Origin of the sequence: Methylobacillus sp. MM3, assembly GCF_001645185.1 — a bacterium.
GTDB lineage: Bacteria > Pseudomonadota > Gammaproteobacteria > Burkholderiales > Methylophilaceae > MM2.
Map to the genome: position 1 here is coordinate 1 of NZ_LXTQ01000001.1, position 113,289 is coordinate 113,289.

Genomic DNA, 113,289 nt, shown 5'->3' on the forward strand with positions numbered 1-113,289 from the left:
GCAGCGCGCCCTTGTTCACCTGGTTGGCGATCTTCTTGCAGGCGGTGACGACGTCGTTCAAGAGCAGCGTGAATTCGCCCGTGGCGCCGGAAAAACGCCGCTGTTCTTCGATGATGAATTGGGTGAGAGTAATCTCGCTCATGTAATTCTCCTTAACTAGGCGCTCAGGCGCTGGCTGCAATCGGCGCGTCGTGACCTTCGAAACGATGAATATTCGATCTTACGCACCGGTCGTTGGCGGCCAGGCAAATCGGCACGAACTCCTCTGCGCTCAACGAGGCACGACCGATCAGCCCTCCGTCGATATCCGGCATGGCGAACAATTGTGCGGCGTTGGCGGGGGTGACGCTGCCGCCGTAAAGGATGCGGACTTCCTGGGCGATTTTTGCGTCGCAGCGGGCGATGCGGTTGCGGATGAAGGCGTGCACCTCCTGCGCCTGTTCCGGCGTTGCTGCTTTATCGCTGCCGATGGCCCACAGCGGTTCATAGGCGAGCACGGCGTTGGATAAGGCCTGCGGGCCGAAACGGCGAAGAATGGAATCCAACTGGCGGCCGACGATGTATTCCGTCCAGTCCGATTCGCGTTCTTCTGCCGATTCGCCCATGCAGAAAATAGGCACGAGCCCGGCTTCACGCGCAGCGTTGAAGCGTGCCGCGGCTGTGTCGTCGGTTTCATGGAAGAGGTTGCGCCGCTCCGAATGGCCGATGATGGCGTGGGTGCAGCCGAAATCCGTCAGCATCGCCGGCGAAACCGCGCCGGTGCTGGCGCCATCGCGTGTCGAGCACAAGTTTTGAGCCCCCCAGCAGACATTGCTGCCGGTTAGCAGAATCTGCGTCTGTGCAATGTAAGGGTAGGGGACGCACACCGCAAAATCGGCGTGATAGCACGTGTACACGCCTGCCACGACTTTTTCCAGCAATGTCCGGTTGGCGGCGATGCTGCCGTGCATTTTCCAGTTTCCGACGACGAGTTTTCGACGCATGATGACTCCAGATGGCTAAGCTTCGATCCTTAATAGCGGCGGGCAGCCCTCCGCAGCGCAGGCTAGAGTGCTTGCGCTGCGGAGGATGTTTGCCGCTGATGAATCGCTTTAAAAGAAACCCAAGGCGTCTGTACTATAGCTCACCAGCATGCACTTGGTTTGCTGATAGTGGTCGAGCATCATCTTGTGGGTTTCGCGGCCAATGCCGGACTGCTTGTAACCGCCGAATGCCGCATGCGCGGGATATTGGTGGTAGCAGTTGGTCCACACGCGGCCGGCCTGGATGCCGCGGCCCATGCGGTAGGCAGTGTTGATGTCGCGCGTCCACACGCCGGCGCCAAGCCCGAATTCGGTGTCGTTGGCGATTGCCAGTGCTTCCTCCGTGGTCTTGAAGGTGGTCACCGACAGTACCGGCCCGAAGATTTCTTCCTGGAAGATACGCATGTCGTTGGTGCCCTTGAACACCGTCGGCTTGATGTAATAGCCTTCGGAGAGGTCGCCGCCCGGATTGGCGCGCTCGCCGCCGATCAAGAGTTGCGCGCCTTCGTCACGGCCAACCTGGATGTACCACAGAATCTTTTCCACCTGGTCGCTGGAAGCCTGTGCACCCACCTGGGTGTCGGTGTCGAGCGGGTTGCCCTGCTTGATTTCGCGCATGCGCTTCAGCACGCGCTCCATGAACTTGTCGTAGATGGATTCCTGAATCAGCGCCCGCGACGGACAGGTGCAGACCTCGCCCTGGTTGAAGGCAAACAGGATGAAGCCTTCCACCGCCTTGTCGAAGAATGCGTCGTCCTTGTCGGCAATATCCGCGAAGAAGATGTTGGGCGATTTGCCGCCCAGTTCCAGTGTGACCGGGATGATGTTCTCGGATGCGTATTGCATGATCAGCTTGCCGGTGACGGTGCCGCCGGTGAAAGCCAGTTTGGCGATGCGCGAGCTCAGTGCCAGCGACTTGCCGACTTCCTGACCGTAGCCGTTGACCACATTGAGCACGCCGGGCGGCAGCAGATCCTGGATCAGTTCCATCAGGATCAGGATGGACACCGGGGTTTGCTGCGCAGGCTTCAGTACGATGCAGTTGCCGGCCGCCAGTGCGGGCGCCAGCTTCCATGCCGCCATCAGCAGCGGAAAATTCCAGGGGATGATTTGCGCAACAACGCCCAGCGGCTCATGGAAATGATAAGCCACGGTATCGTCGTTGATTTCGCCGATGCCGCCTTCCTGCGCACGCAGGCAGCCTGCAAAGTAGCGGAAATGATCGGCGGCCAGCGGGATGTCGGCGTTGAGCGTCTCGCGGATAGGCTTGCCGTTGTCCCAGGTTTCAGCGACGGCGATGGTTTCGAGGTTTTCCTCGATGCGATCGGCGATCTTGAGCAACAGGCGGGCACGTTGCTGCACGGAAGTCTTGCCCCAGGCTTCGCGTGCCTGATGCGCCGCATCCAGCGCCAGTTCGCTGTCCGCCTCATAAGAGCGCGGAACTTGCGTAAATACCTTGCCGGTGACCGGCGTGATGACATCGAAATATTCGCCTGCGACAGGCGGCACCCAACGACCGCCGATGAAGTTCTCATAGCGGGGCTTGAAGTTGACCTTGGCGCCAGGTTGGCCGGGTTGTGCGTAAATCATGGTATCGCTCTCCTCAATATCACTGATTGAATGTCGTCCCGGTCGAATGATTTCGAACTCGGCAGTATTCCTATGGCAAGCAGCGTGCCAAGCGTAAGAAATTACTGAAAATCAGGGGCCAAACAGCGGGAGAGGCCGATGAAACAAGGAGGCTGAAAGTGATCCGTGTGAAGGGTGGAGAATGTGCGCTATGGGAGATGTTCAGGATATGTGTGCCGAAATGGTACAGGTGTCAACTATTGAGGCAGATGTCCGGCGTGTAGCGCTGGCATGCCAAGGGCGTCACGCAAACTTTGAGCGGCCGGAGAAAATAGCAGCCAGGCGATAATGCCCATGTTGAGTAGGACGGTAATCCAGAAAACAACTTGAAAAGCTGTCTTTTTCGTTTTGTGGCGAAAAATGCGCTGGGCCAGCAATGCGCCTGGCCAACCTCCGATCAGGCCGCAAAAGTGAAGAGTGTTTTCCTCGATGCGCCAGCGATTGCCTTTTGCGGCCGATTTGTCCAGCGCATAGAGGATGAAGGTCATGGTGCTGGCAATGAAATAGACGCCAAGGATAATCCAGGGAGACATGGGTATGGCCCAAGGCTTCAGCCGGCCAGACCTTCCAGTTGCTCCTGTATCTCCAACCAGCGCATTTCGGCGTGCTCAATGTCATTAGCAAGCTGCGCCTGCCGCTTGAGCAAACTCTCCAGCAATGTCCGGTCGGGATTGGAATATAGCGCGGGATCGCCCAGTCGTTCGTCGAGTTGATCTTTTTCCTGTTGCCAGCCGGGCATCAGTTTTTCCAGTTTCTCTGCTTCCTTCACCAATGGCCTGCGCTGTGCGAGCAGTTGCTGGCGATTTTTTTCGGCATTTTCGCGTGCCTCGCGGCGGGCGGCCTTGCTTTCGTCCGGCATGGCGCTGCTGGCGGCATTGCGTTGTTCGGCGAGCCAGTTGGCATAGTCATCGAGATCGCCTTCAAAAGGTGTCATCTTCCCGGCATCGACCAGGTAGAGGCTGTCGGCGGTGGTGCGTAATAAATGCCGATCATGCGAGACCAGTACCACGGCGGCATCGGTTTCCTGCAAGGCCAGCGTCAGCGCTTCGCGCATATCGAGATCGAGGTGGTTGGTCGGCTCGTCCAGCAGTAGCAGGTTAGGGCGCTGCCAGATTAGCAGCGCCAGCGCGAGGCGTGACTTTTCGCCGCCGGAGAAAGGGCCGCAGGGCTGCGTCGCCATCTCGCCACGGAAGTCGAAGCTGCCGAGGAAATTGCGGTGGTCCTGTTCGCGCGTGGTTTTGTCGAGGCGCATCAGATGTTGCAGTGGCGATTCTTCCGGGCGAAGCGATTCCACCTGGTGTTGGGCGAAGTAGCCGATGGAAAGGCCTTTGCCCTCGCGCCGCAAGCCGCTCAATGGCGGCAGCACACCGGCAAGCATCTTGACTAGCGTGGATTTGCCCGCGCCGTTGCGGCCCAGCAGCGCAATGCGCTCGCCGGGGCGGATGAACAGGTTGGCGTTGGCGATTACTGCCTTGTCGCCGTAGCCGGCAACAGCGTCACGTAGTTCAAGCAGCGTATCGGGCATTGCAACCGGTTCGCGGAAACCGAAAGTGAACAGCGTATCGACATGCGCGGCGGCGACTTCTTCCATGCGCGCCAGTGCCTTGATGCGGCTTTGCGCCTGACGTGCCTTGGTGGCCTTGGCGCGGAAGCGTTCGATATAGCTATGCAGGTGAGCGACTTCGCGCTGCTGTTTCTCGTGCATCGCTTGTTGCAGCGCGAGCTGTTCGGCGCGGGCGCGTTCGAAGGCGCTGTAATTGCCGGTGTAGAGTTTGAGGCGGCACTGGTCGAAATGCAGGATATGGCTCATCACCGCGTCGAGAAAATCGCGGTCGTGCGAGATCAGGAGCAGCGTGCCGGGATAGCGTTTCAACCAGCCTTCCAGCCATAGCACGGCATCGAGGTCGAGGTGGTTGGTCGGTTCGTCGAGCAGCAGCAAATCGGAACGGCACATCAGTGCGCGGCCCAGATTCAAGCGTACGCGCCAGCCGCCGGAGAACTCGGCGACCGGGCGCTCGAAGTCGCTGTTCGAGAACCCCAGTCCGCTCATCAATTCCGCCGCGCGCGCCTTGGCGGAATAACCTTCGATTTCGGCATAGCGCGCATGCAGCGCGCCAATGCGTTCGCCATCGTGGGCCGCTTCGGCTACGGCGATGGCTTGTTCGACTTCGCGCAGTTCGACATCTCCGTCCAGCACGAATTCCAGTGCCGGCTGGGGCAGGGCAGGGGTTTCCTGGCCGACGTGGGCGACAGTCCATGCGCCGGGAAATTCAAGATCGCCGGACTCTTGGTGCAACTCGCCGCGCAGCAGCGCAAAAAAGGAGGATTTGCCGCAGCCGTTGGCGCCGACGAGGCCGATTTTCCAGCCGGGATGCAGTTGCACGCTGGCATCGGTAACGAGCGGTTCACTGCCGCGGCCGTAAGAGAGATTGCGTAAGAGGATCATGGAGCGCGATTCTACCGGGTGTGGCGCAGGCCACCAAACGGGAACGCGCTATTTGCCAGTTTCTTGTGCGATATGTACCGGTTGGGCGCTGCCGGCTTTGTCCTGGCCGGGGTACATCACCATGTGCGGGTAGGGAAATTCGATATGGTGATCTTCGAATGCCATTTTCAACAGGCGCAGGAATTCGCGTTTGACATCCCACTGCGCCAGCGGCTTGACCTTGATGCGAGCACGGACGATGGAAGCCGTATCTTCCAGTTTTTCGACGCCGGCCATTTCGAGATCATCGATGATTTTGTCCTTGAATGTGGGATGCTCGCGCAATTTTTGGGCAATGTCGTGCATTAGCTGCATGGCCTCATCCACGTTCTGGCGATTTGCGACACGCACGTCTATGACCGAAAAGGCGTAATCGCGGCTCATGTTGGTCACGGTGGTAATCACGCCGTTGGGAATATAGTGCACATTGCCGTCGTAATCGCGCAGCCTCACATGGCGCAACGTGATTTCCTCGACCAGCCCGCCGATATTGGCAACAGTGACCACGTCGCCTTGCCGGATCTGATCTTCCAGCAGCAAAAAGAATCCGTTGAAGTAATCCTTGATCAGGCTTTGCGCGCCGAAACCGATGGCGATGCCTGCGACACCGGCCGTCGCGAGAATCGGTGCGATGGAAATGCCCACCTCGCTTAGCATCAGCATGCCGGCGACGATGGTGATGACTACCGAGAATATGTAGCGGAACACATTGCCGAGGGTTTCGATGCGGTTCAGCTCGATGCTGTTGTTATCGACGCGGCTCAGCATATAAGTCTTGAATACCCGGATGAGCTTGTTGCCGAGGTGTAGCGCTATCCAGGCGAGAGCGAGGATGACGACAATATGCAGGGTGGTTTGCGAAATAAGGATGAAATAGTTCATTTCTGCTTCGTTCCACCCGGGAAAAAGACGGGACATATGAAACTCCTTTTTCTGGATGTATGGTCCGTGGGCGTGATTGGATCGGACCGCGGGTTTTCAGAGTTGACCGGGTTTTTCCGGCAACAGTTCCCTGCCGAATGGCTGTGTTAATGCATGCCGGCTTCTTGCATCAGGCCCCATTCGCGAAGGAAGGGAAGGTAGAAAACGGGATTTTCCGGGATGGCCCCGTGTTGTCCGCATAAGGCGGCGGCAAAGCTGTTGGCGCGGGTCAGGGTCTGCTGCACCGGCCAGCCGCTCAGCGCACCGGTAATGAAGACCGCAGAGAAGGCATCGCCGGCTCCGACCGTGTCGGCGACGGTTTGTCCCGTTATGCCGGCGATATTGACTTCAGTACCGTCCTTGTTCAGCAACCATGCACCCATTTCGCCGTAAGTCACGAGCATGCATTCGAGGTCGTACTGCCGGATAAGCATCTCGGCCGCCGCCCGCTCGTCGGTGACTTGCAGTCGCAGCACGCCTGTCAATGTTGCCAGTTCTTCTTCATTTACCTTGAGGATGTCGGCATGGGCGAGAGAACGTTTCAGCGTGGATGGGTCATACCATGGCTTGCGCAAATTCAGATCCAGCATGCGCGGAGCGGCATTGCTGCGCAGCAGCGTGCTGAGCGCCCTGCGCGATGTCTTGTTGCGCTGCGCCAGCGTGCCGAAATACACCATGTCGGCCTGGGCGGAAAGCGTGACCATGCGCGTAATGGCGGGATGGATGAAGTCATAGGCCTGGTCCGGAAGTATCTCGAAGCGATGACCGTCCTGGCCGACATGAACGCGTACCTGGCCGGTCGGATGCGTGGGGTCGCACTGGACACCCAGGGTTTCCATACCGAAAAGACCCATGGCATTGAGCAGGATATTGCGGAACTCGTCGTTACCGGTACGGCTGATCAGAATGGGGTTGAGGCCGAAAGCCCTCAAGTGGCGGGCAACATTGAAGGGCGCGCCTCCCAATACCCGGCGATCAGGGAAAGCGTCGATCAGAACTTCGCCGAACAGAATCACGCTTCTGATTGGTTTGCTCGGGGCGATGGTGAGTTCCGGAAAGTTGATTTCAGGTTTCTTGAACATCCGAGTCTAAAGAAAAGTAACATTTGTACAAATGCAAAAGTATTCTGACAGATTGGCTCGCGAATGCAAAGCCTGAAAAGCAAGGCTGGCGAATATTCCCGGCGGATTTGTCAGGCATAATTCCAGGTATACGCAACCCCAGAAAACGCAGCAATGAAATTCAATGACATCATCAAGGAAGTAGGGCGCGGCAAGAACAGCGCTACCGATCTTTCGGAAGCCGCCGCATACGAACTGTACAGCGCGATGCTGAATGGCGAAGTACCCGAGCTGGAGTTGGGCGGGCTCTTGATCGCATTCCGCATCAAGGGCGAATCCGAGGCCGAAATGCTGGGCTTTTACCGCGCGATGGAGGACTGCCTGCCCGATATGCGGGCGCGCCCGGGAAAGCCCTTGCCAGTGGTCATCCCCAGTTACAACGGCGCGCGCCGTCAGGGCAACCTGACGCCGTTGCTGGCCTTGCTGCTGGCACGCCAGGGCGTGCCGGTGCTGGTGCATGGCGTGACATCCGACCCCAAGCGTGTCGCCAGCGCCGAAGTGTTTGCCGAGTTGGGCATTCAGCCCAGCGCCACCATCGCCGATGCCCAGCAGACGCTGGATCGGGGAGAGGTCGCTTTCCTGCCGGTGGAGGTGATGTCGCCCAAACTGGACACGCTGCTCAAGCTCCGCTGGCGACTCGGCGTGCGCAACAGCACTCATACGCTCGTCAAGCTGGCCGATCCGTTTCACGGGCAATCGGTGCGGCTGTCGAGCGTCACGCATCCGGAATACCTGGAGCGCAGCGGCAGTTTCCTGCGGGCGAGCGGTGCGCGGGCGCTTCTGTTGCGCGGCACGGAGGGAGAGGCATACGCCAACCCCAAGCGTTGCCCGCGTATCGTGTATTTCGATAATGGCGAAGAGCGCGTGCTGGTCGAGGCGGAGGCAGGCACGGTTCCCGAGGTTCCCGATCTGCCGGGCGCGATGGATGCCGTGACGACAGCGGATTGGATACGTCAGGCATTGGCTGGCGAAGTGCCGGTGCCGCATCCGATCCAGCGACAAGTGGCATGCTGCCTCTACGCCAGCGGGGCGACCGACGCCTTGCCGCAATGACGTTATTTCGTCGGTGTTAGCCCGCAGTTGGCGATAGCGCTGTCGAACAACATCGTTCTGAACTCCTTTGCTGCATGCGAAAGGGCTTTCCCTGCCGGATAGGCGACATGCCAGCTTCGCATCAACGGGAACCCTTGCACGTCCAGCGTCGTCAGTTCGCCCCGTTCGATTTCGGCGGCGACTGACGCGAGCGAGAGCACGGCGAGACCGAGTTCGCCTTTGACCGCCTGCTTGATCGCCTCGTTGCTGCCGACCTCCATGCGCGTTTTGATATGAACCTTGTTTTTGGTCAGGTAATTTTCCATGGCCAGCCTTATGCCTGAGCCGGGCTCGCGCAGGATGAAAGCCACGCCGTTGAGGCGCGACGGCGGGATATTCTTTTCGCCAGCCAGCGGGTGATCGCTGCGCGCAACGACCACAAGCGGGTTGTAGGCAAAGCTTTCGGCCACGATATTCAGATTGGCCGGCGGCTGGCCGAAGATATAGAGATCGTCCAGATTCTGCGTCATGCGCTCCAGCAGGGTTTCGCGATTCCCCACGAACATCGACGCTTCGATGCCAGGATGCTGCGCACAGAATTCACCCAGCATGCGCACCGCGAAATATTCCGCGGTGGTCAGAATCGCCAGCTTGATCGTTCCCTTTTCCAGGCCTTGCAATGCACTCAGGTCTTGCGCCAGCCGTTCCAGCCGCGCATCCATGTCCCGGCATGCTTCCGCCATGATCCGGCCGGCAGGCGTCAGGTGGATTTTCTTGCCGATTTGTTCGATGAGCGTAACCCCGGAGGCTTCTGCCAACTGCTTGACTTGAATGGAAAGTGCCGGCGGCGTAAGGTGCAATTCTTCGGCGGCGCGCGCAAAGCTCATGTTGCGGGCAACGGCGTCGAATATCCGGAATTGATGTAGCGTAGCGTGACGTATTGGCATGGCGGATAGATTAACTATAGTTAATGCTTACGATAATATCATTTAACTATCATAAAGCATAAGGCGCCTCCATAATGCGTTCACAGCGTTGCACCAAGCAACAGTCTCAATCGAACTGTTTACCTGTTGAGGAGAAACATTATGGCAGTCAAAACTTATAACGCCGGGGTGAAAGAATACCGGAGCACTTACTGGGAGCCGAACTATCAGGTAAAAGACACCGATATCCTGGCTTGCTTCAAGATCGTTCCGCAGCCGGGCGTAGACCGCGAAGAAGTGGCTGCTGCCGTTGCCGCCGAATCCTCCACAGGTACCTGGACCACGGTGTGGACCGATCTTCTGACCGACCTCGATTACTACAAGGGCCGTGCTTACGCGATTGAAGACGTGCCGGGCGACGATACCGCTTTCTATGCTTTTGTGGCTTACCCGATCGACCTGTTCGAAGAAGGTTCCGTGGTCAACGTGCTGACCTCGCTGGTCGGCAACGTGTTCGGTTTCAAGGCGCTGCGCGCGCTGCGGCTGGAAGACGTGCGTTTCCCGATTGCTTACGTGAAGACCTGCGGCGGACCGCCCAACGGCATCCAGGTTGAACGCGACAAGATGAACAAGTACGGCCGTCCGCTGCTGGGTTGCACCATCAAGCCCAAGCTCGGCCTTTCTGCCAAGAACTACGGCCGCGCCGTTTACGAATGCCTGCGCGGCGGCCTAGATTTCACCAAGGACGACGAAAACGTCAACAGCCAACCGTTCATGCGCTGGCGCGACCGTTTCGAATTCGTACATGAAGCCACCATCAAGGCGCAGCGCGAAACCGGCGAGCGCAAGGGCCACTATCTGAACGTGACCGCACCGACGCCGGAAGAAATGTACAAGCGTGCCGAGTTCGCCAAGTCCATCGGCGCACCGATCATCATGCACGACTACCTGACCGGCGGTCTGACGGCCAATACCGGCCTCGCCAACTGGTGTCGCGACAACGGCATGCTGCTACACATCCACCGTGCCATGCACGCCGTGCTCGATCGCAACCCGCACCACGGTATCCATTTCCGTGTGCTGACCAAGATTCTGCGCCTGTCCGGCGGCGACCACCTGCACTCCGGTACTGTCGTGGGCAAGCTGGAAGGCGACCGCGCCGCAACGCTGGGCTGGATCGACATCATGCGCGACGACTTCATCAAGGAAGACCGTAGCCGCGGCATCTTCTTCGATCAGGACTGGGGTTCCATGCCAGGCGTGTTGCCGGTAGCTTCCGGCGGTATTCATGTGTGGCACATGCCCGCGCTGGTCACCATCTTCGGCGACGACTCCGTGCTGCAGTTCGGCGGCGGTACGTTGGGCCACCCGTGGGGCAATGCGGCCGGTGCCGCAGCCAACCGCGTGGCGCTGGAAGCGTGCGTCGAAGCGCGCAACAAGGGCGTGGCTGTCGAGAAGGAGGGCAAGACCATCCTGACCGAAGCCGCAAAGCACAGCCCGGAACTGAAGGTCGCCATGGAAACATGGAAGGAAATCAAGTTCGAGTTCGATACCGTGGATAAGCTGGACGTCGCCCACAAGTAAGATCATCTCCATGAGCCCGGCGGGCCGCAATGTTTGCCGGGTTCGCGAACCGATGCGTAAGCCCATGGCTTACGAATGAATACTGAAAGGAAATGCAATGAGCGAAGTAATGGATTACAAGTCCCGGCTGAGCGACCCCACCAGCCGCAAGTTCGAGACCTTTTCTTACCTGCCGGCGATGAGCAAGGAAGACATCAAAAAACAGATCGAGTATCTCGTGTCCAAGGGCTGGAACCCGGCGATCGAGCACATCGAACCGCAATACCTGATGGATTCCTACTGGTACATGTGGAAGCTGCCGATGTTTGGCGAAACCGATGTCGACCGCATTCTGGCCGAAGCGGATGCCTGCCACAAGGCCAATCCGGACAATCACGTGCGTCTGATCGGCTATAACAACTTCTCGCAATCGCAAGGCGCCTCGATGGTGATCTATCGCGGCAAGACTGTGTAAAACAACGCGACGCGGGATTCCGTGGATAGCCCCCGTCGCGTTTGGCGTGGCGGGGGCTATTTTTTTGCGGGAATGTGGTTGTTCGGAGGACGAGGAGTGAAGCAATGAGTGATGTGATCCAGCAATACAAGATCGAAAAAGAACCTTACTACCATGCGGTAACGGACGAAGTGGCGTTGTACGAAGCGGCTTATTCTGTACGCATGCCGATGATGCTCAAGGGCCCGACCGGTTGCGGCAAAACACGCTTTGTCGAATACATGGCGTGGAAGTTGAAAAAGCCGCTGATTACTGTCGCCTGTAACGAAGACATGACCGCCTCCGACCTGGTTGGACGCTTCCTGCTGGACACTAACGGCACGCGCTGGCAGGACGGCCCGCTGGCGATTGCTGCCCGCCATGGCGCGATCTGCTATCTGGACGAAGTGGTCGAGGCGCGCCAGGACACCACGGTGGTCATCCACCCGCTGACCGACAACCGCCGAGTGCTGCCTTTGGAAAAGAAGGGCGAGCTGGTGCATGCGCATCCCGATTTTCAATTGGTGATTTCCTATAATCCGGGCTATCAGAGCCTGATGAAGGATCTCAAGCAATCCACCAAGCAACGTTTCGGCGCGCTGGATTTCAACTACCCGGAGCACGGCATCGAAACCGAAATCGTTTCGCATGAAAGCGGCGTGGACAAGGCGATTGCCGAGAAGCTGGTGTCCATTGCCGAACGCGCCCGCAATCTCAAGGGTCATGGCCTGGACGAAGGTATTTCCACACGAATGCTGGTGTATGCAGGCAACCTGATATCCAAGGGTGTCGATCCATTGTCTGCTTGCCGCGTGGCATTGGTGCGCCCGATTACCGACGATCCGGACATGCGCGACGCGCTGGACGCCGCCGTGACAACCTTCTTCCACTAAAGAAGCTGTTGGAAATATTAGCGGGGAGGGGATGGATGCAAGGCGCACGGAACGCAACGACCGAGACCGTACGAGAAGCAGACGCCCTCCGCAGCAATTTTTTAACAGCTTCCAAGCCATAGGAGGTTTCTACATGACAATCAAACTGGAAGAGCACGCCGACCTGCTGGAAGAGCTGGGCGATCATGCGGCTTCGATGCTGCATGCTTCGTGGCATGAGGCCGCGCGGATTTTCAGCCCCAAGGGGCTGGAAGGCTACCTGATCGGCGCGCAGCGTTTGAAAGGGCTGGGACGCGGCAGCGAGCTGGTCACGATTTTCATTCAGTCAGCACCGGAAATCGCGCGCGAAATCGGCGAGGATGCGGTCATCGAACTGGTGCAGACCGTAATGATGATGGCATCCAAGACCTCGGGTTCCGTGCTCGAAATGGTAGTCGGGACTGCGCCGACAGCTGCCAAGCGGCTCGGCGACGATGCGCTGTTCCGCGGCTATCTGCAACTGCTTAACGTATTGCTGGCGCAAGCGCCGCGTGGGCTGCGCCCCATGCTGGGCAAGCTGGATACGCTGTTTGCCAACCTTACGCTGGGCGGTTTGCGCCGCTGGGCCAACTGGGGAGCGCACGCCCATCGCACCAACTACGAGGAGCAGGTGCGCTATTTCGGGCTGGATTCCAAGGAATCGCAGGCGATGCTGCAGAAAGAGCGCAAGGGCACGCTCTTCGTCGATGTACAGCGCCGCATCAACATGTATTTGCGCGCCTTGTGGGCGCGCGATTTCTTTATGCGCCCGACTTCGGGCGACTTCGAGAACCGCGAGGGGTACAAGCCCTATATCGAGGATTATCTCCTGCATCTGCCGGATGCTTTCGATAGCTTTGATGACGTCCCCGGTCTGGAAATCTACCGGGCCGCCGCCGCGCATTGCGCGGCCCATCTGGTTTATACCCGCGAACCGTTGTCGGCCGAGGGCCTGAATACCTATCAGATGGCCGTGATTGGCCTGATCGAGGATGCGCGTGTCGAGACCTTGGCGATTCGCAAATTTCCGGGGCTGAAGCCGCTCTGGGCCAGCCTGTTCAAACATGTGGCGCCGGAGCAGAAGGAATCGGCCGGCGATTACTTTAATCGACTGGCGCGCGCGTTGCTGGACGATGAATACGTGGACAATGACGAATGGATCGCACAAGGACGCTCGCTGTTCAAGGCCGCGGCAGACAAGCTGGATTCCAATCTGGTTTCCTGGGAAATCGGCGTTCAGTTGGCGCATGCGCTGCAACAGAAAAAACTGGGCTATAGCCCGCGCCGCGACATTCTCACCACCCCATACCGCGATGACAACCGCTATTTCTGGGAATTTGTGGAGTTTGACCAGGATAGGGCGGAAGCTGCTGGCTATGATCAAACTCAGCAGGTGCGCAAATACGTCAACGTGATGGAAATGGCCAACGAGATCGATACCGAACTCGCCGGCGACGACGCGCAGGAAATCTGGGTACTGGGCACCGAACTCTATCCCTACGAGGATATGGGCGTGTCTTTCAACGAAATGGAAGGCAAGGAACCGATTTCCGAACCATTTCATTACTCGGAATGGGATTACCAGATCCAGCTGGAGCGTCCGGCCTGGGCGACGGTACTGGAACGCCGCGCCAAGGCGGGTGATTTGCAGGTGATCGACGACATCACGGCGCAGCACAAGCGACTGATATCGCGCATGAAATTTTTGCTGGATGCGATGCAGCCGCAAGGTGTCACGCGCATTCGCAAGCTGGAGGACGGCGACGACATCGACATCAATGCCGCGATTGCGAGCCTGATCGATATGCGCATGGGCATGCAGCCCGACCCTCGCATCATGATGCGCTCGGTACGCAAGGTGCGCGACATTTCGGTGATGGTGCTGCTGGATCTCTCCGAATCGACCAACGACAAGGTGGCCGGGCAGGATTTTTCGGTACTGGATCTGACCCGGCAGGCGACGGTGCTGCTGGCCGATGCCATCAGCAAAGTCGGCGATCCGTTTGCGATTCACGGCTTTTCGTCCGATGGCCGCCATGATGTGCAATATCTGAAGTTCAAGGATTTCGATCAGGTATACGACGAAAAACCGAAAGCGCGCCTCGCGGGCATGAGCGGGCAGCTATCCACCCGCATGGGTGCCGCGATGCGCCACGCCGGGCATTACCTGCGCCAGCAGAAATCCTCGAAAAAACTCATGCTGGTGATTACCGATGGCGAGCCGGCGGATATCGACGTGCGCGACCCGCAGTATCTGCGCTACGATGCAAAGAAAGCGGTGGAAGAACTCTCGCGTTCGGGCATCATCACTTATTGCATGAGCCTGGATCCGCGTGCCGACCAGTATGTTTCGCGTATTTTCGGCGCCAGAAATTACATGGTGGTAGATCATGTAGAACGCTTGCCGGAAAAGCTTCCGCTCCTCTATGCCGGCTTGACTCGCTGATCCCACTTGATGATGAGCAAAGCCAAGTAGATGCGGAAGCTTTCGGAGAAGGCTGACTTGCGTTGCAAGTCAAGCCGCATAGCGGCGGCCGGAACCAAAAGCTTCCGCTTCTATACGCAGGATTAACCCGATAGGAAATTAATGGAAACTTATGTCGGTATCGATAATGATACCAATGGCGGAATGACACATCTCGGCCGCATCGTGATGGATGGCTGGGTATTCGGCTTTATCCCGCAAACCGAAACCTGCGCCGGCTGGAATGCGGCGCAGATGCAGAATCTGTATGAAAAGGTGTATGCGGCATGGGAGCCTTACGCGCATCTCCCGAGCAATCTGCCGGCCGAGTTGCGCGAGAAGCATGCGCGGATATATGCATCAGCCATGAATGCAGGGCGGGAGCAGGGGTGGGATCCCGAGTTGGGCGAGGACGAATGACCTCGCGGGTTTACCCGTGCTAGGGGTGAAAGCCAGCGCTCGGGATTTATCCGGACGGAAACTTCAGCACCTTGGCGGGTGCTGAAGGCTTTTTCTCCTTGGCGGCAAACTGGCGCAAGGCCAGTGGGAATTCGCTTTGCAGGCGCCGCATCCAATCGATGGATTCCAGTCGGTAATAAACCGCTTCGTATTGCACCGGCTCAACCAGCGACGAGCGCGTCTGCGGCTTGAATTTCTGCCAGGCAATATCGACCCAGCATTTTCTTTCGCCGTCGATGAACACGAATTCCTCGTGGTCGATGATGGCCAGATATTGCATGGAGCGAATGGGAACAAACAATTGCCCGGAAGCTTCGTGCGCCAGCAGGGTGACGGCCAGGTTATAGGTCTCCGCCGGAAGAAAGCGGGTTTCGGTGGCGAACGCGGCGTTGCGATAACAGTTGATTTCCATGCGCAAGTCTCCAAAACCTGATGGCTGGAGCGCGCGCTTTCAATCAGTGCTTCTGATCGAAACTAACGTGTCGCTCCTCCTCCGTGACAGGCGCCGATTGCGGAACCACTACTAATTCGAAGCCCCGTATCTTTCCTGCGGTTTCCGGATCGAGATCGACCTTGATCGGTATTCTCAGATCCTTGCCGGCACGAATAATGAAGGTTGGGGATGTTGCCCATATCCATGGCGGCAGCAGGAATGCCTTACTGTCGTGATGAGATAATTCTCATCCTGTTGCGTCTTGTTGACAATATGGATTTCGTAGCGGTTCCGTATTTTTTTCACACGAAAGCATGATGAAAAGCGGTCGGCGCGATTGCATGACGCGCAGCTCGGAGTCGGACGCATCACGAAAGTTTTGCGACTCAGGGGGTCATTTGAACTCCACCATATCGAAATCGGATTTTCCGGTACCGCAGTCCGGGCATGTCCACGTCTCGGGCACATCCTCCCAGCGAGTGCCGGCAGGGATGCCATTCTCGGGGTCGCCTTGCGCTTCATCGTAGATATAACCGCAAACACTACATATCCATTGCTTCATGAGATTTCCTTGACAGTTTGCTATCCGATAATTTTAACCAAACGACAGGCTGGTGTGTTTTGCTTCTTGCTGTACAAATTGGATAAGAAAGGCAATACAATCCTTCGCAAGGGGGAATGCAAAAATTACATACGCCAGAATCGCGGTTGTTGTTCCATTCGTGCTGCTCGCCGCCTGCGCAACTTCAACGTCTGCGGTCAATGGCAAACAGGTACCGCAACATATGGATCGCAGTTCGGTCAGCCAGTTCGCAAAATCCGATCTTGATCGCATGGCCGATGTCGAAATGCGCGAAAACACCGACAGCCTGCGTCATTTGATGGTCAAGCTCTACAAGCGCAACCCCCGCGAATTGAAAAAGAGCACTTCAGGCACGGTCGATGAAATGGTCGATTGGGTATTCGAAGGCGGCCACGGGTGGAAGTTCAAGGCGATCAATGAATTGCAAGGCACGGATGCGATCTACCTGGCCTTCAAACCGGACTACGCAGGAGATCGCGTGCTGCCGTTTATCGTCGGTCTTCAGACCATGCTGATCAAGGCTCATGGCGGCAAGATCGAATTCTATCTGACGGATAACATCGATCCGCAGAACGTCTACAACGCGGCGCGCAATGTCGAAATCGCCGCGTGGAAACTCTCCAATGCGCGGGACCCCAAAGGCCAGTTATATTTGCTGACCAACGAATTGCACGACAACGAGCGCAACCTGAGTTTCGAGCGCGAGTTCGGCAAGATCATCGGCCGGCTCGATGTGTATTCCATTACGTTGGCGGAAAAAACCCAGCGTCTGATTACCCGTTTTGCGCAAAGCCTGGCAACAGCCTTGTTCCTGCCATTCTAGGCGGCAGACTCCGGTATGGCGTAACTGAGCGCGAGCTGTACGGTACGGTTGCGTCCTTTTTTCTTGGCAAGATAAAGCGCCCGGTCGGCATCCTGCAGCATGGACGTGAAGTCGGGGTGGAGCTTGCTGGAGTTGAAGTCGCAGGCGGTCACGCCGACACTGATCGTGATCGATATGAACTTGTCGCCCAATGGTATGGGTGTTTTCTCGATGGCCAGACGAAGTTTGTCCGCCAAGGCGAGAGCTCCAGCCTCATTGGTGGACGGCAGCAGCACGCAAAACTCCTCTCCGCCGTAGCGCGCCAGAATATCTTCCGTGCGTAAATGCGAAGTCAACAACTCGGTGACCCTGACCAGCACTTTGTCGCCGGCCGGATGCCCATGCGCGTCATTGATGCGTTTGAAGTGATCAATATCTATCATGAGCAGCGCGAGCGGCAAGTGATGACGCAATGCAACGGCTGTTTGCTTTTCAGCCTGCGACATAAAGGCGCGGCGATTCAAAATCCGGGTGAGCGGGTCGGTCATCGCCAATGCGCGTATTTCTCGATCGCCGCGTTCCTTGACCATCAGAATGAACCCCATGGCACCGAGCAGGTTGAGAGCGGTCAGGCCGACAAACACCCCGAGTTGTACAGGATTGGGAGCTATCGCGGATTGCGGTGTCGTAACAAACTCCATGGCGCCCGACAGACTGACAATCGACCTCAACGCCAGCAGTGGAAGCATCAGCAGCGAGGCGCCGAACAGCAGCCACCAGGCATTACCGGCACGCGACTCCGTATCGCCCCATAGCGCTCGCAAGATCATCACAAACTGCGCCGTGAATAGCAGGCTGCCAAGCCCCAGACGATAGCGTGCATCGTCATAAGGCAAAAGCATGAACAGGGCTATGGCGGCGACTACAGGCACGAAGCACTGCAAACGCGGGAAATCCAGCTTGCGATAGGCATGGATGGCGGCGAGTTTCATTGCCTGCGCCGTGACCATCAATACATTGGCGACCACGATGGAATAAAAATCCGGAATGGTTCCCCGCGATGCCACCAGCAGCCAGACCAGCGACTCCAGTGCCAGCGCTCCAGCCCAGCGGCGAATGCCGTCGCTTTCGTTCTTGCGCGTCACGATAGTCAGGCTCAGGGCCATCATCCCGCTGATCAGCATCAGGGAAAACAGCAGCGTTTTGTTATCCAGCAGCATTCGTATCCGGCGCATGAGTGTGATTCATGACGAGCAGTATACGGGAGCTTGCCGTGCTGTAGGTTCAGGGAAGCGTCGGAATAGTCCCGGCAGTTCGGTTATGCCGCAGCAATGCGCGCATAAAAAAATCCCCATAAGCCAGGCGTATCCGCACCTTGGCTGTTTGGGGTGGAGGGAGGAGATTTCGTCAGGCTTGTCGGGCTTGGGCCAGTATGGAGCTTTCCGTTGCCGGCGGCGCGTTCGCCGTGACTATGCCCGGTAGCGGTTGATCCACCAGTTTCTTGTCCATGAAGTAATAGCTGACATGCTTGCAGGGCCGCAGGTAGTCGTAGACCTCCTTGGGAAGTTGCGATGGGCGCATGCACTTCTTGATGGACAGGCCGTTCTCTTCGCTGAGATCAATGACCACGGGTGTTTCGCGCGACACAGACGGGTGATGAATGCGCACCAGCGGCAACAGCGGTTTTTGCGGGTTGACGGTCATCACGATGCCGTAGATTCCGTTGGAGAGCTGCACCACGCTGCCCGGCGGATAAACGCCCAGCATCTTGATGAGCAGCTTCAGGATCGTGGCGTCATATTTGTTGTGATCGGTGGCATACATGTGCGCCAGCGCTTCGTAAGGCGTCATTGCCGTCAATGGATTGAAGGGGTTGCACAGGTTATCGTAGGCATTGACGATAGCGAGCACCTTGGCCAGCGGATCGATCTGCGCTGCGACGAGGTGCTTGGGAAAGCCGGTGCCGTCGACGTGCTCGTGATGCTGCATGATAACGCGTACCACACCGTCCGCAAGTCCGGCTTCCCTGGCCATGCGTGCGCTGTTTTCACAATGCTGGTCGATGAAAGTCTTGTGGCGAGGAATCTCGCTTTTGCTGACATCGTGGAAGAGTGCCGCCATGCCGAGTTCGCGCGCATATGCGTCGGTCATGTCCAGCGATTTCGCCAGCATCAATGCCAGCACCGTGACGTTCAGTGCATGCACATGATCCTCAGAGCTCGAATTGTTCCCGCTGACGGCATGCAGCACGATGTCTGGTTCCGTGACCGCCGAATTCACGAGCGTGTCCACCAGCGCTGTCGCAGCCTTGATTGTGGCTTGTGGCTGAGTAGGCAGATTGTGTACCAGCTCGCGCGTGGTGCGTGCATCCTGAACGAAGGCTTTCTCGCAGATCCGGATGACGGTATTCAGTTGCTTGAGACGTTCTGAGCGCTGCTGCGGCGTGCGAGGTGTCGGCGGGATTTCTGCCACAGTATCAGGCTTGGCCACCGGTGTTTTTTCGACGACGATTTCCGGTGCCGGATCGAGGGTCGGGACGGGAGCAGCCAAAGGCAAGGGCTCGTAGTCGCTGCGTGCCGGATCGTAGCGAATTCTGTTCAGATTGAGTTCGCGGATTTTTTGTATCTGCTCTTTGCTCGTGATCTTGAAATTACCGAATGTGAACGGATGGTTCATCCAGCTCAAATCGAGATGAACGTAAAGTCCGATGCACAACTGGCTCGGTTGTATGTAAGTCGACTGATCCTTCATGATGCGTTCCCTCTCCAAACGATCATCGGGCATGGGGATGCCGGATGCGAATGAAACGTTGGCAAACCAGTCGGTCAAGGCATGAGTTTGGTCTGACGAAGCAAGAACGAGGACATCCGGCTCCGGCAATCCCGCTGTCATAGGATAAATCCCTTAGACCGGTGACTTTGCGTCCCCACCTTTCGATGGGTTTGCCTTTATTCGATGAACTTCAGTTACCCACATAGGGGCACAAAGCTTCAAATGCATTATTTGCAGAGTTGAGGCCAAGCCCAAATGAAAGCCGACGAACGGAGTATTTTTCCGACGAAAGGCGATATGAATCAGGCAACGGGGTTGGGGTAGGCTTTCCCTGTGTTTTTTGCAAGCTCGGCTGCACGCCAGAGATACCACGCGGCGGTTGAGCGGTAAGGACTCCAGGCCAGCCCGATTTCCGCCAGCGCCTTGGGTTTGGGCTGCTGCGGCAGGTTTTTCAGTACGCGCCATCCTTCGCGCACGCCGAAATCGTCCACCGGCAAGATGTCTGGCCGTCCGAGGGCGAACATCAGGAACATCTCCACCGTCCATTGGCCGACACCGCGCAGGGTGACGAGACGCGTGATCAACTCTTCATCGGATAACTCTGTTGCCAGTGCAAGACTGGGAACCAGTCCATCCAGGGTGCCTTGCGCGATGCCCCGGATCGAAGCAATCTTGGACGCGGAGAATCCGCATCCGCGCAGAGCGATTTCTTCCTTCGCCAGCACATCGTGAGGCAGTGGAAAAGACGATTCCGGGAATAGTGCGATGAAACGCGCCAGTATGGCTTCGGCCGCTTTCCCGTGCAGTTGCTGGTAGGCAATGGCGCGCACCAGTGCTTCGTAGGGTTCCCGCTCCAGGCGAGGCGTCAGCCCGCAGGGGCCGACGCGCGCGATCAGTGTTGCCAAGTCCGGATCGCAAGCGGCAAGGTGCAGCAGGGAGGTGGAGGTGTCAGAAGGAGTCGTCATGGCGCTTGGCGGTTATACGGCAGTTGCGAGATAGGCGCGCAGCTCGTCAGCATAGCCTTCGCGATAACTCGGATAGTGCAGCGCGAAGCCGGTTTCCAGCATGCGGGCGTTGTCGAGTTTCTTGCCGCCGATGACGGCAGGGTCGGGCGCGGGAAGGCTTTCGGCTCCCATTTTTCCCGCCAGCCAGCGCAACACCTCGTACTGCGGAACCGGCGTGCTGTCGGTGACGAGGTAGCAACTCTCGACCGGCTCATGGTTCATGACACGCTGTATCAATAGTGCGATAAAGGCCGACGCATCGTCGCGATGGATGCGATTGGTCCAGGTATTCCGGGCAGGCCAGTCTGCGGAGTTGGCAGCCAGTTTCAACAGGCGCGTGCGGCCGGGGCCGTATATGCCCGACAGCCGTAGTGCGGTGCCCGGACATGCGGCTGTTGCAAGGAGAGATTCGGCCTCCAGCAGGCGCTGACCACCGAAATCCGCAGGAATTGCCGGCGTTCGTTCATCCAGGAGCTCTTCAGTGGATTGTCCGTATACCCGCGTGCTGGAAACAAAAAACACATGCCGCAGGCTGTCGGTAGATTTCAGGGCCGTCAGCATGTTGCGCAGACCATCGACATAATGGGCGCGATAACTGTCGTCGCTCTGGACATCGGCCGAGACGCTGTACACCAGAATGGAGGGCCGCAATTCGGCGAGGTGATTGAGCGTGTGCGCCTGCGTGACGTCTCCGGATAATGTGCGGATGGCGCCCGGCAAGGGGGAAGCCGTGCGGCGCAATCCGGCGACACGATAGCTGCGCGTCGCCAGATCTTGCCCCAGCGTGCTACCGAGATCGCCGCAACCGGCAATCAGAATGTCTGTAAGCATGGTGTTTCCCGAGTTGGATCGCTGCAAACTATACCGCAGAGTCTCCTCGGGCACAGTAGTGGCGGATGGTTAATGGCAGACCAGCCGGCCGCCGTGATGATGGCAGAAAGGCGTGTAATAGAAAGGTGAATAGTAGCCGGGATAGTACCAATCCATGCGCTCCATCAACCGCTGGTTTTCGAGCTCCAGCAGGCAATCGCGCCATTTGTCGGTTTCCGGCTGGTAGCCTAACTGTTCGCAGGTCTGGCCGTAGGTTTGCTTGAGGCGATTCGCTTCGCGTTCGGCTCTGGCCCGCTGTTCTTCGGGTGTAGTGGCGCAGGCCGCAAGCAAGGCGGTGACAAGAAGGATGGGCAGTAATGATTTCATGATGTCGGGACTCCTGGATAATCATTCAGACATTCGCTTGCGGCACAGGGTTCTGAAACGTGATAGCGTTGAGCGTCCAAGCACGTTGGATCAACTTTACCGAAGCAGGCTCTGCCATGGACGACACCCGCAACCGCCCCAAATCCCGCGACATCCGCCAACTGGCCCGTATTGCAGGCTTTCTCAAGCCTTATCGTCGGCAGATTGCGATTGCGTCGACGGCGCTGGTGATGGCCTCCGGCAGCATACTGGCCCTGGGGCAAGGGTTGAAGAAAGTCATCGATCACGGATTGACTGCGAGCAACGCGGCGCTGCTCGATCAGGCGCTTTTCGGCATGTTGATTGTCGTCGCCGTCATGGCGGCGGCTACTTTTGTCCGCTTTTATTATGTGTCATGGATAGGCGAGCGCGTGACTGCCGATATCCGGCGCGAGGTATTCGCGCATCTGCTTAAGCTTTCCCCCGGATTTTATGAGATCACGCGCACCGGTGAGGTGATCTCGCGCCTGACCAGCGACACGACCGTGCTGGAAAATGCCATCGGGTCATCCATTTCAATGGCGCTCCGCAATGCGCTGAACATGACGGGCGCATTGATCATGCTGCTGATTACCAGTCCCAAGCTCACCGGGCTGGTGTTGCTCGGAGTGCCCTTGGTGCTTGGCCCTATCATGTTGTTTGGGCGGCGCGTACGCAAGTTGTCGCGCGCCAGCCAGGATCGCGTGGCCGATGTCGGGGCTTATATCGACGAAGCATTGCACGAAATCCGCACCGTCCAGGCGTACGGCCATCAGGCGCAGGACACGCGTCTGTTTGGCGAGCGCGTGGAGGCAGTGTTCGCCACCAGCGTGCGCCGCATCGTCCAGCGCGCCTCGTTGATGGCTGCGGTGATCCTGCTCGTGTTCGGCGCGATCGGATTCATTCTTTGGGTAGGCGGGCATGACGTGGTCGCGGGGCGGCTCTCCGGCGGGCAGCTGTCGGCGTTCATTTTCTATGCAGTCATGATGGCGGTAGGCGTCGGTACCATTTCCGAAGTCATTGGTGATCTTCAGCGTGCCGCCGGTGCAACCGAACGGCTGATGGAACTGCTGGCGACCGAATCCGAAATCTCCGCGCCGACCAATCCCGTTGCGTTGCCGAGCCCGGCGAGGGGCGCTATCGGTTTCGATAACGTGACTTTTTATTATCCATCGCGGCTCGACACGCCGGCTTTACGCGACTTTACCCTGACGGCGCAGCCAGGTGAAAAACTGGCCTTGGTGGGGCCTTCCGGCGCAGGAAAAACCACGGTATTCCAGTTGCTGCTGCGCTATTACGACCCGCAACAGGGCAGGGTGCTGATCGACAGCGTGGACATCCGTACGGCCGATCCCTCGGATGTGCGATCAAGAATTGCATTGGTGCCGCAAGACCCGGTGATTTTCGCCGCCAGCATTGCCGAAAACGTGCGTTACGGACGGCCCGAGGCGAGCGATGCAGAGGTGGAAGCCGCATGTGAAATGGCATGTGCCATGGAATTTATCGCCCGCATGCCGGAGGGGTTGGGGACTTTCCTGGGCGAACGCGGCGTTCGGCTTTCGGGCGGGCAGCGTCAACGGATTGCGATTGCACGCGCGATTCTGGCGGATCGCCCGATTCTATTGCTGGACGAAGCCACCAGTGCGCTCGATGCCGCCAGCGAGCAGATGGTGCAGCTGGCGCTGGAACGATTGATGCGGAATCGTACTACGTTGATCATCGCGCATCGTCTGGCGACGGTGCAGGGCGCGGATCGTATTGCAGTGATGGATCATGGCCGCATCGTGGATATTGGCACGCACGCCGAACTGATGCGTGCCAATGCCTTGTATTCCAATCTGGCGAGCCTGCAATTCTTGCAGGAGGATAAAGCGTCGGCGGGCTAGACCTTCTGGAAGATTATTTCAGGATGACGCGCACCGATTTCACATGCGCATGCGCTTCTTTCTTGCCTGTCGGGTAATAACCGAAATACACCAATGCCAGGCCGGTAATATCTTCGCATTTCACACCGAGTACGCTGCCGGTATCCATCAAATCTTCTCCCGCCGGCGTTTTCTTGCGCGGTGAACCCATCAGCCTCCCGACGGACACGCCTTTGCGATTGTGCATGGCAAGATGATAGCTGACGCCATCCCAGCCAATGTTCATGCGATTGGAGATGGTGACCTTGACGGGACAATCGCCGACGGATGTTGGCGATTTCTTTGCGATCTCGATTACCGCCAGCGTGCCCTTGCTGTCCGAAATACCTCGTCCGCCACCGCAGCCTGCCACTAAAAGTGCAGCCAGAATTGCAAGCGCTGGTTTGGCAATTGAAAACAAACGGTTCATCATGATGTTTCCCGAAAGTGAAATCGTGCCCATTGTAAGCCCGAGAATAGCCATAAAGAAAATAGCCTAGCCGGAGCCTATCATGACGCTCATGAATCAACTCGACATTCAAGGCCTTCTGTTCGATCTCGATGGAGTGCTCTATATCGGATCCCAACCGATAGAGGGCTCGGCGGATGCGGTGGCCTCCGTGCGATCCAGCGGCATACCATGCCGTTTCATTACCAATACCAGTACCTTGTCGCTTGGCTCGCTGGCCCGCAAGATCAATGCCTTGGGCTTTGCAATTCCTCCTGAAGAAATCATCAGCGCGCCGCAAGCTGCAGTTCGTTATCTGCGAGGGATGGGCAGCCCGACTTGCCGTCTGTTGCTGGCAGAAGATGTCAAAAAGGATTTCGCGGAGTTCCGGCAATCGGACACCGAAGCCGAGGTGATCGTCGTCGGCGATATCGGCAATGCCTGGAGTTACGATCTCCTCAATGAAGTTTTCAATTGCCTGATGCGCGGGGCGAAACTGATCGCGATTCACAAGAACCGATTCTGGCAGACGGAGCAGGGCTTGCAGATGGATATCGGTGGCTTCGTTCACGCGCTCGAATATGCCAGCGGCGTGAAAACTACCATCATCGGCAAACCTTCCATCGATTTTTTCCAGATTGCACTGGACGATATGGGCCTGACGGCCGATGCCGCTGCCATCATCGGCGACGATATCGATTCCGACATCGGCGGCGGACAGCAGGCCGGCCTGAAAGGCATCCTCGTCAAAACAGGGAAATATCGACAGACGTATGTGGAGGCATCATCCATACGTCCCGATATTTTGCTTGATTCGGTTTGCGATTTGCCGGTTGCATTGGGATTACGACCCTCCCCGGCGGGGAGGGTGGCTGGATATTAATTCCAGGTGTGAAGAATGCTGCGTGCCTGACCGTCTTTCTGCGTTTGCAGAATGTTTACCAATTGGCCGCCGTATTGTTTCGTCGTTCCATTATCCGTTGGACCGGTCGCTTGCCACTTCGCGACGGCAATGGTCAGATCGCCTTCCTGGCGGACGCTGACCAGATCGATCTTGTGATCCTTGAACCCGGCCTTGAACAGCCCGCTCCAGAATTCCTGGATGGCGGCAGTACCCTTGACGGTCGTTCCCGTCGGCGGCACCAGTGTTGCGTCCGAGGTGTAGAGCGCGGCTAGGGCTTCTGCGTTGGCGGCATTGAAAGCCGCATTCCAGGCAGCATTGCCTTCAGTCACTTTTGCCTCGATGGTATCACCCGCATGCGCGGCGCCTGCCAAGGCAACCAGTCCGGCTACAGCTGCGGTTTTGATATGGGATATTTGATTCATGACAACTCTCCTGATTAAGTTAGACAACAAATAGATAGGGCCCTAACTATATGGGCAAAAACTCAAGCGGCGCCTAATAGATCGACGCGGCTACCGACGTTACTCAGCATTTCCATCAAAAGCTGGCGATGATCTTCCGATAATTCTTCCATCACGCGCGCAACGCGGCTGTAATAGTCGGGCATCACTTCATCCAGGCGTTGCTGGCCTTTTTCCGTGAGGCGGACGTTAAGCATGCGCCTGTCGTCAGGGTTGGGGATGCGCTCGATCAACTCGGCACGCTCCAGGCTATCGAGAAGACCGGTCATGGTGGCGCGCGTGACGCCTGCCTTATCCGCCAGAACGGAAGGGCTGGCCGTCAGGTTCTGTTCGCGCATCAGCAAGATCAATACCCACCACCGGCCTTGCAACAGGTCGTGGCGTGCGAGGCAGGCATCCAGGTTTTCGATCACATCGCTCGCAACCCGCAGCAGCATGAGAAAAGTCTGTACTGCAGACACATCCATTTCAGCGTAGCGGTCGGCGAAACGCTGGAGGGTGTCGTACTTCGGCAGGTCTTTAAGTAATAGCATGAGTTGATTATAAGGATGCTAACTAGTTTGTCAAGCCTTGAAAACATTAGGGCTTTTAATGGCGGCAAAAATGTTAAAATCGCGCCTCCATGAAATTCGTAACCAACTATCAGGAATCAACATGAGCCAAATCACCATCGAACACAACCCGAGCGAAGCACGTCTTAAGGAACTGGGTGTTTCCAGCTGGAACATCTGGGAAAAGGAAGTTTCCAAGTTCCCCCTGGATTTCGGCATCAAGGAAACCGCCTATGTTCTGGAAGGCGAAATCCTTGTAACCCCCAAGGGCGGCGAAGCCGTTCGCATCGTTCCGGGCGACCTGGTTGTGTTCCCGGCTGGCCTCGACACCCAGTGGGAAGTCGTCAAGCCGCTGCGCAAGCACTACAAGCACGGTTAATTCGGGCTTCAAACAGTGTGTTGAAAAGGCATCTTCGGATGCCTTTTTTATTGCCTGTTATTCATGGACATGGACTGCAAACTTTTGGTCATGCCGTGGTTCCAAAATGAATGCGCGCTGCGCCACCGGGACAAAAAGCATGATACGAATTGCCTATCAAGCCTCGCATGAGCAATTTCCTCCATCCCAATTACTCAAGTTTGTCGCAATGGCAGAGAGGGAAGGATTCGATGCCATTCATTCTTCGGATCATTTCCATCCGTGGAGTGAACGTCAGGGTCATGGCGGGTTTTCATTCGCATGGCTGGGGGCGGCAATGCAACAGACTTCATTGCCTTTCAGCGTGGTATGTGCCCCCGGCCAACGTTACCATCCTGCAGTAGTGGCGCAAGCCGCTGCTACCTTAAGCGAAATGTTTCCCGGACGTTTTCATCTCAATCTCGCCAGCGGCGAGGCTATTAACGAAAGCATTACCGGCGAACAATGGCCACCCAAGGATGAGCGCAATGCGCGCCTGCTGGAATGCGTGAATGTCATAAGGCGATTGCTTGTGGGAGAAACATTGACGCATCGGGGACGGGTTACGGTGAAGCATGCCCGCCTTTATACTTTGCCAGCTGCTCCTCCTTTGCTTTTTGGCGCGGCAATGTCGAAGGATACCGCCGCCTGGATGGGCGCATGGGCTGATGGTCTGGTGACGGTCTGTCAGACGCCGGAAAAACTCAAGGAAATCATGGATGCATTTCGGCATGGGGGAGGAGAAAGCAAACCGGTGCACGTAAAGCTGGACGTTTCCTATGCGCCCGATGAGAGGGAAGCCCTCATGGGGGCTCATGATCAATGGCGTACCAATGTCTTTAGCAGCCTGATCATGGCCGATATTGCACAAGTTGCCCAATTTGAAGAGCTGGCAAAAAACATCACGCCCGAGACGATGCGGCAGCATGTCATCGTGTCATCCGAACCGCAGGTTTACGTTGAACGAATAGGCGAAATTGCCGCGCTTGGAGTCGATACCATCATTCTTCATAACGTTAACCGTAGCCACGAAACTTTCATTGAGACATTCGGCAAGTTTGTTCTGCCCCGAGTCAGGCAACTTTCATCCTAGTTTCTTTTATCTGCGTGCAACCATGTGTAGCCGTATGCCTTGAGGGTAACATCGCCATTTTTGAAATGATGTGTTTCCACACTACAAAACATCGGTGTCCAGCGTTTTTGCGATGTATCGAATGCCGTGCGTTCGAGTTTTACAACTTCGTCGGATAAATTGTGCAGGAATATCAATAACTCGTTATTCCATTCGATGGTATGAATAAGAACGGCAGGGTGGCCGTTACGGATGACCCTGAGTTTTCCCAGGCCGATTTCCGGGCAGCGCTTGCGGATGACGATCAGCCTTTGCAGCCAATTGAGTAGCGAGTCCGGCTCGCGTTGCTCCTTGTACATGTTCACTTCGCGATAACCGTATGGGCCATCCTCGATGATTGGATGCACGGGCGTATGGCGTTCATTCGTGGTAAAGCCGGCATTGGAATCATCCGACCATTGCATCGGAGTGCGTACGCTGTTACGGCCTTCCAATGCAAGGTTATCGCCCATGCCAAGCTCTTCTCCGAAGCGGATCAAGGGCACGCCGGGTTGGCTGAACATCAGGCTGTAGGCCAGTTCCAGCATCTTTCGGTTGCCATGGAGCAAAGGAACCAGTCGGCGTCGTATGCCCGACTCATAGATGCGCATGTTTTCATCCGGTGCAAATCGTTCGAATATCCGCTCGTATTCCTTTTTCTTGAGTAGCTTCAATGTCAGTTCGTCATGATGCCGCAAAAAGCTCAGCATCTGGTTCTGACTCATCGGGTCAATGCGGGGCATCGCGCGCAGGGCTTTTTGCAGTGGGGCCGCCTTTTCGGTTGCCAATGAGAGAAACAGGTATTGGTTGACGTAGAAGTTGTAGCCCATGTGCATGCCGTCTTCATCATTGACGAAGAGCACGAGATCCTTGGGCTCGAGATTGGTTTCGCCGATCAGGATGGCCTCGCTCTTGCGTACGGCGACGAACTCGCGCATTTCCTGCAGATATTCGAAATGTAGCCGGGGCTCCGCCTCCTTTCCATAGCCGTCGATCAGATATTTCACTCCATCGACGCGGAAGCCGGCCACTCCCAGTCGCAGCCAGAATCCCATGATGTGCAGGATTTCCTCTCGTACGGCCGGGTTGACCAGGTTGAGGTCCGGTTGCTCCTCGTAGAAATGGTGCAGGTAGTACTGATGGGCTGTGTCGTCATATGTCCAGACAGTTTGAACCTCGCCTTTGAGTACCAGGTGTTTCTGGTCGAAGCGTAAAGGCGCATCGGACCATACATAATAATTCCGGTAACGTGAAGACTTATCCTTGCGAGCTTCCTGAAACCAGGGATGGTGAATGGAGGTATGGTTTACCACCAGATCGACAATGATGCGAATGCCGTAATGATCGGCCTTGTCCATGAGTTCGGCAAAGTCGCCCAAGGTGCCGAGGCGGGGATCGACACTGTAGTAATCGATGACATCGTAGCGATTGTCACGATCAGGCGAGGGAAAGAAAGGCTGCAACCAGATGCAACCTACCCCAAGGCTGGCGATGTAATCGAGGCGCTCGATCAGGCCCGGAAGATCGCCGTAGCCATCGTCGTTCGAATCATAAAAGGTTTCAATGTCCAGCGAATAGAAAACCGTATTCTTGTACCAATAGAAAGACATGGCTCGCGCTTCAATGGACAGCGTAAGCCATGGTCGTCATCAACGCATTTTCGCTTTGCCGACTGTCGAGCCGGGTATGTTGCACCACGATAGGCACATCCGACACGAGCACGCTTGCGTAGTCGATCCCGAATGGAACAGGCTCCGGGTCTTTCAGATTGTTGAATCGCAAATGCAGCGTGCGCCGTGCAGGAACGACCACTTTGTACGGTCCGGCAGGCTCGCGATTTGAAAAGTAGACCATGATTTCGATGTGCGCCTCGCTGTCGCCAGTATTGAGTATGCATGCTGTTTCATGGCTTTCGAATTGAGGAGCAGGGCCATGCCCGTAGGGTGGAATGTAACCTTCGGCGATAGCCCATACTTTCTTTCCGATGGCTTCCATGCGACGCTCCTTTCCAATGTGAAAACAATCGTATGATTCATCGCCATCGGGAAAGTTACATCAAGAGCACTGAAAGACGTTAAATCCATAACAAAAGGCCAGCGAAATGCTGGCCTTTGCATGATTCCGGTGTTTGGGAAAATCAGGTTTTTCTGGATTTTGCAGGAGTCGCCGATTTGGCGGATGCAGATGCAGTCGTGGCCGGTTTCGGGCCGTCAGGCTTTACGGCTGCAGTTTTCTTGACGGTTTTTGCAGGCGTTTTGGCCGCGATTTGAGGAATAGCCTTTTCTTTTGTGCCTTGTTTGATCTTGGCAGGTTTTTCTTTCTCTTCTGTTTTAACCTTTGCCTTGATCTCCTGCTTGCCGGACTCTTTCATGGAGTGCATTTTTTCACGCCATTCATTCAACTGCTCGTCTTCGATTTCAAGCTGGATCGCCAGAGCTTCAGCCACGCTCAATTTGTCTTTCTCCAGCCTGCGAGGCAGTTTTCCGGTCATCCGCGATAAAAGGCGTTCCTGTTCTTCCGCAGACAGAAGCAGCGCTTTTTCAAGGTATTCCGGTTTACTGATTTTCACGATGGCTCTCCAATATATGTATTTGTCAGAGAGGCAATTTAATGGGTAACCCGATTCTCGTGTGTTACATATTTATGACAAATATTACAGACGCGGCTGATCTGCTCAGGCCATTGCAGGAATTATTCTTGTATGGTCATGTCTTTAATTCGATATTCGAAACGAATTGCAATCAGGAGGAGTCATGCTGCCCAAGCGTATCGGAGGCGCGGCCGCAGTCGCATTTTGCATATTATCGATCCATCATGCGGCCCATGCCGATGAAATCAGAATGAAAAATGGCGACGTCATTACCGGCAAAATCATCAAAAAAGAATCCGACAGGATAATTTTCAGAACGACATACGCGGGCGATATTCCCATTCAGTGGTCGGAAGTGGCTAACCTGGTCTCGGAACAACCGCTCCATGTCGTGCTTTCTGATGGCACCAGCTTGCATGGCGTCATGGTGGAAGCCGATCCGGGCAGTGCCAGGATGGAGTCCGTAAAAGTCCAGGATGAGCTGGAGAACAGGGAACTGCCTGTGCAGGAGCTGCCGGAAGCGAGTTTCGATCTGACCAGCACCAAATATCTCAATCCCACGCCCGACCTGACTGGCGAGGGCATCCGCTGGTCGGGCAATATCAATGCGGGTGCCACATTGACGAACGGCAATAGCGAAACGAAGCAACTCCGCTTCGATGCAGAAACCATCGCGCGTGCATTGCGCCAGCGCTATACCGTCGGCGGGCAGTTCAATCGTGCTGAAGATCGTGGGCGAAATACCCTGTTTAACAGCCGCGCGAATGCAAAGTATGACTATTTCTTTTCAAGAAAATGGTATGCCTACTCCAATGCCACTCTAGAAAACGATCGTTTTCGCGATCTCCGGCTAAGGAGTACTGTCGGTGCCGGTAGCGGTTACCAGATATTCGAAACGCCCAATCTGAATCTGTCGCTTGAAGGCGGCCTTAACTACATCAAGGAGGATTACTATGAGGCCGAGGATGACGGCTATCCGGGCATACGGTGGGCCACCAAATACGATCAGTTGTTCTTTAACGGGAAAACCAGGTTTTTTCACGAACACGAAGTGCTGATCGGGTTGAAGCAAACCAACCAGACACTGGTCTTTTCCAAAACCGGTTTCCGGTTTCCATTGCTGTTCGATTTCAATGCCACGGCGCAATTCAACTTCAACTGGGATAGCACTCCGGCGGAAGGCAGCGAGCGCGAGGACTCGACTTTGCTGTTTACCCTGGGATACGGCTGGTAAGGCGCAATAAAAAAGCCAGCAAAACTGCTGGCTTTTTGCTGGCTGAGAGATGGCTTACGTCAGCAGCGGATGCATCCATATGAACAGTACCTGGTTTTGCGACTCTGCCGATCTTGCCAAGGCGGAAATTTCCGCCAGCAGGGATTGCACTTCCTCAACCGGCAAGTCGCTTATTTCAAACTCCTCGGTTGCGATCAACTCTTCACCTACAATTTCCAGCGCTTCTTCTTCAAGCGCAGCCAGCTTCTCCGTCAACTCATCCGGAACCCGCAGCACGACCGGGCCGTCCTCGCCCACATAGTAAACCGGCTCATAGCCATAAACCGCGTCTTCGATACCATCGCCGGTAAGCAGGCAGTGCAGGGTGATGAATTTTGCCTTGTCGATGTCGCGGGCTTCTATGCCATTCCATTCATCGACCGGATGATTCGACTCGCCGATGGCCTCGGCATCCTCTTCATCCGCGCTGACGATATTTACCAGAATTCCCATGGTGTTCTTTGCAAATTGAAGTTGGTGAGGAGTGAATCATACCGCCACAGTAATGGAGGGTGGAATTGAAAACGGCCCACATCGCTGTGAGCCGTTTTCTGATTTGGCTCCCCGACCTGGGCTCGAACCAGGGACACACGGATTAACAGTCCGTTGCTCTACCGACTGAGCTATCGGGGAATATATCGGATTTTTTGGTTGGCTCCCCGACCTGGGCTCGAACCAGGGACACACGGATTAACAGTCCGTTGCTCTACCGACTGAGCTATCGGGGAATCAAGAAAGCCGCAATAATACTGACTCGTAGCCACTCGGTCAACCAACACAATAAATAAAATGGACACGAAATTTAAAAAAACTTTCCTTGCGATTTTCGTTGTTTTTATAGTACTTGCCCTTGTCCCATTCCTGATACCCATGGGGGCCTATATTGCCCAGATCGAGCAGGCCGCATCGCAGAAACTCGGCGTGCCGGTCAAGATTGCATCCCTGCATTTTGCGGTGCTGCCGACCCCTCGCGCCAACGTCAAAGGCCTTGTTGTCGGCAACAATGAAGACATCCGCGTAGCTGACGTTGCGGCGGTGCTCGATGTCACCACATTGTTCGATGACGTGCGCGTGGTTTCCAGACTGGATGTCGACGAGCCTGTGCTGAAACAATCTGCACTTGCGCTGCTGGGCGCCATCGCCGCAAGGCAGGGCGAAAGCAGCGGACCGGCGCCGGTCGAGTTGCGGCGCATCGTGGTGGCTGGCGCCAGGATTGAAATGGACGGCATGAATCTGCCGACGATGGATGCCGATATCGCCCTGGCTGCCGGCGGCAAACTTGAGAAAGCATTGCTGACCGGCAGCGAGGGTAAGCTCAGCATCGATCTCGTACCCAAGGACGCAGGCTATGCCGCCGAGATCAAGGCTGAAAAATGGACGCCGCCGGTTGGCCCCAGGCTTGTTTTTGACAAGCTCACGGCCAATCTCGAATACGCAGGTTCGACACTCAAGTTCCCGCAGGTCGAGGCATCACTCTATCGCGGCAGCCTGATCGCCTCCGGAAAGCTGGATTGGAAGAAAAACTGGCGCCTCTCCGGCAGCATCAAAACCAATGGTATCGAACTCGGTGACGCGACCAGACTATTTACCCGGACAGTGAAAGTTACTGGTCGCATTACCGGCAACGGAAAATTCAGCAGCACCGCCAATACCCCCGGAAAATTTGCCGATGCGATGATGCTTGATTACAAATTCAGCGTTACCGACGGCGTGCTTTACGGCATGGATCTCGTCAAAGCCGCCAGCTTGCTGATTCGTCAAGGCATGACAGGCGGTGAAACGCGCTTCGACGAACTTGGCGGCACGCTCTACACGCGCGGAAAACAGGTCGAAGTGCGCCCGGTGCATATCGTCTCGGGGCTGCTGGCGGCAGACGGGCATGTCAAAGTCATGCCGGACAAATCGCTCAGCGGAAAAATCGACGCGGATATCAAGAAAGGCATCTCGTTGGTGACGGTACCGCTGGTGATTTCCGGCACCATGGATAGCCCAATGGTATTGCCGACCAAGGCTGCTCTGGCTGGCGGCGCGGCGGGCACGGTGCTGATGGGGCCGCTGGGTACGGGGCTGGGCGTCAAGGCCGGATCGGCACTGGATAAACTGTTTGGCGGTGGGGAATAGGCAATAACGTGAAGACACGCAATTCGCCAATTACCGGGAAAACATTGAATAAACCGCGCTTCCGATGGTCTGTCTCAGACATGGATTGAATGTTTATTGATTCAGACTGATCGAAAATCTCCAGCAGCTTGCATCTTCACAAGCCCGATGGATGAACAGTAAAGGCAGCTTGATGAAGCACTCTTTGTTCGAAATGCTAGGCAATGATTATCCTTATGCGCTGGAGGAAAAGTTTGACCGTATCCTGATGAATATAGAGAAGTTGTGGGGAACGCCGGCCATTGACGACTATTTCGACGATCTGATCATCGATAAGCGCGGAGGAAGGCAGGGTTTCCCCAAGGATGTCCTGGATGACATTCTCAGGCTACGACAATTTTACCGAGCAGAGACATTCAGAAAAGCCGACGAGAAGGAAAGGGCGCTCGCCGAACTGAAAAGGCTTGGAATTCCGCTGACCAAAGAAGAGTTCCTGAACGCGGTAGAGGCGGGGGACCGCAAACTGGTCGATCTCCTCATTCAAAGCAATCTCAATATTCACGTTACTAATAACAACGGCGAATCCCCTCTTCTCATTGCGATCAAGAAAGGGTTTACGGTCATTGCAAACATGTTGATCAAGGCGGGTGCCGAAGTAAACGAATATGACAAGATGGGTGAAACGCCCCTGTTGTTGACATGCGGAAAGAAGACCGAAGGATATAAGTCCATCGCAGAAAATCTGATTATTAGAGGGGCGTATATCAATGAGCGCGATCGTAACGGATATACCCCGCTAATGCTGTCGATCCTGGCGGGGACGAATGAGATCACAGAACTGCTGATTGAAAAGAATGCCGATATCAAGGCAGGCACGCGTAGCGGAATAACGCCGCTTTCACTGGCGATGGATGCGGGCAATGCACCAATTGTCGAACTGCTTTTGAGCAAGGGTTTGACACCTTAAACCCTGCGATGCAGGGCTTTTTTATATCCCCCTCTTTTTTCCTGGCTGGAATCTATTGATTCTATGCGCCGATGGGACAGGTAATGGATCGAAATTGAAATAATTTTGTCTATTACTAACAAGTAGTTGCAACTTACCCACACGTTAAACATTAGCCGATTACGAAAGGCTACTATGAAACGAATAATGATGGGGTTGCTGGCACTTCTGTTAATGCCCAGCTTTGGTTTGTTGGCTCAGACTCCGGACATTGAGTGGGAAACGCTCAATGGGGAAGCGATGTTGCTCTACAAGCAAGGTAACTACGATAATGCGATGGCCACGATAAAAAAATCCTTGCAAGTGGCCGAGCGGGGCGGGCCTGATCATCCCAATGTTGCGACGAGCCTGAATAATCTTGCGGCACTGTACAAGGCCAAGGGTCAATATGCGGATGCCGAGCCGCTCTATCAACGTTCGCTGGCAATCCGGGAAAAGGCTCTTGGGGTGGAGCATCCCCTTGTCGCCCAAAGCCTGAACAACCTTGCGGCGCTTTATCATACGCAAGGCCGATACGCGCAGGCGGAGCCGCTTTACAAGCGTTCGCTGGAAATCAGGGAGAAGATTCTCGGCCAGCATCATCCCGATGTGGCGCAAAGCCTGAATAATCTCGCGGAGCTCTATCGCACCCAAGGGCAATATGGGCTGGTGGAGCCGCTTTATAAACGCTCGCTGACGATTCTGGAAAAGGCCTTCGGTCCGCATCATCCTTATGTGGCGCAAGGGCTGAACAACCTGGCGGCGCTCTATGATACCCAGGGGCGGTACGCGCTGGCCGAACCGCTCTACAAGCGCTCGCTGACGATCAGGGAAAAGGCTTTCGGCCCGGATCATCCCGATGTGGCCGCCACCCTGAATAACCTTGCCACCCTGTACAAGAATCAAGGCCAATATGTACAGGCGGAGCCGCTTTATAAACGCTCGCTTGCAATCCTGGAGCAAGCCTTCGGCCCGGATCATCCTTTCGTGGCCCAGAGCCTCAATAATCTGGCGGAGATGTATCAGACCCAGGGTAAATACGCACCTGCCGAACCGCTCTACAAACGCTCGCGTACAATTCTCGAAAAGGCCTTCGGCCCGGATCATCCCAATGTGGCTACGAGCCTGAACAATCTCGCAGCGCTGCACAAGAATCAAGGCAGATACGCAGAGGCCGAGCCGCTTTACATGCGCTCGCTGGCGATCCTGAGAAAATCCCTGGGGCCGGACCATCCTTCTGTGGCCCAGAGCATGAGCAACCTCGCGGAGATGTATCACACGCAGGGCAGATACGCAGAGGCCGAGCCGCTTTACAAGCATGTGCTGGCGATCCGCGAAAAAGTGCTTGGTCCGGACCATCCGGCCGTGGCCGCAACCCTGAACAACCTTGCGGCGCTCTACAAAGCCAAGGGCCAGTACGCGGAGGCCGAGCCGCTTTACATGCGTTCATTGACCATTCTGGAGAAGTCCCTTGGTCCGGATCATCCTGCTATCGCGACGACCCTGAATAATCTCGCCACATTGTATAAAACCCAGAGCAAATACGCCGAGGCGGGGCAGCTTTATACACGTTCGCTGGCTATCCTGGAAAAAGCTTACGGCCCGGACCATCCTTCTGTAGCCGCGAGCCTTGAGAATCTGGCAGCGGTTTATCGGAAAATCGACCGGGAAAATGAAGCGGAAGAGCTGGAAAAGCGAATCACCGCAATCCGGGTAATCAAGCCGTGATGAAACGTCAGTCGAGCCTGGACTCGGCTTGAGTCAGCGTCCGGTTTTCGAGACTGCGCATTAAAAACAAAAGCCCCGCAATGCAGGGCTTTGTCATTCCGGTGTATTGCTTATTAAGCCAGGGCTTTTTCGATACGGTCCAGCGCGCTCTTCAGGTTTTCCATCGAAGTTGCAAACGAGATGCGGAAGTAGCCTTCGGCACCGAATGCCGAACCTGGCACGACAGCGACGCCAACCGTTTCCAAAAGATAATCGGACAGCGCCAGGTCGGTCGCTTCCTTGATCTTGCCTTCCTTGTGCAGCTTGGCGATGGCTGCGCGCGCATCGGGGAAGGCATAGAATGCGCCGCCGGCCTTGATGCACTTGAGGCCGGGGATTTCATTGAAGCGATTGACCACGAACTCGTGGCGCTCGCGGAATGCCTTGAGCATCGGTTCGATGCAGCCCTGGTCACCTTCCAGCGCGGCCTGCGCGGCGACTTGTGAAATCGAGGTCGGGTTGGACGTGGACTGCGATTGCAGGATTTCCATGGCCTTGATGATCTTGGCCGGGCCCGCAGCGTAGCCGATGCGCCAGCCTGTCATGGAGTAAGCCTTGGAAACGCCATTGAGCACGATGGTACGGTCTTTCAGCTCTGGCGCGGCGTTGAGGATATTGACGAACGGCTTGCCGGTGAGGTTGACGTGCTCGTACATGTCGTCGGTGGCGATCAGCACGCGCGGGAATTTCTTAAGCACTGCGGCCAGTGCCTGCAACTCTTCCAGCGTATACACCGAACCGGTCGGGTTGGACGGCGAGTTGATGAAGAATAGCTTGGTTTGCGGGGTAAGTGCCGCTTCCAGCTGCGCGGGCATCAGCTTGAAATCCTGCTCTATGCCGCATTCGACGATGATGGGCTTGGCCTCGGCAACGATGCCGATGTCGGCATACGACACCCAATAGGGCGCGGGGATGACCACTTCATCACCGGCATCCAGCACGGCCAGCGCCAGGTTGAAGATGCACTGCTTGCCGCCCACGCCGACGATGACTTCGTTGACGGTATAGTCGAAGCCGTTCTCGCGCTTGAATTTGTCGACTATGGCTTTCTTCAGGCCGGGAATGCCGCCCACCGCGGTGTATTTGGTGAAGCCGTTGTCGATGGCTTTCTTGGCCGCATCCTTGATGTGCTGCGGGGTATCAAAATCCGGTTCGCCGGCGCCGAGGCCGATGATGTCGCGGCCTTCGGCCTTCAGTTTTGCGGCGCGCGCGGTAACGGCGAGGGTGGGCGATTCCTTGATGGCTTGAACGCGGCGGGAGAGTTCCAAAATCGTGGTCCTTGAATTAGGGCAAAATTATTGCGATTTTACCGGTAATTCAGAAGCTGATAAAGAATGAGGCCTTGATATTTAAGGCCTCATTGATCAATTCTTAACAATTGACGTCGCATCCGACCGCCTTATTGAATTCCGCCGCCATCTCGCTATCGATTTTGGTCAGTTTGGTACTCACGTTGTGCATTTCTTCACGATCGCCTCGCTGCGAGGCAAAAACGCCCAAACGGTAGAGCGCTTCGCTATGTTTCGGGTTGATCGCAATGGCCTGGCGGTAAGATTTCTCGGCATCGCCCGGCTGGTCAAGGCCTTCCTGCGCCGTGCCCAATTCGTACCATGCTTCGGCATTGTCAGGTTCAGCCTCAATCCAGTGACGGCTGATTTCCTGCAGCCTGACCCAATCGTGATTCAATTGCGGCAGCGCTACCTGCATGAAGAAAGGCTTTTCCTCATCCGGCAATTCCCAGAACGCCTGTCCGGTAACGGGCAGTTTGCTCTGCGCCGGCTGTATTTCGGCTTCTTTCAACCACTCAATGGGAATCGCGTAGAAGTAGGCGGCCCGGCCCGGCGTCTTGAAAGTATTGATGCCAATCAACCGGCCCTGGCCGTCGAACAGCGCACTGCCGCTGGCGCCCAGGCTGAAACGGGCGTTGGTGCGCACAACATTGCCACCCTCGTAAGGATAGAGCGATTTTATCTGGCCGCGCGAAGCAAGCGGGGCGGGCACGCCATTGGAGTGGCCGATGGCGATGACTTCGTCGCCCTTGGCGAGCTCGGCGGTACTGCCCAGGGGAGCCGGCTGGGCCTGCAGGCGGTCGGTATTCAGCAGACATAAATCATGCATCGCATCGACCCGCACTGATACAATCGCGGAGGCTTCTTCGCCTTGCGAAACCCAGGCTTGATTGGTCTTGCGCAACACGTGGCAGTTGGTGACGACCTTGTTGTCGCCGATGACGACGCCCGAGCCGTAAGCCAGGCTACCGTCCTGGTTGTATCCACGTACCAGAACGATCGAAAAGAAAACTCGCATCATGGATTGCTGGTCGAATGCATTTGCCGCCGGCGACAAAAGTACAGCCATGAGAATCACAAGAATCCGATACACGTTGTTTATCCTTTGATGGGTCGATCGCGGCGCGTTTTATGAACCCAAGGCCAGCATGAGAAATGACCCAGGCCGCGAAACATTAGTTCCAGGATGGAAATGTCGAATTTAACGAATAGCACCCCACCGCCGGAGATCGTCACTTACCCCGGCAGCCGTTACGAGCTGCACCAGCTTTTCCCTCCTGCGGGCGACCAGCCGGCAGCTATCGAGCGCCTGACCGAAGGCTTGCGCCAGGGTATGAAGTATCAGACGCTGCTGGGCGTGACCGGTTCGGGCAAGACCTACACCATGGCCAATGTGATCGCGCGTCTTGGGCGGCCGGCCATCGTGATGGCGCCGAACAAGACGCTGGCGGCACAGCTCTACTCTGAATTCCGCGAGTTTTTCCCCAACAACGCGGTTGAGTATTTCGTTTCTTATTACGATTATTACCAGCCCGAGGCCTATGTGCCGTCGCGCGACCTGTTCATCGAGAAGGACTCCAGCATCAACGACCATATCGAGCAGATGCGCTTGTCGGCTACCAAGTCGCTGCTGGAACGCGAAGACAGCATCATCGTTGCCACTGTTTCCGCGATCTACGGCATCGGGGACCCTGGCGAATACCACGGCATGGTGCTGCATATCCATAATGGCATGAAGATCAGCCAGCGCGACGTGATCATGCACCTGACGCGCATGCAGTACGACCGCAATGAATTCGATTTTGCGCGCGGCACGTTTCGCGTGCGCGGCGATGTGCTAGATGTGTTTCCGTCGGAAAACAGCGAAACAGCCGTACGCATCAGTCTGTTTGATGATGAAATCGAATCGATTACGCTATTCGATCCACTCACGGGGCAGATTTATAACAAGATCCACAATTTCCGTATCTTTCCTTCCAGCCATTACGTCACGGCGCGGGAGGCGACCCTGCGCGCCATGGAAACCATCCGGCAGGAGTTGCGGGAGCGCGTGGATTTTTTCATCAAGACCAATAAGCTGGTCGAGGCGCAGCGTATCGAGCAGCGCACTCGCTACGATCTGGAAATGCTTAACGAGATCGGCTTCTGCAAGGGCATCGAGAACTACAGCCGGCACCTGACCGGGCGCGGAGTGGGCGAGCCGCCGCCGACGTTGATCGATTATTTGCCCAAGAACGCGCTGATGATCATCGACGAATCGCACGTCACCGTGCCGCAGATTGGCGGCATGTACAAGGGCGACCGCGCGCGGAAGGAAAACCTCGTCGATTACGGTTTCCGCCTGCCGTCCGCGCTGGATAACCGGCCGCTGCGCTTCGAGGAGTTCGAGAAGGTGATGCGCCAGTGCGTGTTCGTTTCCGCGACGCCTGCCGATTATGAAGCGACGCACCAGGAGCAGGTGGTCGAGCAGGTGGCGCGCCCAACCGGCCTGATCGACCCGGAGATCATTGTCAAACCGGCCGATACGCAGGTGGACGATCTATTATCGGAAATCAAGCTGCGCGTGACCGACCGTGAGCGCGTGCTGGTCACGACGCTAACCAAACGCATGGCGGAAGATCTGACGGATTATCTTGCCGAGCACGGCATCAAGGTGCGTTACCTGCACTCGGATATCGATACGGTGGAGCGCGTGGAAATTATCCGCGACCTGCGCCTGGGCGAATTCGACGTGCTGGTCGGCATCAACCTGCTACGCGAAGGATTGGATATTCCCGAAGTCTCGCTGGTTGCCGTGCTCGATGCGGACAAGGAAGGCTTCCTTCGTTCCGAACGATCACTGATCCAGACCTCCGGCCGTGCTGCGCGTAATCTGAACGGCAAGGTGATCTTCTACGCCAACCGTATCACGCGCTCGATGAAATTGGCGATGGACGAAACCGAACGCCGTCGCAAGAAGCAGATGGCATTCAACGAAGCCAACGGCATCACGCCGCGCGGCGTGGTCAAACGCATCAAGGACATCATCGATGGCGTCTACGATGCCGAGGCGGGCAAGAAGGAACTCCAGGCTGCGCAGACCTTTGCCAATTACCATGCCATGAACGAAAAGCAGGTAGTGAAGGAGTTGAAGCGCCTGGAGAAGGAAATGCATGACGCCGCGAAGAACCTGGAATTCGAGAAAGCAGCCAAATTGCGCGACGAATTGAAAAACCTGCGTGCGCAGTTCTATGGCGCGGAGCCGCCGGACGCGACCTGATTTGTGGTTTACCACCTCAGAAAGCGAAGGCCGGCGGCGACCGTGACCAGCTCCTCGCCGGGCTGAGCGAAATGTCGGTCCCGTGCCGCCTGCCCCGATCGGCAACACAATCTACACGATGCCCGCAACGTGTTCTTGACCTCGCAGCCCTTGCCATCGTGTCACCTTAAGCAGTAACGACGCGATGGCCCGGCCTGAAACCATGCATCCTGGCCGACCAGACCACGGACAGGCCGAACAGCGCGAGCATCGCCAGCGCCCAGGGAAAGGACGCCGGCCCGAATCGCTCCAGCATCACGCCGCCGACCACACCGCCGCCCGCCACCGCCAGATTGAAGACCGTCACCAGCATGGATTGCGCCACGTCCGCGCCATCCCCCGCCGTGTCGGCCAGCGCGGTTTGCAACAGAGTCGGTGCGCCGCCGAAGGTCAACCCCCATGCCGCGATGCCCAGCAGCACAACAATGGCAGAGCCGCCGGAGAACCCCAACACCAGCGCGGCGACAGTGAACACAGCCAGGCTCAGCAAGGTCAGCATGCGCAGCCCGCGATCCACCAGCAGGCCGGTGATCCATATCCCCACGATGGAAGCTACACCGAACAGCAGCAGCACGGCATCCACCCGCTGCCCCAGCCCCACCGATGCGAGGAAGGGCGCGATGTAGGTGTAGAGGATGTTGTGCGCCAGTATCCAGGCGAACAGCGCGAGCAGTACCGGACGGATGCCCGGCAGCAGAAAGATGCGACGGATCGGCAGGCGCTGCCTGGCCGATTGCCCCACGAAATCCGGCACCGCCAGCCGCACCCAGGTGAATAGCAGCAGCGACAGCGCCGACATGATCCAGAACACGCCACGCCAGTCGAACAAGGTGCCCAGCCAAGTACCCAGTGGTACCCCGATAGCCAAGGCGATAGGTTGACCGACGCCAGCCACCGCCAGCGCGCGCCCCTGTAGATGGTGCGGCACCAGACACCGCGCATAGCCTGCCAGCAGCCCCCACACCACGCCGGCCGCCATGCCGGCGACAAAGCGCGCAGCCAGGGTCAGCCCATAGTGGGCGGACAAGGCCGTGACGGTGTTGAACACCAGCAGCCCGCCGATGGCCAGCAGGAACAGCGGCCTGCGGTTCCAACTGCGTGTGGCGGCGATGACCGGGATCGCCGCCAGCACCGAACCCAGCGCATAGAGCGTCACCAACTGGCCCGCCAGGGCTTGGGACACGCCCAAGCCCTGGCTGATCTGCGGCAGCAAGCCGGCCGGCATGGTCTCGGTCATGATGGCGAGGAAGCCGGCCATCGTGAATGCCAGCAGCTTCCATAGCGGAAGCCCTTCGGCAGTTGCCGCAGGCGCTGCCGCTGCGGAGTTTTCGTTTTCTAGGATGCTCATAGGGTCTTGTTCTCTTGAATGTCAGGCGAGGAAGGACGCGGCCATGTCTTTGTCGCCGTGTCCGGCTTCCAGCGCACGTTCGAAGCGCTTGAGGCCGGCCTGTGCCGCATCCACCTGCACCCCGGCTTGGGCGGCGGCATCGACCACCAATTGGGAATCCTTCACCGCATTGGCGATGGAGAAACTGGCGGTGTAGTTGTCCGCCAATATGGCGGCGGCCTTGGCCTGGAAATAGCCGCTGTCCATCGGGCCGCCCGTGACCGCATCCACCAACAGCGCCGGATCGACTCCCAGCCCCTTGGCAAGCGCCAGGCTTTCGGCAAGGCCGTGGGTCAGCGCAAAGGCCCAGCTGTTGAGCGCGAGTTTCAGGCGGCTGCTGGTGCCCGCTTGCTCCGATACCCACAAGGTGCGCTTGCCGATGGCATCGAAGACCGGTTGAACGACTTCGCGCTGGGCGATGGGGCCAGAGGCCAGGATGATCAGTTGCGCCAACTCGGCTGGCTGGCGGGTGCCCTGCACCGGAGCGTCATAGAAGATCAGACCATGCTGTTCGGCCAATGCTGCCAGGGCATCGATTCCCTCGATGCCAACCGTGCTTAGTTGCAGCCAGACGGCCCCCTTGCCCAAAGCTGGTGCCGCAGCCTGTATGGCCTGCTCGACGCTAGGGCCGTCCTTGAGCACGGTCACGATGATGTCGGCACCGCGTACCGCATCGGCCGGGTTGTCGAATGCTTGGATATCGTCATTCGCCAGGGCATGCGCTTTGGCGGCGGTGCGATTCCAGGCATGCACCGTGAAGCCCCGCTTGCGCAGGTTGCGCGCGACAGGGGCGCCGATCAGGCCTGTTCCGAGAACGGCGATGGTGGGTTGTTTGTCAGTGCTCATGATGAATTCCTTTGAAGATGGAATGGTTGATGAAAGAGTTTTTAATGGGAACGATCATTCCAATTTAAGCCAAACAAAAACCCGACACCTCCGCGCACGGTTGCGCGCGTGGTGGCCGGGTCTGTCGCTATAGCGTACCGAGTGCCACGTCGATCACGTCCAGCAGGCACTGGCGGCGCTGCGGGGCAGGGCTGCCTTTGCTCAGCACCCGCATCCCCTGCATGGTGCTGACGAAGAAACGTGCCAGCGCACGCGGATTCTTCTCGGCAGCTATCTCGCCTGATTGCTGTCCCCGCGCGATCAGCTTCGTCAGCGCCTTCTGCAGGCGCTGGAAGTTGTGGCCCACTAGTTCGGCGACCGCTTCGTCACGGCCTGCGAGCTCCAGCGTCGCGTTGGCAACGAGGCAGCCGCGCCGCTGCGGGTCGCCCAGTTCATCCTCCACGATGCGCATCAGCAGTTGCCGGATCAGATCCTTGACGGCGCCAGGACCCGCCAGCAGTTCCACGTTGGCCGTGGTCACGGCTTGATAGCGGCGCAGCGCCTGCTGGTAGAGCCCTTGCTTGTTCTCGAAGGTGCTGTAGAGGCTGCTGCGGGACAGGCCAGTGCCTTCGACCAGATCCTGCACCGAGGTGGCGGCATAACCACGCGCCCAGAACACGCGCATGGCGGCATCGGCGATGTCGTCAGGTTCAAATTCCTTGGTTCGCATGGCAATTCACTTAATTGGAATGATCGTTCCTGATAATGTACGATCTGACTTCGGCAGCGTCAAGAACATTGGATAATATGGGAGAGGTTCTTGCCGGCCCTTATGGTGTTAAGCCTGTGGCGTAGTCCAGTGAACCTCGGTGTTGGAGTCATCGTGAAATAAAAAGCCCCGCACAAGGCGGGGCTTTTTATTTCGGAATCTCTTCCGGTTTACTTCTGTGTTTCCACCATCACCAAGGGCTCTTCGGCGGCCTGTGTTTCGGCCTTCTTTTGCCACGGAGCCGGGCCGGATTTGCGTTTGGGCACTTCCGGTTCTTCTACGGCAGCAACAGGCGCCGCCGCAGCCTTGGTTTCGACCATTTCCAGGCCGCTAGCTGCAATATCGGCCACTACGATGGGAGCTGGGGCAGCTGCACGTGCGGGCTTGGTTTTCGCCGCGGCCGGGGCTGCAGCTTCCGTAATCTCGACAGCCGGTGCTTCCTCGACAGGCGCAGTAGCAACGGGAGCTTCTGTAACAGCTTGTACGGCCTCCTCGGGAGCGGCGGCTTCTTCGGTCTTGCGGCGACGCGGTGCACGCGGCTTTCTTTCCGGTTTCGCGGGTGCAGCAGCTTCTTCGGCTGCTTCCGGAGCTTCGCTCACCGTCTCTGCGGCCGGAGCTTCGGCGATAACTTCCACCTTTTCCTCCGCGGCAGGTTCGACTTTCGCAGGAGCTGGCGTCAGTTCCATTTCGGTCTGGATCGCCGGGGTATCGACGACCAGGATAGGCGCGTCGCTAATCGGCTCTTCCAGAGCCGGCACTTCGGCAGTAGCATCCAACGGCTTGCGTTCGCGTGCCTCGCGCGGCGCACCGTCGCGTTGACGGTCGCGACCGCCACGTCCGCGGCGGCGGCTGCGTTGCGCTTGCTCGCCACCCTCGACGGCGCCCTCAGCGACTGGGGCTTGCGGAGCCGGAGCGCGTTCGCGTTCGACCTTCTCAGGCTTGGGGGCTGCTGCCGGCTTTGCTTCCTGTTGCGGGCGCACCGGGCGTTCTGCACGCTCCGGACGACCTTCAGCCTGCCGCTGTTCGGCACCGCGATTGCGTTGCTGTTCAGGACGGCTGCCGCGATCACCACGTTCGGCGCGTTCGCCGCGATTGCGATCTGTGCGCTCGTTGCGGTTGCGCTCGTTACGGCGTCCGCCTTCGCGCTTACGCGGCTCGGGCGTCGCAGCAACTTCTTCCGGCTTGGCGCTGATACTGCTCAGCCATGTGCGGATACGGCCAAATAGCGAGGCCTTGGGTGTCACAACCGGTTCGGGTTCGCGATGGATGGGGGCGGGAGCGGACGGGGTGATGCCCTTGACCGCTGCTTCCAGGCGCACATGCTCGGGCTTCTGCGCCACGGTGCCGGTTTCCTCGATCTCGGAGATCAGTTCCACCAATTCATAGCTCGCCTTGCTCTCATCGCTTACGTCATCGTGGCGCAGGCGCACGATCTTGTAATTCGGCGTTTCGAGGTGAATGTTGGGGATCAGTACGACCTTGACGCCCATGCGCTGCTCAATGGAGTGAATTTCCGAGCGTTTTTCATTGAGCAGGAAGGTTGCGGCCTCGACCGGCAATTGCACCTGAATGACAGCGCTGTTTTCCTTCATCGCCTCTTCTTGCGTGATGCGCAGGATGTGCAGCGCGGTGGATTCGATGCCGCGGATGTGGCCGGTGCCATGGCAGCGCGGGCAAGGGATGTGGTTGGTTTCACCCAGCGACGGACGCAGGCGCTGGCGTGACAGTTCGAGCAGGCCGAAACGGGAAATCTTGCCGGTCTGAACGCGGGCACGGTCGTAATGCAGCGCGTCGCGCAGGCGGTTTTCCACTTCGCGCTGATTGCGCTGGCTTTCCATGTCGATGAAGTCGATCACCACCAGGCCGCCCAAGTCGCGCAGGCGCAGCTGGCGTGCAGCTTCGTCGGCCGCTTCGAGGTTGGTCTTGAATGCGGTTTCCTCGATGTCGCTGCCGCGGGTGGAGCGGCCGGAGTTGACGTCGATGGAAACCAGCGCTTCGGTGTGGTCGATGACGATGGCGCCGCCGGAGGGCAGGCGCACTTCACGTGCGAACGCGGTTTCGATCTGGTGTTCGATCTGAAAGCGCGAGAACAGCGGAATCTCGTCGCGATACAGTTTGACGCGCGACACGTTGGCCGGCATCACGTGGTTCATGAACTGCAGCGCCTGCTCGTGGATTTCCGGCGTATCGATCAGGATTTCGCCGATGTCGGGCTGGAAGTAGTCGCGGATCGCGCGGATCACTAGGCTGCCTTCCTGGTAAATCAGGAACGCGCCCTTCTGGATGGTGGAGGCACTTTCGACAGCGGTCCACAATTGCAGCAGGTAGTTGAGGTCCCACTGCAGTTCTTCGAGATTGCGGCCGATGCCGGCAGTGCGGGCAATGACACTCATTCCGGAAGGAACTTCGAGTTGGGAGATCAGGTCGCGCAGCTCGTTGCGGTCTTCACCTTCAATGCGGCGAGAAACACCGCCGCCGCGCGGATTGTTCGGCATCAGCACCAGATAGCGTCCTGCAAGGCTGATGAAGGTGGTGAGGGCCGCGCCCTTGTTGCCGCGCTCGTCCTTGTCTACCTGAACGATCAGTTCCTGGCCTTCGCGCAACGCTTCCTTGATACTGGCACGGCCGTCGGCGCCATCCTGAAAGTAACTGCGAGCGACTTCCTTGAACGGCAGGAAGCCATGGCGATCGGTGCCGTAATTGACGAAACAGGCTTCGAGCGAAGGCTCGATACGGGTGATGACGCCCTTGTAGATGTTGCTCTTGCGTTGTTCCTTGCCGGCGTGCTCGATGTCGAGATCGATCAGTTTTTGCCCATCGACAATCGCGACGCGCAGTTCTTCTTCCTGCGTCGCATTGAATAACATGCGTTTCATTTAGTTCTTCTCCCGCGCTCTTCAGCGGGCGTGCAGGGCAAGCCGCGGTTAGGCGGCAGGTGGGAAAAGGAAGTGACGTCTGGCGAAAATCCGGGCAACCGCGCTGCACACGCAAACTCAACGACCAGAAGCTCTCTTGGGTTAAAGAGATCATTCCCTGTTGAATTTTACTTAAAATCAGTTCGTTAAATTAATGAGTTAACGTAAAACTTGAGTATCGGGTGCGGTTTTATGTCCGGTGAAACAGTCTTTTCGATTACAATTCCGTCAAATTCGGTTTCCCGCCGCGCGGCACTTGAGCCTATCCGGTGCGCGGCAGCTTTGAGCGCTATTTACCTGAATTCAGCCCTCCCGCTCGTCGCTGGTGCGAACGTATCCCGCACAGGGAGAAGGTGGATGTCTTCAGAAACTTCCAAAGCCGCTTCTTGTTGCCTCACGAGAGGCATATGGTGAGCGGCATTAACCAGAAATCCTTTTTGCTTTTAAAAAGCAAGCCCATAGTATAGGTGAGATGAACGATTTAAGCAAAGCAGCCGTGAGCCTAGTCACGGTGGATGAAAGCGGCGAAGGACAACGCATCGACAACTTTCTCGCACGTCATCTGAAAGGAGTTCCAAAAAGCCATATCTACCGGATATTGAGGAGCGGAGAAGTGCGCGTGAACAGCAAGCGCGTCGATGCGACCTGCCGTCTCGTGATCGGCGATATGGTGCGTATTCCACCGGTACGGACGGCAGCTCCGGCACCGAAGCCGGATGCGCCGGCTACTTCGAAATTCGAAGGTCACGTGATTTTCGAGGATGAGGCGTTATTGGTAATCGATAAGCCAGCTGGCGTGGCCGTGCACGGCGGTAGCGGCATTAGCCGCGGCGTCATCGAGCAGTTCCGGCTGGAGCGGCCACAAGCAAAATTTCTGGAGTTGGTGCACCGTCTGGATCGCGAGACTTCCGGCGTCTTGCTGCTTGCCAAAAAACGCAGTGCGTTGGTTGCCCTGCACGAGGCCATTCGCAACAATGCCATCGAGAAGCGGTATCTGATGCTGGTTTGCGGCGTCTGGAAGGACAAGAAGCGCAAGGTGAAGCTGCCGCTGAAAAAATATACGCTGGAAAGCGGTGAGCGGCGTGTCAGCGTGGACGATGACGGGCAGCCGTCCGAGACCATCTTCCATTTGCGCGAAAACTTCGGCGAATTTACGTTGCTGGAAGCGGAGCTGATTACCGGACGCACGCACCAGTTGCGCGTGCAGTTGCAGCACCTCGGATTTCCCATTGCCGGCGATGACAAATACGGGGATTATGCTTTCAACAAGGAACTCGCCAAGCGCGGGCTGAAACGCATGTTCCTGCATTCGGCGGAGACCGTGATCCGCCATCCTGTCAGCGGCGAGTCATTGAAATTGACGGCGCCGTTGCCGAAAGAGCTCGCTAATTTCCTGAAAAACTTGAGTAAAACTGTACCACATGCCGAAGCAATTTGATCTGATCGTGTTCGACTGGGATGGAACCCTGGTCGATTCCACTCACGCCATTGTCGAATCCATACTCGGGGCCGCCGAGGATGCCGGATTGCCTTTGCCGACCGAGGCCGCAGCACGCGGCATCATAGGCCTGGAACTGCATGCCGCGATTGCTACATTGTTTGAAGGTATTTCCGAAGAGCAGGTGCGTTTCGTGGCAGAGCGATATCGCTACCATTTCCTGGTGCGCGACCATGCCATTCCCATGTTCGAAGGTGTTGCCGAGGCGATAGAGGAGTTGGCGGAGGAAGGCTTCATGTTGTCAGTCGCGACCGGAAAGACGCGCCGCGGACTGGACCGCGCGATGACGACTACCGAATTGCATCCGCATTTTCTTGCCAGTCGCTGTGCGGACGAATGTTTTTCCAAACCGCATCCGCAGATGCTGCATGAAATCATGGATGAACTGGGCGTCATGCCCGAGCGTACGCTGATGATAGGCGATACCTCCTATGATTTGCAGATGGCAAGCAATGCAGGCGTGAGCAGCCTGGCGGTTTCCTATGGTGCCCAGCCATTGGAAAACCTGCTGGAACATACGCCCTTGGCCCATTTTGACCGTTTTACTAAACTTCACCAATGGCTGATAATCAACGCTTGATTTGCGCCAGCGAGGCGCTGCAGGAAAAAGGCCGGGGTATACGCTTCCCGATTCCCGAACGGGGCGAACGTACTTCGGGTTTTGTCGTGCGATATGGCGGCAGGCCGTATGCGTTCATCAATCAATGTGCGCATGTGCCGGTGGAGCTTGACTGGCAGGAGGGCGATTTTTTCGACCTTACCGGCCATTACGTTATTTGCGCTACACATGGCGCTCATTACGAACCGTTAACGGGCCGCTGTGTGATGGGACCATGCAAGGGCCGCTCGCTTCAGCCCTTGCCGATCGAAGAGCGCGACGGAAACATCTATCTGATTCTGGAAAACTGACATGAGTGATCAAAACTGGGAACGTCATACCATTGAAAAGCTGGCTTTTGCTTCCATGCAAGAGCAGCGACGCAGCAGGCACTGGGGAATTTTCTTCAAGACGCTGACTTTTGTTTATCTGTTCGCGCTGCTGTTTATCGCGCTCGACTGGATAGGCCCGAGCAAGGCGATTGGCTCGCACACCGCGCTGATCGATATCTACGGCGAAATCGGCGCAGAAGGAGAGGTGACGGCTGACGACACCATTTCCAGCCTGCAAACGGCCTACGATGACCAAAATACTAAAGGCATCATTCTTCGCATCAATAGTCCGGGCGGCAGCCCGGTGCAGGCTGGTATCATCAATGATGAGATCAAGCGTCAGCGTAACCTGCATCCCAACATCCCGATTTATGCCGTGGTCGAGGACGTATGTGCTTCAGGCGGTTATTACATAGCGGTTGCCGCCGAAAGGATTTATGTCGACAAGGCGAGTATCGTGGGTTCCATTGGCGTCATCATGGACGGTTTCGGCTTTACCGGCACGATGGATAAGCTCGGTGTCGAACGGCGTGTACTGACGGCGGGTGAGAACAAGGCCTTGCTCGATCCGTTCTCTCCGGTCAACCCGCAGCACGTCGCCTTTGCCAAGAGCATGCTGGATGAAATTCACCAGCAGTTTATCCAGGTGGTGCGCGAAGGACGCGGCAAGCGCCTCAAGGAAACGCCGGACATGTTCAGCGGACTTTTCTGGAGCGGCGCCAAGAGCATCGAACTGGGACTTGCGGATGGCCTGGGCGGCTCGGATTATGTTGCGCGTGAAGTCATCAAGGAAGAAAACATCGTTGATTTCACGACACGCGAAGGCCTGGCCGACCGTTTTGCCAAGCGTTTCGGTGCGTCGATTGCGAGCACGCTGAGCAGTTCCGCAATCAAATTGCATTAAGACTGTCTGACTGGGCGGGGCTCGCTCCGAGCCCTGCATCTTGGATAAGACTGTTAATCCTCAAGGCTTTTCGGGCCGTTTCGACATAAGGTTTTCTATGCAGGTGCAGCAAATCCACTGGCGAGTTTTCGCAGATACCACCGAACTGAAACAAGCGGCTTTCAATGCCGTGCTCGCTAATGCCAATGCGGCGATTTCAGCACATGGACGTTTCACTATCGTGCTGGCGGGCGGCTCCACACCGCATGGGATTTATCAAATGCTGCGCGATGCAACGACCGACTGGTCGAAGTGGCATGTGTATTTCGGCGACGAGCGTTGCCTGCCGTCGGATCATGCCGATCGCAATAGTTTTATGGCGAACGAGAGTCTGCTCAAGCACGTGCCGATTCCGCGCAACCAGATTCATGCGATGCCAGCCGAATTGGGGCCGGATGATGCGGCAGCGTCCTATTGCAAGACACTGGACGGCGTCGGCGAATTCGATCTGGTACTGTTGGGCATGGGCGAAGATGCACATACCGCCAGCCTGTTCCCGGGCCTTGCGTGGGAGTCGGCGGATTTTGCGCCGGTCATTCCTGTCAGAAACGCGCCTAAGCCGCCTTCCGACCGCGTTTCGCTTTCCGCATCCCGGCTTTCCAATGCGCGTCAGGTGATTTTCTTTGTAACTGGTGCCGGCAAGCGTGAAGCCGTGACTTTATGGCGTGACGGCAGTGATATGCCTGTCGCGGCGATCTGCCCAATGACCGGCGTGGAGGTCTATATGGACGCGGCGGCCGACCCGGCTACCGTGGAAAGCAACTAAGATCTTTCAGGCATTTGCCGAAGCAGGATTTAAATCTTCTGCCATTCCCGCAACAAGGCAGCCTGACCGTAAGGCTGCCCCATTTCATCCAGCAAATTCCACACCGTTGCATTGCGGATCAGGAAGCGTTTTCCGGTACTGGAAATCCTGACTCCGCTGTAATCGTCTATGTAACCTTGCGTGCTGACACGCAACAACAATCGGTCGCGTTCTTCCTGCACCAGAGGCTCCGCGGAAAGACGCGAGGGCAGGGCAGTGAAGTCCGCCCATGTCATTTCAAAAAGCTGTAATGCCGTGCAATTAGCGTAATTGAAGATGGGGTCGGCTTCGGTGCCGTGCGAAACGACGGCGTAAGGGGCTTGATTCAGTGCGGTGACAGCTTCCTCGCCATCGACCGCCGGATCGAGCAGGTGGCGCCCGGTCCAGTGGCGATAGCTGTTGCCGAGAATCCGCACATGGCGGATCAGGTCTTTCTCGTTCAGAAGCAGGAAGTTTTGTAATAGTTGATCAGGCCGTTGGTGGAGGCGTCATGGCCGTTCACGGGCTTGGCGTCGGACAACTCCGGCAGAATGCTGTTCGCCAACTGCTTGCCGAGCTCCACGCCCCACTGATCGAACGAATTGATATTCCAGATGATGCCTTGTACAAAAATCTTGTGTTCATACAGCGCAATCAGTGCGCCTAGCGTCTTGGGATCGAGCTTGCGGAACAGGATGGAGTTTGTCGGATGGTTGCCTTCGAACACCTTGTGCGGCAAGAGCTTCTCAAGGGCGTCGCCGTTCAGGCCGGCGGCTTCAAGTTCTGTACGGGCTTCGGCTTCGGTTTTGCCGAGCATGAGCGCCTTGGTTTGCGCGAAGAAATTCGAGAACAGGATCTTGTGGTGATCGCCCATCGGGTAATGCGTTTTCATCGGCATGATGAAGTCGCATGGGACGAGGCGCGTGCCTTGGTGTATCAGCTGATAGAACGCGTGCTGGCCGTTGGTTCCCGGCTCGCCCCAGATGATGGGGCCGGTGTCATAGTCAACGCGTTTACCGTCGCGATCCACGAATTTGCCGTTGCTTTCCATGTCGCCCTGCTGGAAATAAGCCGGGAAGCGTGCCATGGATTGGTCGTAAGGCAGTAGCGCTTGCGTCTGTGCACCGAAGAAATTGTTGTACCAGATGCCTATCAAGCCAAGCATGACGGGCAGGTTCTTTTCCAGCGGCGCGGAGCGGAAATGCTCGTCCATTTCGAATGCGCCCTGCATTAGCGCTTCAAAGTTATCCATGCCGATATGCAATGCAATCGACAGGCCGATCGCCGACCACAGCGAGTAGCGGCCGCCGACCCAGTCCCAGAATTCGAACATATTGGCCGGATCGATGCCGAATTTCGCAACTTCAAGGGAATTGGTCGAAATTGCCACGAAATGACGGGCGATGTGGGCTTGATCCTTGGCGGCCTCCAGGAACCATGCACGTGCCGAATGGGCGTTGGTCAGTGTTTCCTGCGTGGTGAAGGTTTTGGACGCGACGACGAACAGCGTGGTTTCGGGGTTGCATTTCTGCAATGTCATGCCGAGATGGGCGCCGTCGATATTGGAAACGAAATGCGCGCGCAGGTCGGAACGGCTATAGGACTTGAGTGCGGAGCACACCATGAACGGGCCGAGGTCGGAGCCACCGATGCCGATATTGACGACGTCGGTAATGGGCTTGCCGGTAAAGCCGCGCCAGACGCCGTGGCGGACGCGTTCGGTGAAGTCGCGTATCTGCTCCAGCACGCGGTTGACAGCCGGCATGACGTCCTGGCCGTCAACGAAGATCGGTCGGTCGCAGCGGTTTCGCAATGCGGTGTGCAGTACGGCGCGGTTTTCGGTGATATTGATTTTCTCGCCGCTGAACATACGGTCGCGCCACTCTTCGACGCGACACTCGCGGGCAAGTTTGAACAGCAAGGGGAGCGTATCGTCGGTGATGCGGTTCTTGGAGAAATCCAGCAGGATGTCGTTGTATTTTATGGAAAATTTTTCGAATCGTGCTGGGTCTGCGGCGAACATGTCGCGCATGTGTAGGGGCGCAACGCTGCGCTGATGCGCAACCAGTTGCTGCCAAGTGGCTGATTCGGTCAATCGGGACATGATGTTGAGATTGTGTTTTTACTTGATTTTAAATTTCGCGTTTCAGAATTATACCCGCGAGTGGCGGCAGGGTGACGACTAGTGAGTGCGTATAGCCCATCCAGCTCACTGCTTCGGTATGAAGGCCGGCTCCGTTACCCATGTTGCCGCCGCCGTAACAGACGGCATCGCTGTTCAGCAGTTCACGATAATACCCGGGTTCGGGCACGCCGATGCGATATCCCTGGCGTGGAACCGGCGTGAAATTGAGCAGCACGACGGCATATTCCCCTCCGGCCGAGCGGCGCAGGTAGCTCATGATCGACTGATCGGCGTCATGGCAATCGATCCAGGCGAAGCCTTCGGGCGAGAAATCCAGCTCGTGCAGGGCCGGGGTGCCGGCGTATAGCTTGCCAAGGTCGCCCATCAGGGTTTGCACGCCCTTGTGCCAGCCGATTTCCAGCAAATGCCAATCGATACTCGATGTGGCGCGCCACTCCACGCCCTGGGCAATTTCGTTGCCCATGAAGTTGAGCTTCTTGCCTGGGTAGCTCATTTGATAGGTCAGCAACAGGCGCAGGTTGGCGAACTTTTGCCAGGCATCGCCCGGCATCTTGTCCAGCAGCGAACGTTTGCCATGCACGACTTCGTCATGCGAGAACGGCAACACGAAATTTTCGGTGTAGGCATAAAGCTGGCCGAAGGTGAGCTGGTTATGATGGTAGCGGCGGTGCACCGGGTCCTGCTGGAAGTAAGCCAGCGTGTCGTTCATCCAGCCCATATTCCATTTCATCGAGAAGCCCAGCCCGCCGAGGTATACCGGGCGGGAAATCATGGGCCAGGCGGTGGATTCTTCGGCGATGGTCAAAGCGCCCGGAAACTCCTCGTGCACCATCACATTGAGTTCCTTCAGGAAGTCGATGGCTTCCAGATTCTCGCGGCCGCCATATTTGTTGGGCAGCCATTCGTCATGCTTGCGGGAGTAATCGAGATAGAGCATGGAGGCGACGGCATCGACGCGCAGGCCGTCGATATGGAACTCGCTCAGCCAGTAATGCGCATTGGCGAGCAGGAAGTTGCGCACTTCGTTGCGGCCGTAATTGAAAATCAGCGTACCCCAGTCCTGATGTTCGCCCAGGCGCGGATCCTCGTGTTCATACAAGGCCGTGCCGTCGAAACGTGCCAGTGCCCAACTATCCTTGGGAAAGTGGGCAGGCACCCAGTCGAGCAGTACGCCGATGCCGGATTCGTGGCACGCATCCACAAATGCGCGGAAATCGTCCGGCGCGCCGAAACGGCTGGTGACGCCGAAATATCCGGTGGTCTGGTAACCCCAGGATTCATCCAACGGATGTTCGCTGATCGGCATCAGCTCGATGTGGGTATAACCGAGCTCCTTGACGTAGGGCACCAGTTGTTCGGCCAGTTCGCGGTAATTCAGGTAGCGATTTCCAGGGCCGCGTTTCCACGAACCGAGATGCACTTCGTAGACGTTCATCGGGTCGTTCAGCCAGTTTGCGGAGCCCCGTTTCTCAAGCCAGCCGTTGTCGTTCCAGCTATATGAAGTCCGATCCGTAACGCGCGCAGCGGTGCCTGGCCGCATTTCGAATGCGGCGCCGTAAGGGTCGGTTTTAACCAGGATATGACCCGTATGGCGATTGCGGATTTCGAACTTGTAGAGGTCGCCGGCAGTCAACCCGGGAATGAATATATCCCATACGCCGCTGGAGCCATGCGCGCGCATGGGATGTACGCGGCCATCCCAGCGATTGAATTCGCCAATGACGCTGACGCGCTCGGCATTCGGCGCCCATAGGGCGAATTGAACGCCGGGAACGCCTTGATTCTCGGTGATATGCGCACCCAGCATCCGATAGGCTTGCAGCAGTCGCCCTTCGCTGAAGAGGTGGAGATCATGGGATGAGATCAGGGTGGGCAGGGTATAGGGATCGTGCCGTTCGAACGTATGGCCATCCTGTTCGATGCGCAACAGGCATGGTGTCGACGGTTGTTCCTGGCCTTTCCAGACAAACAGGCCGGTACCATTTGAGCGTTTCAACTCTTCCCAGCCGCTGGCGGCCTTGATCCAGACGCGGTTGGCGTGAGGCAGGAATGTGCGGTGTATAGGCTGATCGGACGCGCCTTGCAGGCCCAGCCATGCAAAAGGATTGTGATGGCGCGCTTCAAGAATCAGAGTTAATTGCGGATCGTTCTTTTGTGCCATGAGATTCACTTCAATGTGAAAGGAAATAAGCTGGATCGGAGGCGAAAACAGTGTCTATAATGGAATCACTTTCAGCCTAGACACAGGCGCCAAGCCACATCTACGAGAGGCTTTCATGCCCAACTATAAATCAGGAGAGGCAAAAATGCAGCAGGATTTATCATCTTCCCGTTTCGTTAGCGCGCTGACAAAAAATACCATTGCACTCATTCTTGCCGGTGGGAGGGGCTCGCGGTTAAAGGATCTTACCAATTGGCGCGCCAAGCCGGCGGTGCCCTTCGGCGGCAAGTTCCGCATTATCGATTTTCCGCTCTCCAACTGTATCAATTCCGGCATTCGCCGCATCGGCGTCGTCACGCAATACAAGGCGCACAGCCTGATCCAGCACATCCAGCGCGGCTGGGGTTTCCTGCGTGGCGAATTCAACGAATTCGTCGAGTTGCTGCCCGCACAGCAACGTGTTGAAGAGGAATGGTACAAGGGCACTGCCGACGCGGTGTTCCAGAATCTGGACATTCTGCGCAACATGGGTTCGGAATATGTGCTGATTCTTGCCGGAGATCACATCTACAAGATGGACTATGGCCAGATGCTGGCCGCGCACGTGCGCAACAAGGCCGACATGACGGTGGCCTGCCTCAATGTGCCCATCGAAGAAGCCGTCGCGTTCGGCGTGATGGGCGTGGACGAGCAGGACCGTGTGATTCGCTTCATCGAAAAATCCAAGACGCCGGACCACCTTCCCGGCGATCCGTCACAAGCATTGGCGAGCATGGGGATCTACGTTTTCAATTCGGCATTCCTGTACGAGCAGTTGATACGCGACGCGGATGATCCGAATTCCTCGCACGATTTCGGTCACGACATCATTCCGCACATGATCAGCAAGTACCGCGTCTATGCGCATCGCTTCGCCGACAGTTGCGTCAACAGCAGCGAAGGCAAGCATTACTGGCGTGACGTGGGGACGGTGGATGCCTATTGGGAAGCCAACATGGAGCTGACCAAGGTAACGCCGGAACTGAACATGTACGATTCCACTTGGCCGATCTGGACCTACCAGGCGCAGCTGCCGCCGGCAAAGTTCGTGTTCGACAGCGACGACAGACGCGGCAAGGCGGTGGATTCCCTGGTGTCTGGCGGCTGCATCATCAGCGGCGCCTGCGTGAGCCGGTCGATATTGTTCTCGGACGTGTACGTGCACAGTTATGCGAATATTGAAGATTCGATCATTCTGCCGAATGTCGAAATCGGCCGGAACGTCGTGCTGAAGAAAGTTGTCATTGATAAGGGCGTGCGTATCCCCGAGGGCATGCAGATCGGCGTGAATCACGATGAAGACCGCAAGCGCTTCCATGTCTCCGAGAAAGGCATCGTTCTCGTTACGCCGGATATGCTCGGCCATAGCCTGCACCAGGCAAGATAGTACTTCCTGGTTTTCTTTTTCCGGGTTGCCTCTTCGTGAGGCAGCCCCTTTAGCTCGTTCAGTGTGAAATCATGCCCCAACAACGCAAACTGTACCTGAACCTCTATTGGCACATGCATCAGCCGGATTATCGGGATTATCTCACCGGCGAGTTCATCCTGCCCTGGACCTACCTCCATGCCATCAAGGATTACACCGATATGGCCTATCACCTGGAGCAGAACCCGAAAGCCAAGGCCAGTTTCAATTTCGTGCCGGTTTTGCTGGATCAGTTGGAGGATTACACGCGTCAGTTTGCCGAGAACAATATTCGCGACCCGTTGCTGGGTTTGTTCCTGATTGAAGAGGGTGTGCCGCTGACGCTGGAGCAGCGCCAGCTTGTCATCGAGAGTTGTTTCAAGAGCAATCACACCAAGCTGATCGCGCCATTCCCGCCTTACCTGCATCTGTACGACATGTTCAAGATGCAGGAAGCGCGCGGCGAGGACGCATACGAATATCTTTCCGATCAGTACATGTGGGATCTGCTGATGTGGTACCACTTGGCCTGGACCGGTGAAAGCGTGCGTCGGGAGAGCGAATTCGTCATCAACCTGATGGCCAAGGGCTCCTTGTTCACCACCCAGGAGCGCCAGGAGTTCTTTGCGTTGATAGGCGAACTGATCAGCGACATCATCCCGCGTTATCGGGCGCTGGCCGAGCGTGGGCAAATCGAGATTTCCAGCACGCCGAATTGCCACCCCATTCTGCCTTTGCTGCTCGATTTCAATAGTGCGCGCGACAGCATGCCCGACGTCACTCTGCCGGAAAGCGAACATTATCACGGAGGTTTGACGCGTGCGAAGGCGCATATCGATGCCGCCATCGAGAGCCATCGGCGCCGCTTCGGGCACGATCCGGTCGGCATGTGGCCGGCGGAGGGGGGCGTCTCGCAGGCGGCATTGATGCTGTTGGCGGAAAAAGACGTCAAATGGGCCGCAACAGGAGAGTGCGTTCTAGGCAACAGCCTCTACCGCGCTTATGGGGATGCCTTGCCGGATCGCAGTCAATATCTCTACAAACCCTATCTTCTCTCTGACGGAACGCATCAAATCACCTGTTTTTTCCGCGACGATGTGCTTTCCGACAAGATTGGTTTTGAATACTCCAAATGGCACGGTGAAGCGGCGGTGAAGGATTTCGTGCATGAACTGGAGCAAATCCGGCGTAACGCCGACTCTGCGACATCTCCAGTGGTCAGCGTGATCCTGGATGGCGAGAATGCCTGGGAATACTATCCCTACAATGCCTATTACTTCCTGTCGCAACTTTATGCCGATCTGGCCGCACATCCTTATATCGAGTTGGTGACTCCCGGCGAAGTTACCGGTTTCTGCAATAAGCTCGTTGCAAGCAAAGCCGCTCCGAAAAACGGTATTTTCAAAAACGCCCATATATCGGTCGAACCGCTGCCTTGCGTCATTGCCGGTAGCTGGGTGTACGGCACATTCAGCACCTGGATAGGCTCTCCCGACAAGAACCGCGGATGGGATCTGTTGTGCGAGGCCAAGAAAAACTATGACCTCGCGATGGCAGGCAAAAAGCTTACGGATGAGGAACGTGCCAAGGCCGAAATGCAGCTGGCGGACTGCGAAGGCTCAGACTGGTTCTGGTGGTTCGGCGATTACAACTCGGCGCATAGCGTTGCCAGTTTTGACCGCCTTTACCGGCGCAATCTGACCAATCTTTATCACTTGCTCAAATTGCCTGTGCCTAAGGTGCTGGACACGGTGATCAGCGTAGGCGGCGGCGATCCTGAAGCTGGAGGGGCGATGCGGCGCGGCAAGGAAGAATAAAGCGGGAACGCAGGAATGCGGTAGCAGGATCAATATAAGCAGTTAGATCAATAAAAACGAAGGATCAGTCAAATGGCCAGAAAAGTCGCATTGCTGCTTGGAGTACATGCACATCAGCCTGTCGGCAATTTCACGCATGTATTGGATGATGCCCATGTTCGGTGCTATGGGCCATTTTTGCAGGTTTTGCACCGCTATCCCGATTTCCATTTTGCTATTCATCTCAGCGGATGGCTGCTTGATTACATGCTCCAGCACTATCCGCAGGACATGCAATTGCTGAAGGACATGGTCAAGCGCGGCCAGGTCGAATTATTCGGCGCGGGCTACACCGAGCCGGTGCTGGCCGCGATTCCTTCCGTCGATCGCGTGGGGCAGATCGCAAAGTTATCCGATTATCTGCATAAAAAACTGGGTCAGCGCCCGCGCGGCGCATGGCTGACCGAGCGCGTGTGGGAATCTTCCGTTGTGCCATCGCTGGGCGATGCCGACATCGGTTACGTGACGGTGGACGATTATCACTTCCTTTGTGCCGGCAAGGAGCAGTCTGCGTTGAACGGCTATTTCACCACCGAGGAAGACGGCCGCAAGCTTGACCTGTTCCCGATCTCCGAAGCGTTGCGCTACCGCTTGCCGTTTTCTCCGGCGGATGAAGTCGTCAGTTATCTCGAAAGCATGGCGGACGAGAGCGGGCAGGCCGCAGCCGTCTATTTCGACGATATCGAAAAGTTCGGCATCTGGCCGGAAACCTATGCCTGGGTATACGAGCGCGGTTGGCTCAGGGATTTCATCGAAGGCGTGTTGAATTCGGACATCATCCAGCCGATGCGTTACAGCGACTACCATGCCATGGCCAGGACGCGCGGCGTGGTTTATCTGCCGACGACTTCCTACATCGAAATGAACGAATGGACATTGCCGGTTCCGGCGGCGCATCACTACGCCGATCTGGTCGAGCAGGAAAAGCATAGCGACCGTTACGAGACCACCAAGCCTTTCGTGCGCGGCGGTATCTGGCGCAATTTCTTCATGCGCTTTCCGGAATCCAACTGGATGCACAAGCGCATGCTGGCTTTATCGGCGCGATTCCATGCCTTGCCCGAAAAGAACAAGACCCCGGAAATGCTGCACGAACTGTATGAGGCGCAGGCCAACGATGCCTATTGGCACGGCCTGTTCGGCGGCCTGTACCTGCCGCATTTGCGGCGTGCGATCTACAACGCAATGGTGCGACTGGAAGCGATGCTGGACAAGGTCGCACCGAGGCCCGAACGCAGCCAGGAAGACCTCGATCTCGACGGCAGCGACGAGCTCTTCCTGCAGAATGGCGCATTGCAGGCCGTGATCCGGCTGGACGGTTCGGCCTCGGTCTGCGAGTTCGATGCCTATAAGCTGGCGCACAACTTCGGCGATACGCTGGCGCGTCAGACCGAGCACTACCACCGCAAGGTGCATGCCGATCGAGGACATGATTATCGCGGGGAAGGCATTGCTAATCCGCACGAGCGCATGGGTTTCAAGCACGAGATTTTCCCGGAAGACCTGGCGACGGACGACAACGGCCTGACCTTGTTCCGCGACAGTTGGGCGGAACGTGACGGCGCGATCAGCCTGCCGGTGGTTTATGAGGCGCCCAAGGCCGGCAAGACGGCCCTGGCCGGATTCTCCGGTAGCCTCGGACATGGCGAGGTCACCAAGAAAATCGCGCTCAAGGGCAGCAGCCTGCAAGTAGCCTATCGTTTCGCGAAAGTGCATAGCGGCATCTTTCGTGTCGAGATCAACCTGGCGATGCCGAGCTGTGACGGTCCCGCCGGACGTTTCCGCATCGGTCAGGACATTCCCGGCGGTTTCGCCCAGCCGCTGCGCCTGGCCTCCATGAAAGAGTTGCTGCTGGAGGACGAAGTGCTCGGCGGCGCGGTTGGCTTGAGTTGCAGCGTCCCGTGCCTGTTGAATACCCGGCCGCACTTCAGCGTCTCGCAATCGGAGGCCGGTTTCGAGAAAATCATGCAGGCCGTGACGCTGGAACTGACCTGGCACATGAATACCATCGAAAAGGGCGTCGATATCCAGTTGGAGGTCCTGTAAAAATGTTAATCGGGGTCGATGTCGGCGGCACCAACCTGCGCATCGGCGTGGTCGATGGGCTCAAGGTCATCGACGAGCAGCGCATCCATGCCGATTTCTCGCGTTTGTGCCGCGACAATCCGCCCGAAGTGGCGCTGCCGGCCATTCATGCTGCATTGATCGAGTCCCTGGGCGCCACTGTGCGCAAGTTTCCGGAGGTGGCGGGCATCGGTATTGGTTTCCCCGGTTTTATCGATCCGGATTCCGGTTGCATTTCCCAATCCCCCAACTTGCCGGGGCTGCGCGATATCGATCTGGTGACGCCGCTGCATAACAGCCTTGGCTTGCCGGTCATTGTTGAAAACGATGCGCTGGCCGCCGCTTACGGCGAGTTCGCGCTGGCCGGGCTGGATATTCCTGGGCTGATCTACCTGGGTCTGGGAACCGGCGTCGGTGGCGGGTTGATTCATCGCGGCAACCCTTTTCCGGGTGAGCACGGCGTAGCAATGGAAGTTGGCCATATCATCGTCGAGCCGGGTGGACGTTTGTGCGGCTGCGGCAATCGCGGCTGCATGGAGCGCTACTCCTCAGCCAGCGGCGTTTCGCTAAGCTATCAGGAGGCGACCGGCACGGCCAAAGATGCCTTCGCCATCGCGCAATTGGCAGCGGCGGGGGATGCGCATGCACTGGCGGCCTTCGATCTGGCCGGCGACAAGCTGGCGCAGGCGCTGGCGCACATACTCAAGGTAGTCGATGTTGCCAACGTCATCATCGGCGGCGGCATGAGCCACGCCTGGCCGCATATGAAAGCAGTATTCGAGCGCCGCCTGGAGATGGACCTGATCCCCGTATTGCGCGGCAAGATTCGAATCTCTCTCAGCCGCGGCGAAGACCAGGCTGGCATCATAGGCGCCGCCATGCTGGCGGTCAGCCAGCTCTCCGAATAAATTACTTCTCCTGCACGCAAGCCGTTCCTGCTGCTTAAGTTAATCTTAAGCTTCGTTGGATAGAGTTCGGCCATGACTTCGAACTCCGTTTTTCCAATACGTCTCAAGCTGAGCTTGCTGATATCTATATTTTGCTTGTCGATGCCATTGTCTGCAGGTGCCGAGGAAGGGGAACTGGAGCGCTTGCAGATCGATACCGCACTCACGCTCGGCGGCGTCTTGCTTACGGCCTTTGAGCGCAACCCCCAGCAGCCGCTGTTGCAGGCGGGTAGCGTGGATGCTGAGGCGCGCGCCCGGCATGCGCTTGCGGCCTTGCCGGGCGCACCTGCTATCAACATGCGCCATCAGAACGATGTGATCGGCAGTGGCCGCAATCTGCGCGAATGGGAGGCCGGGCTGGAGCTTCCTGTGTGGCTGCCCGGGCAACGTGCGGCACGCGAAGCCGTGGCAAGAGAGGCGCAGGGCGGGTTGGATGCAGGCCGTACCAGCCTGCTGCTGGAAACTGCAGGGCAATTGCGCGATGCCCTGTGGGATGTCGCGATGAACGTCAACGCCGTCGATCTTGCCGCCGCGCGTGTAAAAAGCGCGCAGGCGCTGGAGCATGACGTGTTGCGCCGCCATCAGGCCGGTGAGCTCGCCAAAACCGATGTGATGCTGGCGCAGAGTGAAACCCTGCAAGCGCAAACGGCGCATTTGCGCGCCCAGGCGGAACTCAAGCATGCGGAGCATCGCTACTGGATGCTGACCGGGCTCAAGCACACGCCAGTCTTCGTCGAAGAGCCGCTTGCCGGAGAAACGCGGCCCGACGACAGCCATCCATTGTTGGCTGTCTCGGCGCGTCAGATTGCGTTGGCTCAGGAAGAACGCAATCTTACCCGCGTGGAAAAGCGCGAAAACCCCCAACTTCTGCTCAACGCCCGCCATGAGCGCGGCGCTTTCGACACCGAATACGACAGCAGCATCGGCGTGGCGGTGCGCATTCCGCTGTCGGCTGAGGTGCGCTCTGCGCCCATGCTGGCAAAGGCCGAAATGGGGCTGGCGCAGGCGATGAGCAACCATGAACAGCGCCGACTGGCATTGCTCACCGCGATGCATGAAGCCGAACATAATCTGGAAGTCACCCGGTCGGAACTCGTCATTGTTGAAGAGCAGCATCGCCTGGCGCAGGAAAGCCTGCGTCTGGCACGCAAGGCCTTCGAACTGGGCGAGACCGACCTGGTGCATCTGATGCGCGTCCAGGCGCAGGCTTATGAAGCCGAGCGAGCGCTAGGCAATCGCCAGATACAGCTCAAATGGGATATCGCCCGTTTTAATCAGGCCGCAGGAGTCTTGCCTTGAACAACATTAAAAAACTTTTATCCGCTTTGCTGCTCGCGGGTGCAACCATGGCGCCGGCATTGGCCGCCGAGGTGATTCCGATGACGCCAGCCCAGCAGCGGGCGATGGGGGTCGCCGTGGCGCCGCTTGGCGTTTCCTCCGGCCTGGCCAGCCATCGCTTGCCGGGCGAAATCGTCGTGCCGGTCGGACAGGAACGCGTGGTCAGTACATCACAGCCGGGATTGATCGATGCGCTATATGTGGCGCCTGGGCAGTTCGTCAACAAAGGCCAGGCGCTGGCGCATATCAGCAGCCCTGAACTGATCGGATTGCAGCGGGATTATTTGCAGGCGCTGACGCAAAGCCGCCTCGCCAGGAATACGGCAGATCGGGATGCCGAACTTTACAAGGACGGCATCATTGCCGAACGCCGGTATCTGGCGGCGAAAAGCAACCAGGAAGAACTCGCGGTTCAGCTTTTGCATCGCAGGCAGACACTGAAGCTGGCAGGCATGGGCGAGAGCGCCATCGCGCGGCTGGAAAGTCGCCAGGAATTCAGCAGCGGGCTGACGATCAGTGCGCCGATTGCCGGTGAAATTCTGGAATCCATGGTGACCGCCGGTCAGCGCGTTGACCCCGCCATGCCTTTGCTCAGGATCGGCCATCTCAATCCATTGTGGCTGGAAATTCATGCCCCCATCGAAACGCTTTCGTCGGTAACCAAGGGGATGTCGGTACGCATTCCCAAATACGAGGCCGAAGGCAGGATCATCGCCGTTATCCGCAACATCAATAAGAATGACCAGACCATGCATATCCGTGCAGAAATCACGCGCAATTCCGAACGGCTGTCGCCCGGGCAATTCGTTGAGGCCGAACTGATCGGGCGAGAGGGCAAGGGGGCTCAATTTACCGTGCCGCGCAATGCGGTGGTACGCAATGGCGCGGAGAGCTTTGTCTTTGTCCAGACCGCCAGGGGCTTTATCCCGCAGAAAGTTTCCGTGCTTTCCGAGCAGGCCGACAAACTTATCGTCGCAGGCGCTTTGCAAAGGTCGGAAAGCGTGGCCGTGAGCGGTACGGTCGCGATCAAGGCCGCCTGGGTCGGTTCTGGAGGCGAGTAATTCCATGCTTTCGAGATTGATTCAATTCGCGCTGACGCAGCGCCTGCTGGTGCTCGTGCTGACGGCGTTGCTGATCGGCGCCGGAGGCTATGCCTTCAAGAAACTGCCCATCGACGCCTTTCCCGACGTTTCGTCCACGCAGGTCAAGATCATCGTCAAAGCGCCCGGCATGACACCGGAAGAAGTCGAGGCGCGCATCACGGCACCGATTGAAGTCGAAATGCTGGGGTTGCCGCACCAAACGATGTTGCGCTCGGTCGCCAAATACGGCCTGACCGATATCACCGTGGATTTCGAGGATGGCACCGACATCTACTGGGCACGCCAGCAGGTTGCGGAGCGATTGACCGGCATCTGGGAAAGCCTGCCGTCGGATGTGAGCGGCGGAATTGCGCCCATGACCACGCCGCTGGGCGAAATGTTCATGTTTACGGTGGAAGGCGACAAGCTCTCGCTGGAGGAGCGCCGCAGCCTGCTTGACTGGGTGATACGTCCGCAGCTGCGCACGGTGCCAGGCGTGGCGGACGTCAATGCGCTGGGCGGGCTCGTGCGTACTTTTGAAGTGGTGCCGGACAACGCACGCATGTATGCGCGTGGCGTGACCCTGGACGCGTTGGAGCAGGCGCTTCGGCTGAATAATCACAACGACGGCGCAGGGCGGCTCGGGGACGGCGAGGAGTCGCTGCTGGTACGCGTCGAAGGGCGCTTTCAGACACTGGATGATGTGCGCGGCAGTGTGATCAAGAGCGAGCAAGGCATGCCGGTGCGCGTCAACGATGTTGCGCAAGTCCGCTTTGGCGCATTGACGCGTTATGGAGCGGTGACTCGCGACGGCAAGGGCGAAACTGTTGAAGGCCTGGTGCTGGGTCTGCGCGGCGCGAATGCCCAGGAGGTAGTAAACGGCGTGCGCGCCCGCCTTGCGGAAATCCAGCCGTCCTTGCCCAAGGGTGTCACTGTCCAGGTGTTCTACGACCGCGGCAGTCTCGTTGAACGCGCTGTCGGCACCGTGAGCAAGGCGCTGATCGAGGCGATCGTGCTGGTGGTGATTCTGCTGGTACTCTTCCTCGGCAACCTGCGGGCCGCGCTTACCGTCGCGCTGGCGCTGCCGTTGGCGGCGCTGGTGACTTTCATCCTGATGGGGCGCTTCAACATGTCGGCCAACCTGATGAGCCTGGGCGGCTTGTCCATCGCCATCGGCATGCTGGTCGATGCGGCGGTGGTCGTGGTGGAGAACATCGTGTCGCATCTCGCACACGGTGAAAAATCCAGGCTGCCGCGTCTGCATCTTGTTTACCGCGCGGTAAAAGAGGTCAGTGTTCCGGTCACGTCCGGCATCCTCATCATCATTACCGTGTTTCTGCCGCTCCTTACTTTGCAGGGGCTGGAAGGCAAGTTGTTCGGCCCGGTGGCGCTGACTATCGTGTTCGCGCTGTCCGCCTCGCTGCTGTTGTCGCTGACAGTCATCCCGGTGCTGGCTTCTTTCCTGCTTGGAAAGGTGAATCACGAAGAGCCCTGGCTGGTCCGCAAGGCGCTCAAACTTTATGCGCCGGCGCTTAATTGGTCGCTCAAGCGCACGGGGCTCGTCGTGGCGATGGCGGTGGCGGCCCTGGTGGCAACCGCGTTCGTTTATCTTCAAATCGGCAAGACATTCATGCCGGTAATGGACGAAGGCGACATCATCATGCAGCTAGAAAAGCTGCCTTCCATCAATCTCGAAAAGAGCGCGGAGCTCGATCTTGCCGCGCAGCGGGCCGTGCTGGCCGGCGTGCCGGAGGTGAAGGGCGTGGTGGCGCGCGCAGGCTCGGACGAACTCGGTCTTGACCCGATGGGGCTCAACCAGACCGACAGCTTTCTGGTGCTGAAGCCGCGCGAGGAATGGCGCTCCCCGGACAAGGGGCAAATCATCGACGAAATCCGCAAGGTGCTGGACGACATGCCCGGCATGGCTTACGCATTCACCCAGCCGATTGAAATGCGCGTGAACGAGATGATCCTTGGCGTGCGCGGCGATCTGGCAGTCAAGATTTTTGGCAGCGACCTGCACCAGCTCGACGCGATGGCGCAGCAGGTGGTGACTGTGCTGAAATCCATCCCGGGCGCCGAAGATGTCTATACGCCCCAGAACAGCGGCGTGCAATATCTGCGCGTCGATATCGACCGCCTGGCGGCAGGGCGCATGGGATTCGATATCACGCAGGTTGAGTCGGCACTGCGCACCCATCTTGAAGGCAAGCAGGTCGGCGTTGTGCAGGAGGGCCAGCGACGCACGCCCGTGCTGCTGCGCGGTTCGGAAACGCTGCGCACATCGTCAGCCGATTTCGCCAGCATTATGCTGACGTTGCCCAATGGCACCAATGTTCCGCTTTCCGCTGTGGCAAAGCTCGAACGGGTCGAGGGGCCGGTCAAGGTGGATCGCGAAAAGGGCGCGCGCATGGTGGTTGTGGTGTCCAACGTGCGCGGCCGCGATCTCGTAAGCTTCGTCGATGAGGCGCGCAGCAAGGTACAGCAGGAGCTCAGGATGCCGGAAGGCTACAGCATCCAGTGGGGCGGGCAATTCGAAAATCAGCAGCGCTCCGCGGCGCGCCTGGCAGTGGTGGTGCCGATTGCGCTCGGCTTGATTTTCCTGCTGCTGTTTGCGACTTTCCGCTCGGTACGACAATCGGTGTTGATCCTTTCCAATATTCCGTTCGCCATGGTCGGCGGGGTATTCGCGCTGTGGCTATCGGGCGAATACCTCTCGGTGCCGGCGTCGGTCGGATTCATTGCGCTGCTCGGTATTGCGGTGCTCAACGGCGTGGTCATGGTGTCTTATTTCAATCAGTTGGCAGCACAGGGCATGGCGATGGCGGAGATCGTCGTCGAAGGCGCAAAGCGGCGTTTGCGCCCGGTGCTGATGACCGCCAGCATTGCGGCGTTCGGCCTGGTTCCGCTGCTGTTCGCTAGCGGGCCGGGGTCGGAGATTCAGCGTCCGCTCGCCATTGTGGTGATTGGCGGCCTAGTGTCGTCTACGCTGCTGACGCTGATTCTGCTGCCCATTTTGTATCGCCGGTTCGGCGCGGAAAGATAAGGTGCGTATGGAATGCCTGTTGACGATCTTCGCGCCGCCGGCGCTGGAAGAAGCGTTGGTGGACTGGCTGCTCGAAGAAGAGCGCATCCACGGCTTCAGCACCGCGGAAATATTCGGGCATGGCGAGCGCGAATCAGGCATGACCTTGCTTGAGCAGGTTGCCGGCCGGCAGCGGCGCGTGCAATTCCTGGTGCAGACAGATGCAGCGATGGCCGCTGACATGATCCGGCACTTACGCGAGCATTATGCCGGCGCCGGACTGCATTATCTCCTGACGCCGGTGATCGAAGGCGGACGAATATGAGCCGTTACAGAATCAATTGATAAGCAAGCCCGGCCATGCCGCAGGCGGCGATCACGGGAATTACGCCGGTCTTGAAACGGAACAGCGCGGTCAACGCGAGCAGGCCGATGACTGCCGACATCCATTCGAACTGGCCTTCCAGCCCTTGCGGCCACAGTACGTGATAGCCGAAGAATACTGCCAGGTTGAAGATGACGCCGACCACAGCCGCGGTGATCGCGGTGAGCGGCGCGGTGAACTTGAGATCGCCATGCGTGGTTTCCACCAGCGGGCCGCCGAGCAGGATGAACACGAAAGAGGGCAGGAACGTGAAAAAGGTCGCGACCGTTGCAGCCACGAAGCCCGCCAGCAGCAGCGAATCCGTTCCGAACAGCGCATGCGTCCAGCCGCCGACGAAGCCGACGAATGCCACCACCATGATTAGCGGTCCCGGCGTGGTTTCGCCCAGCGCCAGCCCATCTATCATCTGCGGCGCGGTGAGCCAGTGGTAGTGCTCGACGGCACCCTGATACACATAGGGCAGCACCGCGTAAGCACCGCCAAAGGTCAGCAGCGCTGCCTTGGTGAAGAACCAGCCCATCTGCGTCAGCGTGGATTGCCAGCCTGCTGTAACGAGCAACAGCCCCATGGCGATGAGCCATAGCGCCAGTCCGATAGCGAGTATCTTGAGCACGCGGATTCGGGAAAAACGTGCATGCGCAGGCGTCGGTGTATCGTCATCGATCAAGGCCGGGCCGTAATGTTTTTCGGTCTTGCCGTGCCCGCCGCTCGCGGAAAACTTTTCCGGCGCAAGCTTGCCGCCCATGACGCCGATGATGGCGGCCGCCAGAATGATCAACGGAAATGGCAGCTTGAGCACCGCGATAGCGAGAAAAGCCGCTACGGAAATCGACCCGAGCAGGCTATTCTTTAGGGTACGCGTCCCGATGCGCCAGGCTGCGAACACCACCAGTGCAGTTACCGCCGGCTTGATGCCATAAAGTATGCCGGCAACTGCGGGAATGTGGCCGTAGACAAGATAAAGCCAGGTAAGGAGGGCAAGAATGAAAAGGCTGGGCAGCACGAATAGCGTGCCGGCAACGATGCCGCCCCAGGTACGATGCATCAGCCAGCCGATGTATATCGCGAGCTGCTGCGCCTCCGGTCCCGGCAGCAGCATGCAGTAGTTGAGCGCATGCAGGAAACGCCGCTCGGAAATCCAGCGCTTCTGCTCGACGAGTTCCTGATGCATGATTGCGATCTGCCCGGCCGGGCCGCCGAAGCTGATAAAGCCGAGTTTCAGCCAGTAGCGGAAGGCGGCGGCGAAAGTGACGGGCTGCGGGGCGGCCGTGTGCATATTTGTCTTGATCGGAGTCTGTAATGATTCGGAATCATACGCAGTTTTTGCGCTTTTTAATGCCAAAAACGGTTACGCATGCCGCGTCGCGATGCGTGAGCCGATATTGTCGATAGGAAGCCGACAAAATGGCCGTTGTAATTGGCGCTAGCCAATAACTCCGTGCCGGGCTAGCGCCCAGGCCACGTGCTCGCGTATGAGCGGAGAGGGATGGTCGGCGCGTTTCTGCAGGGCGGCTATCACCTCTGGTGTGGTCGGCGCATTGCCCAGCCCTACGGCGATGTTGCGCAGCCATTGCTCATGGCCGATGCGGTAAATCGCGCTGCCGGCCATTTTCGTGCGGAAATCCTCTTCTTCCCAGCCGAACAGTTCAACCAGCGTCACGTCGTCCAGCCCATGGCGGACCTGAAAATCGGCTTCGCCCGTCAATTGTGCGAAGCGGTTCCACGGGCATACTAGCTGACAGTCGTCACAGCCGTAGACGCGGTTACCGATCAGCGGACGCAGCTCTTCGGGAATGCTCTCCTTGAGTTCGATGGTCAGGTAGGAAATGCAGCGCCGCGCATCGACGGAATAGGGCGCAACGATGGCCTTGGTCGGGCAAATGTCGATACAGGCCTGGCAGGTACCGCAATGGTTCTTGCCAGGCGTATCGACGGGCAACGGCAGATCGGTATAGATTTCGCCGAGGAAGAACCATGACCCCGCCTCGCGCGAAAGCAGCAACGTATGCTTGCCGCGCCAGCCCAGCCCGGCTTTTTCGGCGAGTTGGACCTCAAGCACGGGCGCGCTGTCGGTGAAAGCGCGATAACCGAATTCGCCGATCTCACTGGCGATGTGATCGCATAACTGCTGGAGCCGTGTGCGCAATACCTTGTGATAGTCGCGTCCAAGGGCGTAGCGGGAGATGAATGCCTGATCGGCATTCTCCATGACTTCCCAGCTATCCCGCGCTTCAGGTGGCCGATAGTCCATGCGCACCGAGATCACGCGCACCGTGCCCGGTACCAGTTCGCCTGGTCGCGTGCGTTTGCTGCCGTGTTTTGCCATATAATCCATGGCGCCATGAAACCCCTGTTCCAACCACTCCCGGTAGCGCGGCTCAGCCGTACTCAAGTCGGTATCGGTAATGCCGATATGTTGGAAACCGAGTGCTTTGCCCCAAGCCTTGATGTCGGCGGCAAGCTGTTGCGGATCGTATGAAAGATGTCCCTGCATAATCCTGATCATATAACACTAAACCTGTCCGACGAAGCCGCTACGATGGCGCTGGGCGCACGGCTGGCTGAGGCTCTGCATGGCGGGCTGGCAATCTGGCTGCAGGGCAACCTGGGCGCCGGAAAAACCACGCTGGTGCGTGGTCTGCTGCGGGGGCTGGGGTACGAGGGCAAGGTGAAAAGCCCTACCTATACACTGGTTGAACCTTATGTAATTTCTGGATTATACTTGTATCACTTTGATTTATACAGATTTGTGGATCCGGAGGAATGGGAAGCCGCAGGCTTCCGCGATTACTTCAATGCACAATCCGTATGCTTGATCGAATGGCCGGAAAAGGCTGGCGATTTACTGCCTCCCGCTGATATGGAAATTGCTCTGGAACCAAGCGGGGCGGGACGCACGGCGACACTGACAGCCAGAACGGAGCTGGGGGAAAAATGCTTGAACGCCCTATGAAATTGCTGGCTTTTGTATGGCTGCTCGGTCTCGGCATAGTTGCCGAAGCTGCGGGTATTTCCGTTACCGCGGCTCGCGTCTGGCCTGCCGCCGATTACACCCGTATTACCCTCGAATCCTCGCAACCCATCTCCCACAAGATCATGACACTGAAGGACCCGGACCGGCTGGTGCTGGATCTGGAAAACGTGGAGCTAGGCGCGGCCCTCAAGGCCGTCTCGGACAAGATTCTTTCCAGCGATCCCTACATCAGGCAGGTCCGCGTCGCCAATTTCAAACCGGGGGTCGTGCGTCTGGTTGTCGATCTCAAGTCCGAAGTCAAGCCTTCGCTGTTCTCCCTGCCGCCTGCCGGCGAATACAAGCATCGCTTGGTGCTGGATGTTTATCCGCCGCAGGATCCCTTGATGGCGATGCTGCAGGATCGCGAAAACCCTGTTGAAGCGGCATCTCCCTCTACGGAGCCGGGCGGTTACGTGCCGCCGGAAAAAGCCGTCGAAGTCGCAATAGCAGAAATCCCCACGATATCCCAGCCGCCGGAACAGGCGCTGCCTAAATCCATGGGCGATAAAACACCCGCCGCGGGTGAAGTGGTGCGCCTGATTACCGTGGCCATCGATGCCGGCCACGGCGGCGAAGACCCGGGTGCGCGCGGCGCCAACGGCACGCATGAGAAAGACGTCACGCTTGCCATCGCCAAAAAACTGAAAGCGATGATAGATGCCGAACCCAACATGCGCGGCGTGCTAACTCGCGACGGCGATTACTTTATCCCGCTGCATGGCCGCGTCATCAAGGCGCGCAAGCTTCAGGCCGATCTTTTCGTTTCCATCCATGCCGATGCTTTCGTCAAGCCTGAGGCGCGCGGTTCTTCGGTATTCGCGCTCTCCGAACGAGGGGCCACCAGCGCCATGGCAAGGTATCTCGCCAAAAAGGAAAACGAATCCGACCTCATCGGTGGCGTCCGTCTGGACGTGAAGGATCCCTATCTTGCCAAGACCCTGCTGGATCTGTCGCAGACCGCGACGATCAACGACAGCCTGAAACTCGCCAAGGCTGTGCTCGGCCATCTGGGTGAAATCAATACGCTGCACAAGCCTGCCGTGGAGCAGGCCGGATTTGCCGTGCTTAAATCCCCGGATATTCCCTCCATCCTTGTCGAAACGGCCTTCATCAGCAATCCCGAAGAAGAGCGCCGTCTCAACGACGAGGCCTATCAAACCAAAATGGCTGATGCCGTGCTTTCCGGCATCAAGCGCTATTTTGCTGCAAACCCGCCGCTGGCGAAGTCGCGGATGGCGATGCAGTAAGCATTTTGGTCGTTGCATCTTGCCGTCATCGGCTGGGCAATAAAAAGCAATCTTTATGATTGCTTTTTTGCCGATTGAATACTTGGCAAACGAATGTGATCATGTAATCCTTGGTTCTCTATTCAATATCCTGTTTTTCTTCAAGGGATTGATGGAAATTCGCCATCTCCCGCTTCTTGGCAAGTGGTCACAGGTGCAGCCATCGCTTGTGTTAACGCACTTGCCGCGAGGGTGAAATGGACACTTCATGTGTTCCGCCTTACGAAGGGGTAAGCTCAAATGCCTGAGTCTCATGCCCTGCAGCAGAACCACCTTCTTGCAGCACTTCCTGCGGAGGATTACCAGCGCCTGTGTTCCCATCTCAAACTAGTACCGATGCCCCTCGGCGAAGTCCTGTATGAGCCTGCCATGCGATTGCAGTACGCATATTTCCCAACGACATGCATTATTTCGCTGCTTTATGTGATGGAAAATGGCGCATCGGCTGAAATCGCCGTTGTCGGCAATGAAGGAATACTGGGTATTTCGCTGTTCATGGGCGGCGATACCACATCAAATCGTGCGGTAGTGCAGAGTGCGGGCTATGCCTGGCGTTTGCCAGGGGCCGTGCTGCAGCAGGAATTCAACCGGAATGGTCTGCTGCTTCGCCTGCTGCTTCGTTATACCCAGGCGCTGATTACCCAGATGGCACAGACGGCGGTATGCAATCGCCATCATTCCGTGGATCAGCAACTCTGCCGCTGGTTATTGATGAGCCTCGACCGGCTTCCCGGAAATGAATTGATCATGACGCAGGAATTGATCGCCAATATGTTGGGCGTGCGTCGCGAGGGCGTGACGGAAGCCGCGGGAAATCTGCATAAGGCTGGATTGATCAATTACAGCCGAGGCCACATCACCGTGCTGGACCGGCCAGGCCTGGAACAGAGGACCTGCGAGTGCTATCAGGTGGTCAAGATGGAGTTTGATCGACTGCTTCCGGCTATTCCTCATTCCACTTTCACGGCCGGTTAGTCAGATACGCCAGAACACACTGGAAACCGCATCTCACTCATATCCAAACTTCCAGCGTCGGGGATTTTTCATTGTATGTGCGCTGGGACACAGACTGTCCTGATATGCACACGGAGAATATGGACGATGCTGAACCGAATTCTCGTGATCACGGACGACTCCACCGACGCAAGCATCCTTAAAGGAATTCTCGGCGCGGCAAAAGGGGAGCTGTTCGAAATCAAGTGGGTTCGGCGTCTTTCTACCGGTCTTAAATGTCTGCGCGCGGGTGGCATCGATACCATCGTCGTGGATTTGATGTTGCCGGATAGTCAGGGAATTTCAACTTTCGATCAATTATTCGCCGCTGCGCGCGATATCCCCATCCTGACGCTGAATACAGGGTACAAGGGGAAGGCGCTGGCGGCAGAAGCCATGCGGCGTGGCGCGCAAGGTTCATTGACGAAAGGATATTTCGTCAGCAATCTTGTGCCGCAAGTATTGCGGAACATCATCCAGCGCAAGGCGATTGAAGAATCGTTATTCAAGGAGAGGGCAAGGGCCGAAATAGCGCTCAACTCGATAGGCGATGCCGTGATTTGTACCGATACTTTCGGCAATGTCGACTATCTGAACATCGCGGCAGAAAACATGACCGGATGGTCGAGGGCGGAGGCTAACGGACTCCCGATTGGCAGAGTGTTCCAGATCATCAATGGCGCTACGCGCGAGCAAGAGCAAAACCCGGTCGATCTGGTGCTTAAACACGACAAACCCAAGGCGCTTGATGCGGGTATGGTGCTGATTCGACGGGATGGCATCGAAGTCGTCATCGAAGATGCCGTTTCTCCTATTCACGATTGGAACGGGAAGCTGACCGGTGCGGTGATTGTGTTTCACGATGCCACCCAGGCCGTCTCGATGAGCAAGAAATTAGCCCATCTGGCGCATCACGACTTTTTGACCGATTTGCCGAATCGCCTCTTGCTGAATGACCGCATCACGCAGGCGATTACATTGGCGCAGCGCGGCGGTACGCAACTTGCCGTGTTGTTCCTCGATCTGGACAAGTTCAAGCACATCAATGACTCGCTGGGCCACGAGGCCGGCGACAAGCTATTACAATCGGTGACCCGGCGCCTGAGCGCTTGTGTACGGAACTCCGATACTGTCAGTCGACAAGGCGGCGACGAATTCGTCATATTGCTGACAGGCGGCAAATATGGCGAGGAGGCTGCGTTGACTGCCGACAAGATACTCGCCGAATTGGCTTTGCCGCATCATGTGGACAAGCACGAATTGCATATCACCGCCAGCATCGGTATCAGTGTTTATCCCGAGGACGGACAGAATGCGGAAACGCTGATCAAGAATGCGGATACGGCGATGTATCACGCCAAGGAAAAAGGGCGCAACAACTTCCAGTTCTTTAGCAGCGAGATGAATACGCGTGCCGTCGCGCGGCAAATCATCGAAGCCCATTTGCGGTTTGCACTGGAAAAGGGAGAGTTTCTCCTGCATTACCAGCCCAAGGTCAACCTGGATACTGCCATGATTACCGGCGCCGAAGCCTTGTTGCGCTGGAAGCACTCGGAGTGGGGCATGATCCCTCCCGAAAAATTCGTGTCGATTGCGGAGGATTGCGGCTTGATCGTGCCGATTGGCCGTTGGGTTTTGCGTGAGGCCTGCACGCAAGCCAAGCAGTGGCTGGACGCAGGATTGATGTCCGGATCCATTGCCGTCAATATTTCCGCGCTGGAATTCCGGAAAGCCAATTTTGTCGAGGGAGTACGCGACATCCTGAGCGACACCGGATTGGGGGCGGACTCCTTGCAACTGGAAATCACTGAAAGCGTCTTGATGCGCGATGCCGAATCCAGTACCTCGATACTTCAGGATCTCAAGAAAATAGGCGTAAGGTTGGCGGTGGACGATTTTGGAACCGGCTATTCCAGCCTGGGTTATCTGCAACGATTTCCGATCGATGCCCTGAAGATAGATCGGTCATTCGTGCATGACATTGGTTCGGCTGCCCACGACGGACTTATCGTCGGCGCAGTGATAGGCATGGGGAACAACCTTCATCTGCAGGTGGTGGCGGAGGGTGTGGAAAACCAAGAGCAACTGGCATTTCTGCGAGGGGCGCATTGTGACGAGGGGCAGGGTTATGTTTTCAGCCGCCCGCTTGTCGCATCGCAGTTTGCCAAGCTGCTGGCAGCCGATGCGCCCGAAAGACTTTTGCAATCGACCGCAAGATCGACGATCGGGAACTCTTCCTTAAGTGCCTGATACCCCGCAAGCACAGCATCGAAATCGAATATGGTGTATATCCAGCACCGAAGCAATCGAAGGAGGTGGCAGCATGAAGCAGAAGTGGGTCGGGATGGAAAGGCGCAAATCGCTTCGAAGGAATGCAGAAGCGCTGGTTGCTGATATCGCTCCGGAAGAAGCAGCGGCCAAGCCGGCCGAATTGCTTATGCATGAACTCCTGGTGCACAAAGTGCAGCTGGAACTGCAGGGCGAGGAGTTGCGGCAGGCCCGTATTGCCGCTATGGCCTTTGAGTCAAGGCAGGGCATGATGGTCACCGATGCAAATGGCATGATCCTGCGAATAAATCAGGAACTCAGTACTACCACCGGTTACGCCGCTGAAGAGGTGGTCGGCCGTAGTTCTCGACTGTTTCAATCAGGGCGTCATGATGCGAATTTTTTTGCCGAGATGTGGGCGAGTATCAGCCGCTCTGGAAGCTGGGAAGGTGAAATCTGGAACAAGCGCAAGAATGGCGAAGTCCACTCGGAACATCTCACTATCAGTGCGGTGAAAGACACGGACGGCATCGTCAATAATTATGTCGCTATCTACATGCGTCACCCCGCGATCCCGGTCTAGCTGATTTACGTGTGTTGGCGTACAGAAGGAAAAATACTTCTGCGATATTTTGCCTCTTCATTAGCGTAGCAATCCTCCCTTGAACACAGCAGGAGAGTGTACGGAACACCCCATGCAATCCGGTTCGGACTCGAACTATTTGTTGGCCTCGCTCCCCAATGCAGCGCGCCTGCATCTGCTGGCGAATTGCGACTTGGTGGAGCTTACAATCGCCGATGTACTCAGCCACCCCGGCGACCGCATGAAATATGTATATTTCCCCACTGGCGGTGTCATTTCGCTGGTGAAGCCCCTGGATGGCGAGAGCAATCTGGAAATCGGGCTGGTGGGCAATGAAGGCATGCTGGGGGTGACGCTTGTATTGGGCGTCGATGTCGCGCAATTTCGCGCCCAAGTGCAAAAGGCCGGCTCGGCATTGCGCATGGCGGTGCCATCGTTTATCGGCGAACTGGAGCAAAGTCCGGCCCTGAAGCGGGAAGTGAAACGCTATCTCTATGTATCGTTCAGCCAGCTCGTGCAATCATCGGCATGTAATCGTTTTCATTTGATAGAAGAACGCCTCGCCCGCCTGCTTTTGATGCTGCGGGATAGGGCGCATTCGGACAGTTTTCATGTCACTCATGAACTGCTCGCCCAGATGCTCGGTGTTCGGCGTGTCGGCGTCACCAAGGCGGCCGGCTCCCTGCACAGGAAAAAGCTGATCAGCTACAGCAGGGGGGATATCAGAATTGATGACATTCAGGGGCTGGAACAGGCTTCTTGCCCATGTTACCGCGCTGACAAGGAAACCTACGACCGCATCCTTCAGTGCCCGGCGTGAGTAACGGACGTTATCTGCCGAAAAGCCTGAGCACGATCTGCCATATGAACCAGCCTCGACGTAATTTTTCAGTGAGGCGGCCCGGTCGCAAGACAGTGAAGGCGAAGACAATCACTCCTATCCAGAACGGATGGCTCTTGAGATACCGCACGGTGGATACACCCTTGTCGGCCAGCATCAAAGGCTTGCGGAAGGATTCGTAGTTTTGTCCCAGCGTCGTCCGTTGCGCCGCAGCCTGCGCAATCAACCGTTCGCGTCGTTCAGCCAGCCGGGTCAGTCTGGCGTTCATGGTCGGCGATCAAGCTGCTGCCGGTCCTTGAGTAATTCCAGCAGGCTAGTTTCAAACAGTCGGGGCATGGTTTTCGCCTTGTGCAGCGAAAACCAGAATATCACTGCGCCGCCGACGAGAAAGAGTCCGGTCAGCGTGCACAGCACCCACAGGCGATGCGTGTCCCAGAACGCGACCACGAGCAATATGATTGCCAGCAATATGCCGACTGCCAGGCAGAAAAGGGCGGTCAGGGACCACAGCAGCAGCGACAATAAATGCGCCCGATATTCCTCGATATCTGTCGATAACAGATCGAGTCGGTTATGGGCGATGGCAACCAGCGTCGTTGCGAGTACTGCTACGGAATGGAACAGACCCTTGCCCGTGCCGCGAGGATTCTCGGCCATGGAAATGCGATTAGCGGCGGCCGACCATCCAGCCGACGATAAATCCGGCTGCGGCGGCGACCCCTACGGCTTCCCATGGATTGTCGTGTACATAAACGTCGGTGGCCTTGGCCGCCTCCCTGGTTTTTGCCAGCAATGCCGCTTGCGCTTCTGCTATCCGCACTTTCGCTCGTCTGAGTGACTCTTCCGTTTTGGCGCGTACTTCAGCCAGCTTGTCTCCGCCCTGACCGGCAGTCGCTTTCAGCAATTCTTCCGCATCCTCGACCACGACTTTGAAATCGGCCATCAATTGTTCTTTTGTGAAATCGTTGGGTGAGTTTTCCATGTTGCTCTCCGGTGTTGAGTCTGATGTGTTCATGGTGAGTTCCTATCATTTCATTACACGGTGATTAACTAAAAAACGGGTATCTATCTGCGGGATGGAAGTTTTCCTACTTGCGTACAAAAAGCAAGGCGGCTCCCGCCACGATTGCCCCTACGCCTGCCCAGACAGGGATGTTGACGGTCTCCTTGTCCTTCACAGACAACTCTATCGGGCCCAGCTTTGCATCATGCGTCTCCTTGGTGTAGGTGAAACTTCCGTACACCAAACCAAGTGCTCCGAGCACGATCAGTGCAATTCCCAACATTTTGAGTGCGCTCATCGCATTTTTTCCAATCTAGAGAGAATTCATATTTGCAATCTCTAACTTCGGATAAACCCTCAGTGCCTCGAGCAAACAAAAGGATATAGCTACAAGCGGCGACCTTGAATGACGCGAAGCACTATCGCTATAAGGGCGATGATCAGAAGCAGGTGTATGAATCCTCCCATGGTGTACGAGGAAACCAGCCCCAGCACCCACAGGAGGAGTAATACGACAATAATGGTTTCAAGCATGTTCTGGACTCCTGATAAGAGTCTGTTCAGTAGCGGCTTGCAAAGCACTACTCTAGTAAAGACCACATTTCCGCAGATTTAATTCCCCGGTTTGACTCGCATGTCATTCTTGACGGATGTCACGCCCTTTACGCCGCGTGCGACTTCGACCGCTGTGCGAATATCGTCCTTCGAACTGACGAAGCCGCTCAGCTGCACCACACCGTTGTAGGTTTCAACATTAATTTCAGAAGACTTCAGCGTGGGTTCATCGAATATCGCCTTTTTCACCTTTGCCGTGACAACGCTGTCATCCATGTACTCACCTGCGCTTCGCCTTTCGGAGGTCGATTCGCAACCCAGCGTGGATACCAACGTGAAGGCCAGGAAAATGGCTGAAATGTATTTAAGATATTTCATGGCGTATGCTCCAATTCAATTCCAATGGCAACGAGGTGATGCCGGGCTGCAATCGCTGAGGCCTTCGCTGCAGAGGCCGTGCATTAAAAGCCATCTTCCGCTTCATTTCAGAAATGTTCTGTGTGCTAGCGTACAAAAGCAGGCTTTTTTCGTGTATTCCCTGCAACTACAAAGAGAAATTCGACCCGTATACTGATACTCGGAAGGTGTGTACGCTATCGTACAGACGTTCCGGATATTGCCGCCCTAGTCTGGCTTGCCGGCTAGTCGTGAAAGGACTGATGATGACTAACAGAATCGAGCATGCGGGTATCGCAAAACCGGCAGTTGCTCTTTGCCTGATGTTGCTCGCGGGCTGCAGCTCGATTCCCATCATGGTGCCGGATATGGCGATGCAGCCGTCGCGCCCGGTGCGACTCGAAGGCGAGCAAGGCCCACTGACTGCCGAGCAGAGCAAGGCGATACTCGCCAGACTCGAAAAGCATGGCGATGAAACCAATATTTTCGACAAGCATCTGGCGCTGGAATCGGAAATAGTCGGCAGCCCGCTGGTAACGGGCAACAAAGTAGAGTTGCTGATTGATGGCCCAGCCACATACGACGCAATGTTCGCCGCCATCGAGGGCGCACACGACCATATCAACATGGAAACCTACATCATCGAGGACGATGAAATCGGACAACGTTTTTCTGCGCTTTTGATCGCCAAGCAACAGAGCGGAGTACAGGTCAACCTGATATATGACAGCGTGGGGTCGCTTGCTACGCCCGAGACATTCTTTGCCCCCATGAGGGAGAGCGGGATAAACGTGCTGGAATTCAACCCCGTCAATCCCCTCATGACACGCAAGGGGTGGCAGGTTAATCGACGCGATCACCGCAAACTGCTCATCGTGGATGGACAGGTCGCTTTTGTCGGCGGCATCAATATCAGTAGCGTCTACTCCAGCGGGTCGTTCGGCGGGTCCAAAAATTCCGATGGCACCCAGCCTTGGCGCGATACCCATCTGCGGCTAGCGGGGCCGGTGGTCGGCGAATTCCAGAAACTGTTCATGGAGGCCTGGAACAATCAGGTCGGCGCTCCCCTGGCAACCCTGGATTATTTTCCTGACACCGGCAGCCCGGGCAAGGAAATCGTGCGCGCCATCGGCAGCTCGCCCGAAGAGACATATAGCCAGATATATGTCACCTTGCTCTCCGCCATCAACAGCGCCGAAACCCAGATTTTTCTGACCAATGCCTATTTCGTCCCCGATCCGCAGTTACTTGCCGCACTGAAAGAAGCCGTGCAGCGCGGCGTGGACGTGCGGCTGCTATTGCCCGGAAAAACGGATTCGGCGCTGGTGTTTTATGCTTCGCGCTCCTACTACGATGAAATGCTGAGCGCCGGCGTAAAAATCTATGAGCGGCAAGATGCGTTGCTGCATGCCAAAACTGCCCTCATCGACGGCGTCTGGTCTACCATCGGCTCCACCAACCTCGACTGGCGTAGTTTTACCAACAACCACGAAGTCAACGCTGTGTTGCTCGGGCAGGAATTCGGCGCGCAAATGCAGGCCATGTTCGAGAAAGATATCGCATCTTCCAGGCTGATTACGCTGGAAGCATGGCGAAAACGCTCGCTTGCCGCCCGCATCATGGAACAGGCTGCGCGGGTGTGGTCGCGATGGTTGTAATTTTATCGTCCTTGGGTCGCTGACTGTTTCCGGCTCATTTGTTGCGCAGCATTGAATTGCCGTGCCCAGTCATCCAGTTAGCGATCCAATCCCCAGATGTCCCACAGCGTTATCCACAGAAAATGTGGAGTAGGGAAGCAGATTATCTTTTTCTCGACTACTTAGCTGTAGCGATGGGTAGATAGCCTTTTCCTCACTTTTAGTTTTTGGTGAATCGCTCCGCATGTACATATCAATTTGATTTTATTTCGATTGAAAACCTATCAGTTCAGATAGGTTTCATGCCTCAGACGCCTCCATAGAATCGCACCTATAAGATGTAAATAAATGGTAAGTGAAAAAGCTCACGCAGTATTGGAGTGAGTGTAATAAGCAGCCTTGTAGTGTTTTCACGCTTGCAACGGCAAATAAAATAAAAAGCCTTCAATAATAATCACGAATAATTGGGTGAAGAATGCCGTATTCGGAGGGGTGGTTCTGGAGTGGGGAAAGTTGTACGGGCCAAGTGTGGTCAGGTGCAACATTGTTTATTTTCGGGCTGCGTGACACATGCGGCAACGCGCCGCTTCTTGCAACGGGCTGCTTTAAGAAATTCCGAATGCATTCCAGCATTGGGCTTCGAAATGAATCGTAAAATCGAAGCCAATGCACTCCTTTGGGTATTGGGCAGTCTCTGTAGGCAGCACAGAATCCCATTCGATCCAACTTTGTTATTGCAGCAAATTCCGCCGTCATCGCCTCCTCAATACACTGTGGAGGAATTATTGGCTGTGGCGGATAAGCTAGGCCTGCAAGCCAACGAAGGGAGCATTTCTGCCCTTAGCGGTGCCCCCGATGAAGTTTTTCCATGTTTGATTTTTCTACGGGTACCTGAAAATCCAGCAACTTCTGATTCCTCTGAAATTCCTCCTGTATCGTCGAACGAGAGCGGGGATGCCACGAACCCTCAGGAGCAAGTGCAGCCCGCGCTGATTATCCGCTCTCAATCAACTTTTGCTTATTTCACGCCGCAAAGCGATAAGCCGCAGTCCATCGATCTCAATGAATCTTTAAACTTCTTACCATCTGCGTATGGTTTTTTCGCAAAGCCGGAAGCGCTCAAGGATGAAGATGTAAAGTCGAGCGCACCCAAAAAGGAATTCGGGTTCTCCTGGTTTATCCCCGAATTGCGCAAGCATCGAAAGATCTGGTACGAAATCCTGCTCGCTTCGCTGACCATCCAGATCGTCGGTTTGGCAACGCCGCTTTTCACGCAGGTTATCATCGACAAGGTTATCGTTCACCAGACCAATAGCACTCTGATCGTGATCGGCGTTGCCCTCGTCATGTTCATGCTGTTCACTAGCGCCATGACCTGGCTGCGTCAGTATCTCGTGCTGCATACCGGCAATCGCATGGATGCCGTGCTCGGTACTCAAGTTTTCCGTCATCTGCTGCGCCTGCCCTTGCCTTATTTTGAGCATCGCTCTACCGGCACGCTGGTTGCCCGGCTGCATGGCGTGGAAACCATACGGGAATTCATTTCCGGCGCGGCCATCACGCTGCTTCTCGATTTCCCGTTCATGCTGATTTTCCTGGCGGTGATGTTCGCCTACTCGTGGCAACTGTCCTTGATCGCCGTAGGAATCCTGTTGCTGGTCGCGGGCCTCAGCGCGATTGTGACGCCGGTCATTCGGGAGCGTATCAATCAGCAGTTCATGCTCGGAGCTCGCAACCAGGCATTCCTGACCGAACATATCTCTGGCATGTCCACGGTTAAATCGTTACAAATGGAACCGGACATCGAGCGCAAGTACAGCGACCTGTTCGTGCAATACCTCGCGGCAGGCTTCAGCACCAAGCAGGTGGGCAACACCTACAACGTAATCGCCAACGGGTTGGAACAGGTGATGACGCTCTCCATCCTTATGGTCGGCGCATTGCTGGTCATGCAGAACGATGGTTTTACGGTCGGCATGCTGGTCGCTTTCCAGATGTTCGCCGGACGCATGAGCCAGCCCATGCTCCGGCTGGTCGGGCTATGGCAGGAATTCCAGCAAGCTAATATTGCCGTCAAGCGCTTGGGCGACATCCTTGACCTACCGCAGGAGCCGCACACCCTCACGCCCAACCGCGAGAACATCACCCAGGCCAGAATCGATATCGCAGGCATCGGCTTTCGCTATTCCGAAAATCATCCCTGGCTCTACCGCAATCTCAACATGACGCTCAAGCCCGGCCACCTCACCGTGCTCATGGGCCCTTCCGGTTGCGGCAAGAGTACCTTGGCCAAATTATTGCTAGGCTTTTACCTCCCGCAAGAAGGCCAAATCAAGCTGGACGGCAAGGATATCCGCTACCTGGCCGCCAACGAACTGCGTTTGATCTACGGCGTCGTGCCGCAGGAGACCGAGCTCTTCTCCGGCACGATCTACGACAACCTGCTGATGGCCAATCCCCGCGCTGGGTTCGAGGACATCATCACAGCCTGCAAAGCCGCCGAAATCCACGACGTCATCGAGCAGCTACCCAAAGGCTACCAAACCGAAATCGGCGAGCGTGGTACCGGACTATCCGGCGGGCAAAAGCAACGGCTCGCGATTTCTCGTGCACTGCTTAAGCGCCCAAAAATCCTCATTTTTGATGAAGCGGTATCGAACTTGGATCAGCAGACGGCTGAGCATTTCTCAAAGACAATTAATCGCTTAAAAGGAAAGGTGACTATGTTATTTATTACTCACCAGATACCGAAAGGGTTGCAAGTAGATGAAGTTTTTAGTTTCGGAAATAAACAGCCCACCAAAATGGAAGTAGTGGAGGACGGAATAAACTCCGCAAAGATGGATTAATTTGCAATTTAGATTGCTATAAAAGGATTATTCAGTCCCTAGATAAGCACACAGTGAACATTCTATTCAGAGAGAAAATTATGTTAGATGCTGCATTGTTATTTGTATTTATTTCGATTTGGGCATATGCAATTTTATTAATGGCTATATGTGATGAATTTATAGAAAAAGAGAAGAGATTTCCTAGAGTAGATGAAATATTTAAAAAAAGTAAATATAAAACCCCATTAGATTTAGTCGAAAAGCTAGCTCTCTTAGGTACTGTTTTATCCATTGTACTTTTTTTTACGGGAATTGCGCTCAACGAAAGTCTCTCCTTTTCATTTAACCCAAAAAGTAAGCTTTTGCTGATTCCTGTCGTTATTGCTTTTTATTTTAGTTATCTTTTCAAAAGGTTAAGCCAATTAAATGCCAATGATAATTTCTCTTCTAATTTATATGTAACCTTAATTACTGGTTATAAGTATGTGCCCTTACCAAAACGAATTCTTTTAATTGGGTTTGATGTAATTCTCTTGGCTTTAGTAGTGTTGATAATTTATAAATAAGGGGACGTTAAATGTCGGTAGGTCAATTAGCAGATGATGGTTTGAGCTGAGCCATGAGAATTATTGAAAGTTGATCGAAAGGGGGAGCAAATGGCACGTAAGCCAAGATTCAATATGCTAGGCAATCCGCAGCACGTTATCCAGCGTGGCAACAACCGCCAAGCGACCTTTTTTGCGGAAGCAGACTACCGTCTCTATCTCGACTGTCTGGCGGAAGCGGCACGGAAATACGACTGTGCCATCCATGCCTACGTCCTCATGACCAATCACGTCCACCTGCTGGTCACGCCCGGTCAAGTGGAAAGCATCGCGCGCCTCATGCAATCCGTCGGACGCCGCTATGTGCAATACATCAACTACAGCTACAAACGCAGCGGCACCTTGTGGGAAGGCCGCTACAAAGCCAGTCTCATTCAAAGCGAACAATACCTTCTCACCTGCATGCGCTATATCGAACTTAATCCGGTACGAGCAGGGATGATGGAGCGTCCGGAAGACTATCAATGGTCGAGCTATCGTGCTAACGCTCACGGGACAAAAGATGAACTGCTAACGCCGCACGCGGAATACGAAGCCCTTGGCACAACACCGGAACAACAGCGGGAAGCCTATCGCGAACTATTCAAGGCCCAACTAAATCCGGAAACACTCACCGAAGTGAGAACGGCCCTCAATGGCGAATTGGTGACGGGTACCGGACGCTTCCAGGCCGAAATTGAAACGATGCTCGGCCGACGGGTGCAGGCCGGGAGGCGTGGTCGACCGAGAAAACAGGTTGAAACCACGAATCTATCGCAGGAGAAAAACAAAGAGCAACGAACTTTTATGGAGGGGATTTAAATGACTCCGACCCCATTCACTCCTGCTTAAAGGAAAAGTCACCATGCTATTTATCACGCATCAGATTCCAAATGGTTTGCAGGTTGATGAGGTGTTATCACTGTCACAAAAAGCAAATCAAATTAGCGAATCGATGAGCTTCGAGAGTATTAATTAGGGGTTCGTTAATGAATAACAAACATAAATATATTGCTTGGTTAACTCTAGTCTACATACTCATTGTTTGGGTATTTAGTTGGACAGAAATATCAAGTCGGGATCTTCCTTTATTTACATTGTTGGGAAAAAGTATCGCAAGCATTTCTCAACTATCCGCCTCTGCAAGTAACACAAATAAAGCCCTTTTCGAACTTGTGTTGGCTTGGATGATGAGTTTTATCATTGCCTATTTCTTCTTCAAAAACGCTAATTGGGAAGTTATCAAGCAAAAGTCTTTTCAATCTGGAGGGCATATAAAGACAGCATTGAAATCATTTTCCTGTGCTGTTGTTTTGCTTCTAGTCGTTCTAATTCCTCATACCCCTTCACCCACTACAAGGTTCGGACGAGTATTGCTGACAATTTTGCAAAATGACCATGCATATATATGGGGAGTTGGAATCCTCTTTACTAGTCTTCTGGCTTGGATGGGAATCATTATTGGTTTTTATCTGCTGACAACTACCTTATCTACCCGCGGAGAATAAAAAATGAGCGAAGAAAATTCTGTTGGTTTGTTAAGTTTTACTTCCTTTATTGAAGGGGCCTCCTCTGCGGCTGGTCTTCTGTGACTAGAACCATAAATAGTCCCCGAAAAGGACGCATAACTATGTCCCATTCTGAGCAATTTAGGGTTAGAAATTTAATATTCATATAAGGGGTTGGAACCATATCCAGACCCTTTGTCATTAACGGATGCATATCCATGCATTTTGTATTTTAGAAAAATTCCGTTTAATTTCAAGCAAGAAGAAAATCTGGCAGGTGAGGTCATGAAGTGGCATGATGTTTTTAATATCAGGATCACTTGGGCACGAGCTTATAGTTACTGCAATGATCGAACGAGTAATATTTCTAAGTAGAATCGCAGCTGAAAATACGCCGGGCTGGTCTAATTGGGCGGTTATCAGTATCAATGACCCGTTCGCGGCTTTGGGTGACGCGCGTTTAATGCCTGGCTGGCATGCCATTCAGGAAATAAATGGGGTCGGAGTCGGTTTTTTTTAATAAGTTTCTAAGCCGGAGGATTATTGAAAGTTGATTGAGAGGGAATAAGGATGATTTTCCTTGGAAAATGGGCTGACCTCATCATCCGTAATGATGGTAATTGAGTTGAGTACCAACAATGCACCGGCTCATTTGCTATGCAGTACGCATTTGCCTTGATACGTCATCCAGTTACCGCTCCAATCCCCAGATGTCCCACAGCGTTATCCACAGAAAATGTGGAGAGAGTGCATTCGCGGGTTAACTGGATTAAAGTGACCTCAGGCATATTCCGGCGGGCACTCGACATGATGACAAAATCGTTTGGGATGGTTTTTCTTGGGTTGGCGTTGATTGCGCCTTTCTCGGGGCACACCGAAACCCTCAAGGATGCCCAAGACGCCATACAGGCCGGCGATTATCCCCGGGCGCTGGGGATCTATACCATGCTGGCTAACCAGGGCAACGCCAAGGCTGAATACAACCTCGGCCAGATGTATATCAATGGGGATGGCGTGCCGCAGGATGTGCCCGAGGCGGTCGGCTGGTATCGGCGCTCCGCCGAGCATGGATATAGCGAGGCACAGTACACGCTGGCGGCGCTGCATTTCCGCAGGATCAGCTCGTTGGCAAGCTACGAAGAAGCGATGGCCTGGTATCGACGCGCCGCCGAGCAGGGGCATGCCCGCTCTCAGCTCAACCTCGGCGATCTCTACTTCAAGGGCGAAATCGTCCCGCAGGATATCGATGCGGCATTGGGCTGGTACAGACAATCTGCCGAACAAGGCAATGGCGAAGCGCAGCATCAGCTCGGTGTCATTTACGCCAATGGCCAAGGGGTGACGAAGGATGCCGTCAAAGGTTACATGTGGCTGCTGCTGGCCGCCGAAAATGCAGAGCCCCGGCACCGGGTACGCATGGGCAAGATACTAAATTTTACTGCGGCAAGCATGTCGCCGGAACAGGTGGAAGAGGCGCGCCAGCTCGCCCGCCGCTGCATGGATAACAAATACAAGGGTTGTTAGCCGGGTCTGGCTGGGGTGTCGACAATCAGCCAAAACCAAAGTATGAAGCCTTGGTCGAACCTTTCTTCCGATGCGATTTCTGATCTGCGTCCGGCATCCGAGAGGCGTTCGAAGCGCTCATTAATTGATCGGGGTTTAACCACACGATAAATCTACAATGAGGCACACCATGGAAAACTATCAGCATCGCGTTTACGGTTTATATGCAAACCGTCAGGAGGCCGATCAGATACGTGCGCAACTTCTGCAACAAGGATTCAAACCCGAACAGTTGCAATTGGTCGACAAATCCCAATCCGACAAGGAAATCACTCCCGACTCCGACGAAGTCCGCAATGAAGTCGTGATCGACGGCGCCATCGGCACGGCTGCCGGCGCCGGCATCGGCGCACTGGGTGAGGTGGCGCTTGCCGCCGCCAACGTCAGTCTGTTCGTCGCCAGTCCGGTGCTGGGCACGCTGACCATGATAGGCTGGGGTGCCGCCGTCGGCGGCCTGGTCGGCGCTACCATAGGCGCCGGGGCGGAGGACACCAAACGCTTCTCCGGCATCGTGCAGGACGCCGTCAAAAGCGGCCATGCCGCGCTGATCGTCTATGCGATGAATGAGGAACAGACCACGCTGGCGCAAGCCATTATCGGGGATTCGCTGAAAAACAATCTCACCGGCGCCGAAGATTGATGCCGAATCCAGATGTTGGCAGTTCGAATGCCGATTTAGCCGGTATCATTCCTTCCTGCGCAATATTGCAATCAAGAAGGCAGAAAATAGAATGGGTGAATCGAAACGCCGGGGTTCCAGGGAAGAGCGCATTGCGGGAGCGGTTGAGCAGCGCAAGCGCAAGCTGGACGAGGTAAAAAAGGAATTGGGGATCCCCGAGGATGCGGAGTTTTGTGGCTACGTGATCCATCACAAGGAGAACGACGAGTTCATCCAGGCGATCGAGGATACGCCGCTGATCGTGAAGCGTGCGTTTGTGAAAGCGCCGGAAGAGGCCATGCGATTTGGCCGTTATCTGGATGCCAATCAGTTTGTGCGACCGGAAAAAGGAGAAAGCGTGGTCGGACTTTTCGACGTGGGTAGCCGGTTTGTGGTATTTCCTGTGATCTGAGGCATCCACAGCAGAGCCCGGATGGCTGTTTAGCTAGTATGTTTGAGACATGATGCTGCGGAGGTTGTAATGGATCAGTCAAACAACACAGACATCAGCCGCCGCGATTTCCTCGCCGCTGCCATCGCGACCGGTTTTGCCCTTGCCGTGCGTCCGGTCAACGCGCAAACGTTAATCCATACCGATACCGCCGGCATCGTGGCGGACAACGTGCGCATCCCGGCGGCGGGCGCGATGCTGCCGGCCTATATGGCGCACCCCGAGCAAGGCGAGCATTGGCCGTTGATCCTGGTGGTACAGGAGATTTTTGGCGTGCATGAGCACATCAAGGACGTCTGCCGCCGACTGGCCAAGCTGGGGTATCTGGCGATCGCGCCGGAGCTGTTTTTCCGGCAGGGGGACGTGTCCAATCTCAAGGATATGAACGAGATCGTTTCCACGGTGGTGAGCAAGGTACCGGATGCGCAAGTGATGTCTGACCTGGATGCAACTGTGGCATGGGCGGAACGCAGCGGCATGGCGCAGCCGGGCAGGCTGGGCATTACCGGTTTTTGCTGGGGCGGGCGTATTACCTGGCTCTATACGGCGCACAACCCTGAGATCAAGGCCGGCGTGGCCTGGTACGGCAGGTTGGAAGGCAACCGCAATGGATTGCAGCCCACCTATCCGATCGATATCGCAGGCGACCTCAAGGTACCGGTACTGGGACTCTACGGCGGTGCGGACTCAGGCATTCCGCAGGAAAGCGTGGAGCGGATGCGCCAGGCGTTGAAAGGAAAAAATAGCGGTTCCGAGATCGTCGTTTACCCCGATACGCCACATGCCTTTTTTGCCGATTACCGCCCCAGCTACCGCAAGGAGGCCGCCGAGGATGGCTGGCAACGGTTGCGGGCATGGTTCGCTGCGCATGGGTTGCCCCCCGCCTGAATAAAAAAGCCGCAATCGCGGCTTTTTTATTGGCTGAAAACTGCAGGACTCAGCTTTTGTCTTTCTGTTCCCCCGCGATAAATCGGCTCAACAACGCTTGCAGCGTTTCGAACTCTTCGCGACTGAAACCTTTCAAATGCTGATTCAGGCCTTCCGCGATGAGATAAGGAATTTTTTGCGCCAGGCGATGACCTTCATCGGTCAGTTCGATGTCGAAGACCCGGCGGTCGCTGCTGCTGCGCTTGCGTGTTACCAGCCCCTTGCTTTCCAGGCGATCTAGCATGCGGGTCATGGTGCTGGTATCAACACCATTGCAGCGCGATAGCTCGGCGGCAGTCGTGGCCTTGCCTTGCGCCAGCAGGACGAGGGGGCCCCATTGCATGGAAGTCAGGCCGAGATCGGCGACTTTCTCGTCAATGGTGCGATGAAAGGCGTACATGGCGTACTTGATGAGGGAGCCGACCGATTCGCCGCAGACATAGGTTTCTCCGCTATAGAAGTTTTCCTGCATGGGAAAATCGATTCCAGTTGTGTTTTGTGTCATCATAAGTTTAGAATGTTGCATATGCAACTACTGCAACTGCAACCTTTATAGATTGCCGCCATCGAAAGTAGTTCACAGTATAACAACAGCTCGGGAATGCCCATGATAAACCTAGTGAAAATAGCTTTGCACAAGCCTTACACCTTCATCGTCATGGCGGTGTTGCTGCTGATCATGGGCACGTTGGCGGCACTGCGCACGCCGGTGGACATCTTTCCCGAAATCCGGATTCCGGTGATCGCCGTTGCCTGGCAATACACCGGCCTGCCGCCGGACGATATGGCGGGACGCATCACGACGCTTTACGAGCGCGTGCTGACGACGACCGTCAACGACATTGAACATATCGAGGCCAATTCCTACACCGGCTTCGCCATCGTCAAGATTTTCTTCTACCCCGGCGTGGATATCGCCACGGCCAACGCCCAGGTGACTGCCGTATCGCAGACCGTGACCCGCCAGATGCCGGTGGGCACCACACCGCCGCTGATTATCAACTACAACGCATCGACGGTGCCTATCCTGCAGGTGGCGCTTTCCGGCAAGGGTCTTACGGAACAGGCGCTGGGCGACCTCGGTCTCAATGTGGTCCGCACGCGGCTGGTAACGGTGCAGGGCGCGGCGATCCCGTATCCTTTCGGCGGCAAGTCGCGGCAGGTGCAGATCGACCTCGATCCTTCCGCATTGCAGGCGCGCGGACTGTCGGCGCAAGACGTTGCCAACGCGCTGGCCGCGCAGAACCTGATTCTGCCGGTAGGCACGCAGAAAATCGGCAGCCATGAATATTCGCTGCGCCTCAACAATGCGCCTTCGGCTATCGAAGAACTCAACAACCTGCCAGTGAAGGTGGTCAACGGCGCAACGGTGTATATCCGCGACGTGGCCCACGTGCGCGACGGCAACCCGCCGCAAACCAATGTGGTGCACGTGGACGGCAACCGCTCGGTGCTGATGTCCGTGCTCAAGAACGGCGCGACGTCGACGCTGGATATCGTCTCCGGCATCAAGGCCAAGCTGGCTGAAATCAAGCCGACGCTGCCGGAAGCGCTGACGGTTTCGCCGATCAACGACCAGTCGCTGTTTGTGCGCGCGGCGATCAAGGGCGTCGCTTACGAAGGCGTGATTGCGGCGGCGTTGACCAGCCTGATGATCCTGCTGTTCCTCGGCAGCTGGCGTTCGACGGTGATCATCGCGGTGTCGATCCCGCTGTCCATCCTCGGTGCGATTGCCGCACTGGCGGCGATGGGCGAAACGCTCAACATCATGACGTTGGGTGGCTTGGCGCTCGCCGTGGGTATCCTCGTGGACGATGCGACGGTGACCATCGAGAACATCAACTGGCACCTGGAGCAGGGCAAGGACGTCGAAACATCCATCCTCGACGGCGCGGCGCAGATCGTCACGCCGGCTTTCGTGTCGCTGCTGTGCATCTGCATCGTGTTCGTGCCGATGTTCTTCCTGGAAGGCATCGCGCGCTTCCTTTTTGTGCCGATGGCGTTGGCGGTGATGTTCGCGATGATCAGCTCCTTCATCCTGTCGCGCACGCTGGTGCCGACGATGGCGAATTACCTGTTGAAGCCGCACGCGCCGCATACCGATCTACACGGCAACAACACTTCGATGCCGCCTTCGCGCAATCCGCTGGTGCGCTTCCAGCGCGGTTTCGAAGAGCGCTTCGAAAACTTCCGGACTGGATATCACGATACGCTGGAAATGGCGATGAACAACCGCCGCAAGTTCGTCATTGGCTTCATGGTGGCGGTGTTGCTGTCTTCGGCGCTGATTCCTTTTCTCGGACGCAACTTCTTTCCCTCGGTCGATAGTGGCCAGATATTGATGCATGTGCGGGTGCCGGTGGGCACGCGCGTGGAGGAATCCGCTGCGCGCTTCGCGCAAATCGAGGATGCCATCAAGCGCGTGATTCCATCGGGCGAAATCGAGTCGCTGGTGGACAACATCGGCATGCCGATCAGCAGCATCAACCTGACCTACAACAATACCGGCGTGACCGGTTCGCACGACGGCGATATCCAGATCGCGCTCAAGGAGGGCCATGCGCCGACCGCCGACTACGTGCGCGAGTTGCGCGAAAAACTGCCGCGCGAATTCCCGGGCACGACGTTTTCCTTTCCGCCGGCGGATATCGTCAGCCAGATCCTGAATTTCGGTTCGCCTGCGCCTATCGACATCCAGATTCGTGGCGGCAAGCTGGATGCCAACTTCGACTATGCCAACAGTCTGCTCGACAAGATACGCAAGGTGCCCGGCATTGCCGATGTGCGCATCCAGCAGTCGCGCAGCAATCCGCGTTTCGATATCAATATCGACCGCACGCGGGCGCAGGAACTCGGCCTGACCGCGCGCGACGTCACCAACAGCCTGGTGGTCAACCTGGCCGGCAGCTCACAAGTGGCGCCGACCTTCTGGCTCAATCCGGATAACGGCGTGTCGTATCCCATCGTGATGCAGACGCCGCAATACCGGCTCGACTCGCTCAACTCGCTGGCAGGATTGCCCATCGGCAGCGCGAGCGGATCATCGCCGCAGACGCTGGGCGCGCTGGCGACTTTCCAGCGCGGGACGGCCAATGCAGTGGTCAGCCAGTACGATATCCAGTCCATGGTGCAGATCCACGCCAGCACGCAGGATCGCGACCTCGGCGCGGTGTCCGCGGATATCCGCAAAATTCTCGATGAATCGGCCGGCCAGGTGCCCAAGGGCGCCAAGGTGGAAATGCTGGGGCAGGTGAAGACCATGACCGATTCCTTCTCCGGCTTGCTGTTCGGGCTGATCGGCGCGATCGTGCTGATCTACCTCTTGATCGTGGTCAACTTCCAGTCGTGGAGCGATCCGTTCGTGATCATCATGGCCTTGCCGGCGGCATTGGCGGGCATCGTGTGGATGCTGTTCGCGACCTATACGCCGCTGTCCGTGCCCGCGCTGACCGGCGCCATCATGTGCATGGGCGTGGCTACGGCCAATAGCGTGCTGGTGATCAGCTTCGCGCGCGAACGCCTCGAAGTGCTGGGCAACGCGACGCAGGCTGCTCTCGAAGCCGGCTACGTGCGCTTCCGCCCGGTGCTGATGACCGCACTCGCGATGATCATCGGCATGGCGCCGATGGCGCTGGGCCTGGGCGAAGGCGGCGAGCAGAACGCGCCGTTGGGCCGCGCCGTGATCGGCGGGCTGATTTTCGCCACCATCGCGACTCTGATTTTCGTGCCGGTCGTGTTCAGCATCGTGCACCGGCACTATCGCAAACCTGTTGCAGCATCCAACCCTATCGGAGAACCCCATGCCATCTGATCGCCCCACATCCGCACCTTCGCGCCATGCCTTGCGCATCGGCAGTATCGTCGCGCTCGTGGTTGCCGGCGCAGTCGTGGTCACCGGCATCGCCACCCGTGCCAGCAGCAATGAAAAGCTGAAGCAATGGACCATGGAACAAGCCTTGCCGAGCGTGAGCGTTATCCAACCCAGCGCCAGCGGCGAGCTCTCCAGTATCGATCTGCCGGCGCGCTTCGAAGCATATTCGCGTGCGCCGATTTACGCGCGAGTCAACGGCTACCTGAAAAACTGGCATGCCGATATCGGCACCCGGGTAAAGACAGGGCAGGTGCTGGCCGAAGTCGAAACGCCCGATCTCGATCAGAAGCTGCTGCAAGCCAAAGCCGATCTCGCAACGGCCAAGGCCAACGAAGCGCTTGCCAAGATCACGGCCGAACGCTGGGAATCCTTGCTGGAGTCGGGCGCGGTTTCGCCGCAGGAAGTGGACGAAAAGAAGGGCGACCATGATGCCAAGCAGGCCATGACCAAGGCCGCGCAGGCCAATGTCGACCGCCTGCTGGCGACGCGCGATTTTGCGCGCATCGTGGCGCCGTTCGACGGCACTGTCACCGCCCGGAATACCGATACCGGCGCATTGATCACCGAAGGCAGCAATAACGGTCCGGCGTTGTTCGAGGTTTCCGATACGCGCAAGCTGCGGCTTTATGTCAATGTGCCGCAAAACTACGTGGGCAGCATCAAGTCCGGCACCACTGCCGACATTACCGTGCCGGAACAGCCGGGCAAGGCCTACGCCGCTACGGTGGAATCGACTTCACGCGCGGTCGATGCCGCTTCCGGCGCGATGCTGGTGCAATTGATCGTGGATAACAAGGGCGCGGCCTTGCTGCCGGGCGGCTATGCCAATGTCAATTTGCGTTTGCCGAAAACCGTGGCTTCGCTCGCGATTCCTTCCAGTGCGCTGATCTTCGACAAGACGGGCTTGCGCGTCGCCACCGTGGATGCGGAAAACAAGGCCCGGCTGAAGACGGTCACGCTGGTGCGCGATTTGGGCAAAACGGTGGAGTTGAGCTCCGGCATCGCGGGTACGGATCGCGTCATCGAAAACCCGCCGGACGGGGTGGCCGATGGACAGGCGGTGCATGTGGCGAAGGCGTCCAGTAAATAGGCTCTTAAGGCTGTTTTCCTGCGGCCCATTGGAATTTTGCGGTACTTTCGTACTCTCAAGCTGATTGGCAAGCAAGGAGGTGCAACATGGATCGAGTTTCCGGCGCCGTGATGGGCGCGCTGATCGGCGACGCGCTGGGGCTGGGCTGCCACTGGTATTACGATCTCAACGCAATGCGCCGTGACTATGGCCCCTGGGTCAGCGACTACACCACACCGCGGCCTGACCGCTACCACGGAGGCATGCGCGCCGGCCAGTTGTCGCAGAGCGGCCTTATCCTCGTCATGCTGCTCGAATCGCTGGTCGCGCATGGCGAATATCACGAAGACGATTTCACCCGGCGCCTGGATGAAAATCTCTTCCCGCTGCTGGACGGTACGCCGGCGCAGGGACCGGGCGGCTACACCAGCCAGTCGATCCGCGAAGCATGGCGTCGCCGCGTACAGCAGAAAAAATCATGGGGCGAAACCGGCGGCCACGCAGACACCACCGAAGCCGCCGAGCGCGCCTTGGTGCTGGCCGTGCGCTATGCGGGACAGCCGCAGCGGGTGGCCGAATCCGTGTCTTCCAATTGCCTGCTGACGCAGTCCGACGAGGCCATCGTCTCGATGACTACCGCCTACTGCCTGGTGCTGTCGCGCCTGGTGCTGGGCGAGCCGTTGACGCCGGATATTTCCGATACGCTGATGCGGCTGGTGCACGACGGCGCGATCCCGTTTCACGCCGTTACCGGTTCCAATCTCGCGCCGCCGCGTCCGGGCGATCCCGACCCGCCACGCGCCGGCCGCTTTTCTTCGCCGGATGCGCTGCTGACACCGGCTTATGTTGCCCGTGCCGCCGTCGACCCGGACATCCGCATCGAACCGGCGTGGAAGGTGGCGCAGGTCTATGGCCTGCCATGCGCGATCTACCATCAGTTGCCGGCCGCTTATTACCTGGCGGCGCGCTTCAGGGGCGATTTCGAATCCGCGGTGCTGCATGCGATCAACGGCGGCGGGCAGAACATGGCCCGTGCGATGCTGACCGGTGCACTGGTCGGCGCCCAAGTGGGCCTGGAAGGCATTCCGCAGCGATTCATCGACGGGCTTGAAGGCGGAGCGGAACTGTTGACGCTGGCGCAAAAATTGGCCGGCCAGACCGAGTAGACCGCTCTTTCCGGCAATCTGGCCACGGCAGTGCTGCGAGTGCCTGCGCAATCCCTCATAATATGCATCTATGGTTTCCGTACATCATCCTATTCCGTTGCAGGCCGCGGACAGCGGCGATTTTCAATCCTGGCTGACTTCTCTCGCGACCCATTTCACGTCGGGTGAAATCGACGCGATACGTACTGCCTGCGAGCTGGCAGCACCGTTGTATGCGGGCAAGACCGAACTGACCGGCACGCCTCTGCTGCAGCATGCATTGGGCGCGTCGTCTATCCTGATCGGGCTGAACATGGACGCCGAGACGGTGGTGGCGACGGTGCTGCATGCGGTGCCGGAGTTTCTGCCGGAATGGCGCCCCGCGGTCGAGGTGAAGTTTGGCGCAACGGTGGCGGGGCTGGTGGAAGGCATCTCGCAAATGGAGCGCATTCAGGAATTCAGCGAACTGGAAAGCCTGCACGAGCCCGCTCACAAGAGCGGCGACCAGGCGCAGCAAATCGAAAGCCTGCGCAAGATGCTGCTGGCAATGGCCGAGGATATCCGCGTGGTGCTGATCAAGCTCGCCGAGCGCACGCAGACGCTGCGTTGCCTGTCCGGCGCTTCCGAGGCACAGCAGAAAATCATCGCGCGCGAGACCGAAGGCATTTTCGCGCCGCTCGCCAACCGGCTGGGTGTGTGGCAGATCAAATGGGAAATGGAAGACCTCGCGCTGCGCTATCGCGAGCCGCGGCTCTACAAGGATATCGCCCGGCAACTGGACGAGCGCAGGCTGGATCGCGAGCAGTACATTGTGGATGTCGTCGCCCAGCTCAGGGACGAGCTGAAGCGCGCGAACATCAAGGGCGAAGTGAACGGCCGGCCCAAGCATATTTTCAGCATCATCAACAAGATGAGGCGCAAGCACCTGGAGTTCAGCCAGCTTTACGACGTGCGCGGCGTGCGCATTCTGGTGGACGACATCAAGGACTGCTACGCGGTACTGGGCCTGATCCACAGCCTGTGGCAGCCTATCCCCGGTGAATTCGACGACTATATCGCACGGCCCAAGAGCAATAATTACCGCTCGCTGCATACGGCGGTGAGCGGTCCGCGCGGCTTGGCGCTGGAGGTGCAGATTCGCACTCACGAAATGCACCAGCATTCCGAACTCGGCGTTGCCGCGCACTGGCGTTACAAGGAGGGCGGCAAGTCGGATGCCGGCTTCGACGACAAGATCGCCTGGCTGCGACAATTGCTGGCCTGGAAGGACGAGGTCGCGGAGCAGAGCGACATGCTGGAGCAATTCCGCAGTGAGCTGTTTCAGGACAAGGTGTTCGTGTTGACGCCGCAGGGCAAAGTGATCGACCTGCCCAAGGGCGCAACGCCGCTGGATTTTGCCTATACGCTGCATACCGACCTCGGCCATCGCACGCGCGGCGCCAAGGTGGACGGCAGCATCGTGCAGCTCAACTATCCGCTGCAGAACGGCCAGCGGGTGGAAATCCTCACTTCCAAGATCGGCGCGCCCAGCCGCGACTGGCTGAATTCGACCCTGGGCTATCTGCAAAGCCCGCGTGCCCGCGCCAAGGTGCGGCACTGGTTCAAGTATCAGAACTTCGATGAGAACGTTTCGCACGGCCGGGCCAAGTTGGAGCGTGAACTGCATCGTCAGGGCGTGGCCGACCTGAATCAGGAAAAACTCGCGCAGAAACTGCATTTTAACAAGCTGGAAGATTTTCTGGCGGCCATCGGTCGCGGGGATGTCACCGAGCACCAGATTGCAGTGGCAGTGCAGGAAGAAACTGCGCCGAAACCCGAACCGGTGCGTTATGCCATGCCGCATCGCGCACAGGCGCCGCTGGGGGCGAGAAGCGTCAGCATAGAGGGTATTCCCAATCTGCTGATCAATTATGCCAAATGCTGCGCGCCTGAAGCGGGTGATGAGATCGTGGCCTACGTGACGTGCGACCGCGGCGTCACCATCCATCGCCGCGCGTGCACTTTCATCCAGCGCTTGCCGGAAGAGCGGCGCGGCCGGGTGCTTGCGGCGCAGTGGGATGCATTGGAAAAACGTTAAAGGACGAGAGTCAAGGCTCGGGCGCACCGAAGATGCAATAGGTGTTTCTGCCGGAGCCCTTTGCCTCGTAAAGCGCAATGTCTGCCTGCTTGAGCAAGGCCGGCAGCGCGATGCCGGACTCCGGTTGGTAAATGGCGATTCCCAGGCTCAGCTCGACCAGTGTATTCATGTCGAATATCGGAATCGGTTCGCTGAATGTCTGCATGATATTGTCGGCGATCAGGCGGGCATCCTGCGGGTCGGCGATTTCTTCCAGCAGAATCACGAATTCGTCGCCGCCGATGCGGCTGAGGGTGTCTACATTGCGTATGCAGCCGCCCAGTTTTTTTGCCACGACTTTTAACAGCTCATCGCCGAAATCGTGTCCGTGCGTGTCGTTGAGACGCTTGAAGTGATCGAGGTCGATATAGATGACGGCCATCGATCGCCGGAATCGCCTGGCCTGCTCGTAGGCCTGGTGCATCCGGTCTTGCAGCAGCCGACGGTTGGCGAGGCCGGTCAGGCTGTCGAACATCGCATGCTCCGTCAGGCGGGTGCGTTCCAGGGTGAAATAGAACACTAGCGCGCCTAGCATCAGGCTGATGAGGCCCCCCATGACAGCCATCGTCAGGATCAGCTTGGACGTGCCTTGTTTTTTGTTCTTGATCGCCCATTCCCACTGCCCGTTGGGCACCTGGCTGACCATGATGAAGGCCCCCGGGTCGTCGAATAGTCCGCCTTCACCATAAAAGGCGGCAGGAGTCGGTGTTTTCTTGACGCGGATGGCGAATTTGAAATCCGCATCCGGGATCTCCTTGAATGCCGCCTGAAGAAAGGTGTCGGTATTGATGACGGTCGACAGAATGCCCCAATACTTGCCTTCCACAAACACCGGGTAGCGATAGATCAGTCCGTTGCCTCCCTGCACGAGATTCAGCGGTCCGGCCAGAACGCCCTTGCGGGTGTCAACGGCCTGTTTGACTTGCGGCCACTGGTGAGGCAAATCGCGAAAGTCCATGCCCACGATTTTTTCGTTGTTTTCGAGCGGGTATACATAGGTCAGGCGGTAGTCCACCGCGATAGCGAGATTGCGCACATGCCGGCTGCGCGAATATAGATCGGCGAGTATGGCCTCGACCTTTTGGGGCTGCAATTCCTTGTGATACACGGTGAGATAACTCGACAAACCGCTCGAAATAAACAGCAGGGAGTTGAGTTCGCGGTCTATCTGGGTGCGCAGCATGCTGCCGTAATTGATGGCTTCCGTTCGTCTGTTGGCCGCATTTTTCTCGAATTCGGCGCGCGTCATCTGGCCGAAAATCAGCATGGAAATCAAAAAGGCAATGAGCCCGGCGGTGATCGGCAGCCAGTTCTTTTTGATTCCGGCATAGGCACTTTGCGATACCGGCACGCTTAGTGAATAGATAGCCAACATCTGGTTATTATATGAGGGCCATCAGAAAATGGCTTGGTTTAAGGTAAGGCCATTCCACGCAGTACCGAAGCCGATTCGCGGCGCTCTTCCGTCAGCATGTCGCGCACGACACCCGCGACCAGTTCCGGCTGGTCGAGATGGATATGGTGGCCGCTGTTCTCGGCCACGATGAAGTGGCCCAGGCTGGAAAGTTTCACCATTTCCATCTGCTGCGAGTGCCATCTTTTTTCCTTTAGATCACCCTCACTGCCATAAGGCCACTCGCGTTTTCCCCGGCTTAATACGGTCAGCGGCAGGTCACCGAATGACTGTGCATGCTGTAATTCGAGCACGCTGGAGCCGAGCGCACGGTATTCTCCGCGCGAAGTCATGCGGGATTTTGTTTGCAGCAGACTATCGTTTATCGCGGATTCGGCTTCCGGCGGCACGTGCAGCACCTCCGGCTCGGTCGGATACACCACCATCATCTGGTTGGGCTGCGAGGTGGCTGGCGTCTTGCCGTCATCGTCGCGCTGGTAAGGCAGGCTTTCCGGATGCGAGGCTTCGACCAGTACCAGTCCGGAGACCTCGCCGGTAAACGTGCTGGCGAAGAGCCGCATGTTCAATCCGCCAAAGGAATGGCCGACCAGCAGGTAGGGCGGGGCGATTTCGGCTTTTTCGAGCAGGGAATGGAGTTCGGTTACGATACGCTGGCTGTCGCGGGGGCGCGGCCCCGGGTCGCTCCAGCCATAGCCGGCGCGATCGTAGCTGCATACACGGGTGTCGGATTTCAGCAGATTCTGTACGGCCGTCCAGTGTGTGGACCAGTCGCCCAGCCCGGCATCGAATATCACCGTCGGGCTGCCCATGCCTTCGCAATGGATGTGCAGTCTGTAACCGCCAAGATCGACCAGTTGACCGGGGGGGGGAACGTCGTAAAAATTGGCATCAGCAATGGCGCCTGGCGTCGTGCTGGCAATGAAAAGCGCAATAGCGGATAACGCAGACTGAAGGACTCGCATACGATTTCCTTTCGACGCCCGGTATGAGTATGAGCGTCGATTCGAATGCATTGTTCCATTTTTCTTCAAGTACGTCATGATATCGATATTGCCTTGGCGATCGGAGCCTGAGTCATGAAACGCACTAATTTTATTGCACTCTTGCGCGGATTCGCGTGGCTGCTGGTGTTGCCTTGGCTGAGCATGAGCTTTGCCCATGGCGACGATCGCGGACTGTTGTGGAAAATCGAATCCGACAACGCGCCGGCCAGCTATCTCTTCGGCACCATTCATACCGACGATGCGCGGGTCATCGATTTTTCGCCGCAGCTGCGCGAAGCATTGGAAAAGTCGCAAACCTTCATGATGGAAGTGCTGCCGCCGCGCGACATGACGCCCATCTTCATGAAACAGGGCTCCTTGCTGAACATGTTGACACCGCAGGAGCTGGAGGAGGTCAAGCGTCTCGCGGACATGCACGCCATCGGCGAAGACGTTGCGTTGCGCATGAAGCCCTGGCTGCTGGCTTCGATCTTCTCGCTGCCGCGGGCGCAATCGCCTTTTACGCAGGACGTCTTGTTGTACGGCATGGCTCGTAGCGCCGGCAAGCAGATGATGGGGCTGGAATCGCCCGAGGCACATTTCGGTGCCCTGGACAGTCTTTCCGATGCCGAGCAGCTGATTTTGCTGCGCGTGTCCCTGACACAGTCCGGAGAAGAAAAAGAAGAGGCGTTCGAGGCGGTCGTGCGAGCCTATCTCGACAAGGAAATCGGCACGATTGCCGCGCAGGACGAAAAGCGGTTGAGCGGTTTGTCGCGGGAGTTATGGAACAAAGTCAAAACGCTTCTGCTCGATGATCGTAATGCAAGCATGACGGACGGCATTGTTAATCAGATGAAAAAATCGCGGGTTTTCGTTGCTGTTGGCGCGGCGCATTTGCCGGGAGAGGGTGGGCTGATCGAACGGCTGAGAAAAGCGGGTTATCGACTGACTGCCATTCAATAAGCAGCCAAGCAACAGGATGATCCGGCCATCCGGGCGGGTGCACGGCAAACCGTTGCATGCCGGCAGCGGCATTCCCGCAATCTCTGCTCAGACAGGTCGGACTCTTGAATGTAGATCAGGATGAAAGCTCACGCTTGTCATCCGGGCATATGATGAGACGCACACTATGCCGACCGGCATTGTCGAGGTCGTTGAAAAAAACCTTGCTGACCATATGCCCACCGTTGGGCTTTTCCAACGCGAAGCGATGACCGATACGCGACAGAAAACGCAGACGCGGATTGAGATGGTCATCCTGTATCAGTTGTATACCCGCGAGCTGAGGCAGGAAGTTGGACACATGCTGCCAGACAAGCTTGCTGGTGGAGCATTCCATCAGCTTGGCTGCTGCCTTGTTGCAGGTGCGTATCAAGCCGTTGACATCCAGGATCAGCACCGCGCGATCATCTTCGGCAAACTCTGTGCGATTGCCGATTTGAGGTGTCAGTTCTGTTGGGGTTGGGGTACTCAATAATGTTTCCATTATTGATGCTCCGCTTCGGCTGCCAGCCAGTCTTCCAGCTCGTGCCCGGGCTCGAAGCCGCGAGCCTGTGCTTTCAGATAAGCAGTAATGGCAATCTGTTCTGCTGTTTTGTAGTTTGATGCTGACGGGTTTGATGCGGAGGATTGTTGCTGGGATGAGGTAGATGTTTTGTTTTGTGCTCTGCCGGTTTTCATTACTGCCTCCTTTTAAAGTGACTTGATTCCATGACGGATTTACTTTTTGGATTTCGGAAGTTCTGTAAGGCGTTGGGCCGTACTTTATCCCTCACTTTCCGATACAGAAATTCGTGTGAACACGTAAGGGCAAGCCCTTATGGCAATGGTCGATTGCAGGGAAGAGGAGAATAGGCGTAAGCTATGACCCGGACGATGAGTGCCAAACGAGGGGGCGTTGCGTAATCCACTGGAAAATATAAGTTTTCTCAGCCTTTTTGACGCATCAGCAGAGGCGCTCATCTTGTCGGATAGCGATGGTTGCATCATCCAGACCAATCCGGCGGCGCGAGAAATGTTCGGTTACCCGGAAGAGGAGTTGCTGGGTTCCAAAATCGAGATGCTGATCCCGAAGCGCTTGCGTGAGCGCCACCTACGCTATCGCGAAAATTATCTCGCTCAACCCGAAAAACGTCCGATGGGGCGAGGCCGCAATCTCCTTGCGCTGAGTCGCAATGGCCGCGAATTGCAGGTCGATATCGGCCTCAGTCCGATTCGCGACGGAAATAATTTATTCATCCTGATTTCTTTTTTCGATGCCACCCAAAGTCGCGCGGCGCAGCTTGCCTTGCAGGAAAGCGAAGAGCGACTTCGCCTTGCCGAGCACGCGGCCGGCCTGGGGGTGTTCGACCGTGACCTGACCAGCGATACCCTGCATTGGGATGCGCGCTCGCTCGAAATATTGGGGTTGGCGCCGGATACCCAGATCACTTACGAGAAATTCCTGGAAATCACCCATCCGGATGATCGCGCATCCAGGCTTGCGGCGCTGGGGCGTTCGCTGAACCCCGAAGGCGAAGGCGAATACAAGGCCGAGTTTCGCATCATCCGCCCGAATGATGGTAGCGTGCGCTGGATCGCTTCGACCGGCAAAGTCATCTTCGAGCAGGGCCAGGCAGTGCGCATCGTCGGTGTCATGCAGGATGTCACCGACCAGAAAGCCATCGAGAGCAAATTGCGTGAGCAGCGCACGGCGATGGAGAGTTTGCTGAAGCGCCAGGTGGCCGCCCAGACCGCCTCGGCCATTGCGCATGAGCTCAATCAGCCTTTGGCCGCCTTGTCGGCCTACAGCGAAGTCGCCCTGCACGAGCTGGCCAATATCGAATGTCCGGAAAAACTGAGCCGCGCCTTGAACCGTTGCGTTGAGCAGGCCCACCGTGCGGGCAAGACTTTGCATGAATTGCTGGAATTCCTGCATCGCGGCGATCTGCTGCCAGAAGCAATGGATATCAACGAAACGGTGAAGGAGGCGATTGCCATCGTGCAAAATGACGGTTACAGCGGTTTCCATCCGAAAATTGAGCTGGAGACGGACATGCCACTGGTGCGCGCCAATCGCTTGCAAGTGCAAAAGGTGCTCACCAATCTTATACGCAATGGCGTTGAAGCCATGCAGACGGGCGGCGTACCCGCTGCCGAAATCACTGTCAGGGTACAAACTCTCAGGCAAAAAAACATGGCGCTGGTGACAATACAGGATCAAGGACCGGGATTGGACGACGACATGGCGAAACGCGTATTTGATCCGTTTTTTACAACCAAGACATATGGCATCGGCATGGGGCTCGCCATCAGCCGGGGGCTGATCGAGGCCAACGGCGGAGAGCTATGGGCCGATCCCGTGACGGGGGCCGGTGCGGTATTCCATTTCACACTTCCTTTTGCATCATGAATACATTGCACCCCACCGTTTACATTGTCGATGATGATTCCGCGATACGCGATTCACTTGCCTTGATGATCGAGCAGGAAGAGCTGGACGTTCTCGCATTCGATTGTGCCGAAGCGTTTCTTGCCGCTTGCAGCGAAACCTCTTACGGCTGCGCCATCATCGACATTCGCATGCCAGGCATGGACGGCATGCAGCTGCAGGAAGAAATGACGCGTTGCGGCATTTTGCTGCCGGTCGTTTTTCTCACCGGGCATGGCGATATCCCGATGAGCGTACGCGCGATCAAATCCGGCGCGCAGGATTTTCTTACCAAGCCGGTGACGCGCGATAAATTGCTCGCCAGTGTGCGCTCTGCGCTGAAATCGGGCTCGCAAATGGTCGAGAGGATTGCGCGCGTTCAGCAGACGCGTTCACTGCTGTCCGACCTGACGGATCGAGAGCGCGAGGTGATGATGCTCGCCGTGGTTGGACACCCCAACAAGGAAATCGCGCGACGTCTGGGCATCAGTCATCGTACGGTGGAAATTCACAAAGCCAAGATCATGCACAAGACGGGCGCCATTAATCTGCTCGATCTTGCTCGACTGGCGCAGGAAGGCGGTCTCAGCCCGGCCTGAGCATACGTGTTTGCGCGGATTACGCCCGCTCCCGAATATTGCTACCTTGAAATGCATAACGCATAACTTGATAAGGTAGGTAGCAGTCGATGCAATACCAGGCAGTTGAAATGAGTGTGTTTGAAGCGATTCTCGCGCGTCGCTCGGTACGTTGTTATACATCTCAAGCAGTCGACAACGCGACTGTTCGTCTTCTTCTCGAAGCTGCGGTTCATGCACCCACCGCCTTTCATGACGAAGCATGGGCCTTTGCCGTCATCCAGGACAAATCGGAGCTTCGCCTGTTGTCGGATCGCGCCAAGCCGCTGTTTATCAATGAGTTGCGAAGGTCTGGGCGGTCGCGTTCGGAACATGCGCTGGAAGCCTTTTCCGATCCCGCTCAGAACATTTTTTACGACGCCGGCACACTCATCGTCATTTGCGCCGATTCGATGAGCCCTTTTGCCGCCGCCGATTGCTGGCTGGCTGCCGAAAACCTGATGCTGGCCGCCTGCGCGATGGGGTTGGGCACATGCGTGATCGGTTCGGCGCTGCCGGCGTTGAACGTGGCTACGATCAAGGCCGGATTCGGCATACCCGAGAAATTTTCTGCGATTGCGCCCATCGTCGTCGGCTATCCGGTCGAAGAAACGAAGCCTACACCGCGCAGACAGCCATATATCCTGAATCGTATTCCTGTCGAGCAGCAATAACCACGAAGGAGGCATCCCATGCCACTCGGAGAACTCTGCAACAAGGAAGTCGTCACCGCACAATCTGAGGACAGTGTGCTGCAGGCGGCACAACTGATGCGTCAGAACCATGTCGGCACCGTGATCGTGACGGAAACGAGAAACGGCATGACTGTGCCGATAGGCATTGTCACCGACCGCGACATCATCATGGAAGTCGTCGCGCCGGAGCTTGACCCGGAGGTCATGACCGTGGGCGATATCATGGCGCTCGAATTCACGACCGTCAAAGAGAGCGCAGGGCTGTTCGAGGCCATACAGCACATGCGCAACATGGCCGTACGCCGCCTCCCTGTCGTGGACGATGCCGGCGCGCTGGTCGGCATCATCACGCTCGACGACCTTCTGGTGCTATTGGCGAATGAACTGCACGCCTTGGCCCGGCTGGTAACACGCGAGCAGCAGAAGGAAATCCATACACGTCCTTGATTCACAGAAAGGGATTTGTCATGCCCGCATCCTTGCAAATCACACTGCGCGATATGCCTAATTCGGAAGCTCTGGAAACCCATATCCGCGAAAAAGTAAAAAAACTGGAAGGCCTGTTCTCTCACGTTATTTCCTGCCGCGTGGTGGTGGATATGCCGCACCGTCATCAGCAGCAGGGTAAGGAGTTCGACATACGCATCGAGCTTGGCGTGCCGGGCAACGAAATTGTCGTCAACCGGCGTCACAACGAAGATCCTTACGTTGCGTTGCGCGATGCTTTCGATGCCGCCCGGCGGCAGCTTGAGGATTACGTGCATCGTTTGCGGCGAGAAACCAAGGTGCATGTCATGGAGCATGTCGGCCATGTCGCGCGCATCTCGCACAAGGAGGGCTTCGGCTTCATCTCTGGAGAAGACGGGACGGAGCTGTATTTTCATCGCGACAACGTCATCAGCCCGTCTTTCGACCGGCTGAAAGCAGGCGATGAGGTGAAATTTGTCGAGGAGATGGATGCCGGAAGACCGCAGGCCAAGCGTATCAGTAGTGGGAAGCACCATTTGCCGCAATAATCGGATTAAAAAGAAGAAAGGGGCCGTGATGAATAGCAACCGGATGTTGCCAGGGTTCCGGCGCATCGAACGCCACGACAAACTGTTTCAGGAGCAGGCACACGACGCCTACAAACCCCAGCTTGCCGAACCTACGGTATGCCTGCAATGCAAGGCGGTATTCGAGCATGGTCGATGGCATTGGGGAAAAGCGCGAGCGGGTGCCCGAAAAGCCATCTGCCCGGCATGCCATCGCATTCACGATCATTTTCCGGCTGGTTACGTCATGTTGGGCGGCGCTTTTTTCAAGGCCCACCGCAATGAGGTTCTGAGCCTGGTGCACAACCATGAAACCCGGGAGCGCACCGAGCATCCGCTGCAGCGCATCATGGCCGTGGAAGAAGAGGGCGATGAAGCGCTGATCACGACCACAGACATCCGCCTGGCAAGAAACATCGGCGAAGCGCTTCTTCGCGCCTACCAGGGCGAGCTGGAATATCACTACAATCCCTCCGAAGACCTGTTGCGCGTAAACTGGACGCATTAATCCGTCCTACCGCCCATTTCCAAGGGAGATTGCGGCCCATGCAAGCCATGATCCTGGATGCTGCCAGCCGTAACCTGCGGCCGGCTCAAATGCCTGCGCCCGTGCCTGGTGAGAATCAGGTGTTACTCAAGATTACCGCCTGCGGCGTTTGCCGCACGGATATTCATATTGTTGACGGCGAGTTACCTCACCCCAAGCACGACCTTATCCCCGGCCATGAAATTGTTGGCGTGGTGGCCGATAAAGGCGCGCGCGTCGAGTGCTTCTCGATAGGCCAGCGCGTGGGCGTTCCCTGGCTTGGGCATACCTGCGGGCGCTGCGATTACTGCAAAAGCGGGCGCGAAAACCTGTGCGATCAGGCGCAATTTACCGGTTACACACTGGATGGCGGCTATGCCCAATATGCCGTCGCCAACCAGCGCTACTGCTTCGCGCTGCCGGAGGGTTATAGCGATGCCGAAGCGGCGCCGCTGCTGTGCGCCGGCTTGATCGGATATCGCTCGCTGGTGGCTGCAGGCGATGCGCAGCGGTTGGGGATATACGGTTTCGGCGCGGCGGCACACATCGTTGCCCAGGTGGCGTGCATGCAAGGCCGCCAGATTTTTGCATTCACCAGGCCGGACGATGAGACGGGGCAGCGCTTTGCGCGGGAATTGGGGGCAGTATGGGCTGGCGACAGTACTGAAGCGCCGCCGGAGCCGATGGACGCTGCCATCATTTTCGCCCCGGTTGGCGCGCTGATTCCACAAGCATTGCGCCATACCGCCAAAGGCGGAACGGTGGTATGTGCCGGCATCCATATGAGCGACGTACCTTCTTTCCCATACGATTTGCTCTGGGGCGAGCGCACGGTGCGCTCGGTCGCCAATCTCACCCGGCGTGACGGCGAGAAGTTTCTAAAGCTGGCATACAAGGCCGGTGTCAGAACCGAAGTGGAGCTGTTCCCGCTGAGCGCGGCCAACCGCGCGCTCGATGCGCTGCGGCAGGGCAAGATACGCGGTGCGGCAGTATTGATCATGGACCCGGACGTTCCCAATATCAGCGAGGAGAAATTCCGATGATGATATTCAAGGAATTGCGCAAGATGCTGTGGTATCGATTATTGTCGCACCCCCGGCAAGCGGGAGCCGCCTGATCGTGCGCCACCTGCGCCCACATGTGCTAGTCGATCAGCAGGTGCTGATCGAGGCCTTGAGCAATCCTGCGCTTTATCCGCATGCAGCAAGGCGTGTGCAGGTGATAGAAACGCATATTTCCTGGGTGTTGTTGGTCAATCATCAGGCTTATAAAATCAAGAAAGCGGTCGATTTGGGTTTTCTTGATTTTTCGGAACTGCAGGCGCGCAAGTTTTATTGCGAAGAAGAAATACGGCTTAACCGGCGCTTTGCGCCTGCGCTCTACGAGGATGTCATCTGTATCGGCGGCACATTGCACCGCCCGATGCTGGGCCGCAAGCCGGCCATCGAATATGCCGTGCGCATGCATCGTTTCGATGGCGACAAATTGATGGATCGCATGCTGGATCGCAACGAGGTGACCCCGGCGCACATTGATGCGCTGGCCGATGCCGTTGCCGCTTTTCATATCGCACTTCCGCCGGCGGATATGACGGCGGTCTACGGCAAGCCATCCACGATACGCGCGCCCATACTTCAGAATTTCGAGCAGCTGCTATCGCTCATGAGCGATGGCGAGCGCGATCTGGCTCCGCTGCGTCAACGGAGCGAAGCCGAGTATGCCGCCTGTGAAGCCGTTTTCGCGGAGCGGCGGCAACAAGGCTGGGTGCGCGAATGCCACGGCGATCTCCATCTGGGCAACATCGTTGTCATCGGTAGCGTGCCCGTGCCTTTCGACGGCATCGAGTTCAACCCGTCGTTTCGCTGGATCGACGTCATGAATGAAGTGGCTTTTCTCACCATGGACCTGCTGTACCGCAACCGCGCCGATCTCGCGTTCCGGTTTCTCAATCGTTATCTCGAAACCACCGGCGATTACCGCAGCGTGCGCGTCCTGCGCTTCTATCTTGCCTATCGCGCCGTGGTGCGCGCCAAAATTTTGGCAATACGCGCACATCAGCACAGTCTTAAAGCGCATGAAACGGCGGAAGCCATGGCGGGGTGCCATCTGCATCTGGCGCTGGCGGAGCTTTGCCTCACGCGCAAACGCCCGCTATTGATCCTCATGCACGGCCTGCCGGCATGCGGCAAAACTACGGTCGCCCAGGCTGCGCTGGAACGCCTGCAAGCCTTTCGCATCCGTTCCGACGTCGAGCGCAAACGATTGTTTGGCCTGGCTCCGCTGGAATCCAGCCACTCTCGTCCGGGCGACGACATCTACAGCCCGGAAGCCACGCGGCGAACATACGAACGGCTGTATGAGCTGTCGCGAGAGTCATTGGCCGCCGGTTTTCCGGTCATCGTCGACGCGGCCTTTCTCAAACGCGCCGAGCGCGATCAATTCCGGGCGCTGGCGGATGAACTCGCAGTGCCGTTTGCAATCTTGTCGGTGCAGGCACGCGAAGCGACGCTGCGAGAGCGCATCCAGCGGCGCATGGCGGAAATGAACGACGCATCCGAAGCCAATCTCGATGTTCTGGAAACGCTGCGAACCGTCCATGAGCCGCTGACAGAAAAGGAGCGCGCCCGTGCGGTGGAATTCGTCAATGACGATGGAGTGGGCGAGATTGGTGCCAGTGCGGTATGGGACAGGTTGGAGAAGAAGTTGCTGAGCAGATAAGTCTCACATAGATAGAATGAGTACGGACGTTAAACGGCACTGCGCGAACCTGCATGGGAGCATGCTGCATATGAACACAACTGATAATACCGGTGATAAGTCCACGGCCGATCGTGAGTTCGTCCATTCCCGTATCATCGATGCCCCGCGAGAGCGGGTCTTTCGCGCGTTTGCGGAACCACATCATCTTGCCCGCTGGTGGGGGCCTGACGGATTCTCCAGCACCTTCGAAGTGTTCGAATTCCGGCCTGGCGGTATTTGGCGCTTCGTGATGCACGGGCCGGACGGGACGGATTATCCCAACGAGAGTGTGTTCCGGGAAGTCGTTGTGCCGGAACGCGTGGTGTTCGAACACCTTTCCGAGGGGCATCATTTCTTCATGACCATCACGTTTACTGCGCATGGTGACCAGACGTTGGTCGGTTGGCGTCAGGTTTTCGACACGGCGGCCCACAAGCAACGAATCGCTTCGTTTGTCGAAAAGGCCAATGAGCAAAACCTCGACCGCCTTGCCGCCGAGGTACGTAATGTCGGATAGCCCCAACGAGGGTAATATGGAATTCTCGCAATTTGCACAGTGAAATTGGCTCGTCACTTATTCAATCGAACCTGCATTTAGCATTATCCCGGCGCATAATTACGGTGAGGCCATAGATTGCTTTTCTATATAGGAGGGCTATGTCATGCGTCGCATTCTTGCTGTGTTCTACGGTGCAGTTTCCTATTTAATCTTTTTCGTCACATTTCTCTACGCGGTTGGATTCGTCGGCAACCTGGTTGTGCCGAAGTCCATTGATTCGGGCGTAGCGGGTGCCTTCGGACTATCCTTGCTGATCGATGTGCTATTGCTCGGTCTCTTCGCTGTCCAGCACAGCGTCATGGCGCGGCCGGCCTTCAAGCGGTGGTGGACGCGGTTCGTTCCGCAGGTTGTTGAGCGCACCACGTATGTGTTGCTATCCAGTCTTGCGCTGATTCTGCTCTTCTGGCTGTGGCAGCCGATGCAGGGTGTGGTTTGGAGCATCGAAAACGTGGCGGGGCGCAATGTCCTGTGGGCGCTCTTCTGGATAGGCTGGGTGATTGTGCTGACCAGCACATTCCTGATCAATCACTTTGATCTATTCGGCCTGCGGCAGGTCTATCTTTATTCGAAAGGCCAGGAATACACCAATATCGGTTTCAAAACGCCATTTCTCTACAGACTGGTGCGGCACCCGATCATGCTGGGATTCATCGTCGCTTTCTGGGCAACGCCGCACATGACGGTTGGGCATTTGGCCTTTGCCATCATCACGACGGTATACATCCTGATTGCACTTCAATTCGAGGAGCACGATCTGGTGAGTTATTACGGCGAAGCGTATGAGAAGTATCGGCGACAGGTTTCGATGATTCTTCCGTTCCCAAGGAAAAAATAGGAAGAGAGTTTCATCCACTTCGGAGGATTTGCCATGAAATGGACAGGCATGTTTTTTGTTGGTTACATCATCCTGATCGGCGGCGTTATCGCCGCACTTTGGAAACTGGGCGTTCTTGAGACTATTGGGACGACATGGACCTTGATCGGGGTCGTGATTGCGATCGGTATTGGGGTCATGCTCGCGGTTTCAAGTAGCGGCAGCAAAGAGAACATCCAGATCGATCGAAAATGATCGATACACTTTTGAAGTGCAAGGGCTCGCCGGGAAAATGGTTGGCTGGAAAAACATCAATCATTGCCCGGCACCATCGCGGACGCCAGGCAGCCCTGCTTTTGTTATCGGGTTTGATGTTCTCCTGCCTGCTTCAGGCCTGACCGTTCGGCCTGCCGGTTCCATTCGCTGAAGCATTCGATACCGCAGAAATAAACCGTATATCCTGCCGCTTCCGAACTTATGGCGGCAGACAAGGGAATGTCCTTCATGCAGCTTGCGCAGGCGATTTTTTCTTCCTCGTGGGGCTTTGATGGGTGCTCCATGTTTTCTCCTTCAAATAATTTTCCGGCTCGCGCATCCGGCAGTGGCAGCTCGTTCATGCTCCGAGCAGGCATGATTTGTCTGACGCACAAATGCACCGGAAGTTTTCGAGGATCAACAAAGTCGGCCACGAGCATTGTTTGCCCTGAACCTTGTCGAAAACTTTTGATCACAACAAGAGTTGTTCCTGGATTATTTCTGGAGATATCACATGCAAATCCCGTTACAAATCACCCTCCGCGACATGCCTCATTCCAATGCCCTCGAAGCCTATATTCGCGAAAAAGTGCAAAAACTTGACGCCTTCTTCGGGCGTCTTGTTTCGTGCCGTGTGGTTGTGGAAGTGCCGCACCGCCATCGCCAGCAGGGTAATCAGTTCAATATTCGCATCGGCATGGGGGTGCCAGGCAATGAGCTGGTCGTCAGCCGCGACCATCACGAAGACCCTTACGTGGCGCTGCGCGACGCATTCGATGCCGCCAGGCGCCAGCTTGAAAACTATGTGCGCCGGATGCGGCGCGAGACCAAGGCACATGCGCCGGAACACGTCGGGCATGTGGCACGTATCTCACAAAAGGAGGGATTTGGTTTCATCGCCGGGCCGGACGGAAACGAGCGTTACTTTCATAGCGACAACGTTGCCAGCCCCAGTTTCGATAAATTGAAGGAGGGCGACGAGGTCAAGTTTGTCGATGACATCGGCAACGAAGGGCCGCAGGCCAAGCGCGTCAGCGTTGGCAGGCATCACGTGCCGGATTGAGAGGCTCAAGATATTAATCAGGAAAGGAGTCCCATGCCCCTGATCAAAGACATCCCCGCCGGGTACAACCCGGTCTTGCCCGATGAAGTGTTTTTTGAAGAGCATGCCGAACGAGCTTACATGGAAGCGGCCACGGCTCTGCTTGAGCCCACGGTTTGTCTGGAATGCGATGCTATTTTCATGGAAGGGCGCTGGCGCTGGGGCCCTGTGCCGGTCAGTGCCAATCAAGCCGTTTGCCCGGCCTGCCAGCGCATGAAGGATAATAACCCGGCCGGATATGTCGTGCTGGCCGGCCCTTTTTTCCATGAGCATGCCGATGAAATCATCGCGCTGCTGCACGAGCAGGCCGAACGCAAGCGCCTGGAAAATCCGCTGATGCGCCTGATGGAGGAGGAGCGTAACGACATTGCCATGATGATCACCACGACCGATATTCGTCTGGCGCATTTTCTCGGTGCGGCATTGCATCACCGCTTCGACGGCGACCTCGAATATCACCATAACGCCGCTCAGGATCTCTTGCGGGTGCATTGGACGCGGTAAACGCGATCGCCCGGCTTAGGAGGAGGCCTGATGCTCTGCAAAATATGCGGTGGGGAGAACAAGGAGACTGCCCGCTTCTGCAATGATTGCGGCAGCCCCTTGCGGCGGCCGGAACCCTTGGGTGAGTTATCGCCCCGACCGCAACCGGCGACTTCCCGCGAGCCCTTGGTCACACGGATGCAGCAATCGGCAGTCAGCCCGGAACCTCGGGCAACACGTGCTCCGCCCCCGCCTGCCAGCGCCGAGCCTCAGACCATCCGTGCGCCACAACCGACAGCCGCCCCGGAATCCCTGGTAACGCGCAGGCAGCAGGCCGCGACTGCTGTCGAGCCTGCGGAAACTCCAATCCGTACACCATCGCGAGTCGCTACCGCGCCTTTGGCTACCCAGCCAGCGCAGCCGGCAACTGAGTCTGAGTCCCTGGTGACGCGCAGGCGGCAGCCCAGGGTGCTCACTGATCTTCAGGAAGCCTCCACTATCCGCACGCCGCAGCCTGCGGTTGATTCAGAACCTCCGGCAACACGCGCGGCTCAGCCGATAATTAGCCCCGGCCTTTCGCTTGCGCCGCGCCGCAGGCCCCGGATGCTCACCGCATCTCCTGCAGAGGCGTCGCCCCAAGTGCGCGTGCCGCCTGCTTCCGATGTGAAATCAGAGATAAGCACGCCCCAGCCGAAGGAGGCGTCGAAGGACGCCATTCTGCCGCCGGACATATCCTCCAGGATCAAAGCCCCGCCGCCCAGGGTCGCGCCTCAGGCCAGCGCGCCGCCGAAAATGGCGCCAAAAATAGATTTTCCCGCGTCGAGCGTGTCCGCGAAATCTGCTATCCCGCGGAAAGACAAGGCATCGCCGCCTGTCATGTCTCCGAAGGCTGCGCCGGCGTCGAGTGTGCCGCCGAAGAGGGAGACACCGTTTCCGGACATGAAGCCCGAAGTCATTGATTTCACCCCGCCTGCCGATCTTCCTCCGCACCATGCCAGAGGAGATGAATTTTTTACTCAGCCTTCCCCAAGGTCCTCTAAACGAGACGATGCGGATAAATTCACCATAATGGTCGTGCTGGCTGTGGTGATCCTGGCCATCATTGCCGTCAGCGCAGGGGGTGTTTATTTGTATTTGCACGATGCACCGCCTCCGCCGCCAAACCTGAAGCAGCTGTCGCAGACGCATCAACAGAATCCTGTCACCGAGAATACGCCTGCGGAGAAAGTCAATATGCCGACGCCACCGCTACTTCTTTCAGAGCCGAGGACTGAAAACTCGGATGGGCTGCTGGCAACTCTGGTGCAGGCCGTGGTTCCCGATGCTCCGGCCCGGGCGGAAGCACCCAAGCCGAAGTCGAAGCCGAAACCGCGGGAGCCATCCGCCGTGCCGGACCAGACGGCCGAGGCTACGGCAAGGGATCCGCCGCCGCGAGATGACCCTGCGCCGCCCTCGCTTGCGGCACAGGCTGATACCCAGCCGGAGGTTTCCGCTGCCGCGGAGCCCGGTGAAAGCTATCCGGCAAACTTCAATCTTGCCCTCGGCGTGATCGTCGAAACCAGAGCCTACCCCAGCAAAAAAATGAAACAGCGTGCGATGGAGTTATGGGCGTCCGAGAAAAAGATTCTCGAGCCCGATGGCTCGATCAACGACAAGTACGTTCTCAAGAAGAGTGATTTTTCACCCATTCCCGGGCATTGATCCGACCTATTCGACAGCGGCTACAGAACGCTCCTCACGGTATACTGCTCACGCGCGCCAAGGCGTGGCGGAATGCGCAGCTTGAGGACATTGCGAGGCTCGCAAAATTAAACGACCCAGGGCCGCAAGTCGCTAGCGCAAACACGCTGCTTATCCGATGACGCCGCATTAAAATTTTTACCAATTACAGGAGCCCAGCAATATGGCCGGAAGCAGTCTCTTAACCCTGATCGATGACATTGCCACCA

General features: G+C 56.8%; 109 protein-coding genes, 2 tRNA genes, 1 pseudogene and 1 riboswitch (1 of these 113 only partly in view). Of the genes and pseudogenes, 64 read left to right on the forward strand and 48 right to left on the reverse strand.

Translation table 11 applies throughout. The features are described 5' to 3' along the window. The 7 genes and pseudogenes from A7976_RS14630 to A7976_RS00030 form a co-directional block, all read right to left on the reverse strand. Positions 1-142, reverse strand: a pseudogene (locus A7976_RS14630) (class 1 fructose-bisphosphatase); the annotation flags it as partial. A 22-nt stretch (positions 143-164) separates the two neighbouring features. Next, on the reverse strand, positions 165-983 hold the full coding sequence (tpiA, locus tag A7976_RS00005; protein WP_067105544.1) for a triose-phosphate isomerase: 819 nt from the start codon (positions 981-983) through the stop codon (positions 165-167). Between the two features lie 108 nt (positions 984-1,091). Beyond that, positions 1,092-2,612 (reverse strand): aldehyde dehydrogenase family protein, encoded by a 1,521-nt coding sequence (locus A7976_RS00010; RefSeq protein ID WP_067105548.1) that lies wholly within the window; start codon positions 2,610-2,612, stop codon positions 1,092-1,094. Between the two features lie 236 nt (positions 2,613-2,848). Further along, on the reverse strand, positions 2,849-3,139 hold the full coding sequence (locus A7976_RS00015) for a DUF1294 domain-containing protein (protein WP_205633418.1): 291 nt from the start codon (positions 3,137-3,139) through the stop codon (positions 2,849-2,851). A 62-nt stretch (positions 3,140-3,201) separates the two neighbouring features. Then, the gene (locus A7976_RS00020) at positions 3,202-5,097 is read right to left on the reverse strand and encodes an ATP-binding cassette domain-containing protein (RefSeq protein WP_067105551.1); all 1,896 of its coding nucleotides are present in this window, start codon (positions 5,095-5,097) and stop codon (positions 3,202-3,204) included. 48 nt (positions 5,098-5,145) lie between these two features. Then, the gene (locus A7976_RS00025; protein ID WP_067105553.1) at positions 5,146-6,054 is read right to left on the reverse strand and encodes a mechanosensitive ion channel family protein; all 909 of its coding nucleotides are present in this window, start codon (positions 6,052-6,054) and stop codon (positions 5,146-5,148) included. 110 nt (positions 6,055-6,164) lie between these two features. After that, positions 6,165-7,139, reverse strand: coding sequence for a carbohydrate kinase (locus A7976_RS00030; RefSeq protein WP_082877895.1), 975 nt, complete (start codon positions 7,137-7,139; stop codon positions 6,165-6,167). 153 nt (positions 7,140-7,292) lie between these two features. Here A7976_RS00030 and ybiB point away from each other — a divergent pair, with 153 nt between their 5' ends. After that, complete coding sequence (gene ybiB, locus A7976_RS00035; RefSeq protein ID WP_067105555.1) at positions 7,293-8,231, forward strand: DNA-binding protein YbiB; 939 nt, start codon at positions 7,293-7,295, stop codon at positions 8,229-8,231. 2 nt (positions 8,232-8,233) lie between these two features. On the opposite strand, the gene A7976_RS00040 is transcribed toward ybiB, so the two are convergent. Further along, on the reverse strand, positions 8,234-9,157 hold the full coding sequence (locus A7976_RS00040) for a LysR family transcriptional regulator (protein WP_067105556.1): 924 nt from the start codon (positions 9,155-9,157) through the stop codon (positions 8,234-8,236). 141 nt (positions 9,158-9,298) lie between these two features. Between A7976_RS00040 and A7976_RS00045 the strand changes: the two genes are divergently transcribed. The 5 genes from A7976_RS00045 (at position 9,299) to A7976_RS00065 (ending at position 14,987) form a co-directional block, all read left to right on the forward strand. After that, the gene (locus tag A7976_RS00045) at positions 9,299-10,720 is read left to right on the forward strand and encodes a form I ribulose bisphosphate carboxylase large subunit (protein ID WP_067105558.1); all 1,422 of its coding nucleotides are present in this window, start codon (positions 9,299-9,301) and stop codon (positions 10,718-10,720) included. A 97-nt stretch (positions 10,721-10,817) separates the two neighbouring features. Then, complete coding sequence (locus A7976_RS00050; protein WP_067105561.1) at positions 10,818-11,174, forward strand: ribulose bisphosphate carboxylase small subunit; 357 nt, start codon at positions 10,818-10,820, stop codon at positions 11,172-11,174. 104 nt (positions 11,175-11,278) lie between these two features. Continuing rightward, complete coding sequence (locus A7976_RS00055; protein ID WP_067105563.1) at positions 11,279-12,085, forward strand: CbbQ/NirQ/NorQ/GpvN family protein; 807 nt, start codon at positions 11,279-11,281, stop codon at positions 12,083-12,085. Between the two features lie 133 nt (positions 12,086-12,218). Beyond that, on the forward strand, positions 12,219-14,549 hold the full coding sequence (locus A7976_RS00060) for a nitric oxide reductase activation protein NorD (protein ID WP_067105566.1): 2,331 nt from the start codon (positions 12,219-12,221) through the stop codon (positions 14,547-14,549). Positions 14,550-14,690: 141 nt separating this feature from the next. Then, positions 14,691-14,987 (forward strand): hypothetical protein, encoded by a 297-nt coding sequence (locus tag A7976_RS00065; RefSeq protein WP_067105568.1) that lies wholly within the window; start codon positions 14,691-14,693, stop codon positions 14,985-14,987. Positions 14,988-15,033: 46 nt separating this feature from the next. On the opposite strand, the gene A7976_RS00070 is transcribed toward A7976_RS00065, so the two are convergent. Both A7976_RS00070 and A7976_RS00075 read right to left on the reverse strand, forming a co-directional pair. Further along, entirely contained in the window at positions 15,034-15,438 is a 405-nt protein-coding gene (locus A7976_RS00070; protein ID WP_067105570.1) for a hypothetical protein, read from the reverse strand. Between the two features lie 415 nt (positions 15,439-15,853). Then, entirely contained in the window at positions 15,854-16,021 is a 168-nt protein-coding gene (locus A7976_RS00075; RefSeq protein WP_067105572.1) for a rubredoxin, read from the reverse strand. Between the two features lie 223 nt (positions 16,022-16,244). Here A7976_RS00075 and A7976_RS00080 point away from each other — a divergent pair, with 223 nt between their 5' ends. Further along, positions 16,245-16,865, forward strand: a complete 621-nt coding sequence (locus A7976_RS00080; protein WP_240483748.1) for a hypothetical protein — start codon at positions 16,245-16,247, stop codon at positions 16,863-16,865. Here A7976_RS00080 and A7976_RS00085 read toward each other — a convergent pair. The 5 genes from A7976_RS00085 to A7976_RS00105 all read right to left on the reverse strand — a co-directional run bounded on the left by A7976_RS00085 (position 16,862) and on the right by A7976_RS00105 (position 21,817). Further along, the gene (locus A7976_RS00085) at positions 16,862-18,064 is read right to left on the reverse strand and encodes a diguanylate cyclase (RefSeq protein ID WP_067105574.1); all 1,203 of its coding nucleotides are present in this window, start codon (positions 18,062-18,064) and stop codon (positions 16,862-16,864) included. The two genes, A7976_RS00080 and A7976_RS00085, sit on opposite strands and share 4 nt — an antisense overlap. A gap of 187 nt (positions 18,065-18,251) precedes the next feature. Beyond that, positions 18,252-19,736 carry an HD domain-containing phosphohydrolase gene (locus A7976_RS00090; RefSeq protein ID WP_165601701.1) on the reverse strand — a complete coding sequence of 495 codons (1,485 nt, stop codon included), beginning with the start codon at positions 19,734-19,736 and terminating at the stop codon, positions 18,252-18,254. Then, positions 19,717-19,801, reverse strand: a riboswitch (cyclic di-GMP riboswitch). (Overlaps the previous gene by 20 nt.) A 117-nt stretch (positions 19,802-19,918) precedes the next feature. Continuing rightward, the gene (locus tag A7976_RS00095) at positions 19,919-20,581 is read right to left on the reverse strand and encodes a DNA-3-methyladenine glycosylase (RefSeq protein WP_067105577.1); all 663 of its coding nucleotides are present in this window, start codon (positions 20,579-20,581) and stop codon (positions 19,919-19,921) included. Positions 20,582-20,593: 12 nt separating this feature from the next. Continuing rightward, on the reverse strand, positions 20,594-21,451 hold the full coding sequence (locus A7976_RS00100; protein WP_067105579.1) for an NAD-dependent epimerase/dehydratase family protein: 858 nt from the start codon (positions 21,449-21,451) through the stop codon (positions 20,594-20,596). Positions 21,452-21,520: 69 nt separating this feature from the next. Then, positions 21,521-21,817 carry a hypothetical protein gene (locus tag A7976_RS00105; protein ID WP_067105581.1) on the reverse strand — a complete coding sequence of 99 codons (297 nt, stop codon included), beginning with the start codon at positions 21,815-21,817 and terminating at the stop codon, positions 21,521-21,523. Positions 21,818-21,933: 116 nt separating this feature from the next. Here A7976_RS00105 and A7976_RS00110 point away from each other — a divergent pair, with 116 nt between their 5' ends. Then, positions 21,934-23,721 (forward strand): ABC transporter transmembrane domain-containing protein, encoded by a 1,788-nt coding sequence (locus tag A7976_RS00110; RefSeq protein ID WP_067105582.1) that lies wholly within the window; start codon positions 21,934-21,936, stop codon positions 23,719-23,721. Positions 23,722-23,734: 13 nt separating this feature from the next. Here A7976_RS00110 and A7976_RS00115 read toward each other — a convergent pair whose 3' ends face one another. Further along, entirely contained in the window at positions 23,735-24,172 is a 438-nt protein-coding gene (locus A7976_RS00115; RefSeq protein WP_131800969.1) for a hypothetical protein, read from the reverse strand. An 88-nt stretch (positions 24,173-24,260) separates the two neighbouring features. Here A7976_RS00115 and A7976_RS00120 point away from each other — a divergent pair, with 88 nt between their 5' ends. Beyond that, positions 24,261-25,070: a TIGR01458 family HAD-type hydrolase gene (locus A7976_RS00120; RefSeq protein ID WP_067107150.1), complete on the forward strand. Its 810-nt coding sequence runs from the start codon at positions 24,261-24,263 to the stop codon at positions 25,068-25,070. Here A7976_RS00120 and A7976_RS00125 read toward each other — a convergent pair. Then, positions 25,067-25,513, reverse strand: coding sequence for an SgcJ/EcaC family oxidoreductase (locus A7976_RS00125; protein ID WP_082877897.1), 447 nt, complete (start codon positions 25,511-25,513; stop codon positions 25,067-25,069). The two genes, A7976_RS00120 and A7976_RS00125, sit on opposite strands and share 4 nt — an antisense overlap. A 62-nt stretch (positions 25,514-25,575) precedes the next feature. Further along, complete coding sequence (locus tag A7976_RS00130) at positions 25,576-26,085, reverse strand: MarR family winged helix-turn-helix transcriptional regulator (protein ID WP_067105586.1); 510 nt, start codon at positions 26,083-26,085, stop codon at positions 25,576-25,578. A gap of 121 nt (positions 26,086-26,206) precedes the next feature. Here A7976_RS00130 and A7976_RS00135 point away from each other — a divergent pair, with 121 nt between their 5' ends. Further along, the gene (locus A7976_RS00135) at positions 26,207-26,482 is read left to right on the forward strand and encodes a cupin domain-containing protein (RefSeq protein ID WP_067105588.1); all 276 of its coding nucleotides are present in this window, start codon (positions 26,207-26,209) and stop codon (positions 26,480-26,482) included. Between the two features lie 106 nt (positions 26,483-26,588). Further along, positions 26,589-27,593: a TIGR03885 family FMN-dependent LLM class oxidoreductase gene (locus tag A7976_RS00140; protein WP_205633419.1), complete on the forward strand. Its 1,005-nt coding sequence runs from the start codon at positions 26,589-26,591 to the stop codon at positions 27,591-27,593. Here the strand turns inward: A7976_RS00140 and A7976_RS00145 are convergent. The 3 genes from A7976_RS00145 to A7976_RS15445 all read right to left on the reverse strand — a co-directional run bounded on the left by A7976_RS00145 (position 27,590) and on the right by A7976_RS15445 (position 30,057). Beyond that, complete coding sequence (locus A7976_RS00145; protein WP_067105592.1) at positions 27,590-29,221, reverse strand: alpha-amylase family protein; 1,632 nt, start codon at positions 29,219-29,221, stop codon at positions 27,590-27,592. The genes A7976_RS00140 and A7976_RS00145 overlap by 4 nt on opposite strands. A 10-nt stretch (positions 29,222-29,231) precedes the next feature. Next, positions 29,232-29,606 (reverse strand): sensory rhodopsin transducer, encoded by a 375-nt coding sequence (locus tag A7976_RS00150; RefSeq protein ID WP_067105594.1) that lies wholly within the window; start codon positions 29,604-29,606, stop codon positions 29,232-29,234. Between the two features lie 142 nt (positions 29,607-29,748). Next, on the reverse strand, positions 29,749-30,057 hold the full coding sequence (locus tag A7976_RS15445) for a hypothetical protein (RefSeq protein WP_371440589.1): 309 nt from the start codon (positions 30,055-30,057) through the stop codon (positions 29,749-29,751). A gap of 307 nt (positions 30,058-30,364) precedes the next feature. Between A7976_RS15445 and A7976_RS00160 the strand changes: the two genes are divergently transcribed. Continuing rightward, positions 30,365-31,435, forward strand: coding sequence for a YdiY family protein (locus A7976_RS00160; protein ID WP_067105598.1), 1,071 nt, complete (start codon positions 30,365-30,367; stop codon positions 31,433-31,435). 54 nt (positions 31,436-31,489) lie between these two features. On the opposite strand, the gene A7976_RS00165 is transcribed toward A7976_RS00160, so the two are convergent. The 3 genes from A7976_RS00165 to A7976_RS00175 form a co-directional block, all read right to left on the reverse strand. After that, positions 31,490-31,927 (reverse strand): hypothetical protein, encoded by a 438-nt coding sequence (locus A7976_RS00165; protein WP_067105600.1) that lies wholly within the window; start codon positions 31,925-31,927, stop codon positions 31,490-31,492. 104 nt (positions 31,928-32,031) lie between these two features. Further along, positions 32,032-32,107: transfer RNA gene (locus A7976_RS00170), tRNA-Asn, on the reverse strand. A gap of 19 nt (positions 32,108-32,126) precedes the next feature. Then, positions 32,127-32,202: transfer RNA gene (locus A7976_RS00175), tRNA-Asn, on the reverse strand. 61 nt (positions 32,203-32,263) lie between these two features. On the opposite strand from A7976_RS00175, the gene A7976_RS00180 reads away from it, so the two are divergent. From A7976_RS00180 to A7976_RS00190, 3 genes are all read left to right on the forward strand, one after another. Then, complete coding sequence (locus A7976_RS00180; RefSeq protein WP_131800970.1) at positions 32,264-33,595, forward strand: hypothetical protein; 1,332 nt, start codon at positions 32,264-32,266, stop codon at positions 33,593-33,595. A gap of 172 nt (positions 33,596-33,767) precedes the next feature. After that, positions 33,768-34,541, forward strand: a complete 774-nt coding sequence (locus A7976_RS00185) for an ankyrin repeat domain-containing protein (RefSeq protein ID WP_067105604.1) — start codon at positions 33,768-33,770, stop codon at positions 34,539-34,541. A gap of 174 nt (positions 34,542-34,715) precedes the next feature. Further along, complete coding sequence (locus A7976_RS00190) at positions 34,716-36,287, forward strand: tetratricopeptide repeat protein (RefSeq protein WP_082877898.1); 1,572 nt, start codon at positions 34,716-34,718, stop codon at positions 36,285-36,287. A gap of 113 nt (positions 36,288-36,400) precedes the next feature. Here the strand turns inward: A7976_RS00190 and A7976_RS00195 are convergent, their stop codons facing one another. Next, positions 36,401-37,594, reverse strand: coding sequence for a pyridoxal phosphate-dependent aminotransferase (locus A7976_RS00195; protein ID WP_067105608.1), 1,194 nt, complete (start codon positions 37,592-37,594; stop codon positions 36,401-36,403). A gap of 103 nt (positions 37,595-37,697) precedes the next feature. Continuing rightward, the gene (locus tag A7976_RS00200) at positions 37,698-38,684 is read right to left on the reverse strand and encodes a serine protease (protein ID WP_067105610.1); all 987 of its coding nucleotides are present in this window, start codon (positions 38,682-38,684) and stop codon (positions 37,698-37,700) included. 123 nt (positions 38,685-38,807) lie between these two features. Here A7976_RS00200 and uvrB point away from each other — a divergent pair, with 123 nt between their 5' ends. Next, a complete protein-coding gene (gene uvrB / locus A7976_RS00205; protein ID WP_067107156.1) occupies positions 38,808-40,874 on the forward strand; it encodes an excinuclease ABC subunit UvrB in 2,067 nt (688 codons plus the stop codon). Between the two features lie 166 nt (positions 40,875-41,040). On the opposite strand, the gene A7976_RS00210 is transcribed toward uvrB, so the two are convergent. The 4 genes from A7976_RS00210 to A7976_RS00225 all read right to left on the reverse strand — a co-directional run bounded on the left by A7976_RS00210 (position 41,041) and on the right by A7976_RS00225 (position 46,770). Continuing rightward, the gene (locus A7976_RS00210; RefSeq protein WP_067105612.1) at positions 41,041-42,261 is read right to left on the reverse strand and encodes an MFS transporter; all 1,221 of its coding nucleotides are present in this window, start codon (positions 42,259-42,261) and stop codon (positions 41,041-41,043) included. Positions 42,262-42,282: 21 nt separating this feature from the next. Continuing rightward, positions 42,283-43,146, reverse strand: a complete 864-nt coding sequence (locus tag A7976_RS00215) for an NAD(P)-dependent oxidoreductase (protein WP_067105614.1) — start codon at positions 43,144-43,146, stop codon at positions 42,283-42,285. Positions 43,147-43,273: 127 nt separating this feature from the next. Further along, positions 43,274-43,855 (reverse strand): TetR/AcrR family transcriptional regulator, encoded by a 582-nt coding sequence (locus A7976_RS00220; RefSeq protein WP_067105616.1) that lies wholly within the window; start codon positions 43,853-43,855, stop codon positions 43,274-43,276. 209 nt (positions 43,856-44,064) lie between these two features. Further along, positions 44,065-46,770, reverse strand: coding sequence for an Rne/Rng family ribonuclease (locus tag A7976_RS00225; RefSeq protein WP_067105619.1), 2,706 nt, complete (start codon positions 46,768-46,770; stop codon positions 44,065-44,067). 511 nt (positions 46,771-47,281) lie between these two features. Here A7976_RS00225 and A7976_RS00230 point away from each other — a divergent pair. The 5 genes from A7976_RS00230 to pgl all read left to right on the forward strand — a co-directional run bounded on the left by A7976_RS00230 (position 47,282) and on the right by pgl (position 50,946). After that, positions 47,282-48,247: an RluA family pseudouridine synthase gene (locus tag A7976_RS00230; protein WP_067105621.1), complete on the forward strand. Its 966-nt coding sequence runs from the start codon at positions 47,282-47,284 to the stop codon at positions 48,245-48,247. After that, positions 48,231-48,887: an HAD-IA family hydrolase gene (locus A7976_RS00235; protein WP_067105623.1), complete on the forward strand. Its 657-nt coding sequence runs from the start codon at positions 48,231-48,233 to the stop codon at positions 48,885-48,887. Before A7976_RS00230 ends, A7976_RS00235 begins: the two co-directional genes overlap by 17 nt. Continuing rightward, positions 48,866-49,216 (forward strand): Rieske 2Fe-2S domain-containing protein, encoded by a 351-nt coding sequence (locus tag A7976_RS00240; protein ID WP_067107159.1) that lies wholly within the window; start codon positions 48,866-48,868, stop codon positions 49,214-49,216. The genes A7976_RS00235 and A7976_RS00240 overlap by 22 nt, the downstream gene beginning before the upstream one ends. 1 nt (position 49,217) lies before the next feature. Continuing rightward, on the forward strand, positions 49,218-50,141 hold the full coding sequence (locus A7976_RS00245) for a S49 family peptidase (RefSeq protein ID WP_067105625.1): 924 nt from the start codon (positions 49,218-49,220) through the stop codon (positions 50,139-50,141). A 97-nt stretch (positions 50,142-50,238) separates the two neighbouring features. Beyond that, positions 50,239-50,946: a 6-phosphogluconolactonase gene (gene pgl / locus A7976_RS00250; protein ID WP_067105627.1), complete on the forward strand. Its 708-nt coding sequence runs from the start codon at positions 50,239-50,241 to the stop codon at positions 50,944-50,946. Between the two features lie 29 nt (positions 50,947-50,975). Here the strand turns inward: pgl and A7976_RS00255 are convergent, their stop codons facing one another. The 3 genes from A7976_RS00255 to glgB are packed head-to-tail and all read right to left on the reverse strand — an operon-like array spanning position 50,976 to position 55,271. Continuing rightward, positions 50,976-51,401 (reverse strand): MEKHLA domain-containing protein, encoded by a 426-nt coding sequence (locus tag A7976_RS00255; protein ID WP_240483749.1) that lies wholly within the window; start codon positions 51,399-51,401, stop codon positions 50,976-50,978. Between the two features lie 23 nt (positions 51,402-51,424). Continuing rightward, positions 51,425-53,068, reverse strand: coding sequence for a glucose-6-phosphate isomerase (gene pgi / locus A7976_RS00260; protein WP_067105631.1), 1,644 nt, complete (start codon positions 53,066-53,068; stop codon positions 51,425-51,427). Between the two features lie 28 nt (positions 53,069-53,096). Further along, positions 53,097-55,271, reverse strand: coding sequence for a 1,4-alpha-glucan branching protein GlgB (glgB, locus tag A7976_RS00265; RefSeq protein WP_067105633.1), 2,175 nt, complete (start codon positions 55,269-55,271; stop codon positions 53,097-53,099). Between the two features lie 145 nt (positions 55,272-55,416). Here glgB and glgC point away from each other — a divergent pair, with 145 nt between their 5' ends. The 8 genes from glgC (at position 55,417) to A7976_RS00305 (ending at position 67,352) form a co-directional block, all read left to right on the forward strand. Beyond that, entirely contained in the window at positions 55,417-56,697 is a 1,281-nt protein-coding gene (gene glgC / locus A7976_RS00270) for a glucose-1-phosphate adenylyltransferase (RefSeq protein ID WP_067105635.1), read from the forward strand. 71 nt (positions 56,698-56,768) lie between these two features. Continuing rightward, positions 56,769-58,532 carry a glycoside hydrolase family 57 protein gene (locus A7976_RS00275; RefSeq protein ID WP_067105636.1) on the forward strand — a complete coding sequence of 588 codons (1,764 nt, stop codon included), beginning with the start codon at positions 56,769-56,771 and terminating at the stop codon, positions 58,530-58,532. 72 nt (positions 58,533-58,604) lie between these two features. Further along, positions 58,605-60,617, forward strand: a complete 2,013-nt coding sequence (locus A7976_RS00280) for an alpha-amylase/4-alpha-glucanotransferase domain-containing protein (RefSeq protein ID WP_067105638.1) — start codon at positions 58,605-58,607, stop codon at positions 60,615-60,617. A 2-nt stretch (positions 60,618-60,619) separates the two neighbouring features. Beyond that, the gene (locus tag A7976_RS00285) at positions 60,620-61,543 is read left to right on the forward strand and encodes an ROK family protein (protein WP_067105640.1); all 924 of its coding nucleotides are present in this window, start codon (positions 60,620-60,622) and stop codon (positions 61,541-61,543) included. Between the two features lie 141 nt (positions 61,544-61,684). After that, a complete protein-coding gene (locus A7976_RS00290) occupies positions 61,685-62,881 on the forward strand; it encodes a TolC family protein (protein WP_067105642.1) in 1,197 nt (398 codons plus the stop codon). Continuing rightward, positions 62,878-63,981 carry an efflux RND transporter periplasmic adaptor subunit gene (locus A7976_RS00295; protein ID WP_240483750.1) on the forward strand — a complete coding sequence of 368 codons (1,104 nt, stop codon included), beginning with the start codon at positions 62,878-62,880 and terminating at the stop codon, positions 63,979-63,981. Before A7976_RS00290 ends, A7976_RS00295 begins: the two co-directional genes overlap by 4 nt. Before the next feature lie 4 nt (positions 63,982-63,985). Continuing rightward, positions 63,986-67,048, forward strand: a complete 3,063-nt coding sequence (locus tag A7976_RS00300; protein WP_067105644.1) for an efflux RND transporter permease subunit — start codon at positions 63,986-63,988, stop codon at positions 67,046-67,048. Positions 67,049-67,055: 7 nt separating this feature from the next. Further along, positions 67,056-67,352 carry a DUF3240 family protein gene (locus tag A7976_RS00305; RefSeq protein WP_067105646.1) on the forward strand — a complete coding sequence of 99 codons (297 nt, stop codon included), beginning with the start codon at positions 67,056-67,058 and terminating at the stop codon, positions 67,350-67,352. Positions 67,353-67,356: 4 nt separating this feature from the next. On the opposite strand, the gene chrA is transcribed toward A7976_RS00305, so the two are convergent. Beyond that, positions 67,357-68,688 carry a chromate efflux transporter gene (gene chrA / locus A7976_RS00310; RefSeq protein ID WP_067105648.1) on the reverse strand — a complete coding sequence of 444 codons (1,332 nt, stop codon included), beginning with the start codon at positions 68,686-68,688 and terminating at the stop codon, positions 67,357-67,359. A 147-nt stretch (positions 68,689-68,835) separates the two neighbouring features. Further along, the gene (gene queG, locus A7976_RS00315; protein ID WP_067105650.1) at positions 68,836-69,906 is read right to left on the reverse strand and encodes a tRNA epoxyqueuosine(34) reductase QueG; all 1,071 of its coding nucleotides are present in this window, start codon (positions 69,904-69,906) and stop codon (positions 68,836-68,838) included. On the opposite strand from queG, the gene tsaE reads away from it, so the two are divergent. The 6 genes from tsaE (at position 69,895) to A7976_RS00350 (ending at position 76,375) form a co-directional block, all read left to right on the forward strand. Further along, entirely contained in the window at positions 69,895-70,365 is a 471-nt protein-coding gene (gene tsaE / locus A7976_RS00320) for a tRNA (adenosine(37)-N6)-threonylcarbamoyltransferase complex ATPase subunit type 1 TsaE (protein WP_067107165.1), read from the forward strand. The genes queG and tsaE overlap by 12 nt on opposite strands. Next, entirely contained in the window at positions 70,347-71,672 is a 1,326-nt protein-coding gene (locus A7976_RS00325; protein WP_067105652.1) for an N-acetylmuramoyl-L-alanine amidase, read from the forward strand. Before tsaE ends, A7976_RS00325 begins: the two co-directional genes overlap by 19 nt. Before the next feature lie 279 nt (positions 71,673-71,951). Continuing rightward, complete coding sequence (locus A7976_RS00335) at positions 71,952-72,686, forward strand: Crp/Fnr family transcriptional regulator (RefSeq protein WP_067105655.1); 735 nt, start codon at positions 71,952-71,954, stop codon at positions 72,684-72,686. 126 nt (positions 72,687-72,812) lie between these two features. After that, a complete protein-coding gene (locus A7976_RS00340) occupies positions 72,813-74,954 on the forward strand; it encodes a bifunctional diguanylate cyclase/phosphodiesterase (protein WP_067105657.1) in 2,142 nt (713 codons plus the stop codon). A gap of 73 nt (positions 74,955-75,027) precedes the next feature. Further along, the gene (locus tag A7976_RS00345; protein WP_067105658.1) at positions 75,028-75,555 is read left to right on the forward strand and encodes a PAS domain-containing protein; all 528 of its coding nucleotides are present in this window, start codon (positions 75,028-75,030) and stop codon (positions 75,553-75,555) included. Between the two features lie 112 nt (positions 75,556-75,667). Then, positions 75,668-76,375: a Crp/Fnr family transcriptional regulator gene (locus A7976_RS00350; protein WP_067105660.1), complete on the forward strand. Its 708-nt coding sequence runs from the start codon at positions 75,668-75,670 to the stop codon at positions 76,373-76,375. 10 nt (positions 76,376-76,385) lie between these two features. On the opposite strand, the gene A7976_RS00355 is transcribed toward A7976_RS00350, so the two are convergent. The 6 genes from A7976_RS00355 to A7976_RS00375 form a co-directional block, all read right to left on the reverse strand. After that, positions 76,386-76,664: a YqjK-like family protein gene (locus A7976_RS00355; RefSeq protein ID WP_067105662.1), complete on the reverse strand. Its 279-nt coding sequence runs from the start codon at positions 76,662-76,664 to the stop codon at positions 76,386-76,388. After that, a complete protein-coding gene (locus A7976_RS00360; protein WP_067105664.1) occupies positions 76,661-77,053 on the reverse strand; it encodes a phage holin family protein in 393 nt (130 codons plus the stop codon). Before A7976_RS00360 ends, A7976_RS00355 begins: the two co-directional genes overlap by 4 nt. A 10-nt stretch (positions 77,054-77,063) precedes the next feature. Beyond that, positions 77,064-77,411, reverse strand: coding sequence for a YqjD family protein (locus A7976_RS00365; protein ID WP_240483751.1), 348 nt, complete (start codon positions 77,409-77,411; stop codon positions 77,064-77,066). 73 nt (positions 77,412-77,484) lie between these two features. Further along, a complete protein-coding gene (locus A7976_RS00370) occupies positions 77,485-77,682 on the reverse strand; it encodes a hypothetical protein (RefSeq protein ID WP_371440590.1) in 198 nt (65 codons plus the stop codon). A 104-nt stretch (positions 77,683-77,786) separates the two neighbouring features. After that, positions 77,787-77,933 carry a lmo0937 family membrane protein gene (locus A7976_RS15000; RefSeq protein ID WP_106403879.1) on the reverse strand — a complete coding sequence of 49 codons (147 nt, stop codon included), beginning with the start codon at positions 77,931-77,933 and terminating at the stop codon, positions 77,787-77,789. A gap of 78 nt (positions 77,934-78,011) precedes the next feature. Beyond that, entirely contained in the window at positions 78,012-78,332 is a 321-nt protein-coding gene (locus A7976_RS00375) for a BON domain-containing protein (RefSeq protein WP_067105670.1), read from the reverse strand. 281 nt (positions 78,333-78,613) lie between these two features. On the opposite strand from A7976_RS00375, the gene cls reads away from it, so the two are divergent. From cls to A7976_RS00420, 9 genes are all read left to right on the forward strand, one after another. Then, positions 78,614-80,008 (forward strand): cardiolipin synthase, encoded by a 1,395-nt coding sequence (gene cls, locus A7976_RS00380; protein WP_067105672.1) that lies wholly within the window; start codon positions 78,614-78,616, stop codon positions 80,006-80,008. Between the two features lie 623 nt (positions 80,009-80,631). After that, complete coding sequence (locus A7976_RS00385) at positions 80,632-82,836, forward strand: peptidase domain-containing ABC transporter (RefSeq protein WP_067107168.1); 2,205 nt, start codon at positions 80,632-80,634, stop codon at positions 82,834-82,836. Between the two features lie 80 nt (positions 82,837-82,916). Beyond that, on the forward strand, positions 82,917-83,384 hold the full coding sequence (locus A7976_RS00390; protein ID WP_131800971.1) for a hypothetical protein: 468 nt from the start codon (positions 82,917-82,919) through the stop codon (positions 83,382-83,384). A gap of 90 nt (positions 83,385-83,474) precedes the next feature. Then, on the forward strand, positions 83,475-84,224 hold the full coding sequence (locus A7976_RS00395; protein WP_067105676.1) for a transposase: 750 nt from the start codon (positions 83,475-83,477) through the stop codon (positions 84,222-84,224). 167 nt (positions 84,225-84,391) lie between these two features. Continuing rightward, positions 84,392-84,910 carry a hypothetical protein gene (locus tag A7976_RS15030; protein ID WP_131800972.1) on the forward strand — a complete coding sequence of 173 codons (519 nt, stop codon included), beginning with the start codon at positions 84,392-84,394 and terminating at the stop codon, positions 84,908-84,910. 807 nt (positions 84,911-85,717) lie between these two features. Next, positions 85,718-86,434, forward strand: coding sequence for a tetratricopeptide repeat protein (locus A7976_RS00405; RefSeq protein ID WP_082877900.1), 717 nt, complete (start codon positions 85,718-85,720; stop codon positions 86,432-86,434). A 169-nt stretch (positions 86,435-86,603) separates the two neighbouring features. After that, a complete protein-coding gene (locus A7976_RS00410) occupies positions 86,604-87,113 on the forward strand; it encodes a hypothetical protein (RefSeq protein WP_067105680.1) in 510 nt (169 codons plus the stop codon). 91 nt (positions 87,114-87,204) lie between these two features. Further along, positions 87,205-87,543: a hypothetical protein gene (locus tag A7976_RS00415; RefSeq protein ID WP_067105682.1), complete on the forward strand. Its 339-nt coding sequence runs from the start codon at positions 87,205-87,207 to the stop codon at positions 87,541-87,543. Between the two features lie 69 nt (positions 87,544-87,612). Continuing rightward, on the forward strand, positions 87,613-88,470 hold the full coding sequence (locus A7976_RS00420) for a dienelactone hydrolase family protein (RefSeq protein ID WP_067105684.1): 858 nt from the start codon (positions 87,613-87,615) through the stop codon (positions 88,468-88,470). Positions 88,471-88,519: 49 nt separating this feature from the next. Here the strand turns inward: A7976_RS00420 and A7976_RS00425 are convergent, their stop codons facing one another. After that, the gene (locus A7976_RS00425) at positions 88,520-88,981 is read right to left on the reverse strand and encodes a MarR family winged helix-turn-helix transcriptional regulator (protein WP_067105686.1); all 462 of its coding nucleotides are present in this window, start codon (positions 88,979-88,981) and stop codon (positions 88,520-88,522) included. Positions 88,982-89,116: 135 nt separating this feature from the next. On the opposite strand from A7976_RS00425, the gene A7976_RS00430 reads away from it, so the two are divergent. The 4 genes from A7976_RS00430 (at position 89,117) to A7976_RS00445 (ending at position 96,671) form a co-directional block, all read left to right on the forward strand. Then, positions 89,117-92,320: an efflux RND transporter permease subunit gene (locus tag A7976_RS00430; protein ID WP_067105687.1), complete on the forward strand. Its 3,204-nt coding sequence runs from the start codon at positions 89,117-89,119 to the stop codon at positions 92,318-92,320. Beyond that, positions 92,310-93,470 carry an efflux RND transporter periplasmic adaptor subunit gene (locus tag A7976_RS00435; RefSeq protein WP_067105689.1) on the forward strand — a complete coding sequence of 387 codons (1,161 nt, stop codon included), beginning with the start codon at positions 92,310-92,312 and terminating at the stop codon, positions 93,468-93,470. Before A7976_RS00430 ends, A7976_RS00435 begins: the two co-directional genes overlap by 11 nt. 86 nt (positions 93,471-93,556) lie before the next feature. After that, on the forward strand, positions 93,557-94,615 hold the full coding sequence (locus tag A7976_RS00440) for an ADP-ribosylglycohydrolase family protein (protein ID WP_067105691.1): 1,059 nt from the start codon (positions 93,557-93,559) through the stop codon (positions 94,613-94,615). Positions 94,616-94,685: 70 nt separating this feature from the next. After that, positions 94,686-96,671: a bifunctional (p)ppGpp synthetase/guanosine-3',5'-bis(diphosphate) 3'-pyrophosphohydrolase gene (locus tag A7976_RS00445; RefSeq protein ID WP_067105693.1), complete on the forward strand. Its 1,986-nt coding sequence runs from the start codon at positions 94,686-94,688 to the stop codon at positions 96,669-96,671. 10 nt (positions 96,672-96,681) lie between these two features. Here A7976_RS00445 and A7976_RS00450 read toward each other — a convergent pair whose 3' ends face one another. Next, on the reverse strand, positions 96,682-98,085 hold the full coding sequence (locus tag A7976_RS00450) for a diguanylate cyclase domain-containing protein (RefSeq protein ID WP_067105695.1): 1,404 nt from the start codon (positions 98,083-98,085) through the stop codon (positions 96,682-96,684). Positions 98,086-98,123: 38 nt separating this feature from the next. Next, positions 98,124-99,086 carry an alpha/beta fold hydrolase gene (locus tag A7976_RS00455; RefSeq protein ID WP_165601703.1) on the reverse strand — a complete coding sequence of 321 codons (963 nt, stop codon included), beginning with the start codon at positions 99,084-99,086 and terminating at the stop codon, positions 98,124-98,126. A 114-nt stretch (positions 99,087-99,200) separates the two neighbouring features. Between A7976_RS00455 and A7976_RS00460 the strand changes: the two genes are divergently transcribed. After that, positions 99,201-100,070: a TraB/GumN family protein gene (locus A7976_RS00460; RefSeq protein ID WP_067105697.1), complete on the forward strand. Its 870-nt coding sequence runs from the start codon at positions 99,201-99,203 to the stop codon at positions 100,068-100,070. A 115-nt stretch (positions 100,071-100,185) separates the two neighbouring features. On the opposite strand, the gene A7976_RS00465 is transcribed toward A7976_RS00460, so the two are convergent. Then, complete coding sequence (locus A7976_RS00465; RefSeq protein ID WP_067105699.1) at positions 100,186-100,593, reverse strand: hypothetical protein; 408 nt, start codon at positions 100,591-100,593, stop codon at positions 100,186-100,188. Beyond that, entirely contained in the window at positions 100,593-100,787 is a 195-nt protein-coding gene (locus A7976_RS00470; protein WP_067105701.1) for a DUF2934 domain-containing protein, read from the reverse strand. The genes A7976_RS00465 and A7976_RS00470 overlap by 1 nt, the downstream gene beginning before the upstream one ends. A 199-nt stretch (positions 100,788-100,986) precedes the next feature. Here A7976_RS00470 and A7976_RS00475 point away from each other — a divergent pair, with 199 nt between their 5' ends. The 11 genes from A7976_RS00475 to A7976_RS00525 all read left to right on the forward strand — a co-directional run bounded on the left by A7976_RS00475 (position 100,987) and on the right by A7976_RS00525 (position 109,755). After that, positions 100,987-102,498, forward strand: coding sequence for a PAS domain S-box protein (locus A7976_RS00475; RefSeq protein ID WP_256365510.1), 1,512 nt, complete (start codon positions 100,987-100,989; stop codon positions 102,496-102,498). Further along, positions 102,495-103,115: a response regulator transcription factor gene (locus A7976_RS00480; protein WP_067105705.1), complete on the forward strand. Its 621-nt coding sequence runs from the start codon at positions 102,495-102,497 to the stop codon at positions 103,113-103,115. Before A7976_RS00475 ends, A7976_RS00480 begins: the two co-directional genes overlap by 4 nt. A gap of 110 nt (positions 103,116-103,225) precedes the next feature. Further along, positions 103,226-103,807: a nitroreductase family protein gene (locus A7976_RS00485; protein ID WP_088178356.1), complete on the forward strand. Its 582-nt coding sequence runs from the start codon at positions 103,226-103,228 to the stop codon at positions 103,805-103,807. 18 nt (positions 103,808-103,825) lie between these two features. Then, entirely contained in the window at positions 103,826-104,275 is a 450-nt protein-coding gene (locus A7976_RS00490) for a CBS domain-containing protein (RefSeq protein ID WP_067105709.1), read from the forward strand. 20 nt (positions 104,276-104,295) lie between these two features. After that, a complete protein-coding gene (locus A7976_RS00495; RefSeq protein WP_067105710.1) occupies positions 104,296-104,844 on the forward strand; it encodes an HPF/RaiA family ribosome-associated protein in 549 nt (182 codons plus the stop codon). 28 nt (positions 104,845-104,872) lie between these two features. Then, positions 104,873-105,370: a BCAM0308 family protein gene (locus A7976_RS00500; protein ID WP_067105712.1), complete on the forward strand. Its 498-nt coding sequence runs from the start codon at positions 104,873-104,875 to the stop codon at positions 105,368-105,370. Between the two features lie 38 nt (positions 105,371-105,408). Beyond that, entirely contained in the window at positions 105,409-106,431 is a 1,023-nt protein-coding gene (locus A7976_RS00505) for a zinc-dependent alcohol dehydrogenase family protein (RefSeq protein WP_067105714.1), read from the forward strand. Between the two features lie 28 nt (positions 106,432-106,459). Beyond that, the gene (locus A7976_RS00510; protein ID WP_205633420.1) at positions 106,460-108,106 is read left to right on the forward strand and encodes a bifunctional aminoglycoside phosphotransferase/ATP-binding protein; all 1,647 of its coding nucleotides are present in this window, start codon (positions 106,460-106,462) and stop codon (positions 108,104-108,106) included. 70 nt (positions 108,107-108,176) lie between these two features. Further along, a complete protein-coding gene (locus A7976_RS00515) occupies positions 108,177-108,644 on the forward strand; it encodes an SRPBCC family protein (RefSeq protein WP_067107180.1) in 468 nt (155 codons plus the stop codon). Positions 108,645-108,789: 145 nt separating this feature from the next. Further along, the gene (gene mddA / locus A7976_RS00520; protein ID WP_067105716.1) at positions 108,790-109,521 is read left to right on the forward strand and encodes a methanethiol S-methyltransferase; all 732 of its coding nucleotides are present in this window, start codon (positions 108,790-108,792) and stop codon (positions 109,519-109,521) included. Positions 109,522-109,554: 33 nt separating this feature from the next. Further along, positions 109,555-109,755: a hypothetical protein gene (locus A7976_RS00525; protein WP_067105718.1), complete on the forward strand. Its 201-nt coding sequence runs from the start codon at positions 109,555-109,557 to the stop codon at positions 109,753-109,755. 104 nt (positions 109,756-109,859) lie between these two features. Here A7976_RS00525 and A7976_RS14640 read toward each other — a convergent pair whose 3' ends face one another. Continuing rightward, a complete protein-coding gene (locus A7976_RS14640; RefSeq protein WP_082877901.1) occupies positions 109,860-110,195 on the reverse strand; it encodes a DUF3330 domain-containing protein in 336 nt (111 codons plus the stop codon). A gap of 74 nt (positions 110,196-110,269) precedes the next feature. Between A7976_RS14640 and A7976_RS00535 the strand changes: the two genes are divergently transcribed. Next, on the forward strand, positions 110,270-110,818 hold the full coding sequence (locus A7976_RS00535; RefSeq protein ID WP_067105720.1) for an HPF/RaiA family ribosome-associated protein: 549 nt from the start codon (positions 110,270-110,272) through the stop codon (positions 110,816-110,818). A gap of 33 nt (positions 110,819-110,851) precedes the next feature. Beyond that, positions 110,852-111,361 carry a BCAM0308 family protein gene (locus A7976_RS00540; protein ID WP_067105722.1) on the forward strand — a complete coding sequence of 170 codons (510 nt, stop codon included), beginning with the start codon at positions 110,852-110,854 and terminating at the stop codon, positions 111,359-111,361. 749 nt (positions 111,362-112,110) lie between these two features. On the opposite strand, the gene A7976_RS15110 is transcribed toward A7976_RS00540, so the two are convergent. Then, entirely contained in the window at positions 112,111-112,281 is a 171-nt protein-coding gene (locus A7976_RS15110) for a hypothetical protein (protein WP_165601704.1), read from the reverse strand. Here A7976_RS15110 and A7976_RS00555 point away from each other — a divergent pair. Together A7976_RS00555 and A7976_RS00560 are read left to right on the forward strand one after the other, a co-directional pair. Then, positions 112,280-113,041, forward strand: a complete 762-nt coding sequence (locus A7976_RS00555) for a hypothetical protein (protein ID WP_131800974.1) — start codon at positions 112,280-112,282, stop codon at positions 113,039-113,041. The genes A7976_RS15110 and A7976_RS00555 overlap by 2 nt on opposite strands. 202 nt (positions 113,042-113,243) lie before the next feature. Then, positions 113,244-113,289: the 5' portion of a DUF808 domain-containing protein gene (locus tag A7976_RS00560; RefSeq protein WP_067105729.1), read on the forward strand. Its footprint extends 890 nt past the window's final position; the window shows 46 of its 936 coding nt (coding positions 1-46); its start codon is at positions 113,244-113,246; its stop codon lies off the right edge, out of view.

What these genes read in the sequence shown, in the direction of transcription:
- tpiA (WP_067105544.1), bottom strand. Translation starts at nt 983, where the DNA reads ATGCGTCGAAAACTCGTCGTCGGAAACTGGAAAATGCACGGCAGCATC.
- A7976_RS00010 (WP_067105548.1), bottom strand. Translation starts at nt 2,612, where the DNA reads ATGATTTACGCACAACCCGGCCAACCTGGCGCCAAGGTCAACTTCAAG.
- A7976_RS00015 (WP_205633418.1), bottom strand. Translation starts at nt 3,139, where the DNA reads ATGACCTTCATCCTCTATGCGCTGGACAAATCGGCCGCAAAAGGCAAT.
- A7976_RS00020 (WP_067105551.1), bottom strand. Translation starts at nt 5,097, where the DNA reads ATGATCCTCTTACGCAATCTCTCTTACGGCCGCGGCAGTGAACCGCTC.
- A7976_RS00025 (WP_067105553.1), bottom strand. Translation starts at nt 6,054, where the DNA reads ATGTCCCGTCTTTTTCCCGGGTGGAACGAAGCAGAAATGAACTATTTC.
- A7976_RS00030 (WP_082877895.1), bottom strand. Translation starts at nt 7,139, where the DNA reads ATGTTCAAGAAACCTGAAATCAACTTTCCGGAACTCACCATCGCCCCG.
- ybiB (WP_067105555.1), top strand. Translation starts at nt 7,293, where the DNA reads ATGAAATTCAATGACATCATCAAGGAAGTAGGGCGCGGCAAGAACAGC.
- A7976_RS00040 (WP_067105556.1), bottom strand. Translation starts at nt 9,157, where the DNA reads ATGCCAATACGTCACGCTACGCTACATCAATTCCGGATATTCGACGCC.
- A7976_RS00045 (WP_067105558.1), top strand. Translation starts at nt 9,299, where the DNA reads ATGGCAGTCAAAACTTATAACGCCGGGGTGAAAGAATACCGGAGCACT.
- A7976_RS00050 (WP_067105561.1), top strand. Translation starts at nt 10,818, where the DNA reads ATGAGCGAAGTAATGGATTACAAGTCCCGGCTGAGCGACCCCACCAGC.
- A7976_RS00055 (WP_067105563.1), top strand. Translation starts at nt 11,279, where the DNA reads ATGAGTGATGTGATCCAGCAATACAAGATCGAAAAAGAACCTTACTAC.
- A7976_RS00060 (WP_067105566.1), top strand. Translation starts at nt 12,219, where the DNA reads ATGACAATCAAACTGGAAGAGCACGCCGACCTGCTGGAAGAGCTGGGC.
- A7976_RS00065 (WP_067105568.1), top strand. Translation starts at nt 14,691, where the DNA reads ATGGAAACTTATGTCGGTATCGATAATGATACCAATGGCGGAATGACA.
- A7976_RS00070 (WP_067105570.1), bottom strand. Translation starts at nt 15,438, where the DNA reads ATGGAAATCAACTGTTATCGCAACGCCGCGTTCGCCACCGAAACCCGC.
- A7976_RS00075 (WP_067105572.1), bottom strand. Translation starts at nt 16,021, where the DNA reads ATGAAGCAATGGATATGTAGTGTTTGCGGTTATATCTACGATGAAGCG.
- A7976_RS00080 (WP_240483748.1), top strand. Translation starts at nt 16,245, where the DNA reads ATGGATCGCAGTTCGGTCAGCCAGTTCGCAAAATCCGATCTTGATCGC.
- A7976_RS00085 (WP_067105574.1), bottom strand. Translation starts at nt 18,064, where the DNA reads ATGCTGCTGGATAACAAAACGCTGCTGTTTTCCCTGATGCTGATCAGC.
- A7976_RS00090 (WP_165601701.1), bottom strand. Translation starts at nt 19,736, where the DNA reads ATGACAGCGGGATTGCCGGAGCCGGATGTCCTCGTTCTTGCTTCGTCA.
- A7976_RS00095 (WP_067105577.1), bottom strand. Translation starts at nt 20,581, where the DNA reads ATGACGACTCCTTCTGACACCTCCACCTCCCTGCTGCACCTTGCCGCT.
- A7976_RS00100 (WP_067105579.1), bottom strand. Translation starts at nt 21,451, where the DNA reads ATGCTTACAGACATTCTGATTGCCGGTTGCGGCGATCTCGGTAGCACG.
- A7976_RS00105 (WP_067105581.1), bottom strand. Translation starts at nt 21,817, where the DNA reads ATGAAATCATTACTGCCCATCCTTCTTGTCACCGCCTTGCTTGCGGCC.
- A7976_RS00110 (WP_067105582.1), top strand. Translation starts at nt 21,934, where the DNA reads ATGGACGACACCCGCAACCGCCCCAAATCCCGCGACATCCGCCAACTG.
- A7976_RS00115 (WP_131800969.1), bottom strand. Translation starts at nt 24,172, where the DNA reads ATGATGAACCGTTTGTTTTCAATTGCCAAACCAGCGCTTGCAATTCTG.
- A7976_RS00120 (WP_067107150.1), top strand. Translation starts at nt 24,261, where the DNA reads ATGAATCAACTCGACATTCAAGGCCTTCTGTTCGATCTCGATGGAGTG.
- A7976_RS00125 (WP_082877897.1), bottom strand. Translation starts at nt 25,513, where the DNA reads ATGAATCAAATATCCCATATCAAAACCGCAGCTGTAGCCGGACTGGTT.
- A7976_RS00130 (WP_067105586.1), bottom strand. Translation starts at nt 26,085, where the DNA reads ATGCTATTACTTAAAGACCTGCCGAAGTACGACACCCTCCAGCGTTTC.
- A7976_RS00135 (WP_067105588.1), top strand. Translation starts at nt 26,207, where the DNA reads ATGAGCCAAATCACCATCGAACACAACCCGAGCGAAGCACGTCTTAAG.
- A7976_RS00140 (WP_205633419.1), top strand. Translation starts at nt 26,589, where the DNA reads ATGAATGCGCGCTGCGCCACCGGGACAAAAAGCATGATACGAATTGCC.
- A7976_RS00145 (WP_067105592.1), bottom strand. Translation starts at nt 29,221, where the DNA reads ATGTCTTTCTATTGGTACAAGAATACGGTTTTCTATTCGCTGGACATT.
- A7976_RS00150 (WP_067105594.1), bottom strand. Translation starts at nt 29,606, where the DNA reads ATGGAAGCCATCGGAAAGAAAGTATGGGCTATCGCCGAAGGTTACATT.
- A7976_RS00160 (WP_067105598.1), top strand. Translation starts at nt 30,365, where the DNA reads ATGCTGCCCAAGCGTATCGGAGGCGCGGCCGCAGTCGCATTTTGCATA.
- A7976_RS00165 (WP_067105600.1), bottom strand. Translation starts at nt 31,927, where the DNA reads ATGGGAATTCTGGTAAATATCGTCAGCGCGGATGAAGAGGATGCCGAG.
- A7976_RS00180 (WP_131800970.1), top strand. Translation starts at nt 32,264, where the DNA reads ATGGACACGAAATTTAAAAAAACTTTCCTTGCGATTTTCGTTGTTTTT.
- A7976_RS00185 (WP_067105604.1), top strand. Translation starts at nt 33,768, where the DNA reads ATGAAGCACTCTTTGTTCGAAATGCTAGGCAATGATTATCCTTATGCG.
- A7976_RS00190 (WP_082877898.1), top strand. Translation starts at nt 34,716, where the DNA reads ATGAAACGAATAATGATGGGGTTGCTGGCACTTCTGTTAATGCCCAGC.
- A7976_RS00200 (WP_067105610.1), bottom strand. Translation starts at nt 38,684, where the DNA reads ATGGCTGTACTTTTGTCGCCGGCGGCAAATGCATTCGACCAGCAATCC.
- uvrB (WP_067107156.1), top strand. Translation starts at nt 38,808, where the DNA reads ATGTCGAATTTAACGAATAGCACCCCACCGCCGGAGATCGTCACTTAC.
- A7976_RS00210 (WP_067105612.1), bottom strand. Translation starts at nt 42,261, where the DNA reads ATGAGCATCCTAGAAAACGAAAACTCCGCAGCGGCAGCGCCTGCGGCA.
- A7976_RS00215 (WP_067105614.1), bottom strand. Translation starts at nt 43,146, where the DNA reads ATGAGCACTGACAAACAACCCACCATCGCCGTTCTCGGAACAGGCCTG.
- A7976_RS00220 (WP_067105616.1), bottom strand. Translation starts at nt 43,855, where the DNA reads ATGCGAACCAAGGAATTTGAACCTGACGACATCGCCGATGCCGCCATG.
- A7976_RS00225 (WP_067105619.1), bottom strand. Translation starts at nt 46,770, where the DNA reads ATGAAACGCATGTTATTCAATGCGACGCAGGAAGAAGAACTGCGCGTC.
- A7976_RS00230 (WP_067105621.1), top strand. Translation starts at nt 47,282, where the DNA reads ATGAACGATTTAAGCAAAGCAGCCGTGAGCCTAGTCACGGTGGATGAA.
- A7976_RS00235 (WP_067105623.1), top strand. Translation starts at nt 48,231, where the DNA reads ATGCCGAAGCAATTTGATCTGATCGTGTTCGACTGGGATGGAACCCTG.
- A7976_RS00240 (WP_067107159.1), top strand. Translation starts at nt 48,866, where the DNA reads ATGGCTGATAATCAACGCTTGATTTGCGCCAGCGAGGCGCTGCAGGAA.
- A7976_RS00245 (WP_067105625.1), top strand. Translation starts at nt 49,218, where the DNA reads ATGAGTGATCAAAACTGGGAACGTCATACCATTGAAAAGCTGGCTTTT.
- pgl (WP_067105627.1), top strand. Translation starts at nt 50,239, where the DNA reads ATGCAGGTGCAGCAAATCCACTGGCGAGTTTTCGCAGATACCACCGAA.
- pgi (WP_067105631.1), bottom strand. Translation starts at nt 53,068, where the DNA reads ATGTCCCGATTGACCGAATCAGCCACTTGGCAGCAACTGGTTGCGCAT.
- glgB (WP_067105633.1), bottom strand. Translation starts at nt 55,271, where the DNA reads ATGGCACAAAAGAACGATCCGCAATTAACTCTGATTCTTGAAGCGCGC.
- glgC (WP_067105635.1), top strand. Translation starts at nt 55,417, where the DNA reads ATGCAGCAGGATTTATCATCTTCCCGTTTCGTTAGCGCGCTGACAAAA.
- A7976_RS00275 (WP_067105636.1), top strand. Translation starts at nt 56,769, where the DNA reads ATGCCCCAACAACGCAAACTGTACCTGAACCTCTATTGGCACATGCAT.
- A7976_RS00280 (WP_067105638.1), top strand. Translation starts at nt 58,605, where the DNA reads ATGGCCAGAAAAGTCGCATTGCTGCTTGGAGTACATGCACATCAGCCT.
- A7976_RS00285 (WP_067105640.1), top strand. Translation starts at nt 60,620, where the DNA reads ATGTTAATCGGGGTCGATGTCGGCGGCACCAACCTGCGCATCGGCGTG.
- A7976_RS00290 (WP_067105642.1), top strand. Translation starts at nt 61,685, where the DNA reads ATGCCATTGTCTGCAGGTGCCGAGGAAGGGGAACTGGAGCGCTTGCAG.
- A7976_RS00300 (WP_067105644.1), top strand. Translation starts at nt 63,986, where the DNA reads ATGCTTTCGAGATTGATTCAATTCGCGCTGACGCAGCGCCTGCTGGTG.
- A7976_RS00305 (WP_067105646.1), top strand. Translation starts at nt 67,056, where the DNA reads ATGGAATGCCTGTTGACGATCTTCGCGCCGCCGGCGCTGGAAGAAGCG.
- chrA (WP_067105648.1), bottom strand. Translation starts at nt 68,688, where the DNA reads ATGCACACGGCCGCCCCGCAGCCCGTCACTTTCGCCGCCGCCTTCCGC.
- tsaE (WP_067107165.1), top strand. Translation starts at nt 69,895, where the DNA reads ATGTCCCTGCATAATCCTGATCATATAACACTAAACCTGTCCGACGAA.
- queG (WP_067105650.1), bottom strand. Translation starts at nt 69,906, where the DNA reads ATGCAGGGACATCTTTCATACGATCCGCAACAGCTTGCCGCCGACATC.
- A7976_RS00325 (WP_067105652.1), top strand. Translation starts at nt 70,347, where the DNA reads ATGCTTGAACGCCCTATGAAATTGCTGGCTTTTGTATGGCTGCTCGGT.
- A7976_RS00335 (WP_067105655.1), top strand. Translation starts at nt 71,952, where the DNA reads ATGCCTGAGTCTCATGCCCTGCAGCAGAACCACCTTCTTGCAGCACTT.
- A7976_RS00340 (WP_067105657.1), top strand. Translation starts at nt 72,813, where the DNA reads ATGCTGAACCGAATTCTCGTGATCACGGACGACTCCACCGACGCAAGC.
- A7976_RS00345 (WP_067105658.1), top strand. Translation starts at nt 75,028, where the DNA reads ATGAAGCAGAAGTGGGTCGGGATGGAAAGGCGCAAATCGCTTCGAAGG.
- A7976_RS00350 (WP_067105660.1), top strand. Translation starts at nt 75,668, where the DNA reads ATGCAATCCGGTTCGGACTCGAACTATTTGTTGGCCTCGCTCCCCAAT.
- A7976_RS00355 (WP_067105662.1), bottom strand. Translation starts at nt 76,664, where the DNA reads ATGAACGCCAGACTGACCCGGCTGGCTGAACGACGCGAACGGTTGATT.
- A7976_RS00360 (WP_067105664.1), bottom strand. Translation starts at nt 77,053, where the DNA reads ATGGCCGAGAATCCTCGCGGCACGGGCAAGGGTCTGTTCCATTCCGTA.
- A7976_RS00365 (WP_240483751.1), bottom strand. Translation starts at nt 77,411, where the DNA reads ATGAACACATCAGACTCAACACCGGAGAGCAACATGGAAAACTCACCC.
- A7976_RS00370 (WP_371440590.1), bottom strand. Translation starts at nt 77,682, where the DNA reads ATGTTGGGAATTGCACTGATCGTGCTCGGAGCACTTGGTTTGGTGTAC.
- A7976_RS15000 (WP_106403879.1), bottom strand. Translation starts at nt 77,933, where the DNA reads ATGCTTGAAACCATTATTGTCGTATTACTCCTCCTGTGGGTGCTGGGG.
- A7976_RS00375 (WP_067105670.1), bottom strand. Translation starts at nt 78,332, where the DNA reads ATGAAATATCTTAAATACATTTCAGCCATTTTCCTGGCCTTCACGTTG.
- cls (WP_067105672.1), top strand. Translation starts at nt 78,614, where the DNA reads ATGATGACTAACAGAATCGAGCATGCGGGTATCGCAAAACCGGCAGTT.
- A7976_RS00385 (WP_067107168.1), top strand. Translation starts at nt 80,632, where the DNA reads ATGAATCGTAAAATCGAAGCCAATGCACTCCTTTGGGTATTGGGCAGT.
- A7976_RS00390 (WP_131800971.1), top strand. Translation starts at nt 82,917, where the DNA reads ATGTTAGATGCTGCATTGTTATTTGTATTTATTTCGATTTGGGCATAT.
- A7976_RS00395 (WP_067105676.1), top strand. Translation starts at nt 83,475, where the DNA reads ATGGCACGTAAGCCAAGATTCAATATGCTAGGCAATCCGCAGCACGTT.
- A7976_RS15030 (WP_131800972.1), top strand. Translation starts at nt 84,392, where the DNA reads ATGAATAACAAACATAAATATATTGCTTGGTTAACTCTAGTCTACATA.
- A7976_RS00405 (WP_082877900.1), top strand. Translation starts at nt 85,718, where the DNA reads ATGATGACAAAATCGTTTGGGATGGTTTTTCTTGGGTTGGCGTTGATT.
- A7976_RS00410 (WP_067105680.1), top strand. Translation starts at nt 86,604, where the DNA reads ATGGAAAACTATCAGCATCGCGTTTACGGTTTATATGCAAACCGTCAG.
- A7976_RS00415 (WP_067105682.1), top strand. Translation starts at nt 87,205, where the DNA reads ATGGGTGAATCGAAACGCCGGGGTTCCAGGGAAGAGCGCATTGCGGGA.
- A7976_RS00420 (WP_067105684.1), top strand. Translation starts at nt 87,613, where the DNA reads ATGGATCAGTCAAACAACACAGACATCAGCCGCCGCGATTTCCTCGCC.
- A7976_RS00425 (WP_067105686.1), bottom strand. Translation starts at nt 88,981, where the DNA reads ATGCAGGAAAACTTCTATAGCGGAGAAACCTATGTCTGCGGCGAATCG.
- A7976_RS00430 (WP_067105687.1), top strand. Translation starts at nt 89,117, where the DNA reads ATGATAAACCTAGTGAAAATAGCTTTGCACAAGCCTTACACCTTCATC.
- A7976_RS00435 (WP_067105689.1), top strand. Translation starts at nt 92,310, where the DNA reads ATGCCATCTGATCGCCCCACATCCGCACCTTCGCGCCATGCCTTGCGC.
- A7976_RS00440 (WP_067105691.1), top strand. Translation starts at nt 93,557, where the DNA reads ATGGATCGAGTTTCCGGCGCCGTGATGGGCGCGCTGATCGGCGACGCG.
- A7976_RS00445 (WP_067105693.1), top strand. Translation starts at nt 94,686, where the DNA reads ATGGTTTCCGTACATCATCCTATTCCGTTGCAGGCCGCGGACAGCGGC.
- A7976_RS00450 (WP_067105695.1), bottom strand. Translation starts at nt 98,085, where the DNA reads ATGTTGGCTATCTATTCACTAAGCGTGCCGGTATCGCAAAGTGCCTAT.
- A7976_RS00455 (WP_165601703.1), bottom strand. Translation starts at nt 99,086, where the DNA reads ATGCGAGTCCTTCAGTCTGCGTTATCCGCTATTGCGCTTTTCATTGCC.
- A7976_RS00460 (WP_067105697.1), top strand. Translation starts at nt 99,201, where the DNA reads ATGAAACGCACTAATTTTATTGCACTCTTGCGCGGATTCGCGTGGCTG.
- A7976_RS00465 (WP_067105699.1), bottom strand. Translation starts at nt 100,593, where the DNA reads ATGGAAACATTATTGAGTACCCCAACCCCAACAGAACTGACACCTCAA.
- A7976_RS00470 (WP_067105701.1), bottom strand. Translation starts at nt 100,787, where the DNA reads ATGAAAACCGGCAGAGCACAAAACAAAACATCTACCTCATCCCAGCAA.
- A7976_RS00480 (WP_067105705.1), top strand. Translation starts at nt 102,495, where the DNA reads ATGAATACATTGCACCCCACCGTTTACATTGTCGATGATGATTCCGCG.
- A7976_RS00485 (WP_088178356.1), top strand. Translation starts at nt 103,226, where the DNA reads ATGAGTGTGTTTGAAGCGATTCTCGCGCGTCGCTCGGTACGTTGTTAT.
- A7976_RS00490 (WP_067105709.1), top strand. Translation starts at nt 103,826, where the DNA reads ATGCCACTCGGAGAACTCTGCAACAAGGAAGTCGTCACCGCACAATCT.
- A7976_RS00495 (WP_067105710.1), top strand. Translation starts at nt 104,296, where the DNA reads ATGCCCGCATCCTTGCAAATCACACTGCGCGATATGCCTAATTCGGAA.
- A7976_RS00500 (WP_067105712.1), top strand. Translation starts at nt 104,873, where the DNA reads ATGAATAGCAACCGGATGTTGCCAGGGTTCCGGCGCATCGAACGCCAC.
- A7976_RS00505 (WP_067105714.1), top strand. Translation starts at nt 105,409, where the DNA reads ATGCAAGCCATGATCCTGGATGCTGCCAGCCGTAACCTGCGGCCGGCT.
- A7976_RS00515 (WP_067107180.1), top strand. Translation starts at nt 108,177, where the DNA reads ATGAACACAACTGATAATACCGGTGATAAGTCCACGGCCGATCGTGAG.
- mddA (WP_067105716.1), top strand. Translation starts at nt 108,790, where the DNA reads ATGCGTCGCATTCTTGCTGTGTTCTACGGTGCAGTTTCCTATTTAATC.
- A7976_RS00525 (WP_067105718.1), top strand. Translation starts at nt 109,555, where the DNA reads ATGAAATGGACAGGCATGTTTTTTGTTGGTTACATCATCCTGATCGGC.
- A7976_RS14640 (WP_082877901.1), bottom strand. Translation starts at nt 110,195, where the DNA reads ATGCTCGTGGCCGACTTTGTTGATCCTCGAAAACTTCCGGTGCATTTG.
- A7976_RS00535 (WP_067105720.1), top strand. Translation starts at nt 110,270, where the DNA reads ATGCAAATCCCGTTACAAATCACCCTCCGCGACATGCCTCATTCCAAT.
- A7976_RS00540 (WP_067105722.1), top strand. Translation starts at nt 110,852, where the DNA reads ATGCCCCTGATCAAAGACATCCCCGCCGGGTACAACCCGGTCTTGCCC.
- A7976_RS00555 (WP_131800974.1), top strand. Translation starts at nt 112,280, where the DNA reads ATGAAGCCCGAAGTCATTGATTTCACCCCGCCTGCCGATCTTCCTCCG.
- A7976_RS15110 (WP_165601704.1), bottom strand. Translation starts at nt 112,281, where the DNA reads ATGTCCGGAAACGGTGTCTCCCTCTTCGGCGGCACACTCGACGCCGGC.